This is a genomic window from Methylobacterium sp. CB376 (genome assembly GCF_029714205.1).
Classification (GTDB): domain Bacteria; phylum Pseudomonadota; class Alphaproteobacteria; order Rhizobiales; family Beijerinckiaceae; genus Methylobacterium.
On sequence record NZ_CP121648.1, the window covers coordinates 4,442,751 to 4,558,093 of the forward strand.

89 protein-coding genes, 9 pseudogenes and 1 riboswitch (2 of these 99 cut by a window edge) are annotated in these 115,343 nt (G+C 68.1%); of the genes and pseudogenes, 41 read left to right on the top strand and 57 right to left on the bottom strand.

Going from position 1 to position 115,343, the window contains the following annotated elements; all coding sequences use genetic code 11:
- Window positions 1–602 carry the 3' portion of a VOC family protein gene (locus tag QA634_RS20150; protein WP_012333727.1) on the top strand. 349 nt of this gene lie to the left of the window's left edge, so the window shows 602 of its 951 coding nt (coding positions 350–951); the start codon falls outside the window, past its left edge; the stop codon is at window positions 600–602.
- A gap of 190 nt (window positions 603–792) precedes the next feature.
- Here QA634_RS20150 and QA634_RS20155 read toward each other — a convergent pair whose 3' ends face one another.
- From QA634_RS20155 to QA634_RS20165, 3 genes are all read right to left on the bottom strand, one after another.
- Window positions 793–2,268, bottom strand: a complete 1,476-nt coding sequence (locus tag QA634_RS20155; RefSeq protein ID WP_012333728.1) for a SagB/ThcOx family dehydrogenase — start codon at window positions 2,266–2,268, stop codon at window positions 793–795.
- A 13-nt stretch (window positions 2,269–2,281) separates the two neighbouring features.
- The gene (locus QA634_RS20160) at window positions 2,282–4,540 is read right to left on the bottom strand and encodes a TOMM precursor leader peptide-binding protein (RefSeq protein WP_012333729.1); all 2,259 of its coding nucleotides are present in this window, start codon (window positions 4,538–4,540) and stop codon (window positions 2,282–2,284) included.
- Window positions 4,541–7,295: 2,755 nt separating this feature from the next.
- Window positions 7,296–7,673 (bottom strand): hypothetical protein, encoded by a 378-nt coding sequence (locus tag QA634_RS20165; protein ID WP_012333732.1) that lies wholly within the window; start codon window positions 7,671–7,673, stop codon window positions 7,296–7,298.
- 954 nt (window positions 7,674–8,627) lie between these two features.
- On the opposite strand from QA634_RS20165, the gene QA634_RS20170 reads away from it, so the two are divergent.
- A complete protein-coding gene (locus tag QA634_RS20170) occupies window positions 8,628–8,777 on the top strand; it encodes a hypothetical protein (protein WP_012333734.1) in 150 nt (49 codons plus the stop codon).
- A gap of 166 nt (window positions 8,778–8,943) precedes the next feature.
- On the opposite strand, the gene QA634_RS20175 is transcribed toward QA634_RS20170, so the two are convergent.
- Window positions 8,944–9,201, bottom strand: a complete 258-nt coding sequence (locus QA634_RS20175) for a hypothetical protein (RefSeq protein WP_012333735.1) — start codon at window positions 9,199–9,201, stop codon at window positions 8,944–8,946.
- A gap of 65 nt (window positions 9,202–9,266) precedes the next feature.
- On the opposite strand from QA634_RS20175, the gene QA634_RS20180 reads away from it, so the two are divergent.
- The 4 genes from QA634_RS20180 to QA634_RS20195 all read left to right on the top strand — a co-directional run bounded on the left by QA634_RS20180 (window position 9,267) and on the right by QA634_RS20195 (window position 11,367).
- Complete coding sequence (locus QA634_RS20180) at window positions 9,267–9,503, top strand: hypothetical protein (protein WP_012333736.1); 237 nt, start codon at window positions 9,267–9,269, stop codon at window positions 9,501–9,503.
- A 22-nt stretch (window positions 9,504–9,525) separates the two neighbouring features.
- Entirely contained in the window at window positions 9,526–9,783 is a 258-nt protein-coding gene (locus QA634_RS20185) for a hypothetical protein (RefSeq protein ID WP_150108701.1), read from the top strand.
- 471 nt (window positions 9,784–10,254) lie between these two features.
- Complete coding sequence (locus tag QA634_RS20190; protein WP_012333737.1) at window positions 10,255–10,455, top strand: hypothetical protein; 201 nt, start codon at window positions 10,255–10,257, stop codon at window positions 10,453–10,455.
- A 543-nt stretch (window positions 10,456–10,998) separates the two neighbouring features.
- The gene (locus QA634_RS20195) at window positions 10,999–11,367 is read left to right on the top strand and encodes a helix-turn-helix domain-containing protein (protein WP_265576655.1); all 369 of its coding nucleotides are present in this window, start codon (window positions 10,999–11,001) and stop codon (window positions 11,365–11,367) included.
- Between the two features lie 496 nt (window positions 11,368–11,863).
- Here QA634_RS20195 and QA634_RS20200 read toward each other — a convergent pair whose 3' ends face one another.
- On the bottom strand, window positions 11,864–12,091 hold the full coding sequence (locus QA634_RS20200) for a hypothetical protein (protein ID WP_012333738.1): 228 nt from the start codon (window positions 12,089–12,091) through the stop codon (window positions 11,864–11,866).
- A 958-nt stretch (window positions 12,092–13,049) separates the two neighbouring features.
- Here QA634_RS20200 and QA634_RS20205 point away from each other — a divergent pair.
- From QA634_RS20205 to QA634_RS35905, 3 genes are all read left to right on the top strand, one after another.
- Complete coding sequence (locus tag QA634_RS20205; protein WP_012333739.1) at window positions 13,050–14,036, top strand: ABC transporter substrate-binding protein; 987 nt, start codon at window positions 13,050–13,052, stop codon at window positions 14,034–14,036.
- Window positions 14,037–14,661: 625 nt separating this feature from the next.
- The gene (locus tag QA634_RS20210; RefSeq protein WP_265576386.1) at window positions 14,662–15,168 is read left to right on the top strand and encodes a hypothetical protein; all 507 of its coding nucleotides are present in this window, start codon (window positions 14,662–14,664) and stop codon (window positions 15,166–15,168) included.
- 113 nt (window positions 15,169–15,281) lie between these two features.
- Complete coding sequence (locus QA634_RS35905; RefSeq protein WP_445928372.1) at window positions 15,282–15,491, top strand: HGGxSTG domain-containing protein; 210 nt, start codon at window positions 15,282–15,284, stop codon at window positions 15,489–15,491.
- A 174-nt stretch (window positions 15,492–15,665) separates the two neighbouring features.
- Here QA634_RS35905 and QA634_RS20220 read toward each other — a convergent pair whose 3' ends face one another.
- From QA634_RS20220 to QA634_RS20230, 3 genes are all read right to left on the bottom strand, one after another.
- Window positions 15,666–17,852, bottom strand: coding sequence for an AAA family ATPase (locus QA634_RS20220; protein WP_012333741.1), 2,187 nt, complete (start codon window positions 17,850–17,852; stop codon window positions 15,666–15,668).
- Complete coding sequence (locus tag QA634_RS20225; protein ID WP_012333742.1) at window positions 17,845–18,234, bottom strand: hypothetical protein; 390 nt, start codon at window positions 18,232–18,234, stop codon at window positions 17,845–17,847. The genes QA634_RS20220 and QA634_RS20225 overlap by 8 nt, the downstream gene beginning before the upstream one ends.
- A 203-nt stretch (window positions 18,235–18,437) precedes the next feature.
- Complete coding sequence (locus tag QA634_RS20230) at window positions 18,438–18,629, bottom strand: helix-turn-helix domain-containing protein (RefSeq protein ID WP_012333743.1); 192 nt, start codon at window positions 18,627–18,629, stop codon at window positions 18,438–18,440.
- 4 nt (window positions 18,630–18,633) lie between these two features.
- On the opposite strand from QA634_RS20230, the gene QA634_RS20235 reads away from it, so the two are divergent.
- On the top strand, window positions 18,634–18,963 hold the full coding sequence (locus QA634_RS20235) for a hypothetical protein (protein ID WP_150108702.1): 330 nt from the start codon (window positions 18,634–18,636) through the stop codon (window positions 18,961–18,963).
- A gap of 262 nt (window positions 18,964–19,225) precedes the next feature.
- Here the strand turns inward: QA634_RS20235 and QA634_RS20240 are convergent, their stop codons facing one another.
- Window positions 19,226–20,401, bottom strand: a complete 1,176-nt coding sequence (locus tag QA634_RS20240) for a tyrosine-type recombinase/integrase (RefSeq protein WP_012333744.1) — start codon at window positions 20,399–20,401, stop codon at window positions 19,226–19,228.
- Window positions 20,402–21,558: 1,157 nt separating this feature from the next.
- On the opposite strand from QA634_RS20240, the gene QA634_RS20245 reads away from it, so the two are divergent.
- Window positions 21,559–23,493 (top strand): tetratricopeptide repeat protein, encoded by a 1,935-nt coding sequence (locus QA634_RS20245; protein WP_012333745.1) that lies wholly within the window; start codon window positions 21,559–21,561, stop codon window positions 23,491–23,493.
- Between the two features lie 129 nt (window positions 23,494–23,622).
- On the opposite strand, the gene QA634_RS20250 is transcribed toward QA634_RS20245, so the two are convergent.
- The gene (locus QA634_RS20250) at window positions 23,623–25,206 is read right to left on the bottom strand and encodes a hypothetical protein (protein ID WP_012333746.1); all 1,584 of its coding nucleotides are present in this window, start codon (window positions 25,204–25,206) and stop codon (window positions 23,623–23,625) included.
- Window positions 25,207–25,474: 268 nt separating this feature from the next.
- A complete protein-coding gene (locus tag QA634_RS20255; protein ID WP_265576387.1) occupies window positions 25,475–27,205 on the bottom strand; it encodes a glycosyltransferase in 1,731 nt (576 codons plus the stop codon).
- A 414-nt stretch (window positions 27,206–27,619) separates the two neighbouring features.
- Between QA634_RS20255 and QA634_RS20260 the strand changes: the two genes are divergently transcribed.
- The 4 genes from QA634_RS20260 to QA634_RS20275 are packed head-to-tail and all read left to right on the top strand — an operon-like array spanning window position 27,620 to window position 33,288.
- Window positions 27,620–29,179 (top strand): glycosyltransferase, encoded by a 1,560-nt coding sequence (locus tag QA634_RS20260; RefSeq protein ID WP_012333748.1) that lies wholly within the window; start codon window positions 27,620–27,622, stop codon window positions 29,177–29,179.
- Between the two features lie 38 nt (window positions 29,180–29,217).
- Window positions 29,218–30,783 (top strand): hypothetical protein, encoded by a 1,566-nt coding sequence (locus tag QA634_RS20265; RefSeq protein WP_012333749.1) that lies wholly within the window; start codon window positions 29,218–29,220, stop codon window positions 30,781–30,783.
- Window positions 30,780–31,955: a glycosyltransferase gene (locus tag QA634_RS20270; RefSeq protein ID WP_012333750.1), complete on the top strand. Its 1,176-nt coding sequence runs from the start codon at window positions 30,780–30,782 to the stop codon at window positions 31,953–31,955. Before QA634_RS20265 ends, QA634_RS20270 begins: the two co-directional genes overlap by 4 nt.
- Window positions 31,918–33,288, top strand: a complete 1,371-nt coding sequence (locus QA634_RS20275) for a hypothetical protein (RefSeq protein ID WP_012333751.1) — start codon at window positions 31,918–31,920, stop codon at window positions 33,286–33,288. Before QA634_RS20270 ends, QA634_RS20275 begins: the two co-directional genes overlap by 38 nt.
- A 501-nt stretch (window positions 33,289–33,789) precedes the next feature.
- Here the strand turns inward: QA634_RS20275 and QA634_RS20280 are convergent.
- Window positions 33,790–34,389 carry a sulfotransferase gene (locus QA634_RS20280; protein ID WP_012333752.1) on the bottom strand — a complete coding sequence of 200 codons (600 nt, stop codon included), beginning with the start codon at window positions 34,387–34,389 and terminating at the stop codon, window positions 33,790–33,792.
- Between the two features lie 984 nt (window positions 34,390–35,373).
- Between QA634_RS20280 and QA634_RS20285 the strand changes: the two genes are divergently transcribed.
- Entirely contained in the window at window positions 35,374–36,351 is a 978-nt protein-coding gene (locus QA634_RS20285) for a glycosyltransferase (RefSeq protein WP_012333753.1), read from the top strand.
- Between the two features lie 421 nt (window positions 36,352–36,772).
- On the opposite strand, the pseudogene QA634_RS35910 reads toward QA634_RS20285, so the two are convergent.
- A pseudogene (locus tag QA634_RS35910) lies at window positions 36,773–37,033 on the bottom strand (integrase core domain-containing protein); the annotation flags it as partial.
- A 92-nt stretch (window positions 37,034–37,125) separates the two neighbouring features.
- Window positions 37,126–37,416, bottom strand: a complete 291-nt coding sequence (locus QA634_RS35915) for a hypothetical protein (protein WP_415926890.1) — start codon at window positions 37,414–37,416, stop codon at window positions 37,126–37,128.
- Window positions 37,417–38,251: 835 nt separating this feature from the next.
- Here QA634_RS35915 and QA634_RS20295 point away from each other — a divergent pair.
- The 5 genes from QA634_RS20295 (at window position 38,252) to QA634_RS20315 (ending at window position 42,856) form a co-directional block, all read left to right on the top strand.
- Window positions 38,252–38,743 (top strand): hypothetical protein, encoded by a 492-nt coding sequence (locus QA634_RS20295; protein ID WP_012333756.1) that lies wholly within the window; start codon window positions 38,252–38,254, stop codon window positions 38,741–38,743.
- A complete protein-coding gene (locus QA634_RS20300; RefSeq protein WP_236728657.1) occupies window positions 38,736–39,296 on the top strand; it encodes a hypothetical protein in 561 nt (186 codons plus the stop codon). Before QA634_RS20295 ends, QA634_RS20300 begins: the two co-directional genes overlap by 8 nt.
- Before the next feature lie 3 nt (window positions 39,297–39,299).
- Window positions 39,300–40,232 (top strand): glycosyltransferase family 2 protein, encoded by a 933-nt coding sequence (locus QA634_RS20305; RefSeq protein WP_012333758.1) that lies wholly within the window; start codon window positions 39,300–39,302, stop codon window positions 40,230–40,232.
- Complete coding sequence (locus QA634_RS20310) at window positions 40,229–42,229, top strand: glycosyltransferase (RefSeq protein WP_012333759.1); 2,001 nt, start codon at window positions 40,229–40,231, stop codon at window positions 42,227–42,229. The genes QA634_RS20305 and QA634_RS20310 overlap by 4 nt, the downstream gene beginning before the upstream one ends.
- Before the next feature lie 396 nt (window positions 42,230–42,625).
- Entirely contained in the window at window positions 42,626–42,856 is a 231-nt protein-coding gene (locus tag QA634_RS20315; RefSeq protein ID WP_012333760.1) for a DUF6429 family protein, read from the top strand.
- A 16-nt stretch (window positions 42,857–42,872) separates the two neighbouring features.
- Here QA634_RS20315 and QA634_RS20320 read toward each other — a convergent pair.
- Both QA634_RS20320 and QA634_RS20325 read right to left on the bottom strand, forming a co-directional pair.
- Window positions 42,873–43,034, bottom strand: a pseudogene (locus tag QA634_RS20320) (transposase domain-containing protein); the annotation flags it as partial.
- Between the two features lie 149 nt (window positions 43,035–43,183).
- Window positions 43,184–43,831 carry a hypothetical protein gene (locus tag QA634_RS20325; RefSeq protein WP_012333762.1) on the bottom strand — a complete coding sequence of 216 codons (648 nt, stop codon included), beginning with the start codon at window positions 43,829–43,831 and terminating at the stop codon, window positions 43,184–43,186.
- Between the two features lie 95 nt (window positions 43,832–43,926).
- A riboswitch (Fluoride riboswitch) is annotated at window positions 43,927–43,988 on the top strand.
- A gap of 103 nt (window positions 43,989–44,091) precedes the next feature.
- Between QA634_RS20325 and QA634_RS20330 the strand changes: the two genes are divergently transcribed.
- Window positions 44,092–44,313: a hypothetical protein gene (locus QA634_RS20330; protein ID WP_012333763.1), complete on the top strand. Its 222-nt coding sequence runs from the start codon at window positions 44,092–44,094 to the stop codon at window positions 44,311–44,313.
- Between the two features lie 75 nt (window positions 44,314–44,388).
- On the opposite strand, the pseudogene QA634_RS20335 reads toward QA634_RS20330, so the two are convergent.
- Window positions 44,389–44,613: pseudogene (locus QA634_RS20335) on the bottom strand (integrase core domain-containing protein); the annotation flags it as partial.
- 60 nt (window positions 44,614–44,673) lie between these two features.
- Between QA634_RS20335 and QA634_RS20340 the strand changes: the two are divergent.
- The gene (locus QA634_RS20340) at window positions 44,674–45,672 is read left to right on the top strand and encodes an IS110-like element ISMtsp7 family transposase (protein WP_012331380.1); all 999 of its coding nucleotides are present in this window, start codon (window positions 44,674–44,676) and stop codon (window positions 45,670–45,672) included.
- A gap of 385 nt (window positions 45,673–46,057) precedes the next feature.
- Window positions 46,058–47,458, top strand: coding sequence for an IS30-like element ISMtsp4 family transposase (locus tag QA634_RS20345; protein WP_012330561.1), 1,401 nt, complete (start codon window positions 46,058–46,060; stop codon window positions 47,456–47,458).
- Here QA634_RS20345 and QA634_RS20350 read toward each other — a convergent pair.
- Both QA634_RS20350 and QA634_RS20355 read right to left on the bottom strand, forming a co-directional pair.
- Complete coding sequence (locus tag QA634_RS20350) at window positions 47,358–48,041, bottom strand: IS3 family transposase (RefSeq protein ID WP_083784708.1); 684 nt, start codon at window positions 48,039–48,041, stop codon at window positions 47,358–47,360. The genes QA634_RS20345 and QA634_RS20350 overlap by 101 nt on opposite strands.
- Window positions 48,038–48,328 carry a hypothetical protein gene (locus QA634_RS20355; RefSeq protein ID WP_157182184.1) on the bottom strand — a complete coding sequence of 97 codons (291 nt, stop codon included), beginning with the start codon at window positions 48,326–48,328 and terminating at the stop codon, window positions 48,038–48,040. The genes QA634_RS20350 and QA634_RS20355 overlap by 4 nt, the downstream gene beginning before the upstream one ends.
- 144 nt (window positions 48,329–48,472) lie before the next feature.
- On the opposite strand from QA634_RS20355, the pseudogene QA634_RS20360 reads away from it, so the two are divergent.
- Window positions 48,473–48,858, top strand: a pseudogene (locus QA634_RS20360) (cation diffusion facilitator family transporter).
- Window positions 48,859–49,139: 281 nt separating this feature from the next.
- On the opposite strand, the gene QA634_RS20365 reads toward QA634_RS20360, so the two are convergent.
- Window positions 49,140–50,573, bottom strand: a complete 1,434-nt coding sequence (locus QA634_RS20365) for an NAD(P)/FAD-dependent oxidoreductase (protein ID WP_012333766.1) — start codon at window positions 50,571–50,573, stop codon at window positions 49,140–49,142.
- Window positions 50,574–51,911: 1,338 nt separating this feature from the next.
- Here QA634_RS20365 and QA634_RS20370 point away from each other — a divergent pair.
- Window positions 51,912–52,436 carry a hypothetical protein gene (locus QA634_RS20370; protein ID WP_012333767.1) on the top strand — a complete coding sequence of 175 codons (525 nt, stop codon included), beginning with the start codon at window positions 51,912–51,914 and terminating at the stop codon, window positions 52,434–52,436.
- 1,153 nt (window positions 52,437–53,589) lie between these two features.
- Here the strand turns inward: QA634_RS20370 and QA634_RS20375 are convergent.
- A complete protein-coding gene (locus tag QA634_RS20375) occupies window positions 53,590–54,990 on the bottom strand; it encodes an IS30-like element ISMtsp4 family transposase (protein ID WP_012330561.1) in 1,401 nt (466 codons plus the stop codon).
- Window positions 54,991–55,928: 938 nt separating this feature from the next.
- Between QA634_RS20375 and QA634_RS20380 the strand changes: the two are divergent.
- Window positions 55,929–56,416, top strand: a pseudogene (locus QA634_RS20380) (transposase); the annotation flags it as partial.
- Window positions 56,417–56,570: 154 nt separating this feature from the next.
- Here the strand turns inward: QA634_RS20380 and QA634_RS20385 are convergent.
- Window positions 56,571–57,932, bottom strand: a pseudogene (locus QA634_RS20385) (IS1182-like element ISMtsp10 family transposase); the annotation flags it as partial.
- A 203-nt stretch (window positions 57,933–58,135) separates the two neighbouring features.
- Here QA634_RS20385 and QA634_RS20390 point away from each other — a divergent pair.
- Entirely contained in the window at window positions 58,136–59,149 is a 1,014-nt protein-coding gene (locus tag QA634_RS20390) for an IS110-like element ISMtsp9 family transposase (protein WP_012332367.1), read from the top strand.
- A gap of 237 nt (window positions 59,150–59,386) precedes the next feature.
- Here the strand turns inward: QA634_RS20390 and QA634_RS20395 are convergent.
- From QA634_RS20395 to QA634_RS20495, 21 genes and pseudogenes are all read right to left on the bottom strand, one after another.
- Window positions 59,387–59,656: pseudogene (locus QA634_RS20395) on the bottom strand (transposase); the annotation flags it as partial.
- Between the two features lie 148 nt (window positions 59,657–59,804).
- Window positions 59,805–61,139 (bottom strand): AmpG family muropeptide MFS transporter, encoded by a 1,335-nt coding sequence (locus QA634_RS20400; protein ID WP_012333771.1) that lies wholly within the window; start codon window positions 61,137–61,139, stop codon window positions 59,805–59,807.
- A gap of 114 nt (window positions 61,140–61,253) precedes the next feature.
- The gene (locus QA634_RS20405; RefSeq protein WP_168169167.1) at window positions 61,254–61,967 is read right to left on the bottom strand and encodes a BLUF domain-containing protein; all 714 of its coding nucleotides are present in this window, start codon (window positions 61,965–61,967) and stop codon (window positions 61,254–61,256) included.
- A gap of 849 nt (window positions 61,968–62,816) precedes the next feature.
- Window positions 62,817–64,136, bottom strand: a complete 1,320-nt coding sequence (locus QA634_RS20410) for an IS701 family transposase (protein WP_012333773.1) — start codon at window positions 64,134–64,136, stop codon at window positions 62,817–62,819.
- Between the two features lie 61 nt (window positions 64,137–64,197).
- Window positions 64,198–65,304, bottom strand: a complete 1,107-nt coding sequence (locus tag QA634_RS20415; RefSeq protein WP_012333774.1) for a GDP-mannose 4,6-dehydratase — start codon at window positions 65,302–65,304, stop codon at window positions 64,198–64,200.
- A 58-nt stretch (window positions 65,305–65,362) separates the two neighbouring features.
- Window positions 65,363–66,319: a UDP-glucuronic acid decarboxylase family protein gene (locus QA634_RS20420; protein ID WP_012333775.1), complete on the bottom strand. Its 957-nt coding sequence runs from the start codon at window positions 66,317–66,319 to the stop codon at window positions 65,363–65,365.
- A gap of 951 nt (window positions 66,320–67,270) precedes the next feature.
- Window positions 67,271–68,626 (bottom strand): polysaccharide biosynthesis/export family protein, encoded by a 1,356-nt coding sequence (locus QA634_RS20425; RefSeq protein ID WP_012333776.1) that lies wholly within the window; start codon window positions 68,624–68,626, stop codon window positions 67,271–67,273.
- Window positions 68,623–69,783, bottom strand: a complete 1,161-nt coding sequence (locus tag QA634_RS20430; RefSeq protein WP_012333777.1) for a glycosyltransferase family 4 protein — start codon at window positions 69,781–69,783, stop codon at window positions 68,623–68,625. The genes QA634_RS20425 and QA634_RS20430 overlap by 4 nt, the downstream gene beginning before the upstream one ends.
- Window positions 69,780–70,838 carry a glycosyltransferase family 4 protein gene (locus tag QA634_RS20435; RefSeq protein ID WP_012333778.1) on the bottom strand — a complete coding sequence of 353 codons (1,059 nt, stop codon included), beginning with the start codon at window positions 70,836–70,838 and terminating at the stop codon, window positions 69,780–69,782. Before QA634_RS20435 ends, QA634_RS20430 begins: the two co-directional genes overlap by 4 nt.
- A 4-nt stretch (window positions 70,839–70,842) precedes the next feature.
- Complete coding sequence (locus QA634_RS20440) at window positions 70,843–71,751, bottom strand: glycosyltransferase (protein ID WP_236728736.1); 909 nt, start codon at window positions 71,749–71,751, stop codon at window positions 70,843–70,845.
- A gap of 609 nt (window positions 71,752–72,360) precedes the next feature.
- Complete coding sequence (locus QA634_RS20445) at window positions 72,361–73,401, bottom strand: glycosyltransferase family 2 protein (RefSeq protein ID WP_012333780.1); 1,041 nt, start codon at window positions 73,399–73,401, stop codon at window positions 72,361–72,363.
- Window positions 73,398–74,897, bottom strand: a complete 1,500-nt coding sequence (locus tag QA634_RS20450) for an O-antigen ligase family protein (protein ID WP_012333781.1) — start codon at window positions 74,895–74,897, stop codon at window positions 73,398–73,400. The genes QA634_RS20445 and QA634_RS20450 overlap by 4 nt, the downstream gene beginning before the upstream one ends.
- Window positions 74,894–77,008 (bottom strand): alpha-L-arabinofuranosidase, encoded by a 2,115-nt coding sequence (locus QA634_RS20455; RefSeq protein WP_012333782.1) that lies wholly within the window; start codon window positions 77,006–77,008, stop codon window positions 74,894–74,896. The genes QA634_RS20450 and QA634_RS20455 overlap by 4 nt, the downstream gene beginning before the upstream one ends.
- Window positions 77,005–78,375: a lipopolysaccharide biosynthesis protein gene (locus tag QA634_RS20460; RefSeq protein ID WP_012333783.1), complete on the bottom strand. Its 1,371-nt coding sequence runs from the start codon at window positions 78,373–78,375 to the stop codon at window positions 77,005–77,007. Before QA634_RS20460 ends, QA634_RS20455 begins: the two co-directional genes overlap by 4 nt.
- Window positions 78,375–80,543, bottom strand: coding sequence for a GumC family protein (locus QA634_RS20465; RefSeq protein ID WP_012333784.1), 2,169 nt, complete (start codon window positions 80,541–80,543; stop codon window positions 78,375–78,377). Before QA634_RS20465 ends, QA634_RS20460 begins: the two co-directional genes overlap by 1 nt.
- A gap of 6 nt (window positions 80,544–80,549) precedes the next feature.
- Entirely contained in the window at window positions 80,550–81,761 is a 1,212-nt protein-coding gene (locus QA634_RS20470; RefSeq protein WP_265576388.1) for an NAD-dependent epimerase/dehydratase family protein, read from the bottom strand.
- Window positions 81,762–81,766: 5 nt separating this feature from the next.
- Window positions 81,767–82,504 (bottom strand): nucleotidyltransferase family protein, encoded by a 738-nt coding sequence (locus tag QA634_RS20475; protein WP_012333786.1) that lies wholly within the window; start codon window positions 82,502–82,504, stop codon window positions 81,767–81,769.
- A gap of 84 nt (window positions 82,505–82,588) precedes the next feature.
- The gene (locus QA634_RS20480; protein WP_012333787.1) at window positions 82,589–83,440 is read right to left on the bottom strand and encodes a sugar transferase; all 852 of its coding nucleotides are present in this window, start codon (window positions 83,438–83,440) and stop codon (window positions 82,589–82,591) included.
- 810 nt (window positions 83,441–84,250) lie between these two features.
- Window positions 84,251–85,390 carry a DegT/DnrJ/EryC1/StrS family aminotransferase gene (locus tag QA634_RS20485; protein WP_012333788.1) on the bottom strand — a complete coding sequence of 380 codons (1,140 nt, stop codon included), beginning with the start codon at window positions 85,388–85,390 and terminating at the stop codon, window positions 84,251–84,253.
- 80 nt (window positions 85,391–85,470) lie between these two features.
- Window positions 85,471–86,655, bottom strand: a complete 1,185-nt coding sequence (locus QA634_RS20490) for a glycosyltransferase family 4 protein (RefSeq protein ID WP_265576389.1) — start codon at window positions 86,653–86,655, stop codon at window positions 85,471–85,473.
- Between the two features lie 189 nt (window positions 86,656–86,844).
- Window positions 86,845–87,804 carry a glycosyltransferase gene (locus QA634_RS20495; RefSeq protein ID WP_018261622.1) on the bottom strand — a complete coding sequence of 320 codons (960 nt, stop codon included), beginning with the start codon at window positions 87,802–87,804 and terminating at the stop codon, window positions 86,845–86,847.
- A 1,276-nt stretch (window positions 87,805–89,080) separates the two neighbouring features.
- Between QA634_RS20495 and QA634_RS20500 the strand changes: the two genes are divergently transcribed.
- Window positions 89,081–90,076: a Crp/Fnr family transcriptional regulator gene (locus QA634_RS20500; protein ID WP_265576390.1), complete on the top strand. Its 996-nt coding sequence runs from the start codon at window positions 89,081–89,083 to the stop codon at window positions 90,074–90,076.
- A gap of 310 nt (window positions 90,077–90,386) precedes the next feature.
- Here the strand turns inward: QA634_RS20500 and QA634_RS20505 are convergent.
- Window positions 90,387–90,873: pseudogene (locus QA634_RS20505) on the bottom strand (transposase); the annotation flags it as partial.
- A gap of 240 nt (window positions 90,874–91,113) precedes the next feature.
- Between QA634_RS20505 and QA634_RS20510 the strand changes: the two are divergent.
- A complete protein-coding gene (locus QA634_RS20510; RefSeq protein ID WP_012333792.1) occupies window positions 91,114–91,599 on the top strand; it encodes a cyclic nucleotide-binding domain-containing protein in 486 nt (161 codons plus the stop codon).
- Between the two features lie 38 nt (window positions 91,600–91,637).
- On the opposite strand, the gene QA634_RS20515 is transcribed toward QA634_RS20510, so the two are convergent.
- The 3 genes from QA634_RS20515 to QA634_RS20525 form a co-directional block, all read right to left on the bottom strand.
- Window positions 91,638–91,943, bottom strand: a complete 306-nt coding sequence (locus QA634_RS20515; protein WP_445928373.1) for a hypothetical protein — start codon at window positions 91,941–91,943, stop codon at window positions 91,638–91,640.
- Between the two features lie 306 nt (window positions 91,944–92,249).
- Window positions 92,250–92,597, bottom strand: coding sequence for a hydroxyisourate hydrolase (locus QA634_RS20520; protein ID WP_012333793.1), 348 nt, complete (start codon window positions 92,595–92,597; stop codon window positions 92,250–92,252).
- Window positions 92,594–94,000, bottom strand: coding sequence for an amidase (locus tag QA634_RS20525; RefSeq protein ID WP_012333794.1), 1,407 nt, complete (start codon window positions 93,998–94,000; stop codon window positions 92,594–92,596). The genes QA634_RS20520 and QA634_RS20525 overlap by 4 nt, the downstream gene beginning before the upstream one ends.
- 145 nt (window positions 94,001–94,145) lie before the next feature.
- Here QA634_RS20525 and QA634_RS20530 point away from each other — a divergent pair, with 145 nt between their 5' ends.
- The 7 genes from QA634_RS20530 (at window position 94,146) to QA634_RS20560 (ending at window position 100,548) form a co-directional block, all read left to right on the top strand.
- Window positions 94,146–95,228, top strand: a complete 1,083-nt coding sequence (locus QA634_RS20530) for an ABC transporter ATP-binding protein (protein ID WP_012333795.1) — start codon at window positions 94,146–94,148, stop codon at window positions 95,226–95,228.
- 20 nt (window positions 95,229–95,248) lie between these two features.
- The gene (locus QA634_RS20535) at window positions 95,249–96,295 is read left to right on the top strand and encodes an ABC transporter substrate-binding protein (RefSeq protein ID WP_012333796.1); all 1,047 of its coding nucleotides are present in this window, start codon (window positions 95,249–95,251) and stop codon (window positions 96,293–96,295) included.
- Between the two features lie 11 nt (window positions 96,296–96,306).
- Window positions 96,307–97,158: an ABC transporter permease gene (locus tag QA634_RS20540; RefSeq protein ID WP_012333797.1), complete on the top strand. Its 852-nt coding sequence runs from the start codon at window positions 96,307–96,309 to the stop codon at window positions 97,156–97,158.
- Window positions 97,159–97,179: 21 nt separating this feature from the next.
- Complete coding sequence (locus QA634_RS20545; protein ID WP_043702558.1) at window positions 97,180–97,992, top strand: ABC transporter permease; 813 nt, start codon at window positions 97,180–97,182, stop codon at window positions 97,990–97,992.
- The gene (locus QA634_RS20550; protein ID WP_012333799.1) at window positions 97,989–98,696 is read left to right on the top strand and encodes a GntR family transcriptional regulator; all 708 of its coding nucleotides are present in this window, start codon (window positions 97,989–97,991) and stop codon (window positions 98,694–98,696) included. Before QA634_RS20545 ends, QA634_RS20550 begins: the two co-directional genes overlap by 4 nt.
- Before the next feature lie 62 nt (window positions 98,697–98,758).
- On the top strand, window positions 98,759–100,030 hold the full coding sequence (locus QA634_RS20555) for a lytic murein transglycosylase (RefSeq protein ID WP_012333800.1): 1,272 nt from the start codon (window positions 98,759–98,761) through the stop codon (window positions 100,028–100,030).
- 83 nt (window positions 100,031–100,113) lie between these two features.
- Window positions 100,114–100,548: a hypothetical protein gene (locus QA634_RS20560; RefSeq protein WP_012333801.1), complete on the top strand. Its 435-nt coding sequence runs from the start codon at window positions 100,114–100,116 to the stop codon at window positions 100,546–100,548.
- Window positions 100,549–100,936: 388 nt separating this feature from the next.
- Here QA634_RS20560 and QA634_RS20565 read toward each other — a convergent pair whose 3' ends face one another.
- Both QA634_RS20565 and QA634_RS20570 read right to left on the bottom strand, forming a co-directional pair.
- On the bottom strand, window positions 100,937–102,412 hold the full coding sequence (locus QA634_RS20565; RefSeq protein ID WP_012333802.1) for a protein adenylyltransferase SelO: 1,476 nt from the start codon (window positions 102,410–102,412) through the stop codon (window positions 100,937–100,939).
- A gap of 145 nt (window positions 102,413–102,557) precedes the next feature.
- A complete protein-coding gene (locus QA634_RS20570; protein ID WP_012333803.1) occupies window positions 102,558–103,250 on the bottom strand; it encodes a GntR family transcriptional regulator in 693 nt (230 codons plus the stop codon).
- Between the two features lie 373 nt (window positions 103,251–103,623).
- Between QA634_RS20570 and QA634_RS20575 the strand changes: the two genes are divergently transcribed.
- From QA634_RS20575 to QA634_RS20585, 3 genes are all read left to right on the top strand, one after another.
- Entirely contained in the window at window positions 103,624–104,052 is a 429-nt protein-coding gene (locus QA634_RS20575; protein WP_012333804.1) for a PAS domain-containing protein, read from the top strand.
- A gap of 186 nt (window positions 104,053–104,238) precedes the next feature.
- Entirely contained in the window at window positions 104,239–105,489 is a 1,251-nt protein-coding gene (frc, locus tag QA634_RS20580; protein WP_012333805.1) for a formyl-CoA transferase, read from the top strand.
- A gap of 159 nt (window positions 105,490–105,648) precedes the next feature.
- Window positions 105,649–106,851, top strand: coding sequence for an HPP family protein (locus tag QA634_RS20585; RefSeq protein WP_012333806.1), 1,203 nt, complete (start codon window positions 105,649–105,651; stop codon window positions 106,849–106,851).
- A 6-nt stretch (window positions 106,852–106,857) separates the two neighbouring features.
- Here the strand turns inward: QA634_RS20585 and QA634_RS20590 are convergent, their stop codons facing one another.
- The 4 genes from QA634_RS20590 to QA634_RS20605 all read right to left on the bottom strand — a co-directional run bounded on the left by QA634_RS20590 (window position 106,858) and on the right by QA634_RS20605 (window position 111,670).
- On the bottom strand, window positions 106,858–107,253 hold the full coding sequence (locus QA634_RS20590; protein WP_012333807.1) for a (R)-mandelonitrile lyase: 396 nt from the start codon (window positions 107,251–107,253) through the stop codon (window positions 106,858–106,860).
- A 184-nt stretch (window positions 107,254–107,437) separates the two neighbouring features.
- On the bottom strand, window positions 107,438–108,184 hold the full coding sequence (locus QA634_RS20595; RefSeq protein WP_050777580.1) for an alpha/beta hydrolase: 747 nt from the start codon (window positions 108,182–108,184) through the stop codon (window positions 107,438–107,440).
- A gap of 174 nt (window positions 108,185–108,358) precedes the next feature.
- The gene (gene oxc / locus QA634_RS20600) at window positions 108,359–110,164 is read right to left on the bottom strand and encodes an oxalyl-CoA decarboxylase (RefSeq protein WP_012333809.1); all 1,806 of its coding nucleotides are present in this window, start codon (window positions 110,162–110,164) and stop codon (window positions 108,359–108,361) included.
- Between the two features lie 642 nt (window positions 110,165–110,806).
- The gene (locus tag QA634_RS20605) at window positions 110,807–111,670 is read right to left on the bottom strand and encodes a prohibitin family protein (protein ID WP_012333810.1); all 864 of its coding nucleotides are present in this window, start codon (window positions 111,668–111,670) and stop codon (window positions 110,807–110,809) included.
- A 312-nt stretch (window positions 111,671–111,982) separates the two neighbouring features.
- Here QA634_RS20605 and QA634_RS20610 point away from each other — a divergent pair, with 312 nt between their 5' ends.
- Window positions 111,983–113,230: an OprO/OprP family phosphate-selective porin gene (locus tag QA634_RS20610; RefSeq protein WP_012333811.1), complete on the top strand. Its 1,248-nt coding sequence runs from the start codon at window positions 111,983–111,985 to the stop codon at window positions 113,228–113,230.
- Between the two features lie 73 nt (window positions 113,231–113,303).
- Here the strand turns inward: QA634_RS20610 and QA634_RS20615 are convergent.
- From QA634_RS20615 to QA634_RS20630, 4 genes and pseudogenes are all read right to left on the bottom strand, one after another.
- Window positions 113,304–113,944, bottom strand: a pseudogene (locus QA634_RS20615) (PQQ-dependent sugar dehydrogenase); the annotation flags it as partial.
- A 174-nt stretch (window positions 113,945–114,118) separates the two neighbouring features.
- Window positions 114,119–114,322, bottom strand: coding sequence for a hypothetical protein (locus QA634_RS20620; RefSeq protein ID WP_415926891.1), 204 nt, complete (start codon window positions 114,320–114,322; stop codon window positions 114,119–114,121).
- A 265-nt stretch (window positions 114,323–114,587) separates the two neighbouring features.
- Entirely contained in the window at window positions 114,588–114,785 is a 198-nt protein-coding gene (locus QA634_RS20625) for a hypothetical protein (RefSeq protein WP_050777504.1), read from the bottom strand.
- 12 nt (window positions 114,786–114,797) lie between these two features.
- Window positions 114,798–115,343, bottom strand: partial view of a GAF domain-containing protein gene (locus QA634_RS20630; protein ID WP_050777505.1) — the 3' portion only. 99 nt of this gene lie beyond the right edge of the window; 546 of the gene's 645 nt are visible here — the last part of the coding sequence; its start codon lies off the right edge, out of view; it ends in the stop codon at window positions 114,798–114,800.

Sequence of the window (115,343 nt, forward strand, 5' to 3'; positions counted from 1 at the left end):
GCTTCTCCGTCGTGAGCGATCCGCAGGCGGCGCGGCTCGGACTCTTCAAATGGCTGATGCCCCGCCCGGACGTGGTCGATCCAGCCAGCCGTCCGGGCCATGTCGGCTGGTCCGAACTCCTCGCCGCCGAGAGACGGGGCGCGCTGGACTTCTACCGCGAACTCTTCGGCTGGGATGATGCGAAGGACGAGGCGGCCGAATCGGCGGGCGAGTACAGCGTGTTTGCGATGGACCGGCAGCCGATCGGCGGCGTCCTCACCAAGCCCGAGTTCGTGCCGGCTCCGTTCTGGCTGCACTACGTTGTCGTTCCCGACATCGCCGCAGCGGCCGCTCGGGTCGCGGCGGGAGGCGGCCGGATCCTCAACGGGCCGGTGGAAGGCCCCGGAGACACCTGGATCCTGCACGCCATGGACCCGCAGGGCGCCCTGTTCGCACTGATGGGGCGAGGATATGCCCGGACCGTCACGGCGACGTGGAGGAGCGATTGGGAGAGGCGCCCGACCGGCGGCAAGGTCTCAATCACGCGCGTCGGATCAGTTCCCGGAGACGCTCCCGGGACGCTTGATGAGCCGCCGGACCGCCCGCGGGGCCGGCGAGCGTGACCTCTTGAGCCCACCCGGCGACGCGCCGGACTCTCCAGGCCGTCCGGCTCGCCAGCGCCCGGCGAGGCGCCCAGGGGGGCGTCTTGCCCCCACGAGCGCGGCGCGCCGGCTGCGCGGGCCGCGCGCGCGATCGCGGCCCTGGCCCCGCGTGACGCACGGAGGAGCGGACCGTGAGCGGCGCGTCCGTGGACTATGCCGGGCCGTCTGCCTCCTGTTCGAGCCCGCGCCCCAGGGCGAACTGGCCGACGGCGCCTTCGACGTGGTGCGGCAAGCCCGTCATCCTCGCGAACAGCTCGATGTCGGCCGTGCCGATCGCGCAGCCGCCGAGCCCCATCTCCGTGGCCACGAGGTACAGTGTCTGGGTGAGGACTCCGACGTTCTTCAGGATCAGCTCATAGGCCACGGCGCTGTACTTCCACGATACCCGGCCGAAGCGCGCCGCGATCGTGATCAGCACCTGTGGCAGGCAGGGCTCGCCCATCGCGTAGGCGCCGGCCGTGAGCAACGCATTGAGGTCCTGCGGGCGCACGGGGAGGAGCGTGAGGGCGTGCCGGCCTGCATCGTAATGGTAGTAGCCGGGCGCGAGCCCGTCGCAGTGGCGGATCGCAAGGTAGAGTTCGAGTTCGTAGCTCGCTCCCGCCGAAGGATAGGGTCTCGTCGTGTAGGACAATATCGGGCCGTCATGCTTGGCATCGAGCGGGCTGCGCCAGGTCGCCTGGACCCGCGCCACGCTGTCGAGGAGCTGCGCCAGCTCGGCGCGCGTGAGCGGGGCTTGGTCGTCATAGCTGCGGGTCGAACGGCGCTTGCGTAGCAGGGCCGAGACCGGCCGCACGGTCGTGCCGGGAACGTCGGAATCCTTGCGCAGGTCGATGGCTCGGCCGGGCCAGCGGGGGCGGACGGCCGGCAAAGGGTTAAACAGGCCGACATAGGGGTAGCGCCCACCCAGGGGATTGGCGTGTCGGCCCTCCGTACTGCGGGCGTGGAAGAGCAGATCGTGGAAGTCCCAGAGCACGAGGTGCTCGTCGCCCTCCGTCGCGCGCAGGCCGGCATCGCCATCGGCCTCGATCCGAAGGAGGATCTGGCTGTCGAGCAGCAAGGCCAGCAGCTCGGCGCCTGGCAGGCCGTCCTGGCGGCGGAGCCGCGCGACGGGCTGCGGCTCGGAGAGGCCGGCGAGCAGCGCGGCGACGGCGGGATCGCCGATGCGGAACAGGGCCGCGGAGCGGGGCGATTCCAACACCATGTCGCTCGCGCGCCGCCGCAGGTAGGCAAACCGCGAGAGGACCACGCTGTCGCCGTCGGTCAGGTCCGGCAGCCGCGGCCAGTAATCCGGAACCTGCGGCTCGATCACGACCTCACCGCGGTGATCCGCGCCGGCAAGGCTGTACTCGACGAGGCCGCTCCGGGCGAGGCGCTGGACGAGCCGCAGCACGTCGCGGTCGACGCGGTCCGGGCTCGCGACCAGCGCGCCGACCGGCAGCCCTGCCGATAGCGCGCGCATCCGCTCCACCACACACTCGTCGAAGCGGCCGAGACTGATCTCCTGATGCTCGACGCGGACCAGGATCTCGCCGCCCGCGCCGGCATCGAGCGCGATGTGGCGGCGAAGACGAACCGACAGCGTTGCCGGCGACGCATCCTGCGTGCCCGCATTCCGGGAGGCTTGCATGGCGGCAACCCTCTCAGGTCGGCGGGAACAGCGGATTGAGGTCGCGCTCGGGGACGCTCCGGTCGAGCCAGCCGAGGGCGAGCGGAACGTCGTAGAGCCGGCCGGGTCCGAAACGCGGGTAGAAGTGCCGCATCCCGGGAACGATCACCTTGACAACCGGCACGCCGATATCCGGCCGCGTCTGGTCGAGGACGAGGAATTCGAGTCCGCGGGACGCCATCAGGTCCACGCAGGCGAGGACTTGGTCCCGGCGATCGAGGCGCGCGAAACCGGAGCGGAAATCCGGTGGGAGCCTCGGCTGACCGTCGGGCACGAAGTACGGATTGTTGTCGAGGCGCCACCGATGGGCGCTGTCGTCACCCGGATCCACGCTGTGCCGGCGCGCCATGAGCCCGATCGAGAAGAACTGATTGAGTTCGGTGATGGCGCGTAGCGCAGCGATCCGCGTGTCGAAATGGGAGCCCGAGCCGAACTCGACGCACTCCTCACCGTTCTCCGTCCAGTGCGAGATCGCCACGAAGCTGGGGATGCCGAGATCGTTGGTGATGTCGAGCACCCACAATCGGCGTCCGGCCTCCGTCAATTGGGCGCGCAGGTCGCGAATGTAGGAGTCATCGAGTGCATCCAGGTCCAGGGGCGGTCTTTGCAGCCGATTGTACCACCAGATCGCGTACGCATCCCGCTCGACGAGTTCGAGGAAGCCCTGCACGATGGCCTCCTCGATCGTGTTCCCGGCCGCGCAGCCGTTCGAATCCGCACTGGTCTCGGCGTGGCCCGATCCCCTGCAGAAATAGTACAGGAAGCTCGTGGGCAGGTACTTGAACGCTGCGTCCCGCAGCGACCAGACCGGCGACCACGCGATCGCGGCGGAGGGGTCGAAGGGAGCCGGTATGAAGGATTCGTGATCGTGCGCGCCCGTGAGGCCCTGACGGTACTGCGCGTCGCTGAAGAGCATGACGTCGTTCGGAGCGATCGCCTCGCCGGCCCCGAACTCGTCGAAACGCCGGACCACCCTGATCTCGTCGCCTTGGAAGATCCCGGAATACCGCTCGATCGCCTCCATGAGGGCGCTGGCCTGCGCCTGCTCGCTCGTGCTTCCCTTGCCGTAGCTGTCGCTGCCCAACCCGGCCTTGAGCGCAGGGACCGTTTCGGGGCGCGGCGAGAAGTTGTGGCGCGCGACGTAGCTGGTGTTCAGGGACAGGTCGGCTTCCATCGGCTCCAGCCGCGAGACGACCCCCGTGAGCGGGCTCACGTGCTTGCGGTAGCGCGCGAGCGTGGCCTCGGGCGACAGCGCTCGGTATCCCCCGCTCGTCAGCACGAGCTTGCCGCCGGCCTTGAGTTCGAGCGGGTTCGCCGGACGGTTCGGGTCGCGCTGCTCCGGATGGCCGCATGCAGGGCATTGCGGACGCGCCGCCACGAAGTGCCGCGCGATCGTCGCCCCCGTCAGGTCGAAGCTGATCACGTGATCGCGCAGGTCCGTGCGAAAGTCGGTGGCGATCGCCTTCGCGATCTCGATGGCTGCGAACGGCGTCGCGCTCTGCCCGACCGGGTTGCGGACCAGGGGCGACAGCGCCACCGGGTCGGCCCGCTGCCGTTCCAGAAACGCCTTCACCTCGCGGTTCCACCGCATGCGGTCGGCGAGGCAGGTCCAGCAGGCGCCTTTTCCCGGAGCGAGCAGAGGCCCCACTAGCGGGAAGATCCCGGAGGGCTGGACGATCAGCCAGGGCGTCTCGTCGGACAGGTGCCGCCGGTTCGTCTCCGCGAGGCGCGCATCGAGGTAATCGTTCACCAGCACGACCGTTAGGTCGGCGGTGCGCTTGACCACGCGCACGCCGAGACCGGTCAGCGCCGCCGCGAGGTCGTCGGCGCCCGATACGTCGAGCGCGCGGATCCGCACCCTGCAGTTCCGGAGGTTCCACTCCGCTGCGCCGGGCGGCAGGCCGAGACTCGCCCAGAAGGCGGCTGCCGCGTCGTCGGCCGCGACGCGGTCGAGCAGGACGAAGCGTCGCTCGACCAGCCGCCTGAGGGCTTCGGTGATCGCCTGAGCCGGGAAGTCGAGCGTCAGCGCGTCGAAGATCGCCTTGAGAGTCCTCCCGGCAGCCAGTTGCGGCGCGAGCGCGGCATAGAGGTCGCCTTCGAGGAAGAACTTGCGGTGTTCCGAATAGAGGCAGACGACGTTGGGCGGCAGCACGTAGACGGAAAAATTCGGTGCGAACCGCGGAATCTCCCGACCGTCGCGCCGAATCGCAGCACCTCCGCGATCAGCTGTCATTCCAAGACCGCCTGCCACGACATCGGCGTCATCCTTTGCATGCGCAGGCCGAGCCTTCCGGCTCTCGCTTCAGGACTAAAGGGCAATCGCGTTCACCCACCGGGCACGGCGAACACCCGCGATGACCGGACCATCACTCGTCTCGCCAGCGGTCGAGCCGCCCACACCATTGACGAGGAGGTGCCACATGCCCGGCGTTTCCCGGCTAGGGACGCGGGCAGGGCACCTCGACCATCCATCGCCGAAGCGCGAACGCAGGAGATCTGCGGGCCGTGCGACTGCGGCATGGCGTCAGCACCGGCAGCCGCCGCACCCTCCGCAGCCGCACCGGCATCCTCTGCAGCCGCACCGGCATCCTCTGCAGCCCCTCCACACCCGGCAGCCGCGGCAGCCCCTCCACACGACGTACGCCTGCTGGACCAGGCCTTGCGTCGGATTGGCCATCTCGTCGTCGAAGACGAAGAACGTCGCGAGGCTCACATCGCTGACTTCTTCCTCGTGGAGACCGAGCGCGATGTCGGGCCGGGGCGCGCCGTCCTGTGCTGCGGCATCCGCCGCAGGAGTGCTGACGGCAGCGGACGCCCCGCTTGCCATCGACAATGTCAATCCGACGACACCCGCCGCCGGTACAACGTCGTTCAGAATCTTGTCCTTGGACAAACGCGGCACGGCACTCTCCATTGATGGAGTGAGGATCCTACGCGTTCCATGCCGGCGCGCGCAGTTGCGCCAAGCTGCTGCAGCATACCTTCTTCCGAGACTGCGTCAACATGACATCAATAGTCAAGCTTGCTGCTGCACGCGCAAGCCAATCGATCGGCGCGTCGGAGCATAAAATTCGAAGATTTTCTCATTGAATCATCATTTTGGCCGGCTTGGGTGCGCCTTGTTGAGCAGGGAGATGTCCACCATCCGCACCGGTGAGGCAGATTGAGAGGCGTGTCACCTTGCCGAGTAGCCCACCTTACTGCGGCTGACCGAGCGCCGTAGCCGGTGAGACTGCATCGCCGTCCAAGCCGAAAATCGGTTCCCGTCCGAGATTACACAGCGCGCCGTCTGCATGTATCTGCGCTTCACCCGTCGTAGTCGCAACGTGGAAGGCCTCCTGGCCGCGCACCCCATCTCCCGTCGCCCACGAGATCGTTCGTCGATGGGCCCTCAAATCAGTCCGGCCACCGCCATCTCCGCGTTCTCGCCCGGGTCCGCACGGGCGATGGCACCTGAATGACGTGTCCGTTCGGATCGCCGGCCCGCAGGTATGCCTGTGTCCGGCCGTCCAAGCCGAAGGCGAGATGCGGGAGATGTGTGTCAGGAAATCAAACGCCCCGAACACCTTCGCTACCGGACCTTGCCGACGCGCGCCGCGAAGGGGCGCTTCGGGTCGAGGGTGTGTGAAAACGCGGGGGCTTGCCGAAATCATAGAACAATTTTCTATGTGACAGGCACTCCAGGCCCCCGAATGCCGCTTCTGAGGCAGACAGGATGCCTATCCCGGCACCGCCCAGAGCGTCTGAGGGAAAATCCTTCTACCGCTTGCGCGTTTTCACACAGGCTCGGTCATTCAGAGCCATGTAGCGCCACGCTTCGGAGGCGCCGCGGCGGTTGCGACCGCGGCGCCCATCTCAGATCTCGGTCTGCTCGGACAAGACCAGGAAAGAGGGCGGGCTACATCACCACGGCCGCGGAGCGCGGGGCGGACATGGCCCGGATCATGGATCAAAGCGGCCATCGGGACCCGCGGACGGTGGTGGGCTACATTCGGCGGGCAAACGCCTTCAAGGGCCACTCGGGGGCGGGGTTTCTGTGAGAGGTCCAGGTCGCGTCGGCATGGCTACCGGCCCGAGGATTACGTCCGCCTGCGGGAGATGATGCAGGACGCTGACCGGCTACCCACCAGCTACGAAGTTTGGCGCATCTCGGCGGAACAGGTGGAGGGCCAGGTGACACGCAGCGGCGTCGTCGTGGTCCCCATTCTCGTTGAGCCCGATGAGTTCGTCGCCCGGTGCAACGAGCGCGGATTGCGAACGACATCCGCCCGCTCGGCCGCTACGCTGACGGCGAGCACGGCCTGCGCGTTGCCGTCGAGGTGGCTAGCGCTGCGATCCGAGGGCCGCATGAACAAAGAGATCCGCGCTGAACCAGGCACTCTGCGCGGATAAGGCCCCGGGGATCGCGCTGTGGCGAAACAGCAGCGGCCCGGGGCGACCCCTTCCACAAAGGACGAAGCGCATGACGCCGATCTGCTTCGACCCGCAGGCCGAGCACCGGAGCCGCAGGGTGATATTGGGGAACGGCAGGGTCGGCGGGGAAGCGATCAGTGCTGATGGTCGCCTCGTGGCCGCAGCTAGTCGCGTTGTAGTGGGCAAAGGCCGTGCGGTCGCCCTCGGACCGGAGCCAGCCCAGGGTAGGCAGCGGGCGCCCGGCCATTTCCACTGGGCCGCACCCGCGCCTTGCTCGGAGGCTGATCCGAGAGCCGGCGGCGATGCTCGCGCCTCGCGCGGCCGGCGCCCCAGCACAGCGCGACAAGCGGCGGCCAAGATGTACTTCAACGCTGCCCTGCGCCGTCGTGATACTCTCGTTGGTCCAGTCGGACCGGGGAAGGCACGGCCTCCACTCACCCTTGCCTTGGGCCGGTCCGCGCAAGCCGCCATGCCCGCGAGGTCCCATGGCGGGCTGAGCGGGTGAAGCGGGGCAGCCGGACCTGGGTGTCGTACGGCGGTGAGCTGCGGGCAAGCGGTAGTCCGGCGCCCGGCATTCAGTGATCGTCCGTGGCGGGATCTTTCGGTCTTCCTTGCCGGTCGAAACGGAGCTTGCGGCGTGCCGCGGCTGGGGACGTGGTCCCTACCTCCTGCGCAGCAATCGCGTCCGTGTACCGCGCGGGCCGAGCGAGCATGATCGCCGTCCTAACGGCCATCCGCATCTCGGCCTCGGACGAGGCCCTCGCGGCTAAGACCTCGCGAGCGTGCGGGTTGGCCGCTATGACCGCGCAAACGTCGATCGCGATGCCCTCCGCGAGCGGGCGAGCGCCGGGCTTTGGATCGTTCAGGAAGTTCGTCACGGCCGCGTCGAGCTGCTCGTCGGTGACGCGCTTGAATTCGTATAGGTCGCTGATGGTACAGATATCACTCTTCATAAGGACCACGGATACCTGAAGCTAGGGCAACGACATGCTGCCGAGGGCGTACCTCGGCGCAAGTTCCGATAAATGATTCAAGGCCAGTTCGCGCAAGCCGCAGCAGCGACCAATCAACTCATCCTCGATTAGAGCCAGCCGCACAGCCCACCCCACGCAGGCGAGCACAACCTTCGGCACGCCGTCCGCGATCCGCGGGAGCTGCCTTCGCATGTGGGACCTGTCGTGTGTGAGCACACCTCACGGCCGAAGCTGGCTGCCCTACTCCTTGTGGAGGCGCAAAATCCACTTGGGAATTCAGCGATGCGTGTCGTTCGTAAGCTGCAGGCCAATTGGCTTCTCCGCAGGGCCAACAAGCAGCTTGAGGAAGCTATAGCCCTTCAGGAGACCGCGACGGCTCTCAGGTTGAAGGCGGAGGCGAACATCGCCGCTGCCGACAAGATGCTGGTGCGCGCTTCGAGGCCGGGGCTGTTTCGGGACGTCATAGTCGGCGCGCTACTCGATTCAATCTCAGGTCGGGACCAACGACGGGTCCAGAGTTCAGCTGCTTCGTTACCTCGGACGATGCCCTGAACGCCACGTCGTGCTTGGTCGGGACCCCGACGGGGTCTGCACGTCACGACGCGACGGCGCTCAACCTGCGGAACGTGTAGATGGCGATAGAGTAGCCCAGGTGAATGTGCCGGGCCGGCAAGTGTGGTGGGGTGGAGGGGCCTCACCGATGCAAACGCACCTCTGCCCGCCCGGTATTCCCCCTCGCCGTGGCGGGCTCTTTCTTCGGCGCGGGGCGTGGGTAGTGCGAACTGCCAAGTTGCGGATCGGCAGCTGGGCATGCTTCTCTGGCGGGGTTCTACTCTACACAGCCTTTCAGCCCGCCCGGCCCTGCCGTGGCGGGCTTCCTTCTGCAAGGCGTCACGCTCTATGGCTAAACCGCTCACGGCGGGGAGGCAGCGCATGGCCGACGACCTCGACGTTCGGGACGCGCTGGAGGCGCTCCTCCGCGAGGCCGGCAGCATCTGGGACGTGCGCGACCGCGACGACGAGTGGCGCCTGGAGGCGAGCTTCATGGTGGAGCAGCACGCCCCGCCTGCTGCGAGGACCTGAACGGCCTGGAGGGCCGCGAGCGCTTCAAGGTGATGAAGCGGGAAGCCTGAGGCAAGGTCCGTGGGATCTATGTTACCGCCGCGGCCAGTCCTGGCCGCATGGCAAACACCTCCGTCTGCCTACCGTACCAGCTCGCCCGGCGGCCCACCGGGCGGGCTTCGTCGTCTCAGGCCGGCCGCGCCTGCAGGATTGCCGTCCTGACCACGATGCGGCGCGCGCGATCACCGAGGGCGGGATCGTCCAGCACGTCCCGGGCGATCTCGTGGTTCGCCACGGCCGCGGCGACGTCGATCGCCACGCCCTTCGCGATCAGGCGCATGCCGGGCGTGGGATCATCCAGGTACTCCCGCACGGCGGCGTTGATCTGCTTGTCGGTGACGGCGTTGAGCTCGAGCAGCTCGCCGATGGTGGGTGTGTCGGGCATGGCGGGGATGTAGGCGTACAGCCGGGCCGGAGCGAGTCGGCGAGGATCGCAAGCCAGAAGCCTACGTGCCGCTCCCGAACGGCAAGTGGATCCCCGTCACGACGCAGGCTGGCGCCAACTCGAACCAGTCGACCGCGCCGAACTGCGTAGCGATCAACATCGACGTGACCGGCGCCAAGGGCAACACTGAGATCCACGAAATGGTGAGTAGCGGTGGGAGAGCTGGGTTCCAGGCGTATGCCGCTGGCCTCGACCGAACTATTCCCAGCAAGGTGGACAATGCCCGCCGCTGCCGCGGCTGAGGACATGAGGGAGAATGCGTCAATGGCCGATCAAGAACCGGTTTCCGTCGACGCGATTCAAACAGGAACAGCCCTGATGCTCCGGCACATTTTGCGTGTATTGGAGCGCAGCGGGCTTACCAACGAGGAAGAAACAGTTTCGATCCTCGATGGATTCATTGCAAATGTCGATCTTGGACACGCATCTTTTCTGCAAGCGATCAGATACACGTACTCGCTACACCATCGTATGAGTTTTTCGGTCATCGACGGCGGCAAGCAAGATACCGACGATACGTAGCGCCGAAATGACCGATAAGCTGGAGCCATAAACTGGACCGATCATGATCCCGTGCCGGCGGAGCACTTCGGTGCCGGCCAGCTCGCCTATCTTACGGGGGGCCGGCAACCGTATCCAGCACTGGCAGGCAGAGCAGGCAGGGATGGCAACTTCGACCGCGTGTCCGAGACGCTCATCATCGAGCCGACCGACACGGGCGATTGGTTCTTCAACGCCAGCCGGCCGCCGGCTTGCTCGCACGTCGTCGTGAACCTCGCGCCTCAGCACTCTCCCGTGTGCACGACATGAGCATGAGGAACGCGCAGGAGGCGATCCGCTAGCTTAAGTTAGCGCGCAGTGCCGGCAGGCGTGGTGGGATAGCAACTTCATGCGGAACCCGTACTAGCCCGCCCAGCGCCCCCGCTGCGGCGGGCTTCCTTGTGGAAGGCGTCACACTCCACGGCTATGCCGCTCACGACAGAGGGGCAGCGCATGGCCGACGACTTTGACATCCGGGACGCGCTGGAGGCGCTCCTCCGGGAGGCGGGCCAGATCTTCGACGTGCGCGACCGCGACGACGACTGGGCCCTGGCGGCGTCGTTCGTCGTCGAGATCCAGGCCCGGGCGTGCTGCGAGGATCTCAACGGCCTCGAGTGCCGGGAGCGGTTCAAGGTGGTCAAGCGCGGGGCCTGAGGCGCCCTTCCGGGCCGACGGAACCGCCCGGAGCCGCCGCGCGATGAGCCGTCATCACGGATCTCCACTCTGACGCCGGCCGGGCGCACCCTCCCGAGCCGGCGTTCCTTTGTGCGGGCCGGGCCGTCAGGGGGGCCATCAAACCCGGCCCGCTGCCCTGCTCCGGGCGTGCGGGCCTGGAGCGGACGGCCGAAGACTTACACAGTCGAGGCAGCGGCCCGCAAGGCCCCGCCGGAGGCCGAAAGACTGCCCCTCGACTAGGACCAGCCACGCGGCCCGCGGGAATGCTTCCAGGGACTGTCCGGCGGGCCTGTTTCGAGTTCCATAAACCGGCTTACGCGCCCCGCGCCGCCCCGCGCGCGAGATGCCGGCCTGACAGGGTTCGTTGATCCGGCCGCAGGTTGCGCGATCACGCCGTGGACAGTATTGTTTTCATACTCACAAGTCTGTTAGACCTGCTTAGCTATGAGTTCCAATAATATCGTACCCGCTCCAGAGATGACAGACACGTTCACTCAACGTTTGCGCGCCTTTGTGACTGAAATGCCAATCAGTGGGATAGAAGTCGCAGAGGTGATTGGGTTTAGTCGGCGCACACTAAGCCGCCGGCTGAAGTCCGAGGGTGCAACTTTCAAGGAAGTTATCAACGAAGCGCGGTTTAATGTTGCGAAGCAGTTGTTGGTTAACACTGACATGAGCTTGGCGGAAATCTCGGCCGCGCTGGAGTTTTCTGAGCCGGCCGCGTTCACGCACGCCTTCCGGCGCTGGACCGGCACGACGCCAAGCGCATGGCGGAAGAAGCACCAGCAGGTTGAACCGCTATGTTGCGCGGACCGTCCAGACGGTGCTCGTGTTCGTCAGCGCAGACGTCGGGCTAGGAAGGCGCGGAGGGTGAGCCGTCGGGCGGAGTGAATGGGCCACCCGGCGCCTTTCCGCCGTAGCAGACGTTCTCGCCCCATACTGCGGCTTATGCGAACGGCCGGCTTCGCCGACGCCACGGCGTTCAGCCTGCGAAACGTGCAGACGGCGACGTGATGAGGATTGTGTAGGGGGCGACTGAGCAGCGCCTTGCCAGCTTGGCCGCTAGCATGCTTCTCTAGCGGGGTTCTACTCTACACAGCCTTTCAGCCCGCCCGGTCCTGCCGTGGCGGGCTTTTCTTGTGGCCTTGCCAAGCTGATGCGGCGGCACAGCTTAGATTGGGCCCTAAGTGCTATTCTGACCACCGATCGGTGGGCCTACTCTGACCGCTCCTCATAAGACGATCTTCGAGACCCGCCTTGGCCCGCCCGGTATTCCCCTTGCCGTGGCGGGCTTCTCTTAGCCTCGTTCACCCGCACAGCGCAGCATGATTATAGTTTCGTTGCCGGGGCCATCGTGGTCTGCTGTGCACTTCTCCAAAGTCGTACTTCAGCCCACCCGGTCCTGCCGCGGTGGGCTTTCTTCGTCGGCCTTGGGCCCACAGAGCATGACGTGTGTTGGGACCAGCAGGAGATCGCGGCTGAGCGCGATGACGTGGCTGGAGCGGCCGAATGGCTCGAGGACGAAGGCGTAGTAGGCGCTTGTGGCGAAGAGCCTGAGCCGGGGAGCGGCGGCGGCGATGCCGCAATCAGTCAGCAGCTGGGCGGTGTCCGTCATGGCTCAGCTTGCTGGTCCCTGACGCCGGCTCGCGCATTCACGCACGCTCGCATTGCCCGCCCGGAGACGCCCTGATCCAGGTCAAGGTGCTGTCGGCTGGCGATGCCTCTGCTGCGGGGACTTCGCGTGTGTCGTGACGCACGTCGGGCCGTTTACGGGTTCCTACCTGGATCGGCACACCCTGGTTGTTCCTCCCTAGGGGCGTGCATGGCGCAGATCCGCATCCTCGACCCGCTGAGCGGTCGCGTGGTCTTGGTTGATCTCCCGCTGCCTGCGGTTACGCGTCCCGCTCCACGCGCTGCCGAAGGTGCTCGAGAGCCGCGTCCACGGCCGGTACAGGGCGCGACGGCGCCAGAGAAGCCGCTGGCGGTGCCGCCGGGCGTCGTCCCGGCAGCTTGAAGAGGCTCCAGAGCCGGATCGAGGGGCGACAACGGTGCGGCCGATCTGGAGGGCCGTGGACGGGCGCGGCGGTGTGGACGGGGTTTTTGCGGGCGAGCGGCAGAACAGGCGCTACGGGCTGCCTGAGCCGCCCTGTTGGGCTTCGCGGACGCGGTGCCGTGACGCCTCGTCGTTCGGGGGCCACAGCCTGCGGGCTGGCTACATCACCACGGCCGCGGAGCGCGGCGCCAACATGGCCCGGATCATGGATCGGTTGGGGCACCGCGATCCACGAACCGTGGTCGGATACATCCGGCGAGTAAATGCCTTCGAGGGCCACTCGGGGGCGGGCTTTCCGTAGGCTGACGCCTCGCAACACGGCCGGCGCACAATCCAGGGCTTCGAGGCGATGCTGTAGCCGCGCAAGGGCTTCGAGTTCGTTAGCGCCTGCACTCCGCGAGAGCAGCTGGTTCTGCTCGCGCATTGTGACCTTGCTCCCTGCCTCAAGCCACGTACTTGTGAGCACGATGCATGCCTCGGCCGCTGGTCTGGGCGATGCATGTTGGGACGGAGACCCTCGATGAGACGACGGGAGTTGCTGGCGGGCGCGGCGGCTGGGTTCCTGTCCTCGACCTGCTTAGTTCACGCGAGGCCGACAGGAGCTGCCCGCATCGGGGTGCTGTGGCACGCCCGGGACGCGCAAGAGGAGGCGCCGTTCCAAGTCCCGTTCCTGAAAGGGTTCACAGACCTCGGATATGAGCCTGGTCGAGACGTGCTTTTCGAACACCGCTATGCAAACGAGCAGTACGATCGCTTCGTGGCGTTGGCGAACGAGCTGATCGCCCTGAAGCCCGACGTGCTGGTCGCCGTGACCCGGCCAGCCGCTGAGGCAGCCAAGAGGGCGACCAGCACCATCCCGATCGTGTTCGTTGTCGTGCCTGATCCCGTCGGTTCCGGCTTGGTCGAGAGTCTTGCTAGGCCCGGCGGCAACGTGACGGGCCTGTCCAACGTGGCCACCGACCTCACCGCCAAGCGGCTCTCGATCCTCAAGGAAGCCGTCCCGAACGTGAGACGCGTCGCCCTGCTGCTGAACCCGACCGATGCCGGATTGGCGCGCCGCTTCCTGGAGGACTCGCGGGCCGCTGCCATTCGGCTCAGACTGGAGGTCGTTCCGGTCGAAGTGCGTTCCCGTGATGACATCGACGGAGCGTTCGAGCAGATCGACGCAGCGCACGCGGACGGCCTCGTGATTAATAACGACCCCATGATCATGAACGAGCGGGCGAAAGTGAATGCGGCCACTCTCAGCCGTCGCTTGCCCACAATGCTCTTCATTCCACTCATGGTGAAGAGCGGTGGCCTAATGTCTTACTCTCCAGATATTCCAGGAATATTTCGACATACCGCAACATTAGTGGATCGCATCCTCAAGGGCACCAAGACAAGCGATCTTCCCGTTGAACAGCCGGACGTTTTCCGCCTGACGATCAACATGCAAACTGCGGAGGCGATGAAAATTACCCTGCCGCCTGCGCTACTCGCCCGTGCCGACGAGGTAATCGAATGAGCCGACGATGCGGATATCATGCTTTCCAGATTGCCGGATCTATGCCCGTCCTACGCATCCCTTCGACCGCTGAAAATGGTCCGGGTGGATGCCGATCCAGCGAGCCGGCTCTCCTCATAAGGTAAGGGCGGCGAAGGGCTAAACAGCCTCCGCGGTGGTAGCACGCTCGACCATCTGCTTCAGCTCGCGACCGGCGCGAGCGCGGCAACCGAAGGGACCATCCGAGTCCGCCAGCAACGGGGCTCGGCGCTACTTCATCCGCTCTATTCGCTCCTCGAGCTGAGGGATGCCCGCCTCAGTCGCGACGACAAGGCGCTTTAGCTCAAGACTTTCAGGGGCGATCTCGGCTCACCCTACTTACTCGCCGGCGGCCCAGAGCGGAGAGGTCCACAGCAGATTGCGCTTCATGCTGCTTGAGGGAGGACCGAACCCTGCGAAAACGGTTATCCTTGATACCTGCAACGAGGGAGCCATGCGACGCAGATCGAAGACTGGGAACCTCCTCCTCGGCGCCGCCCGAGTCCGGGCTGAGAACAAGGGCGCGCCGTGCCCCCTCACAGACCGGTACGAGGCAGAGGCTCGGACGCCACTCCCGCCCGACACGCCCCGCGCGGCCGGGGGCGAGTTGCTGCCGGGCGACGACTTCACCGGCAAAACCTTCCCGGCCATCCTCGACACGCTCGCGGATCCCACAGCCGTCAGCGCCGACGCCAGCCGCGATCGCCTTGACCTCGCCCAGCAGGCCGGATCGCTCGAAATGGCTCTCGACACCGCCGACAGCATCCAGGCCGCCGACGCCCTGGAGCGCATGCTCGCCCATCAGCTCGCCACGGCCCATGTCGCCGCCATGAAGGCTGCCGCCCTGATGCGCCAGCACCTGGACGTGGCGGATCAAACGCGGGGTGCCGCCCAGCAGGCTGCGGGCATTGAGGCCGCCAGGATGGCGGGCGCGTTCACGCGGCTCACGGGCTCGTTCCAGGCAGGTATGGCCACGCTTCAGCGGATGCGGTCGGGCGGTCGGCAAGTTGTCGTTGTGCAGCACAATCACATCAACAAGGGCGCGCAGGCGGTGGTGACGGGAACCGTCGCACCCGGGGGATCTGCACACGTGAAGGGTAGGGGGCAGGGATGAAATCAGCCGACGGACCCTATACGCCCGACTGGCGCGCCGCTCTGGTAGGAGCGAACGCGGCTCCGCGATGCGGGGCCAAGCGGCGGGATGGTGGGTCCTGCCTCGGGCCCGCGATGGCGAACGGGAGGTGCCGGATGCATGGGGGCGCCAGCACGGGGCCGAAGACTCCGGAAGGGCTCGCCAGGGCACGGCGGGGCAACTGGCGGCATGGGCGGCGAGCGGCGGAAGCCGTCGCGCTCCGGCGCGCCATCGCTCAGGCGGGGAGGGACCTTGCAGCGACTATCCGAGCTACTGAGGCTTGGCTATCCGGACGGAACGGCTGAGGAACGCGTAGGCCCGCATCGCACGCTCGACGTTTGCGACGTGGGGACTCAGTGGGTGATCTCGAGGATGAACGCCTTTGACCGCCGCGCTGCGGGGCCGCCGGACAACCGGGACATTCGGGACATTTGTCCCGGTTGTCCGGCGCCCACAGCGGGACGGACGGGACAGGGACACTAGGAGTGTCCCGTCCGTCCGGTGTGGGTGTCCCTGTTGTGGGGGTCTGGCTTCAGCCAGAGGTGATCGACACCCTTCAGCTCAATGGAGCCGATTAGTTCGCGCTTCGTGCTGTCGTCCAGGGCGCGCTTGAATGCCTTGCGCTTGGCTTCACGGCGTTTCACCTCGTCATCAGCGTCCGCGGGGTAAATCGCGTAGAAGGCACCCCTGACCTTCTGTAGTGGCACGGCACGATGTTCAGGGCCGCTGCCACCGTAGGGCCAAGCCCGTATCCCGTGCTCGTCCAGGGCGGTGTTCATTGCCTGGCGGAAAACCCTGAGCGAAGTAGGCCACCGCTCCCTACCGCCGATCACGGCGGCTTCGCTGACCCGGTTCGTCTGCCAGTTCACCACGCAGGTGGTGATAGGCTCTCCCCATTCATCCTCGCCCACCTCCACGACCTCCAGCGTGTAAGGTGTTTCCATCCCTGTAGGCGCACCGCGCACCTTGCGCACTGCCAGCCGCAGGTTGCTCACGTTGCCGGCCTCGTCGCGGCTCGCCAGTGCCGCCAGGACGGTATCGGCCGCCGCCTCCTTGGCGCTGGAGCCCCGCGTGCCAGTCTCGGCCACCTTGCCGAAGTGATCCACTCCCAGCACGAAAGCCCCAGTGTGCTGACTCAGCCGCCCCAATGCGTTCATCACCTTCTGCGTCTCGGCCGCGCTGTTCTCATCATCGAATCCGGCGCCGGCCGCCACCGTATCGACGATGATGAGGGCCAGGGGCAGGTCGTAGCGCTCTCGCAACTCCGCCGCCGCAACACCGGCCGTGAGCGTCAGCTGGTCGGTGGCGTCGCGGTCGACCAAGCGCGGGCACTCCTCAATCCAAGCGAACGGCAGATCGTTGGGGTTGACGGTCGGCATGCCGGTCACCTTCTGCGCCAGCACCGTGCCGGCTAGCTTGCCGGCTACGAGGCCCTTGAGACGGATCGGGATCTCAAAGGCGCCTTCCGGGGCGATGAACAGCACACCTCCGCGGCGCAGCACCCGCCGGCCCGCGAATGGCTCGCCGGTCATTATGCAGCCGGACAGGTCCAAGGCGATGAAGGTCTTTGCCGAGCCCCACTGACCGGAGAGCAGGCCCTTGCCCTCGGTCGAGAGGAGGTCGCGCACGAGCCACGTGCGCTCGGCTTCCGACTGGGCTTCGCGGTGCCAGTGCAGCGGGATGGCTGTGGGCTCCTCCCGCTTCTCCTGGCGGCGCTCCTGTCGCTGCTCCCGGCCGGTCTGGCGCGGTGCGTCGCCCTTGTCCCATGATCGCTCAATCTCGGCGCGCAGCCGCCCCTCGTACTTCTCTGCCACGCCGCGAGGGTGGGCTGCCATCAGAGCTTCGATCTTGTCTACGCTCCAACCGTAGTCCTTCAGCCAGCATACCGCATGGTGGAACGCGGCGCTGCGGTCTGAGCCAGCTCCGGGTCCGAACCGGATTAGCTTGTACAGCTCGCGGGGCAGGCTGTCGTACCCGCCGTAAATCTGCGATCCCGCTCCGTCCGCGGTTCGCTCACCCTTGCTCTGACGCGTCACCTCCTGCTCCGCTTCGCGGCAGGCCCCCCGCTCGGCCACCTTCTCCGCCCGCTTCGCCTCATCGAGTGCAGCAACCGTCTCGTCGATCACTTCGTCGAGCTGCGCCAGCGCCTCGGGCGCGTCCAGCAGGACGTCCCCAGTGACGGTGATGAACCGCCCGGCGCGCCGAAACGTCTCGACCGCGCCGTCGGTGGTCATCGGCACGCGCTGGCGCCGGTGCACCTCGTCGCCGATCGCCCGCCCGATGATGCGGATGCCCTCGCCGCTGGGCGTGACCTCGGCGTAGCTCTGAGCGCGTTCCAGAAGCTTGAGCGCCCACGGGGCGATCTCGTGGGTCTCTCGATCCCGGCAGTTGTCGAGGTCGAAGGCAGCGACCTCGCCCCCGTGTAAAGCGTAGCCGATCCCGTCCGCGCGTCCGGCCTCAACTGCCCGGACAGCCGTGGCGTAGTCGCTCCAGGTGCGTCGGTCCGTGCTGGACCCTTTCACGTTCGGAGCGTCGGCGCGGTATGGGACCTTCGTCGACTTGCCCTTCTTGTTCGGCTCCCACTTCCATACCAGCCAGCGTCGATCGGCTACGAGGGGCACGAGCGCCGGCGGCAAAGCAGCAGCCGTGTGGGTGCTCTCAGTCATTGACCGCCCCCACGATCTCGCGCAGCTCGACCTGGATCTGCGCGCTCTGCGCTTGCGGTTCGGCCCGTGTTTTCAAGACGTCCCGGCAAGAAGCTTGAGGTAAGCCGCGCTCATCGGCGTCCGGGCCGAGCCAGGATGTCCGGAGAGGCGCTCCGGGCGTGATCTGCCGGGTTAGGGCGTAGTAGCGACGCACTTGCAGGGCGTCTGGCGCTCCATCGATGAGCATCACGAGACCCACCTTTGCTGCGTTCGCGAGGCAGATGCGGTGCTCGTGGCAGGAGTGCTCGTCGGAGGAGCGCCAAACCTCGGCGACGAGATCGGCGCCCGCCGCGGCCCGGACGAGCTGGCGCCGCGACTGGCGGAGGAGGACGAACGCCGTCATGTCCGGCGCTCGCTGGAAGAGTAGTGAAGTTCGGCCTCAGCACGGGCGCGCGCGAGGCTGAACCCGAAACGCCGCATGAGTTGGCGGGTCTGGTGCTCAATGGGGTTCAGTAGTATCTCTAGGCCGTCAGCAGCGAAGCAGACATTTCCCAGAGCCCTCGCCGTTCCCGCGGCGGGGGTTTTGACATTCTGGGACATGGTCGATCACGCGGCGCGTGATTTTAGATCCGGGAGGTTGGAGAGCCAAGCCTCCAGATCATCCGACATGATCAAGGTGCGCCGACCGAGCTTCTTGGCCTTGAGGCGCTGGGCAGCGATCTCGGCGTAGATGGTGGTGCGGCCGGCCCCGGAGATCTGGACGACCTCCGCGATGGTGTGCGCGCGCTTCTCGGACATGTGAGTGCTCCTGAACGTGGCCGGGCAATCCGGCGTTCAGGAGCACGGTAACGAACCGCCTCTGCCGCTCAGGAAGATTTACTCAGAATTCAAGTTCGCCATCGCCAACGTCGCTCTTGAGGCGCTTAAGCAGGGGTCTCACTTTCTCAATACACGTCTCAACCATGCGCGGCGTTACGTTCTTTCCAAAATGTCGAGAATAATATTGAGACATGCATTTGATAAGACGCTTGCGAAATCGGTAAGGTCGAACTATTCTGCCCGATACAATGCGACTTCCATTAAATTTACTATCGATTTTATCTTGAATATCACCACTGATGTCATCTATTGAATGATTTCCATCTCCTATCGGGATGCGTCCCCGTCTTCCTTGAAATCGTTTTTGCCTCTCTTGCAAGCTAACTGACCACATATGTGTTTGCAATTCATGGATTTCTTCCAAGATTTTTTCGGTTTGCCGGTTAAAGCGAACACCGTTGCGCATTTGTATCTTATACAATATTAGTCCATATTTTGTACCAATTATATCAACTTCTTCCTCACTTAGAACCTGAGGGCGTCCCGCACCCTCCCTTCTACCTCCGTGCCCCATGTCACTCCCCTTTGGCGCAATAGGCGGCCCATTCCTCCATCAGTTTCCTTCGCTTCTCCAGCGCATCGCCACGCCTGTAGGCCCTCTCCGTCGCATCCCCAACCACATGCGCCAGCGCGGTTTCGGCGATCTCGCGCGGGTACGACGTGCGCTCACCCGCCCAGTCCCGGAACGAAGAGCGGAAGCCATGGACGGTGTACGGCACCTGCATTCGCCGCAGCAGCATCTCCATCGCCATCACCGAGAGAGGACGGTTCCGCTTCTGGCCGGGGAAGACGAGGTCACCGGCCCGGACCGCCTCCACGTGGTCCAGGATCTCCAGCGCGCGGGAGGTGAGGGGAACCCGGTGCTCCCGACCTGCCTTCATCCGCTCTGCCGGAACGATCCAGACCTTCGCTTTGCGATCGATCTCGCCCCAGCAGGACCCCAGCACCTCTCCTGACCGCGACGCGTTCAGGATGCAGAACTCAAGGGCGAGTGCTGCGGCAGCCTCGCGCTCTCGCAGGGCCGCGAGGAACGCCGGCACGTCCTCGAACGGCATGGCCGCGTGGTGCCCGCGCGTGAGCTTGCGGCGAGCGGGGAGCAGTTTGTCGAGGTGGCCGCGCCAGCGCGCTGGGTTCTCGCCCGTGCGCAGGCCCTTTGCCTTGGCGGCGTCCAGAACGCGCTCGATGCGTCCCCGCAGTCGCGAGGCGGTCTCGCTCTTCGTCTGCCAGATCGGCTCGAGCACCCTGAGCACATCCTCCGTGCCAATCGCCTCGACCGGCATGGGGCGCAACGGCGCCGCGTAGGTGGTGAGCGTCATGGCCCACTGAGCCTTGTGCTTGTCGTTCCGGAAGCCGGGCGCCAGGTCGGTGACGACTTTGTCGGCGAAGGCACCGAATGTGACCAGCGCCGCCTCGTCCGATTTGGCAGCCCGCCGCTGCTCTATCGGGTTACGTCCTGACTTGACGAGCCGGCGCGCCTCAGATGCAGCTTCACGCGCCTCGGCGAGAGATACGGTCGAGAGGCCACCCAGGCCCATCTCCTTCAGCTTGCCATGCCAGCGAAACAGGAACAGCCAGCGCTTGGCGCCGCTGGGATCGACGACGAGATAGAGGCCGTCACCGTCTGCGTGGCGGCCGGGCTTAGTGATGGTTGCGACTGAGCGGGCGCTCAGCCTTTTCACTGGACGGGCCACCCCAACTCACCCCAACATTCACCCCAACGCGTGACACGGATTGTAGCGAACATGGGCGGACGTCGGAAGACTGGTTGGGAGATAAACCACTGATTCTGCAGGATCTCGTGAACGATGCTGGACGTCCATGAACCATAGTATGGCGGACTCTCTCTCCGCCAGTTCATCTTAAATCACTGTCGCGCATCGATTTATTCGAGCTTTCGCCGGCTCGCCTGCCGACATCATGTCGCTTTGGACTTAGCCTAGGTGAGGTCCGCAAGGCGTCCTGCGGAGTGCCTGTGCGGCGTCGAGGGCGGTGGCTGGTGGGCCCTGGGGGTTCCCCCACCTCCGGGCGGCATCCGGTCGGTCCCCTCTCGTGGGGTCGCTCGATACCATTCGTGAGGCTGCCGCGCGGGAGCGGAGCCGGGTCGCGCCGGCGCGGCTCCGGGCGGGGATCGGCTTCGGCGGCGACGTGCTCCCGCGATCGGGAGCGGTCCAGAAGGCCGCGAACCGCCGGTCGATTGTCCAGCGCCGGCCGTCGAGACCTGCCGCTTCGGGGTCGGATGCGCCACCCTCGCGCCCGCTGGCGCGGGCCAAGCAGGGACGGTCCTGATGCCGCTGCCCGATGCCGGCCCGTTGCCCTGTGGTCACGCGGGCGTCAGGATGATACTTGCAGCGCCGTATCGAGGTGGCGCCCACGGAGGACCGTCCGCGCCAAGGGCTCCCCGGATCCGAGAGGGTCGGCCCAGGCGGGTGAGGCGCAGCGCGACCGGCTGTGACGAGTTCGCTCGGTCCTGCGCGAACATGAAGGAGCGTTTTGGCCAATGTGACCGACCCGTCGATGCACGATCTCGGCACCGATCAGGTTGGGGCACCGGTGATGCCTCCCGCAACTTGGCTCAGCCGGGATCCGGCGCACGGAGCTGATCGCGCCGATGCGAATGCCGACCGAAATGTCGCGGAGATTCGTTACAGAAGTGCATTCGGCTAGTGAAAATAAGCAAGCTTGATGTCCGATCGCGGGACTGTCCTAGGTGATTGAATCAGCTCCTGCGTGATCAAGAAGCGCGATCGAGCTGCCGTAATGCGTATTTCGAGTTCGCCGTGGTCCTGCGACCGGCAGACATCCACGTTGTGGAGTCATGATGCAAGGCTGTGCTGGAAGGTAGCAGAAAATGCTGTGGAGACGCAAAAAGAAGACTAGATCTGGTGTCATTGCCTCGATTGGCGGGTTCGATCAGACATATTACAGGCTCAAGAATCCTGATGTGGCTGCGTCCGGCGTTGATTTGCTGGATCATTTTCTCAATCACGGATGGAAGGAGGGCCGGGATCCGTCCCGCCACTTCAGCGTGAGCGGATATTTGCAGGCCAACCCGGATGTCGCTGCCGCGAACATCAATCCGCTGGTGCACTTTTGGGCATTCGGCCTGGCGGAGGGGCGGTCAGGATGGCAGGTCGCCGAGGCCGCCACGGCCTTCCAGGAGGGGAGATACAAGGACGCCCTGTCGGCCTCGAACCGCATCGCGGAAACCTCTCCGGGTTTGCCGGGAGCATATTACTGGGGCTCGTTGGCAGGGATCTACGACGGCGATTTTCGCGGTGTCTGCGATCTCGGAATGCGGGCGATCAAGAATGGCATCGCTGAACCCCTCGTGCTCACGGCGCTGGGAACCGCGTTCTGGCGCCTCGATCTTCCGGATTTTGCGCTGATCGCGCACGAACGCGCTTTCAAGCTCGACCCGGGGAGTTCTCACGTTCGCCTCGGCCTGGCGCGCGCCTGCATCCGCATGGGCGATCTCCAGCGCGCCATCGACGTGGCGGGGCCGATGGGCGACCATCTCGCGCCAGATCGGTCGACCTCCTTCGAGCTGACCACCGCAGAAGAGTTGGCATTGAGTAACCTGACTTGGCCGTTCGGTATCTACCAAGCCGGGATATCGGCTTTTCGAAGGGAGGACTGGGACACGGCCGTCCACCATTTCTCAAGAGCTTTCCACTTGTTTCTCACCCAGCAGAACGTCAATATGATTGATATCTGCGGTGAATATTATTGCAACGCTAAAATATGCTCGGAAAACAAGTCGGGGCTGCGCGCCATTTCGGATGCCGCGTCGCCTTTCCTGCCGGACGCGCGATGGCCCAAAGTGTACGCCGGCGCGCAGGATCTGCTGGAAGGGCGAACGGACGACGGGCTGCGCAAGATCGTCGAAGCCCAGCCCTTACCCCCGCGGGAACTCGGTGATCTTCTCGGCCTGAATTCGCTTCTGCTGCCCGAGGCCGTGACGCTCTCGCGCCGCGAGCGCTCGCCTCGCCTCTCGTCGGGGGCCGTCTCGGACTTTCGCGCGGCGCAAGCGCGGGTCGGATCCGGCCGCGCGATCCTCGCCGCCTGTGATGGAACCTACTTTTCCAAACTGTCCAATCTGTACGTGGGCTCACTCAACATTGTTGCGCCTGGATCGCATCTGCATTTTCACATCATGAATCCGCTGGACAGCACGGAGGCGCTGATCGGCCACTTGCGCACTCGCTATCGTGACGTCGAAATAAGTTTTTCTCGCGAAAACATAGATAAGTCAGACAAGAATTTGAAAGCGATCTACGCGACGCGGAGATTCGAAGTCGCTTTCGAGCTCATCCAAAAGCTCAGTGTGAATCTGCTCGTGACGGATGTCGATATATCTTTCGAATCTCCTGTCGCAGATTTCATTTCGAAACTGCGAGGCTCGGATGTCGGATTGATGTTCGAGGGACGTGTACTGCCTTGGTTCAGCAATCCAGCCACCATCGCATTCTTCTCGAATACGCCATCATCCTTGAAGTTCCTGTCCTACGTCAATAGCTACGTGGCCTTGGCGTTCGCATCGCTGCGTGATACGAACATCTGGTTTGTGGACCAAAATGCGCTGTATGTCTCTCGCCAGATCATGGGATCATCCCTTCAGATTGCCAATCTGAATTCGATCGAACCCGGCATATTCGGCTGCTATACGACTGAGGGGCGCGATCTCTATACCGAGAGGCGATCGCGCGAGCTTGGCTTGTCGGATCCGGACGGAGCTCCCGAGACCGTCACGGCCGCCGCCCGTGCCGGCGGCGGCAGGCTCTGACGGCCGCGAGGAGGGAGGCGCGAGTGTCGCCACCCGCGTGGCGAGCGGTGTCGAGGGGCGCGCTTCGCCCTCGGCCGCCCCCGTGAGCCGGTGCCGTCCGTCACCTCGCCCAGGACCTCCGCGGGCGCGTCACGCCGCGCTCTCGCCCGCCGCGGGCGGTCGCGGATCGGCCTCCGATCGCTCCAGGATCGCCACCGATGTCGGTTCGAACACGTAGAGACACGTCTCGGACCACGCGTCACGGACGCTGACCTGAGCTCCGCGACTGCGCGCGGCGCTCTCGAAGCTCTCGTCGGTATGGACGGCGACCACGCGATCGTACTGCGCGCACAGCGCGGTCACGTCCACGGCCGAGGGCGCGTCGCGCGGCACGCTCACGACGCAGAGCGATGCGGCACCGCCGAGTCCGCAACCCGGTTCCGTCGCGCGCATCGTCGCCACGACCGCGTCACCGGTTCCGGACGGGTACGTGATCTCCGCGCCGTCGCTGCGCAGAAGTTGTCTTCCGACGTGAATGCCGACTCGTCTCGCCGCGTCGAGCTCACAGCCCGTGCAGACCACCCTCGTCCTCGTCCCGGGCGAGCCCGCGACCGCTTCCTGCTCGAGCACGAAGTCCGTCCGGCCGCCACAGCGTATGCAGTGACCGGTCAGCGCCGCCGCCCGCGCGGCTTCCGCGAGCCGCGCCTCCGCCGACGCCCTGACGGTCCTGACGGCATCGGGCAGGTTCGGCCGGTCGCCCCGCGGGGTGAGGTGAAGATGAGGGGAAGCCGCGTGCTTCGGGCGATTCTCGAAAATCTCCAGCAGCGTGTGCTCGTTGCGACCGGAAGCGCCTGACCAGTTGAACCCGTATTGCAGGGAGGAGTAGTATCGATGCCCATTCTTGTAAATGAGAGAGCGATATTGAGTCAGTAGTTCTCCGATCACTCCGAAAGAGTGAATGTTGAATTCATGACTGTGTCGAGAGAATACAGCTTCATCTTCAATGATATTCCCGCTGAAGTGAAAAAAGCGAAGTGGGAAGCCATTGACGCTCCAAGTTCCGTCCGTCCTCGATAATCTTCTCTGGCTCAAGTTCCAGTAGGCAACATTGTACCCGACATGGCGAAGGATGAAGGTGTTGTCGATCATCGCGGGAAGAAGGTCTGCCCACTTCTGGTCCACGAAGCGGCCGCGCGGCAGGTCGATGCTGCAATCCGATTCGAGGCGGCGCGACCACCAGGAGACGACGCGTCGAACCTGCGGGGTATCGGCAAAACAGCAGAATCCGAGATTGTAGATCCCGTACAGCAGGAACATGCCGTCATTCATATCGGCGAACTCGGCCGGTTCCGTGATGTGCGGCGTCAGAACACAGGCGGCGCCCTCGTCGAGGCATGATCGCAACTCGTCCAAGGGAGAGAGCACCATGATGTCGGGGTCGAGATAGACGACGCGACTGCCGGGATGCCTGTCAAATAAATAGAGGAACATGAAAGGTTTTAGAGAAGTATTGAGCTCCGTAATGTTGTAATTTTGTTTCATATTCTCCAAATTCGGCACACCAAGTTGGTCGATGTATATAATTTCGAAGTCATACATGCCGGCATCGACGGAGTCCTCGCGGTCACAAAGCAGGAGGTAGAAGGTCGCATCTTTCTCGTGCGCCAGGATCGTCTCGCGCAGCGTGAGCGCGTATCCCATGAAATTGGCTGAACATACTGTGAAGAATATCATCGGCGGTCTCTCTGCGCCCGAGCCCCGTGGGCGGGCAGGACTGGGTGCCGAACCGTGCCGGCGCTGACGGGGACGAGACGTGCCTCGGATCGCGGCGCTTCCGGGGAGGGGGCGGCGCATCCCTGCCCCGCGAGGACCGGTCCGGCCGCGGTCGCGCCATCGGCGGACATCCCGGCCGGTCGGGAGCGGCCGACACAGCTCGCCGCCCCGTCGCCGCGACCGCCCGCCGGCCCGGCCGTGGCCGGGCCGTGCGGACCACGCCCGCCCGTCACGGCTGCGCTCTCAAGGCCACGCCCGCGCTGCCGAGGATCCTCCCCATGATCTCCGCTCCGCGGCTCACGTCGTGAACCTCGGCCGCGCGACGGTAGCCCGAGGCGGAGATGTGCTCCCACAGGCCGCGGTCCCGGTGCAAGCGGCAGACCGCCTCGGCGAATTCCTCGGGGCTGTCCGAGACCATGACGTCCCTCCCCGCGACCAGGTCCATGCCCTCGGCGGCGACCGAGGTCGCCACGGTCGGCACCCCGTGGATCAGGCTGGACACGATCTTGCCCTTGGCCCCGGCTCCGTAGCGCAGGGGGGCCACCATCACCCGAAGTCCCTCCAGTCGCTCGCCGATGTCCTCGACGTACCCGACATACACGACGTTCCTGTCGCGCCGCAGCCTGAAGCGCGGCGGCAGATCCGATCCCAGGACGTAGAGCTTGATGGCCTCGTCGCGCCCGCTCACCAGCGGCCAGATCTCGTCGAGGAGAAACAGGAGCGCGTCCACGTTCGGCGTGTGGCCGAACCCGCCGATGAAGCCGACCCCGTCGCGGGCGTCGAAACCCGCCCGGGGCTCCGCGAGGTCGCGCAGGAGCGGAACGACGTGAACGTTGGCCCCCGGAACGTTCTCGCGCAGGAGCCTCGCCTCCAGGGAGGACACCACGATGGTGGCGTCGCACATCCGGCTCAGATAGTATTCCCGCTCCCGCGTCCACTGGCTGCGGTTGAGCGACACCCGGTCATCGTTCAGCAGCGCCTCGCGCTGCTCGCGCACGTGGTGCAGATCTACGGTATTGAAGATGATCTTCGCGCTTTGAGACGATTTCCTCGCAAACTTATAATAATTGCCGCCGCAATGAACTCTCGATAGGAAGAACACGTCAAAATTCTTGCCGCATCTAGCCAGAAAATCTTCGACCGATTTATACTTGTAGTAGTCGACGCCGTAGACGCCGATGTTCTCTATCTGGCGCCGATAGCAATTGTCGTCTTGGAATTCGGCGGAGGCAATGAACGTGATGCGAAATCCCATGTTCAAGAAAATACGAAGGAAATTGAATGCGTCCAGTGAACCGGAATCCCGATTGGGCCTGGGGTATACGCCGTCGATCACCAGCAGCTTCGGGCCGTTCCCGGCCCGGGTCGACGCAGGTCCCGGCCTTGCCGTTCGGCCGGAGAGGTTCTCATCCGTGCCCATATAGTGCTCCAACGCAGCGATGTTCGAATCCAGCGGGAGCGAATGGCTATCGATGTAAGATGCAAGGTCGAATAGAGGGTTCGGATTGTAACGGCTATCCTCGTTGCGGGTGAGAAAATGGGCGAGCGGATGGAGGCCGGCCGCGGCGGCATCGGGGTAGGACGCGTCGTACCAAGCGGTATCGAAGAGCGGATGCGGCTTCAGACCGTGCTCGACCCCGTGTCGGATGTAGTGGACGAGCGGGTTGACATCCGCGGTACGCACGTGCGGGTAGGAATCGAGGTACCAGTGCGGCCTGAACAGCGGGTTGGGCATGCGCCCTTCCCGGGAGCCGTGATCCACGTAGTGCCGGATCGGATCGGCACCCGAGGCGCTCACGTCCGGATAGGTTCTGCGATACCAATCGACGTCGAACATTCCCGGGCAGGATGCAATGGTCTCGTAATCGCTCGCGGTCGAGGCTTCGGAGCGACGCTCTTTCCTGGCGAGATGGTTGGTTAATTTAGCAATATTTCTGAGAATATTCTTGGATTTCCGCATTGTGATCGATGCTCGCGATACGTGTAGGGCGCCCGCTTCATGAACGGCGCCGATTCCCGGCAATCCCACGGGCTGCCGGGATCCGACTCGGCCGGAGCCGACACGGCATTAGCAAATTCGTGAGCTTTCGGAAGCATGCCCGGATGCTCGCGCGGTCGCCGCGGGGCGCGGCGGCAAACCGCGACCTGCCGGGGCCGGACCGGCGGCATCTCTCCGGACGCGGTGGAACGGCCCGCACTGCCGGCGGGTCCGACCCGCGGCGCGATGCCGCCCGCGCGTCCGCCTCGCGCCGCCGCGGCTCGGCGCCCGCCCGGTCCACCGCGTCCGGCGCGGCGGTCCGATCGCGATCCGGGAACTTGCATCCCGGCAGGTGGGGCATTAAGGGCATGCCGGAATCCTGTGGAAATTTCATCAATGGATCCTTACCGCGTCGGGCCTGATCGTAAGGCTCTGGAGGAGCTATTCTTTTTCAGTCCGCTTCCCCCTTCACGGAACGGCATTGCCGATTACGCGACGCGTGTCTTGGCGGAGCTTTCGTCCCACTACGACGTGACGGCGTTCAGCGACTCACTATTTTCCGAGGTCCCGCCGGGCGTGACGCTGGCCGATGAGGCTTGCGCGTTCCAGTATCTCCGGCCCGGCGCCAAGAATGTGTACCAGATCGGCAACAATCCCGGACACGTCTTCGTGTTACGTGCTGCGCTGCGCCATCCTGGTGTGGTCGTATTGCATGATCCGCGCCTTCTTTATCTGTATCAGACGGCAGGAACCTCGACTCAGGATCTCTACGATCTGATGGCCGCATCGAATCCGCGCGCCGCGGAGCTGGTTCGCGCGGCGCGCGTCGATGGTCGTGGGCCGACCCGGGCCGATCACGTCCTGTTCGACGCCCTGGCGGATGTTGTGAGGGCGTCCCGCGCCGTCGTGGTGCATTCCGACTACGCCCGCCAGCTGATCCGCAAGCAGCACGGGGACGTCGCCGACAAGGTCGTGGTCATCCCGCACTTCGCGTACCCGCCCGTGACGCTCGCGCGGGCGGCGGCGCGCGCGGCCATGAACGTCGCCGCGGACGCCTTCGTGGTGATCACGGCGGGCTTCGTCCATCGACGCAAGCGCTACGAGTGGCTGATCGAGGGCCTTGACCAAGCCTTGCAAACCATCCGGCAGCCGGTGGTCTGGATCCAGGCCGGCGAGTTGCGGGAGGAGGAGGTGCCCCTCGCGGAGCTGCTGGACCTCCACCCGGCGGTCAAGGCGGTCTCGCGGGTCACGGGCTACCTGTCCGAGAGCGACCTCGACACCGCCGTCGCTGCCGCCGACGTTCTGGTGAACCTGCGCTTTCCATCGGAGGGCGAGAGTTCGGGATCGCTGGCGCGGGCGTTCGGGAACGGCACCTGCTGCCTCGTCTCCGATACGGCCGCGTTCCGGGAGATCCCGGACGATGTCGCGATCAGGATCCCGACGGTCGATGCGCCGCGGGCGATCGCGGCGGCACTGGACGCGCTCGCGGCCGCTCCCGCCCTCCGCGACGCCTTCGGCGCACGGGCCGCGCGCTACGCCGCGACGGAGCTGTCGATGAGCCGCTACGGCGAACGGCTCCGAGGCGTCCTCGACAGGCTCGACGCGTTCCCGGTGACGGCAGCGGCCCCCGCCGGGGCGGCGCTGCCCACGCTCCGCCTGCCGCCCGATCCCGCCTCGGCGCGCGCGCGCCTCGAGGCGCAGCTCGCCGCCCACCCGGCGGGCATGAGCGTCGAGATCGGCCCGATCCAGGCCCTCGTCGACGCGCGCGCGATCCTGGCATCCGTTCTGCCGGGAGGCGCCGAGGCGCGGCACGTGCGGGTCGTGCCGGTCTCGGCGGACGGCCCGGCCGACGAGGCGTCCTATCAACTCCGGCTTCACGTCTCCCGCCAAGCCGTGTCGCGCACCCAAGCCGTCTCGCGCACCCAAGCCGTCCCGCGCCCCCCGGCGACGGCCTGATCGACGCGCATCCCGGTCCCACCCGCATCGAGGCTGACGTGGCTTCCCTTCGCAGCATCCTGTCGGTCGTTCGAGCCTTTCGGTCGGCGGACGCCCGGAGCCTGATTGAGTCGGGCCTGTTCGACGCCGCATGGTACCGGAAGCGCTACCCGGCTGCCCGCCGCGGCCTCGTCTCGCACTACCTCGCCTCCGGGGCCGCGGAAGGTCACTGGCCCAACCCGCTGTTCGATCCCGTCTGGTACGCGACGGCCTACCCGGAGGCGGTGGCGGACGGGACCTTGCCGATCCTCTCCTATCTCCGGGACGGGCTCGCGACCGACCGGCGGCCCAACCCGGTCTTCGACACAAGGTGGTACCTGGAGCGCTATCCGGACGTCCGCGACTACCGGTTCCACCCCCTCGTGCACTACCTGAGGCACGGCGTCGAGGACGGCCGGGATCCGAGCCCCGACTTCAGCACGCTCTGGTACCTGGAGCAGAATCCGGACGTGCGGAATGCCGGTGAGCACCCGCTGGTCCACTACCTGCACTTCGGGATGCACGAGGGGCGCGCTCCGCGCCCGGCCTCCCCGGGAGACCGGGCGGCCGTCCACCGGACCGAGCCCCTCACCCGCCTCGAAGCGATGGTCCGGCGGGCGCAGGCCGGGGAGACGGAGCCCGCGGACCGGGCCGATCCCGTCTTCCGCTCCCTCGCCGAGGCGGTCGCGGCGATCAGGCTGCGCGATCCGGACGCCCGCTTCGTCGACGCCACCTATCCGGATCATGTCCTGCCCGGCCTCGTGCCCGATGCCGTGCTGGCCGGCCCGGCGGCCTTGCTGGCGCAGGAGGGTCCGTTGGGGTTCTACGCCGCGTTCCGCCAGCAGGGCGGTCGCCAGCCGATCTTCGTCGGCGGCCTACCGCGCCGGCCGCCTCCCCACGAATGGGTCTACGTCGGCGCCTGCGACGCGCTGCCCCCCCGCCTCGGGCCGGCCCTCGCCGCGCGATCGTTCCTGGTCCGGGACGAGCCCGACCGGATCGCGCAGGTCGCCGCGCGCGCCCCGGCCGAGATCGATTCGCTCGATCTCGGTCCGCCCGATGCCGAGGGCCTCGGGGTCGCCGCGCTGCTCGCGCCGGGGCGGCGCGCGGCCTTGACCGAGCCGGTCGGCACGGCCGAGTTGCCGAACCTGGACCGCATCCTGCTCCTGCCGGATCACGCGGTCTCGACCCCGGGCGAGGTCGAGACCGCCGGCGATTTTTCCTGGATCTGGTGCGGGCCGGACCGCATCCAGCGGTTCGCGCTCGGGCGGCGGCCCTTTCCCCGTACGACGATCGGGATCGCGTTCAGGGCCGCCGATGTGGGGATCGGGTCGCGGTGCCGCGACCTGCTCCGCTTCCAGGTCAATGGCCGCACGGTCGAGGCCGTCGTGGCGGTGTCGGGTCGGGACGGGGCGGCCCTGATCGCCGTCCCGCCGGCCGGGCCGGCCGGGCCGCTGACCCTCTCGATCGGCTGCCGGGACGGCGTGCGGGCCCCGGGAGACCCCCGGCGGCTCACGGTGCACGTCACCGCCATCACCCTCACGCCGGCCCGTCCGGAGACGGCATCGCAGGAGATCGCAGCCCGATGAGCCGCCCCACCTCCGTCGGAGCCGGCCCCCGCATCCTCGTCGTCTCCCCCATGGCGTCCCATCCCGCGAACCAGGGCAATTCGCTCCGGCTCCTGGCGTTCAACCGGGAGCTGATGAGGCGCGGCAGCCGCATCGACCTCGTCTATTACGGCATGGAGGGGCTGACGCCGGAGAGCGAGGCCGCCATGCGGGCCGCCTGGAACGACTTCATCTTCGTTCCGAGCCGGCCGCTCGGACGTCCGTCCTACGCCACGCACTGGGGCATCGACGACTGGTGCTCCGACGCGCTCTGCGAGGCCGTGGAGCGCCTCACCGCCGAGCGCCGCTACGACGCGGTCGTGGTGAACTACAGCTGGATGTCCCGCGTGCTGGAGTTCTGCGACGGCCCGGTGAAGGTCCTCGACACGCACGACGTGTTCGCGGGCCGCCGCGACAAGATGGTCGAGGCCGGCCTCGACCCGCGCTGGTTCTTCACCTCGGTGGCGCAGGAGCGCGAGGCCTTCGCGCGGGCGGACATCGTCATCGGCATCCAGGAGGCCGAGAGCGGCCTGATCGCCGAGCATTGCGCCGGCCGGGTGCTCACGGTCGGGCACCCCCTCGCTCTCGACTTCCTGCTCGAGGAGGCGGGGACCGAGCGCCCGCTGCCATTCGGCTACTTCGCGAGCGGCAACCCCTGGAACAAGCGCTCCGCCCTGGCCCTCGACGCGGCGCTGGCGACCCGTCCGTTCCGCAACTGGGCCATCGCCGGCACGATCTGCGACAGCCGGCTGCGCCTGAGGACTGCACCGCTCGAACTCGGTCGGGTCGCGCATCCGCGCGAGTTCTACGACCACGTGGACTGCGTCGTGAACCCGATGATCGGCGGCACGGGGCTCAAGATCAAGACGATCGAGGCGCTGTCCCATGGCCGGTCGGTCATCGGCACCACGGCCGCGTTCGAAGGGCTGCGGCCCGCCCACCCGTTCCACCGCTTCGCCTCGGCGGAGGCGCTGGCGGAGGGCATGCAGGATCTCGCGAGGGATCCCGCACTCCGGGACGAGGTGGCCCGTGCGAGCCGGACCCTCGCCGTGGCCTATGCGGGCGCGGTCGCCGCCCAGTTCGACATGTTGATCGCTTCCATCGAGGACCTCGCCCATGATCGCCGAAGCCAGCGCCACGAAGAGCTCGCCTGAGCCCCGCCCGGCGGTTCCCGCGCATGCCGGGCGCGATGCCGGGGATGCCGCGGCCTTTCCGTTCGGCCGGGCGCGCGTCCTGCCCGGCCACATCGTCCTGATCGCCGAAACCGAGGCGCGCCTGCACGGCCCTCTGCTGGCCCTCGTCGAGGGCATCGAGATCGGCCGCAGCCGGCCGCTGGATCGCTGCGCCGCGGGTGACGAGGTCTCGATCCCGATCCGGCGCTTCCCGTTCGTCCCGCTCCCGTGCGAGGTCCGCTTCTCCGGCGAGGACGGCCTCGATGCGGCGGCGCCGATCGCGCTCGCCTCGGAGGCCGAGGCGGTGCGGCTCGCGGGCCCCGGCGAGGTGACGTGCGACGATCTGCGGATCGAGAACGGGATCGTGACCGGGACGCTCACCAACGCGGTCAACGGGCTCGCGGTCCCGGTGCTGGTCGGGCAGATCAACGGCGTGTTCCGGCAAGTCCAGGTTGGGCCGCTGCGCATGCGGGACGAGGGCGGCAGCACCTGCCGGCTCTCGCTGGCGCTCGAGGCCGGCGACCTCACCGAGACCGGCGCGACCATTCGCGTTCACGCGCTGCCGAACCTCGCACCGATCGCCCAGATCGGCTTCTCACGCGCCGACAAGGATGCTCTGGCGGAGGCCGTGACGCGCCTGGAGGCGAAGGTGGCGCAGCTCGCCATGAGGGCGCGCATCGACGCGGCGGGCGCTCAGCGCGTCCTCGAGGAGGCCGTCGCGCGCCAGCAGACGCGCCTCGACGCGATGACGGAGTACTTCGCGGCCCTCGTCTACGACCGAGGGGCGGGGGTCCCGGACGATCAGGCGGCCGCGGCCGAGGTCGACCGCGTCCTCAAGGCCTTCTACGAGACCGTGCAACGGCCCGACGACGGGCGGGCCGTATCCTCCACCCGGAACATGGTCCGCCTCGCGCCGACGGACCCGAGCTTCGGCGACGACTGGCACGCGCCGGAATACTTCGACGGCGTCTCCTTCCGCTGGATGCCGGTCGCCGCCACGATCCTCAATCCGGCCGCGGATCGGCGCGCGACGGGGTTCCTCGTCAGCGTGTTCTCCTATCTCGGCGAGGTGCCGCCCGACGTTTTCGTCTCGCTCGACGGTGGGGAGCCGGTCCGCGGCGAGAGGATCGGCCTGGTCGACGGGCAGTCCTACACGGTCCGGATTATCCTGCCCTCGCCGCAGCATTTCGGGGTTGCGCGCCTGATCTCCAGCCAGGCGAGGCGGCCGAGCGAGCTCGACCCGACCTCCCACGATCGGCGCATCCTGTCGTTCAGCGTGACCGGAATCAGGCTGCTGCTCGAGCCCGACGAGTGAGGCCGGGCGCTGACGGCGGCACCGTCGAATTCCACGCCCAGGTCACCGGCGACGACGCTCCTGCCGAGACGAGACGCCGGACGACGCTCTCGGGTGCAGGCCCCGGCACCGGGCGGCGGTCACGGCCGAGGATGCCGGCGGTGAGGACGTCGGGGCGAAGTGATCCGCTGTCCGGACGCTCACGTCCGTTCAGCGGATGACAAGCCCGCGCGGCGCCTGAGCGAAGCCCCAATCCGCATTGCGACGCAATCCGTCGGATCACGAGCCCGCGCGGCGCTTGAGCGAAGCCGACCTCCGCATGGCCGAAATGGGAGATGGCGAAGCAATCCGTCGGATGTCGGATGACCCGCCTCGACGCTCCGGCGCGGGCCCGCCGCATGTCGCGCCAGCCCGCGCATCCGGACGCGGCCCGCGACGATGACGCCCGCACTCTGCGCCTGTCGATTGCCTCACTGCCAGTCCGGTCGTGTCATCCAGAACCGCGTTCGCTGCGCCGAGCCGTCAGGTTGGCTGGTAGTCAACCTTCATGAACGGAATTGGAACTCGCCCGAGAAACTCACATATGTCCCGCCCAACCGATGGACTTCCGAGATCCGTCATCAGCAACTGGCCGGTCCCGCGAAAGAAGTCATACACCTCAGCCGCATGCTGCTCCATCACGGCTTTCAAGCTTCCGTCGCTGACGTCGGAAATCTTCTGCGGGAGATCGTGCAAGTAGCGGGTATAGACCACTTTCTCATACGGATCGAAGTCTCGCCTGCCGATGTGCCGCCGGACCGACCGAATCCAGTCTTCAGCCGGCCGGTGTAACACGATGAATTGCGAGGATGGAAACCGTCTCGCCAGAACATCGTAGATTCCGCAGATTGGCACGTCGCTGACGGCATCATGTTCATACAGGACTTTATTCAAGCTGTAGGAAACGTGCCACCTGTCCGCTTCACGGCCTCGGATCTCTTCCTCAAGATCGATGCCATCGTAAAACTTAGGCCAGTGGATCGATTTCAGCCCGAGATCACACAGCAACCTATGGACACTTTGAGTTCCGCAACGGTGGAGACTCGCCACGAACACTTTTCTGCTCCGCAAGAGCTCAGTCATGGTGCTCCGCTATCGTCTCCTGAACGGCGCGCCGCCTGCCGTCATCCGTACCGTGCGCACCCCATTGGGGTTTATTTCTCATAGAGACACAGAATATAACGGAGACCCATGAAATCAAGCGGAATCTCAAAGTGCTGCGAATGGATCGTCAGCACGGCCGCGATACGTCGGCCTTCGGATTTGATTTGGACCGCTTTACCGAGCGAAAGTAAAATGCCGAGCTTCGCGAATTCTCGTCGATTTCTAGATCGACGACCGATCAACGCCGGCACCCCACAGAGGATCCCAGCGAAGGGGCTCGGATCCTCGGAGATTGAAGGGCGCGGCCAAGGGCATGCCCTTCCATCGTGAGTCCGGTCGCTCAACCGGCCTCGCGCATCAGGGTGCCGATGCGCGCCAGCCTGAAGCTGGTCGCGATCACGGCGGCCCGGACGTGCGCCGCCGCGGGCTCAGGCCGCGGCCGTGCGCGGTCCCGGGCCGGCGGGACGGGCTGGCGGCGCGGGCGGCCGCACGACCCGAGAGGCTGAGGCGCCGACCCGTGTGCGGATCGGGGTGCGGCCATGGGCGGGCGGCGTGCGCGGCGCCGGAGCCGCGGCGCCCTCGGTTCGACCCCCGAAGACGATCCCGACGTCGCCTCCGGCGACGAGCCCGCGCCTCCACCACCGACTCGTCGCGGCGGCAGTGGCGAGCGCGACGCGGCGTCTCGGCGGTCGCCAGGAGGGTGCGCCCCGCGGTGCGGTGCGGGAGGTGTCGTCGCACCGCATCCCATTCTCATCCAGTCTCCCGCGCAACTCGGCCGCCGGCACCGGGGCCCGTGACAGGTCGGGAACCTCCTGCTATGACGGTCCGAGGTATAACGCCGACACGCGTGTGCTCTCTTGCCAAAACTGAAACCTGCTCATTTGCTTACGAAATACGTTGAGGAGAGCGGGCCACGCGAGAGATGATGCGAGTTGGTATATTAATCATCTGGGAGATGACGTCTTGAAATTTGTTCGTGCAACAATCTTATCCGATGATCCCCTCATCATATTCACGGGAGGCTCGGGTGATGCGCCGGTTTCCGGATCGTCGCTCCTGGCGGAGCCTCTGCGTGATCGGAAAGTAACGTTTCTAATCTTGACCTTATGGTCGGCCGAGAGCAACGATCATGCCGACAACTTGATGAATTTCGTAAAGAAATATGAGGCCGATTATCCAAATCACGAATATATCGTTTTTTGCAATACACAAGCTGAAGTCGAAAATCTTGCGCGCCGGGGCGTGCGGGCTTATTTTGGACAGCAGAACTCTTTCATCGATCCGAATGTTTATAAACCGATCGATGGCATCCCGAAAGATCTACAGGCAGTCTATACGGCACAGCTTCACCCGTTCAAGAGACATGCTCTCTGCGCCGACCTCGACTCCGTAGGCCTCGTGTATCACTCGTTCGGAGAAGAAACGCGTGCGTACTACTCGGAGCTGAAGCAGCAGATTCCGGGCGCTCGCTTCATGAATGAAGAGCTGACGAGCCCGCCGCACGGGAATCTCTCGGCGCCGGAAGTCGTCACCATCATGAATCGGGCGCATGTGGGACTCTGCCTCTCCGCCGAGGAGGGCGGCATGCATGCCAGCGTCGAGTATCTGCTCACCGGCCTGCCGGTCGTCTCGACGCCGTCCAAGGGCGGGCGCGATTTCTTCTTCGACAACAGCTTCGTCGAGATCGTGGATCCGACGCCGGCCGACGTTGCGAGGGGGGTGAGAGAGATCATCGGGCGGGCGCCGCCGGCGCAAGAGATCCGCAACCGGACGATCGACCTCCAGCGCAAGCAGATCGCTCTGTTTCAGGATTACCTGGACGGCTTGGTCAAGCAGAATGGTGGCTCCGGGTACGATCGGTCGCTGTGGAACGCGCGCTATCGGGACAAGCTTCTCGGTTGGGAAACGCTCGACGAAGTGTTGAAGCGTATTCCGGCCTAGCGCCGCAGGCGTGCCAGCGCGCCGAGATCGTGTAATCCGGGCGCCGGGACGACCCGAGCTTCCGCTCTTCGCGAGGGGGCGTGCGGCATGCGTTGCGACGTCCCGGCCGCGCGCCGCTCTGATTGCCTCGTCGGGAATGCGGCGGATTGCCGGATCGACAGCAATGCGCGCTCTCCCTGACCGGCGGCGCGCACGGATGCGACATCGGCTCTGCGCATCCGCGCCGCGCACCCGTCTTGCCCGCAGGAGATCGAATTGGCCACGCGGCACCCGCCGGCCCTATCCGTCCTGCACGGCGCGAAAGTCTGGTTCGCACTCTCCGGACCGTGCCGCAATCGCACTTAGCTGTTTGGGATCGCCCCGTTTCTGTGGACGGTTCGTGGGCTTGGCGGACCAGGGTCTCGGTTACGGGCTGTGGGTGATGCCCCTGTTCGGAGACGCTGGGTGAGCGGTCGCCCAGGGCGGAGTGGTGCCGCACCGGGTTGGCGAAGCCCTTCAGGTCGCTGAAGAGGGCCGTGCGGGCCTCTGGCCGGGAGCGGAAGCGCCGGCGGGCGAGCAGTTCGCATCCCAAGCTCGAGAAGACGCTTTCGGCCTTGGCGTTGTCGTGAGCATCTCCGACCGAGCCCATCGAGGGCCGCACGCCCGCCTCGCGGCAGCGGCCGCCGAAGGCCAGCGAAGTATAGAGCGGACGACCGATCCAGGCGTAGTCCCCGGCCTTCGAGACGCCCAGCACGCGCGCCATGGCGGCGATCGGGAAGCGCGCCTGGTTCTTGCTCATGAACCGGAAGATCCCGACGGCAGAGCCCCGGTCTCGCGCGCAAACCAGGCTGTCGCGCGAGAGAGGATGTCGCGCTCCAGCCTCAGTTGCCGGTTCTCCCGCCGCAGCCGCAGCACCTCCTCGCGCTCCGTCACCGACAGCGCAGCCTCAGCGGCAGGGGGCTTCGCCTCTCGACGTCCTTCCTGCCGGTCGGCCTCGGCCGCCCGGTTGCGGATGGCCTGGGCCGACGGCTCGAACTCGCGGGCGAGGTCGGTCGGAGCGCGCCCGGCGCGCACCAACTCGACCATCTGGCGGCGGAGCTTCACCGGGTACGGGGGACGGGGTCTCGGCATGGCAAAAACACCTCACGCGAAAGCGTTCTCGGTGTCCACCAATCCGGCGCAATCCCAATCCACTAATCAGCCGAAAACCGTATGAGGGGTAGGGCTTGCGAGAGGCGTGCATGCACCGTCATCTGGCTATTCCATCCCCCACAGGTCCATAACAGCCTATAGCGCGCTATAGCGCGCCCGAGAGATAGCCTTGCTCCCGGCCTGCCAACGCGATACCGCTACGCCTGTCCCGTAGTGGCTCCGCATCCGTCTGATCGAGAGTGACCGGAGAATTGCGCGCGTGCAGGATCTGGATTGGTCTACCTTCGAGGTGATGCTCGCCGACGCGAGGCTGTCGGGCGACGGGCGCCGCTGGTTGTCCCAATCCGATCGCCGCGCCGACGCCGGCATCCGCGCGCACGTCGTCCGATCCGGCCGGCCCTCGCCAATCCCGCCGCCGAGCCTGCGCGGCGTCGCGGTGCTGACCCAGATCCGGCGGTTGCTCGGCGCGGCTTCCCCGACCTCGCGGTCCTCGCCGCGGGCGCCCCGCGCGGCCTGGGGGAGGCGGGGACGTCGTGGGGGTGAGCCGGAGCCGGCCGGGGACGCCGTCGGCCTGCCCGGAAGAGGCTGCGCCCAGCGGCGTGGGATCTCGCGCGAGCCGCCGGCGCCGTGCGGCGGACCCCTCGTCGAGTCCAATGACGGTCAGTACGTCCTACGCCTTGCGAAGTCTGACAATGTGCCGTACCTTGGGTAAAATTTCCTATCCGATCGAATCGACAGGGCAACACTTAAATTGAGGAGCGCATAATTTATGAGGGCGCAGGAAACACAAGAATTACGGTTCGAGAATGACGCAAGTTTCGAGATCGTAAGCGAAGCTCCCCGCGACGTTAGAATTAGAGCCAGCGATCAGCTCGACAAGAGTAACGGTTTGCATTTTCGTGAGTGGACCCGACCGGCAGGTGATTGCTTTCGCTGGTCGGGGGCGCGGGATAGCGTCCGGCTTCCAATCCGCATCGAGCGCGGCGCCGGCGTCGACATCGACGTGGAAGTCATGGGCACGGCGTGCAATCCGGCCCAAGCGCGGCTGCGGGCCGACGGCATCGATGTCCCGACGCCGGACGGTTCGGCGGCCGAAGGCTACTTCCACCTGAGAGCGTCCCTCCCCCCGGTCGTCGGCCAGTCGCTCATCCTGGAGATCTCCTCGGCGACGAGGCCGGAGAGTCAGGAACCCGGCGGGCGGAATCTCGGTCTCGCCATACTGTCCGTCAGGGTCGTATCCAAAGATATCGCGCATGGCTAATCCCGCTACACTGTCCGACCGACAAAAATCGACCGTCGGTGACGAGGCGATGCAACGCCTCAGTCAAGTCGAAGCTCGGCAAACAGAGCTCGAATCCGCGCTCGAGAAGAATCTGGGCGCCGTCGACGCGGCCGTCAGAGCGGCGTTCGATGCGGCGACGACCGCCTCTCTGATGGCGAACTGGAGCTTCGATGCGAGGATGCCGAACACGCTGAGCGGCAATCTCTCGCTCCCGGAGCGCGACGCGTCCGGTCGCTGGGTGAGATGGCTCCTGGGGATGCCCCGGCTGGAATGGACGGTGCAGGTCACGCCGAACCGCCAGTACGACTTGACGGTCGTCGTCCCGAAGTTCGTGTCCAGGCGGGCTTACGACGGCCTGTATGTCCGCGCCAATGGTGAAGATCTGCCATGGCTGTCCTGGGACGGCGCCGTTCGCGGGACCATCGTCGGCGCGGGGCAGGACGGTGTGTTGAAACTGGCCTTGGCCGTGCCCGAGACGGAAGAGGCAGATGCTCCCTTCGCTGTGGCTTCGATCAACCTCAAGGTACGGTGATCCGTGTCCGACAATGCCCGCCTCACCGTTGCGATCTGCACTTTCGACCGCTACGATCTGTTGAACAGGACGGTTTCGACGCTGTTGGAGCGGGACCGCATCGACGGGCACCAGGCCGAGCTTCTGATCGTCGACAACACCCCGCTGGCGCGACGCCGGCCCATCGCGTTGCCCGAGGGCCGCGGCAGCCGCGTGACCTTCTGCGACGAGACCGGCCTCTCCCATGCGCGCAATCTCGCGATCGACGAGGCGAACGGCGAGATCATCGCCTTTCTCGACGACGACGCCCTGGTCTGCTCCGGCTGGACAACGCAACTGCTGAATGCATTCGATGCCCATCCGGATGCATTGATCGTCGGCGGCCGCGTCGTTCCCCTCTACGAGAACGCCGATCGTCTGCCGGAGTGGTACGATGACCGCTTGGCGTCGCACCTGTCGTGCATCGACTGGTCGGACACGGGACGCTTCTTGAACGAGAACGAGTGGGTGGTCGGAGCGAACCTCGCCATCCGCAAGGACGTCTTCCGGCAATATGGCAGGTTCGACCCTTCGCTCGGGCGGCGTGGCACCGCGTCGCTGCTGAGCAACGAGGAGACCGCCCTGCTCGACCGCGTCGGAAGGCACCGAACCTTCTACTGCCCGGAAGCTTGCGTCGAACACATCATCGCCGCCGACCGCCTGACTCCGGAACATTTCCGCCGCCGCGTCTTCTGGCAAGCGATCTCCGACGTGGTCTCCGGCTCGTGCTGGATGACCCTCGATCTGGCCTACGAGCGTTACAAGACCAGGATGGTGCTTGCTCCGCCACAGTATCGGAATATCAAGGCCCTGTCATATTTGCCCCGCACGTCGGCGGAATTCGTTGTTCAACTTGAGTCGATATACGCCATGGCGATGATTGCGAGCGCCGGCTTCAAGCAGGGAGAGGATGCATGACGGTGCCGGCGACCTCGCCCAATCGCTTCGGCCAGACCGTCCTCTTCATTACACCATTCGCATCGCATCCGGCGAATTCCGGTCAGCGGCGGCGCGTCTTCCAAATCGCATCGCTGCTCAAACGGGCAGGCTTTCGGATCACGTTTGTTCTCTATGCCTTCGAACTCCCCTGGTATTGGTATTTCGATCAGATTTCCTACCAAGAGATGGTCAACACCTGGGGTGAGGTGCATATCTATCCCGCATCCAAACAAGTCGGTCTCCCTCCTCAGGACGGAAACTTTCATTCGCTCGACGAATGGTGGGATCCTGCATTCGAAAAGTTCTTAGAGCGTCTGAATGAAATCAAAACATTCGACGTCACCGTGGTCACCAATGTTTGGATGACAAAGGCTTTCTATTCAGCGTTTAATTCGTTCAAGATCCTCGATACGCTGGATGTATTCTCGAAGCGTCAACAGATAGCGAATCGCACGGGGATTGCGCCGGAGTTCTTCTGGACGGATGAACGGAACGAGATGTTCGGATGGAGCCGGGCCGATCTGGTGGTCACGGTCACGGACGAGGAAAAATCGTATTTCGGCGATAAAATCACCGTTCCAGTCCATAACATACCGATTGTTCTGGCCGAAGCGGCGGCAAAAAAGACGCGGCGGTCATATATCCATGACGACAGGGTCGTCTTCGGCGTGCTGAGCAGCGCCCAAGTCTACACGGTGATCGGGTTGAACGCCGTGCTCCAGGAGCTGGAGCTGCAAGTCGAAGAAGATTTTTCGCCGGTCGATCTGATCATCGGCGGCACGATATCGGATCATGTGAAGACCAATTTGCCCGTGCAGCGTCTTGGGGAGGTGGCCTCCGAAGAGGAGTTCCTCGGCCGCGTCGATTTCATTATCGCGCCCCAATTCGATGGAACCGGTTTCAAGGTGAAAGTCGCGGATGCGATGCTCGCGGGCATTCCGGTCCTCGCCGCGGAGCATTCGAGTATCGGAACGGGTCTCCCGGACAGTTTCGTCTTCTCCTCTCCCAAGACGCTCGCGCGCGCCATGTCGCGGATCGCGCTCGACCGGCCCCCGCTGTCACGCTTCCTCGACGCGGTCGAGGCGGCCGCAGCGGATCTCGTCGCCGCACGCGAGCGCTCCGAAGCGGAGCTCATTGCGTCGATCGAGAGGGCGTGCGGACTCCTGGTGCTCGATGTCCGGGGTCTGTCGGCGGAGGAGCACTGGCCGATCCTTGCCTCCTACGTGAGCTGGTCCCGCATCCTGTCGGATCGGATGAGGGTCTTCTTCCTCGTCGATGACAACCTGAAACGCATCATCGGGCGCCTGCGCAATCGTTGGTACGAGATTGTCGGCGAGGCCGACCTTCCAGATCTGAAAACCAGCGGGAAGATGGTCGTCGCGCTCGGGCCATTGCGGGCCAATGATCTATCGAGGTCGGTGCGCGACGGTCGTTGGGATTGGTTGCTCGGCGAGCAGGTGGTCTCCGATCCCGGAGACGACGCAGTGTCGCAACTCCCCTTCCTGCATTCCGACATCGACTGGCTTCCGGGTGTCATGACCATGATACGCGGGCGCGGTGATCTGGCGGCTACCGACAAAGCCGGCGAGAGGATCGCGGGGCCGAGTGTCGCGCGCGTGACCGTGGTCGAAAACAGCGAACTTGCGCGGGCTCTGCCGCGTGCGGGTCGTTCAAGCGACGTCATCATCGCACTCTCGGATCGAGGGATGTTCAACAACCTGATCGCGGAACTGCTTTGCGGTGGGCGGGATTCGGGGCCCGAACTCGCTTGGATCGGCCGGGCCGGAGCGCCCGCCGAAAGGCTGCTTCACGAGATTGCATCCCGCTGCTCCCTCAAGTTCACGGGCTCGACCATCTGCGGGCGAAGCTCTTATGACGATGTCGAGAAGTACGCCCGGGCGCTCTTATCCGGCGTCGCGATGCCCCTAGAGCGGCACCCGATCACGTTGCAATCGGGTGCCGCTCTCGATCTTTGATCTTGCCGCATTGTCCGCGACGAACCGGCATCCACTTCGTCGGAAAATGCTCTAGACCGCGCGGCGTGACGCCGTCGTAAGACGTTTGGTGAGCCGCGGCGGGGCCGTCGCCGATGCGCACGGCTCGCGCCGAAGCTGAACGTCGCCCGGCCATCTCGTCGGATCCTGGCGGGATGGTGCGGTGCTGGCGACCTGCCGGCGAGCGGCCAGTTCCGTCCGGGCTGCGGCTGCGGCGCGCGGGCTGATCCGCGGCTCGCCACCCTCCTCCGCGCCCTCTCGATCCGGCAGCCGCCGGGCAGGGTGCGATGCCAGTTAGTCTTGCAGCCTGAGGGCAAGGCAGTATCCATCCGGTCAGAACCGCGGCGCGTTGGGGTTGCGGCGTGTTAAGCTGGACTCATGCAGATCGATGAGGAGCGGATCGACGAGGCGGTGCTCGGCCTCCCGTGGCTGACGCTCCACGATGAGCGCCGGGCCTGGAAGGGATTCGACTGGCAGGTCCTCGATCGGCTGCACCGCAAAGGGCTGATCGCAGACCCAGTCGGACGAGCCAAGTCCGTGGTGCTCACGGATGAAGGGCTTCGCCGATCCCGGGCGTTGTTTCACGCCTTGTTCACGCGCGCGACCTGATCGCTGGATCCCGCGCTCAGGCGACCTGAGCCGAACTGGCCATCGCGGGACCGCGGGCTTTCCAGGCCCGGGGCAGGGGTGCGGCGAGGGCACGTGAGGGGTGGTCGTTGATCCGCGCCAAGACGTCGGCCAGCCAAGCTCGCGGATCGACGTCGTTCAGGCGCACCGGGATGACGAGGCGGTCCCGGTGGTGTTCGACGACGCGCTCGAAGCGGCATTCGGGGATGGCGAAGGGGATGGGCATGCCACCCACGATGGGGTGGGCGGGGCAGGCCATCACCGGGCCGAGTCAATCCACCGGCGTCCACGCAAAGTGATCCTGGTGGCTTACAAGGGCTGAGCCGGGCTCGCAGGGGCGGCCCCACGCCGCCACGGCCACAGGGGCGCACCGGGCGGCCGATGAGCGAACGGATGGCGCAGGGTCGCACGTGGCAGTTTCCGGTATACCTTGGCGGTCGACGCGACAGTGCGGCGGAGCCGAATGTGCAGCCGGCGCCGTACCAGGAGCGGTCGCAGATCCTTCAGGATCTCGTCGCCGACCGCGAGGGTATCACGGAGGTCCCGGGCCAGCTCGGCCGCGAAGCTGGCCCCGGACACGGCCGGAAAGTCCTGCACTTGGCGGAGGCTCAGGGCGGCCAAGTCCCCCTGCAGCATCTGCAGCCGCGTGTAGAAGTAGGAGATCTTGCGGGGGAGCGGGGCTTCCAGCCGATCAAGGCAGCCCGCATAGGCCTGATAGACCGCCGCCGGGATCGGGGGCAGCGTCGGCACGGCGACGCGGGGCACCGTGGCCGCCACATGCTCCAGACGAGCCAGAACGTCGTGGGTCTCGATCGCCCGCAGCACGGCAACAATCTCGCCGACCAGGGCAGATGCCAGGTTGCGCTGCCGGTGCCGGCGCTCGCGACGCCAAGCATAAGCCAAGCTTACGCCGAGCACGACCAATGCGGTCAGGACCGCAACATCGAGGGTATGCATCGGGCCGCCTCCGCGGCTGACGTCATGAGCTTGATCATAGCACGGTTCTGCTCGCCTGCATGAACAGTTGACGCTGTCAGGGCCGGTTTTTAGAGTGGCGGTCTGGGGGTGGAGTTCCCCATAACCGCCCACCCGGGCCGATGACTCCTACCGCGTGACGACATGCGGTGGGGGTGCGCCCGCAGACCCGCCGTCGGCGGGTTTTTTCATGCCGTCGCGCATCCGCTTGAGCACCGGCCGAAGGCCGGAGGAGGCGTGTGATGGCGGATGTCTGGCTGGAGCCCGCGGTGTGGCTGGGGCTCGCGCTACTCGCCGCGATCATTGCGCTGCGCGTGACGATCTCGGTGGCCCTGGTCAAGATGATGGTAGGGGCCGTGGCCGGCAACACCATCGGCCTGCACCTCACCGACTGGGTCAACTTCCTGGCCGGCTTCGGCGCAATCCTGCTGACCTTCCTGGCCGGCACGGAGATTGACGCGTAGGTGGTGCGTAAGCACGCCGGGGCCAGCCTCAGCATCGGCGTGTGGGGATTGGGATTGCCCCGTCTCTGTGGACGGTTATGGGGCTTGGCTGACCGGGGTCTCATGTGCGGGTTTTGGGCGGTGCTCCTTCTCGTAGGTGAGGGGTGATCGGTAGCCCAGGGCGGAGTGTCGCCGCACCGGGTTTTAGAAGCCTTCGAGGTCGCTGAAGAGGGCCATGCGAGCCTCTGGCCGGGAGTGGAAGCGCCGGCGGGCGAGGAGCTCGCATTCCAGGGTTGAGAAGAAGCTCTCGGCCATGGCGTTATGGGATGGACGCCTCCCGCTCCGCGCCCAGGTTGGGCGAGACCGAGAGGGAGAAGAGCCATGCAGATGCTCGCGATCGATCTGGCCAAGCAGTCGTTTCACGTTCACGGCGTCGATGCCGATGGTCAGGTGATCTCCCGGCGCGTCGGGCGCACCAAACTTCCGGCGCTGGTGGCCAGCCTCGCCCCGAAGGTGATCGCCATGGAGGCTTGCGCCACGGCCCATCATTGGGCGCGAGCTTTCCTCGCGGCCGGGCATGAGGTTCGGCTGATCAACCCGCGCTTCGTCAAGCCGTTCGTGCGCGGCTCGAAGAACGATGCCGTCGACGCCGAGGCGATCTTCGACGCCGCCTCACGTCCCACGATGCGGTTTGTGCCTGTGAAGTCGACCGAGCAGCAAGACCTGCAGTCGCTTCATCGCGTCCGCGATCGGCTGGTCTCGCAACGCACGAACCTGATCAATCATACCCGTGGGCTCCTGGCTGAGTACGGCCTCATCTACCCGAAGGGTGCGGCCCGCTTTCCAGCGCGTGTGCGGGCGGAACTTTCCGAGGCGGGACTGTCGCCGATGGCGCGAGCCACCTTCGCGGCCCTGCTCGACGAGTTGGAGACCCTGGAGACGCGGCTTGAGCGGCTCGACGATCAACTTCGGGCGATCTGCCGCGAAGACGTCGTCTGCCGCCGCCTGATGACGTTGCCTGGCGTGGGCCCGGTCGTCGCCACCGCCCTCAAGGCCAGCGTCGGCGATGCCCGCCAGTTCCGCTCAGGGCGCGAACTCGCGGCCTGGATCGGCTTGGTGCCGCGACAGTACTCCACCGGCGGCAAGCCGCACCTCGGGGGCGTCGGACGCCGGGCCAACCACTATCTGCGGCGCCAACTCGTGCACGGCGCCCGCGCGGTCGCCTTGCGCCTGGCCACGAAGACCGATCCGCGCTCACGCTGGTTCCAGGCGGTGATCGACCGGCGCGGGTTCAACAAGGGGATCGTGGCGATGGCCAACAAGACCGCGCGGATAGCCTGGGCGATGCTGAGGCGCGAGGAGGATTACGCCCGCGCCTGACGCGGGCGACCGAGATCGTCGCGCGAGCGGCGATGCGTGCGAGGTGACCGACGATGGCGACACGGCGTGGGCCGCCGCTTCCGATCCTGACCTACGACACGGCCTTCGAGGCCGCTAGCGTTATGAGGACGGAAGAAGCGGACCCCATCGAGGCCAGGGGCGTGATCGCTCCACCGACAGGCCGGATAGATTCACGCACCCAAGGTCGTGGTCGTCGCTGAGGAATACCTTGCCGCGGGAGGCGTCCATAGATTGTCGTAAGCATCACCGACCGAGCCCATCGAGGGCCGCACCCCTGCCTCGCGGCAGCGGCTGCCAAAGGCCAGCGAAGTCTAGTGGGTGGATTCAAGTGGTCGTCGCAACGGCTTGGCGGAGGGCGGTTGTGATGGCAGGTCGGCGGCGTTCGGATCGGGCACTTCGCGAGAAGCTGCGGTCACCGGGTCGTCCCGGGGTCGGTCTGCGCGAGACGCGGCGGGGGTTCTGGGCGTTCCTCGCGCAGGGTCTCTCCAGCGAGGTCGCAGCGATGAAGCTCGGGATCTCGCCACCGGTCGGCTCGCGGTGGTTCCGGACAGCAGGCGGAATGGCACCTTCCCACCTGTCACCATCATCCAAGTCGCCTTCTGCGCGCTACCTGTCGTTGGCTGAGCGGGAGGAGATCGCGATCCTACAAGCGCAAGGTCACGGGGTCCGGGACGTCGCTCGGCGTCTGGGACGGGCGGCGTCGACCATCTCGCGGGAATTGCGCCGCAATGCGGCGACCCGCAGTGGCGGCCTGGACTATCGCGCCACGACCGCGCAGTGGCACGCTGAACGCGCGGCACGCCGGCCCAAGCCAGCAAAACTGGCGGGGAACGCAGCGCTGCGGACGTACGTGCAGGAGCGGCTCGCCGGAACTGTCGCGACACCGGGCGGGAGCGCTCTGCCTGGCCCTAGCGTTGCCTGGAAGGGACGGCGGCACGGGCGACGCCAGAGCCGGCGATGGGGTCGATCCTGGAGTCCGCAGCAGATCGCCGAGCGCCTACGGCTCGACTTTCCGGGCGATACGACGATGCGCATCAGTCACGAGGCGATCTATCAGGCGCTCTACATCCAGGGCCGGGGCGCGCTGAAGCGTGAGCTGACCGCGTGTCTTCGCACAGGACGGGCTTTGCGTGTGCCGCGGGCCCGCAGCCTGGGCCGAGGCAGGTCGTTCGTCACCCCCGAGGTGCTCATCAGCGAGCGTCCGCCCGAGGTGGAGGACCGCGCGGTGCCGGGGCACTGGGAAGGAGATCTGATCCTGGGTCTGAAGAGTTCGGCGATCGGGACCCTGGTCGAGCGCACGACGCGCTTTACGATGCTGCTGCATCTTCCGCCGATGGACGGCCATGGGGTGACACCGCGTGCGAAGAACGGCCCGGCGCTGGCGGGGCACGGGGCCCAGGCGGTGCGCGAGGCGATCGCCGGCACGATCGCGCGCTTGCCCGAGCAGCTGCGGCGCTCGTTGACCTGGGACCAGGGTACCGAGATGGCCGAGCACGCGCGCTTGCGGATCGACGCGGGTCTGCAGGTCTACTTCTGCGATCCACGCTCACCCTGGCAGCGGGGGACGAACGAGAATACGAACGGGTTACTGCGACAGTACTTCCCGAAAGGAACGGATCTGAGCGCCCACAGCGCGAACGATCTTGCTGCTGTGGCCGCAGCCCTCAACAGCAGACCGCGCAAGACGCTGAACTGGAAGACGCCGGCAGAGGCGCTCGACGCTGTGCTGGCTGCCGTGCAAGATGGTGTTGCGACGACCGCTTGAACCCAAGGTGCGAGCCCTGATCCGAGTGGTGGATCACGTCTCGCGGCTTTCTCTGGCCAACGGCCATCTCGAGTGCGCCGAGTACCAGTTCAGTTCGCAGATGATCAGCCATTGACCAGCCGACGATCCGGCGGCTGAACGCGTCGAGCACGATGGCCAGGGAGCGGACCCCTGCACTCGTCGGGATGGAGGTGATGTCCGCGACCCAGAGCCGGTTGGGTTCATCGGCCGCACAGCTGCGGTCGACCAGGTCCGGAGCTGGTCTGGCCTCCTGATCGCGCCGCGTCGTCATGGGTCCGCCGCGGCGATGGCACGCCCCGACGAGACCCGCCTCGCGCATCAGCCGCGCAATCCGCTTGCGGCTGTGAGCCTCGCCCTGGTCACGCAACTCCGCCTGGACCCGCGGCGAGCCGTAGGTCTGACGCGAGCCCAGGTGGATCGTGCGGATGCGCCGGAGCAGCACCTCGTCCGCCTGAGCCCGCGCCGAGAGGGGTCGGCCGACCCAGGCGTAGTCCCCGGCCTTCGAGACGCCCAGCACGCGCGCCATGACGGCAATCGGGAAGTGCGCCTGGTTCTCGCTCATGAACCGGAAGATCCAAACGGCAGACCTCCGGTCTCGCGCGCAAACCAGGCTGTCGCGCGAGAGAGGATGTCGCGCTCCAGCTTCAACTGACGGTTCTCGCGCCGCAGCCGAAGCAGCTCCTCGCGCTCGTTCGCCGACAGCGCGGCCTCAGTAGCAGCAGGCTTCGCCTCTCGGCGTCCCTCCTGCTGGTCGGCCTCGGCCACCCAGGTGCGGATGGCCTGGGCCGACGGCTCGAACTCACGGGCGAGGTCGGTCGGATCGCGCCCGGCGCGGACCAACTCGACCATCTCGCGGCGGAACTCCGCCGGGTACGGGGGACGGGGTCTCGGCATGGCAAACACACCTCACGCGAAAGCGCTCTCGGTGTCCACCGATCCGGGGCAATCCCATATGACCACGGGAGCAAGGGCCGACGTTACAGCGGGTCGGTGATCCCGGACGGGCTGCTGCGGGCGGTGACGCTCGTGGCGGTGCTCAACTTGGTGTACTTCGGGATCGAGTTTGCCGTTGCACTGGCGATCGCCTCGGTGTCGCTGTTCGCCGACAGTGTCGACTTCCTGGAGGACGCCTCGGTCAACCTGCTGATCCTGGTCGCGCTCGGCTGGAGCGTGCGCAGCCGCGCCCGGGTCGGCATGGCGCTGGGGCTGATCCTGCTGGTGCCAAGCCTGGCGACGGTCTGCACCGCCTGGGACAAGTTCTTGTCTGGCGCTCGGCGTGGCCCGACCTGCTGGTCGGCATCGGCATGGCGGCTATGAACGCGGATGCCGTGCGTGAGGTCTGGCAGGCCGCTCGGGACGAGCACCGGGCGGAAGCTTGAGAAGCTCACGAGCCTGTCATGTATCCGTATGGGCATACTTCTGCGGACAATCCGACTCTCGGCCATTCGCGTAAGGCGGGCGTATGGAACCAGGTCTGGACCTGCCGCTCATGAGCGGCGTGGTTCGCATAAGGCCCTGTATAGGACGAGAAGAGCCGGGGCGTGATGGGGTGGACGGCTCCTGAGGATGAAAACCAGCGCCCTCATCCCGGCACAGCGGTGCCGTGAGCAGGGGCCCTCCACCTCGTCACGCCCCGATTTCCCCGCTCAGCTGTTCCGGTCTACGTCACTTCGCCCAGCGGCGCACCACGCGGTAGCGCCTTCGGCGGCGGGTCGCCCCGGCCCCCGAACAGAATCTCGGTGATCACGCTCGGGCGGAAGAGCCTGGACGGCGGATCGAGGAAGTTCAGGACCCGATAGAATTGATCGGTCACGGCGGGGCTTCGGTGCGTCGCCCGATGGACGCGCTCCATGTACCATTGCACTGGACGCATACGGAACGGCCGCTGCGCCGCCAATTCGGGAAAGCGGAGATCCTCCAGCGATATGCCGTTCCAGGCGACGTCGACCGCTGGCTTAATGGTCTGGAACCAACGCCGGGCGAAATCCGGACCGATCCCGCCGTCGCGCGCGACGCAGGCCAGCGTGCGGTTGAGAGCCTCCGCCTCGATCGCGCTGACCGTCATGCCCTGAGCGTAGACCGGGTTGAAGCTGCACACGGCATCTCCGATGACGATCAGCCCCTCGGGGAACCGCTCGAGCCGCTCGTACCGCCGCCGCAGGCTGCCGACGAAGCGGTAGCGCTTGATCTCCGACATGGGCTCGCACGTGCGGATCACGTCGTAGAGATCGGGCACCGCCAACGAGCGCGCGAACGCCAGGAATGCGTCATGGTCCTGCGGCGATGGTTCGTCGAAGAAGCTGGGCAGCGTCACCAGCCACCGGCCGCCCTCGATGGGGACCAGGCTGCCGCCGCGCCGGGCGGTCTTGTCGCTCACCATCAAGGCGCGCCAGTCCAATCGCTCGTCCGAGCGGCGAAACGTGCAGGTCGAATAGGTGACGCGGGCGCCGAAGAGCTCGGTCTCCGGCCCCGAAAAGCCCAGCTCCGTCAGCCACTGCGGCGTCGAACTGCCCCGACCCGTCGCATCGACGACGAGATCCGCCTCGATCTCGTCGGTTTGGTGCTGACCGCCCGCTCTGGCAAGACGGACGCCCGTGATCCTGCTGCCATCGCTACGCAGGCCTATTGTCCGGACCCCGTCGAGAACCGTCACATTCGGCAAGGCGCGAACCCGCTCCGCGATCCTGCTCTCGAGCAGCGGTCGGCTCAACGACAGAAAGAAGAGGTCGCTGTCGTACCGGACGCGCCAGCCGCCCAGGTGGTACCAGGCAAATTCGCGCCCGCCATTGACCAGAACGGAGCCTGCGGCCACGAGCTCGTCGGTCAGGCCCGGCAGCAGGGCCTCCGCAATCAACTGACCGCGCACCAGGAGGGCGTTCAGATGATGGCCTTGCGGCACGCTCTTGTGCGGCTCGGGGCCGCGGACCAGTTCATCCCGTTCGAGGATCGTGACACGCTCGACATGGTCCGAGAGGACGCGCGCGGCCAGCAGGCCCGCGAAGCTGCCGCCCATGACCACGGCGTGGCGAAGCGGGCGGCGGGACGTGCCGGTTTTCAAAATTGAACAGGCTGTCACGATCGATTCTCCGAACATGGGCCAGTCGGCAGTGCTGTCGATCGTAACTGTCCCTGCGCGATCGGCCTGTGGGCTGGATCACAGACAGGGCTGACGAACTCCGCGCGCGGGCATCCAGCCGGATGTTCCCGAGATGAAGGCGTGTTTCAGACGAGGCGGACCAGCCTCTCTCCGAACTGTCAGCGCGCTATCATACCGGCGCGCCTTTGATCTGATCCGATGATATGAACCATGCTGCGCGGAGATGCTGTTGAGGAGAACGCGTCAACGCAAACGCGCAGTGGTATGAGACAGGCCGCAAACTCAAACATCGAAGCATCAACACATCGACCCGATGTTCGAAAAGCGACGGTTTTTCAGCAACTTAAAGCTGTAAGGATTGCCTGTCAGGAATTCAAACCCGTACGCCCGGCGGCTCCCAGCCCTCCCGTCACGATGACGCCGCTCGCATATCGGTGATGCGGTGGCCGGGCCGACAGGTCAGGATCAACCCGGCCACCGATACAGCGACCAGCCCGTGTGTCTCGGAACGGCCACCGGTCGCTGTCCTCGCCCACCCTGGTGCACAACGCGGGTGGACGGTCTCGGAAATCGAGAGAAGCGACGGCCTAGGCCTCTTGCGAGGAGCGTCGGGCCATCGCCTTCGCCGCGCTGGCTGGGACAGCTCGGCTGTTCACAGCCTGCCGCAGGATGGTTGATGAAGTGCTGCTGTGACTTCCTCGACAGCGAGCGCTCTGAGAGCTTCTAGCCGAGCCGCCCGCGGTGTCGCCGTACTCACTGCCCGGCGCCCAACGGTGTGACGTGTAACATTTAAGCGTCGAGCGATATCGCAGAGATTGTAGCCCTCGGCTGCCGCGAAAGGGTTCGACGGCGTAGATATGGCGAAAATCGTCCTCTTTCTTCCAGCTAGATCATAGCCACTATGCGCTGGTACGCTAGTTCAGTCTCAGACGGCAAATGCCTGGTTGCTGGCAGAAGTCGAATAAAAAAATTCATGAAAGTTAATTTTGCTATTAAGTCAGGCAATGCCGCTGAGCATAAGCATCGTGAATATCAGGCCTGTTGTGGATGTTACAAAACCGACGAGGGCTCTGCCGATCGACGGCAGCGGCAATACGTTGCCCGCCACTCGCTCATCAAGCTGCGATATACTATGCTCCGTAAGACGCGATACGCCCTTTCAACGAGCCGAAACCTTGGCGGTTCCCCGGGGGCGAGCAATCAGCTTATCCGTCAGGGCTGCCACACTCCTCAGTAGCCGGTGGCCACCGACCGTAGAAGCAGGCCAGCAGGCTCCGAGCTGATCGATCCGCATTGACGGCGCGCGGCGGCGCCCGAGACCCCCTAGGGGGCGGCATGGAGGCAGCCGTGACGCAGTTCGGTTACATCCTGAATTGGACGCTCAAGGCCGGATCCCACCAGTTCCCAGGACCGGACGGCGGCACCTGCATCAACGAAGCCGCCATCGTTGCGGCCGGGTTTCCGTATCAGCCGGTGTGGCGGGTAGAAGTCATGCCGCGCTGTTTTTCACGACCCATCTGCCGCCTCGCGATGCTGCTCAATGACGAAGCCGACGACGTGCAACGCCAACGGTTGCTGCCGTTCGTCACCCGGCTGGCCTGCGCGGACGCGCCCGAGGTGGAACGCCTGCGCCAGAATTACATCAACGCGCGCACATCCGGGAGGCCGCTGAACTTCGAGAATGGGATGATGGCGCTCGAAGGGGCCCTGGCCATTGGCCGTCAGGCCACCCTTCTGAGCGGGGACGAGGTGAGCGAAAGGCTGGATCAGGCCAAATGCATTCCTGAACCGGCAACGCCAGATCGGACCATGATTGGCAAGATCAAGGAATGGCTCGGGATCGAAGCTGAAGTCTCCTGACCCTGCCTAATGGGGCCGCACCACTGGGCGGCAGGAACAAGGGCGGTCATCGAACCGCCTGACAGCCAACCGGCCGTCAGTTATCATGCCGTCGAGTCCCGGTCATTCTCGTGATGGAAGGGGCGTGCTCATGGTGAAATGCCGCATTGCCCTCACGGTGGCGCTCCTGCTCTCCGGCGTACCCGGCTTGGCCGCGCAGACCTCCTGGACCGATCCGCCGACCCGCACCGCAGCCCCGTCCGAGACGAACGCTCCTGCCCAACCGGAAGTCGAGCGACCGAAAGCACCGGCATCGGAGGCGGTCCAGCGGCAGGCGAAGCGTCCGCCCGCCCGCAGCCGTGCCATCACCACCTTCCAACGGCGTTCGCGGGTGGTCGCGCAGCGTCCATCGTCGCCCGTCCTCCGCTCGCGTCAGGCGGAACGTGTCTCCAGACCGAAGCTGTACAGGCAGGCGATCTTGCCCCGACGAAGCCATCCCATTGTGGTGTCCAGACCGGCGCCGCATCGGCAGGCCGCTCTGGTCCGAAGAACCCATATTGTCACGGCATCCAGACCGCTACCGCCCCGGTGGTCCATCCTGGCCCGAAGAACCTACTCCGCCATCGGAGCTGATGATGTCGATCCGTGGACGATCCGCATCCATCCTTGGGCCGGCGACCTCGACTACTCTGGCCCCTATGGAGTCAGGCGCGGTCTGTGCCCCTGGATGCCCACCCGGGGCCCCAGCGACGACGAGGAGTAATACGGTTCCAGTTGGATTGTACTTCTCGATACACGGGCGGTGCCGGCCGTCCGTGCATGTCATAGACTATAGCAATCTGGTCGTTCTCAGAAATCCCTGAGTTGAAAACCGGTTCTATAATACTAGTCCTTCCAGATTCCTTTGCCCCCACCGCTGGGCGAGGACTGAGATCCCTGAGAAGATGTTAGTTCTTTAAATATTTTCATATACGGTGGAGTATCTATTCCATGAAGGCCGTTTCCGAGGGAAAATCCTCCAACTACGGCGTCAAGCTCGGCTTCCAAGATCCCACCAGACAGCTCAGGGGCGCGCTTCTCGATCGGCGTGCTGCCGTCCTGAACTGAAGGAATCTTAGAAGAAGACATATCAACCTCCCAAGCTGACCGCGCTCCGATGGCATTCTACTTGGGTTCAAGCGGTCGTCGCAACACCATCTTGCACGGCAGCCAGCACAGCGTCGAGCGCCTCTGCCGGCGTCTTCCAGTTCAGCGTCTTGCGCGGTCTGCTGTTGAGGGCTGCGGCCACAGCAGCAAGATCGTTCGCGCTGTGGGCGCTCAGATCCGTTCCTTTCGGGAAGTACTGTCGCAGTAACCCGTTCGTATTCTCGTTCGTCCCCCGCTGCCAGGGTGAGCGTGGATCGCAGAAGTAGACCTGCAGACCCGCGTCGATCCGCAAGCGCGCGTGCTCGGCCATCTCGGTACCCTGGTCCCAGGTCAACGAGCGCCGCAGCTGCTCGGGCAAGCGCGCGATCGTGCCGGCGATCGCCTCGCGCACCGCCTGGGCCCCGTGCCCCGCCAGCGCCGGGCCGTTCTTCGCACGCGGTGTCACCCCATGGCCGTCCATCGGCGGAAGATGCAGCAGCATCGTAAAGCGCGTCGTGCGCTCGACCAGGGTCCCGATCGCCGAACTCTTCAGACCCAGGATCAGATCTCCTTCCCAGTGCCCCGGCACCGCGCGGTCCTCCACCTCGGGCGGACGCTCGCTGATGAGCACCTCGGGGGTGACGAACGACCTGCCTCGGCCCAGGCTGCGGGCCCGCGGCACACGCAAAGCCCGTCCTGTGCGAAGACACGCGGTCAGCTCACGCTTCAGCGCGCCCCGGCCCTGGATGTAGAGCGCCTGATAGATCGCCTCGTGACTGATGCGCATCGTCGTATCGCCCGGAAAGTCGAGCCGTAGGCGCTCGGCGATCTGCTGCGGACTCCAGGATCGACCCCATCGCCGGCTCTGGCGTCGCCCGTGCCGCCGTCCCTTCCAGGCAACGCTAGGGCCAGGCAGAGCGCTCCCGCCCGGTGTCGCGACAGTTCCGGCGAGCCGCTCCTGCACGTACGTCCGCAGCGCTGCGTTCCCCGCCAGTTTTGCTGGCTTGGGCCGGCGTGCCGCGCGTTCAGCGTGCCACTGCGCGGTCGTGGCGCGATAGTCCAGGCCGCCACTGCGGGTCGCCGCATTGCGGCGCAATTCCCGCGAGATGGTCGACGCCGCCCGTCCCAGACGCCGAGCGACGTCCCGGACCCCGTGACCTTGCGCTTGTAGGATCGCGATCTCCTCCCGCTCAGCCAACGACAGGTAGCGCGCAGAAGGCGACTTGGATGATGGTGACAGGTGGGAAGGTGCCATTCCGCCTGCTGTCCGGAACCACCGCGAGCCGACCGGTGGCGAGATCCCGAGCTTCATCGCTGCGACCTCGCTGGAGAGACCCTGCGCGAGGAACGCCCAGAACCCCCGCCGCGTCTCGCGCAGACCGACCCCGGGACGACCCGGTGACCGCAGCTTCTCGCGAAGTGCCCGATCCGAACGCCGCCGACCTGCCATCACAACCGCCCTCCGCCAAGCCGTTGCGACGACCACTTGAATCCACCCTATGTGGTATTATCTTATTGGTGCTCGGTGTATGAGGCTATTGGAGCCAACTACGGCAACCGAATACGGTGTTCAGCAACTGCGTATTCATTGCTCCGGACCTGAGTTCTTAACTGCAAAATAAATGCAGCTTTCCTTGCTATAGCGTTAAAATCCGGAAATCCACTATATTGGGGGCCGGGCCCTAAGTCTCCGCCGGAAACAAATTCAAGTTCAAGGTCCAGAATTTCGTCCATACCGCAGGTATTTAACTCGATGGAGATTTGAGGCGAACCCATTGTCCCCTCCTATGCTAATTACAGCCTTCGTAAAGGTATTTTGCCTTGGCCCGACCGACGGCGCGGTGCGGAGAAGCACGCGACAGTCTGCACGGATTTTGCTACCAACCGCGATGACCGAGGCGCTATGGTTCGCCCACCTTGAAGTGGTTCGTTGGCGAGTTTGTTATCACCGGCGAACTCAGGCAACAGCCTTAGGACTTAGCAGGCGGCCGAAGTCGCTCTGACGCGTGGTAGCGATCGGCTCGCCAACGACTCAGCGGACGATACGGGCCAAGTCAAGTGTGGCCGCCGTCGCATGTGCTGCAGCCGAACCTTTGCCAAGCCGACGTAGTGTGCCCGACGCAGGTCGAAGCTGCGCGCGACTAGCGAGAAGGTGGCTTTGATCCCGGCGCGGTGCGCGTAGAGTCGAGCGAAGATAGCTGCCTTCTGACGCTGTTCCTCGCCATTCAACTGGCCATATGTCCGGCTCGGCGGCACAATGCTGCTTCGCTAAGTGGTCCGATCTGAACTCTCGTGACCGTAATGTCTGAGAAACGACCGGATACTGTTGGCGAATTCCGGAGGGCGTCGTGGTGGGTGTAGGCTGGCGGCCCCGCTCGGAGGTCGCTCATGTCGCTCCGGCCACAGCCCCCGCTCCCGCCTGTCCCTGAGGACACAGCTCGCGTCGCCCAGACCGCGTTCCGACGCGGCAACAACCCCGACCTGCTCCTACGCACCCGCCTGGGCACCATCTTCGCCGATGCTGCGTTCGCTGACCTCTTTCCCAGCCGCGGCCAGCCCGCGTACGCACCCTGGCGCCTGGCCCTCGTCACCCTCCTGCAGTTCCGCGAAGGCCTGAGCGACCGCCAGGCCGCTGAGGCGGTCCGAGCCCGGATTGACTGGAAATACCTGCTGGCCCTCGACCTCGCCGATCCCGGCTTCGATCCCAGCGTCCTGTGCGAGTTCCGCGGCCGGCTGCTGGAGCACGAGGCCGCTGGACGGCTGCTGGTCCGCATCCTCGAGGCCGCGCACGACCAGGGCGTGCTCAAGGCGCGGGCGCCAACGCACCGACAGCACCCACGTGCTCGCGGCGGTGCGCGACCTCAACCGCGTCGAGTTCGACGTCACGGACTTCGCGGTCGAGTGGGAGCGTCAGCGCGTGCGCTGCCCGGAGGGCCACGAGAGTTATCCTCCCTCGAGTTGGTGGTTCTTCCGCACTTTGATATTGGTGGTGAATTCGGCTCGGCACAGTCAGGCTGCAGGCGAGTGCAGCTATGCAAAGGATGAGTTTGGTGTTCGAGCCTTCGGTTCGTCCGCGAGCCATCGCAGTAGTCGCACCAAGTTCATCGCCGCTGCCGTCATCAGATGAACCAGGTGCGTCTTTGCGTGTCCGAAGTCGGGCGTTCGCCGCAGCCGAGATGACCGCACGCCTTGTGCAATCGTGCCCTCGACGCCGGCTCGTCGGGCGTACTCGGCTGCGAAGTCGGCGGTCTTCTCCCGCTCCCGCCTGACCCGCAACGCCTCGTGTTGGGCTTCAGGGCGGATCGTGATCGCCCGGCGGGACGAGCGCGAGCGTGTGCAGTCCGGCCGCAGCGAGCAGTCCCGGCAATCGCGGACCGCGAACTTGATCTTGATCACCGGTGTCGTGCCGTGGACGAGCGTGGGCGTCCAGCTCTGGCTTTCCTTCCCGCCCGGACACGTCGCCCGCCGCCGAGCGAAGTCAATGGCGAAGTCCCGTGCGGCGAACCCGTCACCGGCCTGGGCCTGCCACTGCCGGTCACCCCGCGTCGGGCCGACCAGATCGATCCCGTGGCGCGCCTGGGCGTCAACGAACAGCGCCGCGTTCACGAAGCCGGTGTCGGCGATGTGGATCTTGGGCAGCAGATCCCGTGCAGCAAGCGTCGCGTGGATGGTCGAGGTCGTCGCCTCGTCCGAGACCGCGGCGGTCGTCGTCTCGACGTGGGTGATCAGGTTCGGCGCGTCATCGTCGCACGTCTCGGTCAGATGCACTTTATAGCCGCTCCACACCGTCGTGCCCTTGCTCGCGGAGCGCGCCTCGCCGTCATACGGCGAGCCGATGTATCGACCCGATGGTGGCAGCTGATGGTTCGTCCGCCATGCGACACGGGTGCCCTCCGGCCCGTCCTCGCGGAGGAAGTTCTGCACCCAGACCCGTCGCAGGGTCTCAAGGGCCGCGACGTCACGCAGGACGGGTGGGGCGAGAGCCAGCAAGGCGAACCCATCGATCCCAGTCTGCACCGCCCACGCCTGCCGTCCTGCCTGGCTCTTGGGAAGCCGGAACTCGCTCGCTCGGAGCCCGTCGCGTTCGACCCAGGTCGGGGTCGTGCACGTGCGGAGCCAGTCGGGCGCGATCGTCGCCAGTTCGTTCAGCGCGTGGCGCAGTGTTTCCCCGACAACTTCGAGCCGGCTGAGGGTCCGCATCGCTCCAAGGACGTGCGTGGAGTCGCTGCGCTGACGTCCACCGCCTTTCAGGAGCCCGCGCCCTCGTGCCAGTGCGAGCGTCGCGTCGAAGAGCCGACTTTCCGCCCCATGCGCGAGAAGGCGCGTGCGGAACTCGCTCAAGTCGATGTGGGCGAAACCAGCGTCAGCCAATTCCAGGCACAGCAGGTACTTCCTGTACCTGACGACGAGCCGTGCTTCAGTGCGGCTTGGGCGTCCGGCGATCTGAGGTATTTCCGGTCCGACGCAGGCGTAGCTCAGCAACGCCTGTGCCGCGATCGCCGATTGGCACGATCCCGGATGCCCTGTCGCGTTCCTCCGAACAGTCGCTGGGGCTCCGCTCGCGCGGACGCCCGCGTACAGGACAGGATCCGCCCATGCTCAGTCCCGGACTGGTGGCCGGCATCGATGCCGGCAAGCACTTCCTCGATCTCGGCTTCCATCCTGCCGGCAAGCCGATGCGCTGCGACAACAATCCGGCCGGCATCAAGCGCCTGATCGCGGCCTTGCGGCAACGAGGCGTCATTCGCGTCGCCCTGGAGGCGATCGGTCCTTACGCTCAGCCTCTCGTGCATGCCCTCGTTGCCGCCGGCTTCACGGTGGCGCTGATTGATCCGCGACGGGTCAAGGCCTTCCGCACTGCCGAGGGGCTGATCGCCAAGACCGACCGGCTGGACGCGGCGCTGATCGCCCGCTTTGCTCATCGCATGAGCGAGTCTCTGCGCCCGGTTCCCACGGCCGACCAGGTGACCCTCAAGGCTCTGTCGACGCGCCGGCGCCAGCTCACCGAGCTGATCGCCATGGAGAAGACCCGGCTGGCCCAGGCCCTCGATCCGATGATCGTCGACAGCCACCGGGCCGTCCTCGAGGCCCTGACGCGGACTTGTGCCGAGGTTGAAGCCGAGCTCGACCGGCGCATCGCTGCCGACCCGGCCTTGGCCCGTAAGCGCATCATCCTCACCTCGATCCCGGGGATCGGCCGGCGCATCGCCGGCGTGCTGATCACCGATATGCCCGAGCTTGGACGGCTCGACCGCAAGGCCGCCGCGAGCCTGGCTGGCATGGCTCCTCATCCCAGCCAGAGCGGGGCCCATCCCGGCCGCCATGCCATCGCTGGCGGCCGGCCGTGCCTGCGGACTGCCTTCTACATGGCCGGCATGGTCGCCGCACGCGCCTGTCCCGCTTTCCGAAAACCCTATCGCGCCATGAGAGACGCCGGCAAACCGGCCAAGCTCGCCATCGTGGCCACAGGGCGACGCGTCGTGACCCTGGCGAATGCTCTCCTCCGCGCCAACAAAACTTTCGACCAGAGCGACCTGGTGACTTGTCAGGCGACGTCCGGGACGGCTCCCCTGGCGACAACGGGGCAACACCAGCATGCGCTGGCGTGATCGCTGGCTTGATCGGAGGGTCGATGCCTCGCATCGACCCTCCGCCTCATGACCGTTCGCCGGCGGGGGCGGGTCAAGGCCTTGTCGCGCAACGCGCGATGGCGCGGAGCGCCAGCCTTGACGCGCACACGACGGTGAACAACCCGACGCTGGAACGCCTCTCGGGCGGGGCCAGCCATCCTGTTTCTAAGAGGTCAAACCGTCGTATCGCCTCCCAAGGCTTGACCCGCGATACAGTCGCCAGTCGATCCACGTGCGGACTGCGTCGGCGGCTTGCCGATCGGTCAGCCCTTCCATGAACTGCAGCAGGGTCGCGAGGGCGAGCCGGACCGGCGCCTCTGCGGGTCGTCCCCGCGCCGAGAACAGGTCGGCGAAGTCGTGATCCTCCATGACGCGATGCAGGTCGTCGGAGAGGCGCATGACCGGATTGCCGCTCGGAAAGATCGCCCGCGCCACCTGCGCCGTCTGATCAGGCACGACATACGTCCGTCTCACGTCGAGCGACATGCCCCCCTCCTGATTGGCGTGGGGCCACATCGTCGCTCAACGCGCCGCGCGGATCGTCCTCTCATCGCAGGAGCCGCGCCGAATTCGCCACCAATATCACAGTGAGCAAGAGCCACGAAACGGGGCAATTCCAATCCCAAGACTCCGCTTACGACGCTGCCCTGGGCTGGGGTGGGGCCTCGTCGGAGATGCCGGCCTTGGCCCAGACGTAGAACGCGAGCAGTGCCACCGGCAGGCCGATCAGGGACGTCCAGACGAAGAACCAGGGAAAGCCCGTCCACTCGACGACGAAACCCGAAAATCCCGCCAGCACGCTGCCCGGGAATGCACACAGGGACGTCAGAAGCCCGAATTGGCTCGCCGCATGCTCCTCGGAAGCAAGCGTTGACATGTAGGTGATGAGCACGACTGAGGCGAACGCATACGCGAACCCATCGATGCTGACGGTGGTCGCGAAAGTCCAGAAGGCCGTCCCGCCGTCGCCTCCGTGGGCGGCGAGGTAGGCGAGGCTCAAGTGAGAGGCCGAGCCCGCCACGGTGCCGATCAGCAGGCTCGGCAGCATGCCGATCCGCGGGACGAGAGCGCCAGCCAGAAACGTGCCGCCCAGCCCGATCCAGAAGCCGAAGAGCTTGGTGACCGTGGCGATGTCGGTGTTGGAGAAGCCCTGGTGCTTGAACAGCGGGACTGCCATCGCACTCGCGACGTAGCCCGGCATACGGAAACCCGCGACGAGCAGCAGGATTGCTGGCGCCATCGGGCCGAGCCGCGTCAGGAGTTCTCGGATGGGAGCCCAGACCGTGTCGACGAAGCCGGCTCGGGCTTGATGGGGGAGCTGGTCCGACGGCGGCTCGGGTGCCAGCACGGCGGCGAGCATTCCAGCGAGCATCAGCGCGCCCATGCTGAGATAGGCGCCGCGCCAGCCGATCCTGTCGGCCAGAAGCAGCGCGCCTGCGCCAGCCGCGAGGTTGCCGACCCGCCAGCCGATCTCCGTCCAGGACGACAGCACGGCCTGCTTCTCGGGCGGCCGCACGCTGGTGATGCGCCAGCCGTCGATGACGAGGTCGAGCGTTGCGCCGGCGAAGCCCAGGGCCAGGGACAGCGCGATCGTCCAGCCGAGCCAGTTCGCCGGGTCGCCGAACGCGATGCCGGTCAGCATCGCCATCACGCCCGCTTGGGCGACGACGATCCAGCCGCGCCGGCGGCCGAGCACGCGCCCGAGCAGGGGCGGGTCGTAGCGGTCCAGGAACGGGGCCCACACGAACTTGAACTTGTAGGCGAGGGTCAGCTCGCTCAGGAGGCCGATTGTCGCGAGTGAGATGCCGATGTCGGACAGCCATGCCGATTGCGTGGCGTAGACGAGCAGGAACGGAATGCCGGAAGTGAAGCCGAGCCCGAGTGCCGGCGCGATCCGCCGATCCGTGAACAGCGCCGACCAGAACGGCGTCTTCTCAGACCTGACGAAAGCTGGTTCAGTCATGCTCATTCCGCTTCGCTGCCGACCTGCGTGAGCGCCGCCTCACGGATTTCTCGCTGAAGCGGCGAAAAGTTAGGAGCATTCTGGGCATTGGTTCGAGTATATGAGTGTATCAAAATCGTATTATTTGATGGACTTCTCCATCAATGCCAATAATAACATTATCTGCTGTTCCTCTGTGGCAGGCGATGCTGCCTCGATCAATGACTTCATGTGCTGGTCTACGTACTTTGAGGCGCCCGAGTAGGCCAGTGACCAACTGCCGAACCGGCGCTTCGGCAAGCTCGCGACCAGAAAAGTGGTCACGTCTGCGTGCCGACTATCGTGCTCGATGTTGTCCATTAGCTGTCTTACTGCCGAGGGATGACCTTCCAAATACTGCGCAAAATGAGATTTTGAAGAAACAAGTGCACCGGTGATCCCAACATTCGGATTTCGACTCAAAGATTTCTCGACAATGTCATGAATGTCTGTGTCGGTGGCCAATCTACGGCTGACATAAAGCACACATACCTCGGATGTCCAAACCTGCGTTTTGAACCTCTCTTCGAAGTTGTACGGCGACACGCCCGATGTGGTTTTCGTGACGCGGGCTTCCGGCCCGTGAGGGAGCACGCTGCCTTGCGTGATGGCGATCTCGACCGTTTCGGCGAGCATCGGCCCAGCCGGGTAGCCGTAGTGATCCAGGAGAGCCTTGGCGTCCGCCAACCGCCTGAGGGCTGTGCTCGGCCGCTTGTAGTTTTCGGCGACGAGTTCGCCTGCCAGCGCGAAGGCCAGTTCCTCTGCCAGATGGGCAATGAGTGGCAGAGATTGTCCCATCTTGCGGGCATCGCGCATGCGGGCGCCCCGATCGTTTCGTCCGCTATCTAGTACACAGACGCCGACGAACGCAACACACGCACGTTGGCTAGACACCTGTAAACGCGGGCGAAATCTCACCGCACGGGGCATCGCCTGCTGCCACGGCGCAGTCAAGTCGTTGCCGTGAAGATCGCTATATTGCTGACTGGCGAGTGCAGCCCCGGCGTGGGCCGTGAGCCGAGGACTCGGAGAAGGGAAGGCTTCGAAGCGGCTTCTCGGAAGGTTCGAGATGCGCCGATCGTGTTGAAAAACTCGGGAAGCGGCCGATGCGGTGCTCCACACCAGGCCGCGCGGAGAAGAGCCTTCCGCGCGGACGCGCGCAACCCGATGCAAGTCGGCGTATGGGGAGTCGGAAAGAGGAACTTCTTCCGCGCAGCGAGGCATAGGGCGAGGCGTCAGGCGTCGCCTCTGAGTTTTTCAACACGATCCTCCACTTTCGGACCTTCGCTCGTGGCCAGAGACCGTCACGCCCGCCAGCATCTGTACGCAGTGTATGAGCTTATCACGATCCGGTGCACGGGCTACGGCGGCATCGTGGCAGCCGTCCGGCCTGCCGCTGAAGCACTCGCAGGCGCACGAGGCCGAGACAGCCTCGCGCAGGATCATCAAGACGAGGACAGCTCGTCCGACCGTGTCATACCAAATCCGCTTGATCCCTTCGGGATGGCGGTTTTGGGCTTCGCTCAGGCGCCGCGCAGGCTTGGGATCCGGGATCCGCTGCGATCAAGCGGATCCCGGATCATGCATCCGCGGTGGCAGCAGGGACATCGCTGACGCGATTGCACCGGCGCATGCGCCAGTCTCCGGCGTCGGCTCGCGACGGAATCAGGCCCACGACGCGCGGGCCGGGTCGGGGGTGCCGCGGGATCTGTCACCTGCGGGTCGGTCGGGCGTGTGGAGCCTGGCGAGCTCGGGTCCCGCGGGGGAGAACCGGCCCCGTTCGCAGACCAGGAACCCGTACGCGGCAATGCACAAGCTGGCATGGTGATGAAAGCCGCGCCAGCCCCGCCCCTCGTAGTGACCGAGCCCGATCTCCTGCTTCAGTTCCGTGTAGTCCCGCTCGATGCGCCAGCGCAGCTTCGTCCGGCTGACGAGCTCGGCCAGGGACGTCTCGGCCGGCAGGGTCGAGATCCAGTACTGCGTCGGTGCATCCTCGCCGTCCGGCCACTCGATCAGGACCCACTCCTCGGGACCAGGCCCGCGTCGCTGCTCGTCGCGATGCGCCGGGCGCACCCGCACCGCCGCGAAGCGCGACGCCGAGAGTCCGTTCGTGCCCGCACGCCACCTGACCTCCTGCCAGGCCGCGTCCGGCAGCGCGCGTGCCAGCGTCTCGGCCGAGAGCGGCTCGTGATCGGGGCTGCGCCGCATCCGGGTCGGCGGCCGACCACGCCCGCTCCAGGGCTCGGGCGGCAAGGGCGCCGTTCCGGGCGGCCACAGGCCGGTCGAAGCGGCAATGCCGAGGCTGTAGCGCAATCCCAACGCCGTCAGGGCCGTGCGGAACGCCGCATCGCTCCCGTATCCGGCGTCGGCCAGGACGAGACCGGGCGGCACACGCTCGGCCCGTGCGGCCCGGATCTGATCCAGGGCGATCTCCGGCTTGGTCTGGAAGCCGATCTCCTGAGGCACGCCGGCCTTCATGCGCCGCTGCGCATCGTGAGCCCACGCTTCCGGCAGGTAGAGGCGGTAGGCGATCGGCAGGCTGGCCTGGCCGTTGGCCAGCGAGAGCGTCACGGCAACTTGGCAGTCATCCTGTTTGCCGACCTGGCCGCAGGATTGCCGGCCCACGCCGACCGAGTGCCGGCCCTTCCTGGGAAAGCCGGTATCCTCGACGATCCAGGCCTGGATCGGGCCCCGGCTCTCGATGACGGGCAGAACCACGGCGCGGACCCGAGCCAGCAACGCGGCGTCGGACCACTCACCATTAGCCACGAAGTGGTGCAGCACCTGATGGGTGGCCTGAACGCGGGCGGGGGCGATCTGGGCCGCCATCGGCGCGATGCTCTTGCGCGTGCCCGGCAGGAGGAGACCGGTGCAGTAGGCCTTGAGCGGCGCGATCCGGTCCGCATGGCCAAGGACGTCCGAGAGGGTGCCGACGTAGGCGCCGAAGCGCGGCTGGCCAGCCAGGACAGTGTTCAGGGGATCCATATCTCGCTCCTGCACGAGATCGAAGCGCGACCATACGGCCCAAACTCGTGACGCAGTCGCATCAGTCGTTCGGCATACAACTGGTGGTGGCAATGTGCGGTCGACGCGCCCGTGAACCCGTGGGACCCTTGCGCAGCGACAGCGAGGCGCGCGGATCTCGCGTCACCGGTCTGCGCGCGGGCCGGGGCCGGCTCCCGTCGCGAGAGTGCCGGTGAAGATCGGCATCGACCATCTCGCGCACCATCTCCTCCAAGCTCACCGTCGGTTCCCAGCCCAGCACCCGTCGCGCCTTCGCGGCATCGCCGATCAGGACATCGACCTCGGCGGGCCGGAAGAGATCGGGATCGATCACCAGATGGTCGCTCAACGACAGACCCACGTGGTCGAAAGCGATCTCGCACATCTCCCGGACCGTCACCGAGCGTCCCGTCGCCACGACGTAATCATCCGGCGCGTCCTGCTGCAGCATCAGCCACATCGCTCGGACGTAGTCCCGGGCGTGACCCCAGTCGCGTCTGGCGTCGATGTTGCCCAGCCTCAGGTCACGCGCCATTCCGAGCTTGATTCGTGCCACGCCGTCGCTGACCTTGCGCGTGACGAATTCGATCCCCCGCAACGGGCTCTCGTGATTGAATAGGATGCCGGTCGAGGCATGCAGACCGAAGCTCTCACGGTAGTTGATGGTCATCCAGTGCGCGTAGAGCTTGGCAGCCCCGTACGGCGAGCGGGGGTAGAACGGGGTCGTCTCGCACTGCACCGGCTGCTGGATGCGACCGAACATTTCCGATGACGATGCCTGATAGAAGCGCGCATCGGGTGCGGCGAGTCGCACCGCTTCGAGAACGTTCGCGCAGCCGAGACCGGTGATCATACCGGTGAGCACAGGTTGCATCCACGAGGTGTTGACGAAGGACTGCGCTGCGAGATTGTAGATCTCGGTGGGCTGGACGCTGCGCACGACGCGGATCAGGCTCGACAGGTCGGAGATGTCGCCGTCGATGCAGTGAACGCGATCGGCGATGCCGAGCCATGCGAGACGCTGAGAGCATCGATCCTGCGCGCTCGAACGTCTGGTCACGCCATAGACGGTGTAACCCTTGCTCAGCAAAAACTGAGCCAGATAGGCACCGTCCTGTCCGGTAATTCCAGTGATGAGAGCCGATTTCATCGCTTAATTATCCGTCCGACAACATGTTTGATGTGATGATTTAGCTTAACAAATTCGATCATGCATCGAGCTGCTTGCGAAAATACTCGATGGTGCGGATGAGGCCTTCGCGGAGATCGATCGTTGGTTGCCAGCCGAGGACCTTCTTGGCGCGATCGATGTCCGGTTTGCGCTGGCGCGGGTCGTCCTGCGGAAGCGGCCTGCGGACGATCTCGGAGCGCGATCCTGTCAGTTCGACAACCAGTTCGGCAAGATCCCGGACCGTAAACTCACCAGGGTTGCCGAGATTGATCGGCCCTGTCACCGTGGAGTCCGTCTCCATCAACGCGATCAGGCCTTGAACGAGGTCGTCAACGTAGCAGAAGGATCGGGTTTGGCGGCCATCACCATACAAAGTGATGTCCTTGTTGCTGAGTGCCTGGACGACGAAGTTGGAGACGACACGGCCGTCGTCCGGATGCATGCGCGGGCCGTAGGTGTTGAAGATGCGAGCGACCTTGATCGGCAGCCCGTGCTGACGATGATAGTCGAAGAACAGCGTCTCGGCGCAGCGCTTGCCCTCGTCGTAGCAGGAACGAGGGCCGATGGGATTGACCCGGCCCCAGTAGTGCTCGGCTTGCGGGTGCATCTCGGGATCGCCGTAGACCTCGGACGTTGATGCCTGCAGCACCTTCGCCTTCACGCGCTTGGCGAGCCCCAGGACATTGATCGTTCCAAGGACGCTCGTCTTGGTGGTCTGGACGGGATCGAACTGGTAGTGCACCGGGGATGCCGGACATGCGAGATTGTAGATCTCGTCCACTTCCACATAGAGTGGGGATGTGATGTCGTGGCGCAGCAGCTCGAACCTGGGATTCTTCAAGAGGTGCTCGACGTTCTGACGGGCTCCCGTGAAGAAGTTATCGACGCAGAGGACCTCGTGGCCTTGCTCGATCAGACTTTCACAGAGATGAGAGCCGAGAAAGCCGGCGCCTCCGGTCACCAGGATGCTCTTGATGCGTCGATGCGATGTCATGGTCTCGATTTCCCGTTCATCTCAGGATCCTGCAGATCCGGTTTCAGGACGATCCAGGCCGCCATCGACTGGCATGACCTTGATCGATGACGCTGCCGATCCCTGCGAGTCAGCGGCGATCTCACCCCCATGAAGCGCGGTCGCGCCACGGGATCACCCGTACGGGGATCCGGCGTCGCACCGCGGCGTGGCCCGTGGGCTGCCCGCCGTCGCTCGTCCGGACTCGACACGCCTCGCGCCGACGATCGGGCCCGTACCCGGCAGGGCGCTTCCCGGCCCTGCCGTCGCGGGGCCGCGACCCTGCCGCGTGTCACGCACCGGAAGTGCCGGCACGGTTTCGTCTGCTTGCTTCGGGCCGAATGGCATCTCGGCCACCTGCCGTGTAGACGCCACCATGACCGGCGAACGAACTCGTCGCCGCCAAATTTTTTGTATTCGTGATGCGATAATCTCGGTTTTCAAGCCGCTTCAAGCAATCGCCGACGGCGGACAATCCAGTATACGGCGAAAAAGGCGGCCGAGGGCGGCCGCCATCTGCTTCGACGGAGCGCAGCATGTCAGGCGAGTTGCAGGGGTGATCTGCCGAGCCGGTGGTTCATGCAGCCGCACGCCGTCCGATCGGCCGGCGAAGGGAATCCGGGCCAGATGCGCAGGCCGCGCCGGGACCGCCCCGAGCCGGCGATCGGATCGTCCGGCGGATGCTCCGTCGCTCCGGCAAGGCCCGCCGGGCTTCTGCCGGCGAGGCGCCGCGCCCGCGCGACGGGCGCTCCGAACCCCGACCGGGCCGTCGCAGGCTGGATCCAGCAGCGAGCGGGTGTGCCGGCTCGGCCTGAGCACGACGCGACCGGTCCGGCGGGCGGCACCGTCCCCGATCGGGGCCCGGCGGGCCGGTGCGGGTCCGGCGGGCGCGTGTCCGCTCGGAGACCCGCCCGCCGGCTCGCCGCATCGGCCTTATCGCGAGCCTGCCGGGCGGAGGGCCGCCGCGATGTCGCCCTTGATGGGCGCGCCGACGCCCGCGGGCGACGGGGATTTGGGCGCCGGCGCGGCGGGCGCGCGGGGAGGCGCGGCCTGGGCGTTTCCGGCCCGCGTCTCGGCAACCCGCTCGGCATCCGCGCTCGGCACCGGCTCGGCCGCGATCTGCACGAGATCGCGCGGCATCAGTCGCGTATCCGCGTCCGCCTGCAGGACCTGCACCGTGCCGCCCGTCTCGCGGCGGATCGTGAAGACCGGGACGCGCGCCCGCCCGCCGCGCGCTTCCGAGGCGCTGACAGCCGTGCGTCCCACCTCGGCGCGGCGGCGGATCGGGAGCAGGCTTTCGCGCAGGCTGACCAGCTCACGCTCGACCTCGGCGAGCTGCCCGGAGGCCTCGATGGTGCGGGAATTCTCAAGGTTCGCCGAGGTCTGCTCGGCGATCGCACCCTGGAGCTTCGTTTCCGAGATCCGGCGCTCGATCTCCCGCTGATCGTTCTCGATGTCGATGATCGAGCGCTTGAGCGCGAGCAGCCGCGTGACCGGCACCAAGCGGGCGGTCTCGGAATCCCCGCCGATGGCCGCCAGCTCCTGCTGCAGCATGGTGAGCTGCAGGCCCTTCTTGGCGAGGCTCGCCTTGAGCGCGGCCTCCTGCTCGACCAGGATCTGGGACTGCCGCTTGAGGTTCTTGATCTCGCCGGTCATCGCCTCGCGGCGCTTGGCGAACAGGTGCATCTCGCGCGTGAGAAGCACCTCGGCCTGGGCCGGCTTCAGGCCTTCGGCCCAGCCTTCCGGCACGTCGAAGCTCGGTGCGGACGCGGCTTCGGCGCTGAGCCTGGCCCGCCGGAGGATCGCCGCGGCCAAGCGGCTCTGCGTCTGCTCCTCCTGCTCGACCGCCCGGTAGGCCTCGAAGACCAGGAGCGGGCCGCCATTCTCGAGCAGGCGTGGGGCGCCGCCGGCGAGCACGTAGGCCTTCGCCGCCGTCAAGTCGGTCGCCCAGGCGTAGCGGCCCGGGTTCTGGACAGCGCCGCCGACGAAGATCGGAGCCGTCTCCAGGACCGTCACGGTGACGCGCGGCTCAAGGATGCCGGCCCGCTCGCGGCAGGCCGCGATGAGGCGGGCCTCCACTTCGTCGATCGTCTGGCCGGACGCGCCGACGCTGCCGACGAGGGGAAGGCGCAGGTTTCCGTCGCCATCCACCTTGAGCGCCAGGGACATGTCCGGCCGGCCGAACACGCGCACGTCGACCCGGTCCTCCGGCCCGAGCCGGAACGAATCCGCGCTGGCGGGCAGGCTCAGGACAGCGGCGAGTGCGAGACCTGCGAGAAGACGCTTCATACCGACCTCCGTTGTGCGCCGTCGAGGACGGCATCGATCGTTTGGACGAAGCGCGGCCACGTGAAAGCGGCCGCGCGTGCGGGCCCTTGCGCGCCCAACTGCCGGGCCAGATCCGCGTCCTGCGCGATGCGGCGCAGGCCGGCCGCGAAGGCGGCGGGCTCGGGTTCCACCAGCAGACCTGTGACGCCGTCCAGCACGGTCTCGCGCAGGCCGCCCCGGTTGCAGGCGAGCACGGGCCGCCCATGGGCCATCGCCTCGACCGGCGTCAGTCCGAAATCCTCGTTGAAGGCCGGGGCGAGGACCGCCCAGGCCTGCGTGTAGAGGGCGCGCATGCGCTCGTCCGACACCACCGTCTCGAACACGATCCGCTCGTCGCCGCCGGCCAGTTCCTGCAGCTGTGCGAAGTACGGACGGCTCTTGGCGTCGACCATGCCGGCAATGTGCAGGCGGAATCGCTGCAGCGCGGGCGGTGCGTCGCTCAGGAACTGGCGGAATCCGTCGATGGCGAGCTCGATGTTCTTCGTCCACATGATGCGGCCGGGGAGCAGGAACATCGGCTCGGAGGCGCCTTCGGGCACCGCGAGCCTCGGCTCGACGCCCGGATAGGCGAGGTGGATCTTGGATTCCGGAAAGAGACGATTGTCCGCGACGCGCCGCCGGACGGTGTCGGCGATGCAGATGACCTCGTCGAAGTTGCGCCACGCCATGCGATCGACGAGGCGGAACACCGTCTCGGCCGCCCGCTTCACGGGGCGGGCCGGACCGCCGCGCGCCAGCAGGCGATCGCGATAGACCTCATCGTAGGTCGCCCGCAGCGGCGTGAAGCACAGGTTGACCACGGGCTTGCGGCGGTTCGCGAAGGTCAGGAGCGGGCCGAGACCATCGCAGCAGACGAGAACCGCATCGTGCTCCGCCGGATCGAGGCGGGTCCGGACGATCGACAGCGCGGCCGCGGTGACCGCCGAGTAGGTCCGCTCGACCGAGACCCGGGACAGTTCCGTGACGCCCATCCCGTCGAGTTCCGGGAAGGTTCCGCGTGGATCGAAGTGGTTGGTGTAGATGCGGATCTCATGGCGGCTTCGCCGCTTGATCTCGATCAGCGCCCGCTCGATCCCGCTGCGCAGGTAGACCCAGGGATAATAGACAGCAACTCTCATCGCGGTGCCTCCGGGTAGGGCAGCCTGTGGGCGAGAAGTGTTCGGTACAGGCCGAGGACCACGTCGCCGCTGCGCTCCCAGTCGTAGGCGCGGGCACGCTCGCGGTTGCGGGCGCCGAGGGCGAGGCAGAGGTCGCGGTCGTCCCAGAGACGCTGCACGGCCGCGACCATGCCGGCCGCGTCCCCCGCCTCGACCCGGACGCCTTCCGCGCCCTGTCCGGTGGTCCCGATGACGGCGCAGCCGCTGGCCATCGCTTCGGCGACGACGATCCCGAAGGTCTCGGCGTGCGAGGGAAAGAAGAAGATCCGCGCTTGACGGAGCAGGTGCCGGTAGCGGTCACCGCGGCTCTCGTGCACGGTGAGGTTCTCCGGTGCCGCCGCCCGCAGCGCCGCGATGTCCCCGCCCCAGCCGACGGCAACGAAGCGGATATGCGGGCAGGCCCGGGCGACCGCGAGCAGTTCGGCGACCCCCTTGCGGGCCTCGAACTTGCCGGCGAACAGCACGAAATCCCCTTTCGGTTCGGGCGATGCCTCCTCGAAGAAGGCTGGATCGACACCGGGCGGGGCCAGCACGACGCGGTCGCCCGGCTTCCCCCGCGCGAGGGCGAGGGAGTCCTCGCTGAGGAAGATGCGGCCCTGCGCCGGGAGTGCCACGAGCAGGCGCTCGACCGCACGATAGCCCAGCGCGACCGGCTCGGAGCGCATGACCGACCATGCGCGGCCGAACAACGCCATGTACTCGCAGACGAGAGGACGGCCGGTCAGCCGCGCCGCCACGAAGGCCGGCAGCATCGCGTGGTAGGTGAAGGCGTGCACGAGGTCGGCCGAGCGCGCGGCCTCGATGAAGGCCGGAAGCCCGAAGGGCAGGGCCCGGCGGCACAGCGGCAGGCGCCGCGTCGGCACGCCCTCGTGGTCGCCCAGCGCCGGATCGCCCGCGCAGATCACCTGGACCTCGATGCCGCGCGCGCGCAGATGAAGGGCGCGCCGGTGGGCCAGAACCTCACCGCCGCCGCCGGAATCGGGCAGATAGCGTTCATGGGCGAGCAGGACGCGCATCGTCTCACAGCACCAGGCAACGGTGACGGATCGAGCCGTACGCGAGGGCGCCGAAGATCAGGGCCGCCCGGGGCAGCCCGACCACGATCCGCGCGGCGATCGCGAGCGGATTCCGGTACCGTCCGCTCTCCAGCGTCCGGATCCAGGGATAGGGCAGGGCGGCCAGCAGCAGCACCGGATGCAGCAGCGCGGCCCCGGCGGCGGCGCCGACGGCCAGTGCGAAGGCGGCTGACTGGCGGCTGACGAAGTAGCCGCAATAGAGGTCCTGCCGGATCGCCGGCCGGAGCCGCACCAGGAGGGGCCAGACCCGAAGGTTCAGTGCCTCCCGGTGCCACGCCAGCAGCGTCTGGCGGAAGACCTCGTGGTGCACGAGCGCGTCGGACGCGAAGGCGCGCGCCCAGCCGGACTGCACGACCTTCCAGCCGAGATCCGTGTCCTCGCCCCAGAAGCGGTCGAGGAATTCCGTCGAAAATCCACCGACCCCGAAGAAGGCTTCGCGACGGTAGAAGATGTTGCAGGTTTCGAAGTACGGCGTCGGCGCCGTCACCGTCACGGTCTTCTCGAAGAAGTGCCGCGGTTGATCCGGCCGAGGCAGCGTGCGTCCCTGGACGAGACCCGTCCCGGTCGTCATGGCGGCGACGCCGGCCCGGATCCAGCCGCGCGTCGCCTCGCAATCGTCGTCGATGAAGGCGATGATCGAGCCCCGCCCGATCTCGGCCCCGAACTGGCGCGATGGCGTGGGCGACGAGAAGGCCTTGCGGTGGTAGCTCAGGACCGGCAGGCCGCCCTGCTCGACGAGGGCGCGGATCGCCTCCTCGGTGCCGTCATCGGTGAAATTGTGAACGACGATGATCTCGTACCGGTCGGCCGGGTAATCCTGGCGAAGCAGGGATCCGATCAGACGCACGACCATCTCGCGGCGCCTGCGCGTCGGGACGACCACACTGACAAACGGGAATTCAGCGAAATTCATCCGAACAGCACCGCATGTTCGCGCGAAACGATGGTGACACACAGCGTATTCGCGCAGCGAAAACGGCTTGTGCCTCGGGATCGATGACATTGACGACAATATCATCGGCTTTCGGAGCAGCCGTACTAAAAAGGATCATCCGCACTGCAGATGGCGGCGAGGCGCGAACGAAATGCGGGAGGCTCGACGGGCTGGCCGGGCGGCCCGATCAGGATGCCGCGCTCCCATTCCGGGGCCGTTCGTGGGCGGACGTCACGCGCCGACTGCCCGCGCGATGTCGGCCGCCGATGATGGGGCGCACCGGCTCCCGGCCATCGTCGGCGGGGCCCTGCCGAACACGAGAGGAACAGGTTCGGCCGGATGCCGGAAGCGAAGACGGCCGGTCCGTCCGGTGGCGGTTCCTGGACGCCTGCCTCACGGGGGTTCCCATCATGCGACATCCGGTTGACGGCCTCGCCCTCTCCCATTTCGGCCATGCGGATGTCGGCGTCGCTCAGGCGCCGCGCGGGCTTGGGATCCGGGATCCGCTTCGATCAGGCGGATCCCGGATCAGACGCGGTCGTCCGCGCCGAGGATCGGCGGCGCTGCGACGTCGGCTGCCCGGCGGCGCAGCCCTCCCAGGCGGCGCTTCGGAAACGCGCGACGGTCCATCAGGGCGCGGATCCCGCGGTCGTCGACACGGCGGCTCGCCTGAACCATCCGGCGCCGCGCGAGGGTGTCGGGGAGATGGCGCAACGTCCAGAGCAGCGCCCGCAGCTTGGGCCCGCGGGGCGCGCGCAGGACGGCGTCCGCGAGGCTGTAGGCCAAGGCCGGAGGACCATGGCGCAGCAGGCGGGCCGCACCCCAGTTCACCAGAACGGACCGAAGCCGGTTCTTGGCGGCGTGAAACACGATGGTCTCGGCCGCGCGCCCGATGGCGCTGCCAACCCGGTGGTGGACGACGGCCTCGGGCACGACGCGGACGCGCCACCCGCCGAGCGTGAGCCGCCAGCCGAGATCGGAATCCTCGTAGCCGTAGAAGAAGGCCTCGTCGAACCCGTCGATCTCCGCGAGGGCCTTGCGCCGGACGAGCAGCGCCGAGCAGTTCGTCCACAGCACGTCGCGGGCGCGCGTCGCCGCGGTCGCGGGCTCCCCTTCGAGCGCATCCCACGCGAGACCGAGCGGCCCGAGGGCGCCGCCATACCCGTTCAGCAGGTCCGGCCTGTGCGCGTAGACGACCTTCCCTCCCACGGCCCCGATGTCCTGATCGGCGTCCAGGGCCGCGCCGCAGGCTGCGAGCCAGCCCGGGTCGAGCGACACGTCGCTGTCCACGAACGCGACCGCGGCGGTGTCCGCCTCGCGCCAGCCCAGGTTGCGCGCCGCGGCCGGACCCTCGGGGGCCTTGCAGCGGTAGTGCAAGGCGATGCCCACGGCTGCGAGGGCCGGACCCCATCCGCCGACCACCGCGCGGGTGTCGTCCGTGGAACTATTGTCGACGACCACCACGGCGCGCGGCCGCCGCGTCTGTGCCGCCAGGGCCGCGAGCGTTGCGGGGAGATCCCGGCCGCGATTGAAGGTCGGAACGACGACGGTGACATCCGATGCCGTCACGGGTGAGCCTCCTGAGTGGCGACGATCGCGTGCATGACACCCATCAGCAGGGTGATGGTGAACAGCAAGGGATCCCAGAGCAGCGAGTAATCGATCAGCTGCTGCACGTACTCGGCGATGATACCGCAGAACAATCCAAGCGCGAACAGACCCGTCACCTGGGACGAGGCCGCCGAGGCCCGCCAAGCCAGCACGAGACCGCGCAGCAGGAACAGCACGAAGCCGATCAGGCCGAGAAGTCCAAGCTCGGACAGCACGAGCAGGTAGACATTATGGACGGGCGCGGTGCTGCGGAGATGGACCTTGTTGCGGGATTCGTTGCTCGAGAGCGCGTCGAGGGCCATGAGCACGTAGAGATCCGGGGAATAATGCCGGATCTCCAGGCCGAAATTGTTCGGTCCGACGCCGAGTATGGGGCTGGACTCCCACATGCGCGTTGCGGCATCGTTGTACGCAGCCCGGAAATCCACCGAGGCCCCGAAATCGCCCGAGAGCCGCTTCTCGATCGCAGGGGCGAGCGGGGCCACCACGGCGACGAGGAGCACCGCACCCGCCACGATCAGGCCGACCGCCCGCAGGGCTCGGAGCGCGCGGCGCGCCGTCATCAGGGCGATCAGAACGAGGGTCGTGACGAGCAGGAGAGCGATCGGACCGCGCGACTGGGTCAGACAGATCGTGAGAGTGCCGGACAGCGCCACCAGTGCGGCCGCCCGGCCGATCCAGGAGCCGTGCAAGCCGAGCGCGACGGCGATGAAGGGCGGCGTGATCAGGAGCAGGTAGGGGGCGAGGTAGTTCGGATGCCCGAGGGTGCCGGCCGCACGGCGGGCGAGTTCGGCCGGCTCGCTGGACTGGAAGATCTGCGAGAGGCCGTTCTGGCCGGAGGCGAAGGCCGCCTGGAGGACCGAGATCGGCGTTTGCAGGAGAATGACCGCCGCGAGGGCCGCGACGATGATCGTGAGGCCGCGCGCGTCGAGATTGTACTGCAGGTAGAGCAGGAGCAGGGCGAGCTTGAGGTAGCGGACGATCTCGACGGTGCTGCCGAGCGGCTCCGTGCTGGAGGCCGCCGAGAGCAGCCCCACCGCGATGAGCGGCAGCAGCCACAGCACCGGGCCTCCCCGGGTCGGGCGCGGTGGCGCCGGCAGGCGCAGCGCCCGCTCTATTGGCCACAGCAGCAACAGCCCCACCAGGCAGACGTCCGCCGGGCACCAGTACAGGCCACGGCCGCCGAGGTCTCCGTGCAGCCAGTCGAAGTCATAGTATTGGCGATTGTAGGTCAGGGCCACGACGAAGAGGGCGAGCAGCACCGGCCTCAACAGCCCGGCAAGCACCACCGCGGCGAGCGCGGCGAGGCCGGCGACCCCGACGAGCAGGAGACGCGGGCTCACGGTCTCGAGGGAGCCGGCGAGCGGCACGCTCGCGATCCCGAGCAGCCCGACCGCCAGGAGCGGCGCCAGGCGGCCGCCTTCGGCCTCGATCGGCGAGAGACGCAAGCTCATCGGGCCGCCCCCAAGCGAAGCGCCGCGACCGATACGGGCGGCAGGACGAGGCGGAGGCGCGCGCCCGGCGCGACGGGCCGGGTCGCGAGCGTGATCTCGTCCCGGCCGTGCGGGCGCGGGGCGCCGAAATCGGCGGTCTGCGCGAAGGACAGGCCTGGAACCGAAATCATGCCGGTGCCGCGGGTTGCGTCGGGGGCGGGCCCGCTCAGGATCTCCATCGATCCTGCGCGCGACCGGTCGAGGTCGAGCTCGATCTCCGCGGGCGCCTCGAGGCTCGCGTTCGAGAGCAGGATGGCGAGTTCGCCCGACTCGGTGAGCGAGGCCACGGCCTCGACCGTGGAGGCAGCGTCGACCCTGTCGATGAAGCCGATCGGGCCGCCGGAGAATGTCGGGCCGTCCACGCGGGTGCCGATCAGGCGGCCCGACAGGTTCGAAGCGTAGAGGCGCAGCACCTCGAGGGCGGGCGTCGCCGCGTAGCCGCCGCCGACCTTGCGGCCGATCCAGCCCGCATTCAGCAGGTCACTGAGCTTGAAGAACTCGGCTTCCGCGACGCCGGGCGTCCGCAGCAGGACGTTGAGGACCCGCGCCACGTACAGGCCGGACCCCAGGGTCTTCACGTGGTCGAAATACCGGTTGGCCGGATCGACGGCGAAGAGCGGTCCCCACTCGGTGACGGCCAGCGTGAGCCGGCGCCCGGCCTGCACGGAGTGCAGCTGCCGCATCGTCGTGACGAGGTTCGCCGCCATGTTGGCCGGCGCTGCCAGCATGGCCCGGTAGACCGATGCGGCGCTGCCGCCCTCCGGACCCGGCAGCAGGGGCGCGTAGCCGTTATGGATCGCCAGCCCATCGATCTCCGCGGCGAGCGCGGTCAGCACCGTGTCGTTCCAGCCCCGATGGGCGTTGAAGCGGTAGCGCCCGAAATTCTCCAGGCCGATGGCGTAGAAGCGCGCCGCGGGATCCACCGCCCGCACGGCCGCGATGGTCGCGCGGGCGCGCTGCACATAGGTCTGCGGGTCGGTTTGCCCTCGGGAGATGTCCTGCTCCATGTAGAGCTCGTTGCCGAGCTCCCAGGTGACGCGCGGTCGGGCATCAGGGCCGATGCGCGCGCGGACGTAGCGCGCCCACTCGGCCGCGAGCGCGGGCGTGCCGCTGCCGAGGTTCAAGGTGATCAGCAGGTCCGCATCGATCCGTCGCGCGGCCTCGATGATCTCGTCCGTGCCGATGACGTTGGGCGATTCCTCCGGCTCGCCCGGGGCATGCTGGGAGCGCGGCCGGCTCGCCTGGGGACCGACGCCGTTGCGCCAGTCATAGCTGTCCGACCAGCCCCCTCCCGGAAAGCGCAGGACGCTCACGCCCGCGGCCTTGGCGAGCGCCAGCATATCCGCGTCGAGCGAGCGGGTCGCGGGGTTCCACAGCCCCTGCGCGTTGCGGATCCACTCGACATTGGCGCCGAACAGATGCCGGCGCACGGGACCGAGATCCTCGCCCGGGACGAGGGAGACGCGGGCCGCGACGGGGCGGCCCCGGGCCGGCGCGACCGCCGGCGTCACCTCCGACACGAGCTCGATATCGTCGAAATAGGCGGTCCCGGCCTGGCCCTCGGCGACGAGGAACACGATCGCCTGCCGGGCCGCTGCCGGGACGGCCTCGTCGGAGCGGATGGATTGCACGCTCAGGGGCGGCGCGGCGGCGGCGCGCAGGACGAGGCGCGCTCCGACGTCGGCACCGCTCCCGTCGAGGAACGCGACGCCGACGACCGCGGCCGCGCCGCCCTCCGCTCCGAGGCGGGCCCGCAGCGTGAGCGGCCGGCCGCTGAGATCCGCCGCCTCGATGACTTGGCCGAGGCCGAGCGGCTTGTCGCCGCCGCGATTGCGGCGGTTCGGCGACAGGGCGAGGGTGCGGCCCTGCCCACCCGCGACCGTGACCTGACGGACCTCGCCCTTGTCGGCGGTCTGGCCGTCCTGGCTCCAGCCGGGGGGCGGCGATCCCTCCTGTTCGAAATCCGCATTGGCGAGCCGCAGGCCCAGCGCCGGCTGCGCCGTGACCAGGAAGAGGCCGAGCAGCGCGGCGCACAGGGCGCCGCCGGCCGCGAGGATTCGGACGTGCCTCATGCTTGATCCTCCGCGCGCAGATCCCGGCCGGCGAAGACGGCGAGGCCGAGCACCCGCCGGGCCGTCAGGGTGAGGCCGAATGCCGTGAGGGCCATCGTCGCCAGGGTCGCGGCGGCCGCGCCCGTCATCCCGAACCGCGGCACGAGCAGCAGGTTGGCCGTCACGTTGGCGAGGATGCCGAGCCCCGTGACGGTCGCGATGCGGCGTTCGTTGCCCGAGGCGATCAACGCCGTGGAGGCCGCGCCGCCCGCCGCAAGGGCCATGTGGGCGGCTGCCAGCAGGCACAGGGCCGTCGTGCCGGAGCGGAACCCCGCCCCGAACAGCCCGAGAAGCGGGCCGGCGGCGATGGCGAGCCCGAGGCCGGCCGCGGCCGCGAGGGCGAGAGCGGCGCGGCTGGCCTGGGCCAGCGTCCGGGCGGCGGCGTCCCGATCGCCCCGCCCCAGCTGCTCGGCGAGCATGGGCAGCGCGCGCACGGTCGCGGCGGCGGTCCCGAGCGAGATGAGGGCGGCGAAGCGGGCTGCGACGCTGTAGATGCCGGCCGCTTCCGGATCGGCGAAGGCCGAGACCACCATGACGTCGAGCCGCTCGGCCAGGGCGGCCCCGCCGACGAGGAACAGCAGCAGCAGTCCCGGCCGGACCCAGACGCCGAGGCTGGGCCGACCCCGGGCCGTGAGCGCATGGCGGGCGATCGCGCGGCGCAGGGCATCCGCGGTCGCAAGGAGTGCCGCGAGGCTCGCGAGGCTGACCGCGATCAGGGCCGTGACCGCGTCGAGCAGGCCGAATGCCGGCAGCGCGAGCACCGCGCCCATGCCGGTGGCCGCGATCGGGCGCACCAGGAGGAAGGCCGCTTCGGCCGCGAAGGGACGATGCAGGGCCTGCAGCAGCGCTGTCGCGGTCTGCGCGGTCGCGAGCAGCAGGACGAGCGGACTCGCGGCCGCGAGCGCGCAGGCCAAGCCGGGGTCGTCCGCGCCCAGCATCGCGGCGGCGGCGGCGAGAATGCCGCTGCCGAGCAAGCCTCCTCCGACCGTCGCCGCGGCGACGGTGTCGAGGTAGGCCCGGGCCTCCGCACGCGCGCCATTGCTCAGGTACACGGGCAGGAAGCGCGAGGCCGTGAGCGGCAGGCCGCCGGCGGCGAACAGGGCGACCAGGGCGGCGGCGTTGAACGCCGTCGCGAAGGTGCCGTAGGCCGCGGCGCCGAGCAGGCGCGCGAAGGCCAAGTGCATCGCCAAGCCGAGCGCGCAGCCGGCGATCTTGAGGCCGAACAGCAGGACGCCGCTTCCCGCCACGCTGTTCGCGAGCCGCCGCAGGGACGCCGCGCGATCGCGGCGCGCCCCGGCTCCGGCCGATGGCAGCCCGAGCGCCCTCATCAGACTCGCTCCAGGCGAGCGGGAACGAAGCGGCGCACGCCGTTGAGGACGATGCCGATCGGCTCCGTGCCGAGCCACCTCAAGGCCTCGAGTGCCGCGATGTGCCGCTGGGCGCCGTGCCGGCCGGCGCGCACGACGAGGAGCGTCGCATCCGCCCGGCTCGCGCAGAGGGGTGCCTCCGCATCGCCGGACAGCGGCGGCAGGTCGAGGATGACGAGGCTGGCATCCCCTTGCAGGCCTGGGCAGCTCGCGAAGCCGTCGCGCAGGAACGCCGCGGCGGCCTCCGCGTCGTCCCAGGTTGCCACGACCAAGCGGTCGCCGACGGCGGTCAGGGCCAGGCCGGTCGGCAGATCCGGCGAGGACGGCAACGGGTCCATGCGAACGCGCAGGTCCCGGGCGTGGTGCAGCAGGTCCTGGCTCGTCGAGCCCGAGATGAGGCGCACCGGCACGCGGCCGCGCCGGGCCATGCCGTGAGCGAGCGCGAGGGCGACGGTGGAAGCACCCTCATCCGCCTCGGCGGCGGCGATCGCCAGGATGGTGGGCCGCGCGCCGCGCAGGCGCTCGCTGACCGTGACGACGAGTCGGTCGAGGGCGACCCGCGCCGCCGAGTCGGGATCGCTCGGCGACCAGACCTGCAGCGGGCGCTCCCGCGCCGGCACCTCGCCGACCAGCGGCAGGCCGAGCGCGGCGGCAGCCTCCTCGCCCCGGTAGAGGCGTCCGTCGAAGACTTCGCGCACGAGCGCCCAGCCGCAGGCGAGCACGCCCGAGCACAGCGTGATGATGCCGAGCATCGAGAGCTTGCGAAGCCCGATGGGCGTGCCCTCGGCGGCGGCGGGCTGCACGACGACCACGTTGGAGAGCCGCGCGTTCCTGAGAGCGGCGATGTCGCGCGCCTCCGCGAGACGCTTCTCGGCATCGCGGTAGCGCGCCTCAGCGAGTTCGCGCCGCCGCTCCAGCGACTTCCAGCCGGTCGCCGCATCCTGGAACTCGCGCAACGCCGTCGAGACCTTCTCCACGCGCTCTCGCGCCGCCGCCTCGACGTGGACGAGATCCTGAACCTCGGCCTCGAGCTGGCGGAGCAGCACGACCGTCAGCGCGCCGAGCTTGGCCTCGACTTCTCTCACCTCGGGCGCGTTGGCCGAGTTGTTGACGAGGAGACGCTCGCGCTCGCCGAGCAGCGCCACCATCGAGGGCGCCATGCTGAGGGCCGGCGAGTTCGGCGGAAAGGTTCCGAGGCCCACCGGCTCGCGCTGGCTGGCCGTCCGGACCAGGACGCGGCTGAGCCGTTCGAAGCGCCGACGCGCGAAGTCCAGTTCGAGGGACTGGCGTTCGAGCGCGCGCTGCGCCTCCACGAGGTCGGCCTCCAGAAGGGGCAGCCGGCTCGCCGCATTGCGGGTGTCGTGCTCGCGCTCGAACACCGCCATCTCCGCCTCGACCGCCTCGACGGCCGCCTTGGCGGCGTCGCGCTTGGTGCTGAGGAAGTCGATCTCGCCGCCTCCCTCGAACACCGCCGAGCGAAAGTTCGTGTAGATCTGCAGGAAACGGTCGAGGAGCTGCACCGCCTGCGCCTCGCCGGGCCAGCGCAGGCTGACCGAGATGACGTCGGAGCCCGGCGCATTGTCGAGGATCAGCGACTGGGCGAAGACCTGGCTGACCGCGGCCGAGCGCGACAGCGGCGTCTTCAGGCCAGCCATGATCAGGACGGCATCGGCCCCGTCGCGCATACCCTGGTAAAGGTCGGAGCCGAAGCGCTTCAGGCGACCGTAGAGGCCCGTCGGCTCCGGACGCACCTCCGGCGCGCCGAGGTTCAGGTCCGCGATCAGACGCGAGACCAGCACCTCGTTGCGCATGAGATCCATCTCCGACTGCACGGCACCGCGGGTTTGCGCCAGGAACGTGACGTTGCGGTCCGAGCCGAGCAGCGGCGAGGGCGTCTGATCGACGCCGACGCGAACGTAGAGCTTCGCGTTGGCCTGGAACATGTTCCCGCGCACCAGGCTCAGGTAGCCCACTCCGCACAGGATCCCGATCCCGACGACCGCGGCCATCTGCGGCAGCCACTTGAACACCACGAAGAGGAGGGTCGCGCCCGTGTCGCGGACGCTCCCCCCCGAGGCCGTGTGCGGCCTGGCAGGCGCCAGACCGGTTTCCGATGGGAGCTTGGTCATCCGATCTCACCGATCCGGCCGATGGAGTTCCGGGGCTAGGCGACGGTTTCCGCCAGGGCGTCCGCCGTGCTCCACCGCGGCGACCAGCCGACGGTCCGCCGGACTTTCGCGGCGCTGAGGTGCCGGGCGTCGATCTCCGACCGGGCCTCGCCCAGGACCAGCGGTGCGAGATCCGGGCGCCGGCAGGCGCTGAGGATCGCGTTGGCGAAGGCCATCGTGCGGAGGGGCTTCCCGTTCGATCTCACCGATCCGGCCCATGTAGTTCCGGTACCAGGCGACGGTTTCCGCCAGGGCGTCCGCCATGCTCCACCGCGGCGACCAGCCGACGATCCGCCGGACCTTCGCGGCGCTGAGGTGCTGGGCGTCGATCTCCGACCGGGCCTCGCCCAGGACCAGCGGTTCGAGATCCGGGCGCCGGCAGGCGCGGAGGATCTCGTGGGTGAAGGCCATCGTGCTGAGGGGCGTCTCGTTCGACAGGTTGAAGGCCTCGCCGGCCACGCCCGGCTCGTGCATGGCCTCGCCGATGGCGAGGTATCCGGCCACGACGTCCCGGACGTAGATGTAGTCGCGGATCATCGTGCCGTCCGAGCGCAGCACGGGGCGCTCGCCCCGCAGCGCCCAGCGGATCGTCCCGGGCACCAGCCGGTTGAAGTTGAGGTCGCCTCCGCCGAAGAAGTTGCCGGCCCGCGTGATGCAGATCGGCAGGCCGTAGGTCTCGAAGTAGCTGCGCGCCAGGAGGTCGGTGCAGCTCTTGGAGACGTCGTAGGGTGCGCGCCCGACAAGCGGCATGTCTTCCGTATAGGGAAGGACGTCGGAACTGCCGTAGCTCTTGTCACTGGACGCGACGAGGATGCGTTCGACCTTCCCGTACAGCCGGCAGGCGTCGAGCAGGTTCCAGGTACCCCGAATGTTGGCCTCGAAGGTGCCCACCGGATCGCGCAGGGCCGTGCCGACGATCGGCTGAGCGGCGAGGTGGATCACCGTGTCCACCTCGTGCTCGTTCACGGCACGCCGCAGGGTCTCCCGATCCTCCAGCCGGCCGTGCACGACGATGGTCGGCTTGGCCAAGTCATCCGCCAGCGAATTTCCGTAGGCATTGAGGTCGCGCACGTAGCCGACCACCAATGCGCCGCTCTCGCGCAAGGTCCGCACCGTCCACGAGCCGAGGAACCCGGCCGAACCGGTGACGAGGACGCGCTTGCCGGACCAGAAAGACATCTTGCTCATCGAACAACCTCCAGCTCACGGGCCCGAACCACCGACGGGCGCGACTCGATCCAATCGAACTCGCGGCTCTCAAACATTGCCTCGAGTTCCTGCTGATCCTTGAACGTGTCCATCGACTTGAAGAAGCCGTCATGGTCGAACGAGAACAGCTTTCGACTCCGTAGCAGGGAGGGAAAGACTTCGCGTTCGAGGCTGCTGCCGTGCCAATGATCGAACACGGCCTTCCTCATGATGCAGTAGCCGGCATTGATGCGGTGATCACGCAGGATCGGCTTCTCACGGAAGGCGCGGACGCGTCCCTCGCGATCGGACTCGATCGTTCCGTACTGGGAACGAAGCGGGACGTTGGTGATCGTGGCGAGACCGTCGTGGCTGCGGTGAAAGGCGCGCAGGCTGTCGAGATCGACGTCGCAGAGCCCGTCCGAGTAGGTGACGAAGAACTCGTCGCCCAGCCTGTCCTGGCAGAGGCGGACACGATCGCCGGTGTCGGCCTCGTCGCCGGTGTCCACCAGTTCGACGTTCCAGCCGAGGGACCGCCCGGCAAAGTAGTCGAGAATGACTTCCTTGCGATATCCGAGCGACAGAACGAAATCCGTCACCCCCTGGTTCGCGAAGATCTGCATGACCCGGACGATGATGGGCTTGCCACCGACCGGCATCATCGGTTTCGGCAGGTAGTCGGTGTAGGGGTAGGCGCGCGTGCCGCGCCCACCGGCCAGTATCAAGACTTTCATGTGCGCTCTCTCCTTTGCGCGTTGCTGGTAGCCGTTGGCGGCTCCACGCCGGTGATGCTGGATCCTGATCGCGTGATGCGGGGGTCAGGACGCCGCGAAAGTGCTCAGGCCGTCGGCGCAAGGCGCCGGGGCGGCCGATGCAGGCTCGGAGGCGAAGGGCGGAGTCGCGCTGCCAAGCTGCGTCGGGAGGAATCTCTGGATGGGGAAGCGGCTGGCTCCGCGCCCACCGCGCAGCAGGAACCGCCAGCCGGTGAATGCTATGAGTGCGACATCCAGGTCAGTATTCCGGCGCTGGATGTAGAGAACATCGTAGGCTTGGCGCGCCTGGGCATGCTCGACCGAGTCGACGATGCCGTGGAAACCCATCACTTGCGCCAATCCGGTCATGCCGGGCCTGACGCTGTGACGGTGGTGATAGTTCGGCACCACGTCCTCGTAGGGAACCTGGAGAACGTGCAGGCCGACCGGATGGGCGCGCGGACCGACCAGAGACATGTCGCCGGCCAGGACGTTGAGGAGCTGCGGAAGCTCGTCGATGCAGTAGCGGCGCAGGATCCGGCCCAGCGGGGTCAGGCGCGCTTCATGGTCGTCAGGGTCGCCGATCGCGATGCACTTCGGCGAGGGCCCGACCATCGTCCGGAACTTGCAGATCGAGAAGATCCGGCCGCCCTGCCCGTACCGCGCCTGACGAAACAGGACCGGCCCGGGACTGCTCACCTTGATGGCGATCGCGACAACGACCAGCAGAGGTGCCAGCAGGAGCAGAATGCAGGCACTTCCGATCACGTCGACCGTGCGCTTGGCCAGCGCATCCACGATGGCTGCCGCATCCGCCGCCTGCCGCTCTCCCCTGGCGGGCGCATCCAGGTACGCGTTGCCATCCTCCGGCTCGGCCAGCGCCTCGCGCGGGTGCGAGCTCATGATGAGGCTCGTCATCGACTCCCCCTGATCTTGGCGTGAGCTGAAGAATTCCTCCGGGCCCGGCCGTCTCGGCCCGGGCGAAGATTTGTGATTGCAGTAGACATCGCGGCGGGGCGGCCGGCGGCAAAATTTTTTGCAGCATTCGTCGAATGCTGCCGCGCGGACGTGCCGGTCTGCGATGGATCGATGATCCGGCGCGACCGCAGGTGTGCAGCGCCTTGTGCGCCGACGCACAAGAAAGATGCGACTGATTGCATGCGGTGGAGCGATGGCGGCGGGGATGATCGTCTCGGGCGCGACGGCACTCTGGGGCGCGTCTGCCCTCATCGACGCCGCTTCGCGGCCCCTGGGGGCACGGCAGCCGCGAGGGCTGTTCAACCGCGAGGGCTGTTCCTGGGGGCCCGCCGATCCGCCTTTCGCGGCTCGCGACCTGGCCTGGACGCGGCGGCGCGCGCGGGCGGTGCCGAGGAGCGGTGCCCGGCGATGCCCCGCAGGGGCGCGACTGATCCGGGATGCGCTTGATCGCAGCGGATCCCGGATCACGCGCCCGCGCGGCGCCTGAGCGCGGCGCCTGAGCGACGCCGACATCCGCATGGCCGAAATGGGAGAGGGCGAAGCCATCAACCGGATGGCGGATGATGGGGATCGTGCGCGGGAGCGGTGCCCGCCGGAGTGGAGCGCGATCCGGCACGGGGGCGCAGCATCACGGCCCGAGGGCCGCGGCGGCTACGGCCGGAAGGCGAGCGGACCCGACGCCCATGGAGCCCGTCCGGGACCGGCCCGTCCCGGCGGCGATGCGCTCATCCGGCGCCGTCCGGTGCGCGGTCAGCGCAGCGCGACCGCCAGCTCCTCCACGACACGCTCCACGTCGCGGTCGCTCATGGTGGCGCGCAATGGCAGCAGCAGCCCTCGGTCGGCGAGACGGCGCGCGGTCGTGAGCGGGTGCGGGCGCTCGGCATGAAATGCCGAGAGATGCGGGATGCTATCGAGCGAGGGAAAGAACGGGCGCGCGCCGATGCCGCGCTCGCCCAGACGGGCGATCACCCGATCGAGGGCCGGCGCAGGGTTGCGAAGGACGAGGGGAAAGAACCACTGGACCGGCTCTGCCCAATCGCGGATGGCCTGCAAGGCGATGGACGGATGATCGGCGAGGAGCTGGCGATACAGTCGATTCAGCTCGGCGTGACGCGCAAGGATCGCGTCCGCCCGCTCCTCCTGCGCGCACAGGATCGCGCAGGCGAGATTGGTCAACCGGTAATTGTAGCCGAGCCGGTGATAGATCGCTCGGCCACCGAGATCGAGCCCGTGGGCTCGCACTTGCGTCGCACGCACGATGAGGTCGGCATCGTTCGTGAGCAGCGCTCCTCCCTCGCCGCAGCTGAAGATCTTGTTCTGGAAGAAGGAGTGCGTGGTGACCGTCGCGGCCGCGGCGACCGGGTTTCCGCGATATCCGGCGAGCGGAGCGTGCGCCCCGTCAGCCACCAGGGCGATGTCCCGCGCCCCCGCGATCTCCTCCAGGGCGTCCATCGGGCAGGGATGGCCGAACAGATGGACCGGCATGATGGCCCGGGTGCGCGCCGTGACCGCGGCGGCCGCGGCGGCCGGGTCGATGCAGAAGGTCTCGGGGTCCACGTCGACGAGAACGGGCCGGGCGCCGGCGTGCAGCACGGCATTCGCGCTCGCCACGTAGGTCGTCGCCGGCACGATCACTTCATCGCCGGGCGCGATCCCGAGCGCCACCAGCGCCACGTGCAGCGCCGCCGTTCCGGACGAGACCGTGATCGCATGAGCGGTGCCGTTCCGGGCGGCCCAGATGGCCTCGAAGCGGTCGCGGAAGGGGCCGGCGGGCCCGATATCCCCGCTCGCCAGCGCCTCGGCCGCGTAGGCGATCTCGAGCTCCGACAGGTTCGGCAGCGAGAGGGGCACGTCGCTCGCGCGACGCGACATCGAGAGGGAAGCGGTCATCACACGGGCACCTCATGCTCGGACAGGTTCGGCAACAGGAGCGCATCGCGCGAGCGACGCGGCGCCGGGAGACGGGCGGTTCATCGCAACGGGATGGCGGCGGGCAGGGGAGGGCCGATCTCGCGCGGCGGGGCGTCGCCGCCGAGCAGGCCCTCGTAGCGGGGGATCAGGGCGTTCCAGGAGAAGGCCTGCGCCCGCGCGCGGCACCGCGCGCGGGTCTCGGGCCGCGCGGCCAGGGCCGCAGCCCTCAGGATGGCCTCGCTCAGTCCGGCCGCGTTCGTGGCGGCCAGCCGCGTCGAGCCCGGATCGAACAGAGCCCCCACCGTCTCGTCCGCGACGATGTCCGGGATGCCGGCGTGCCGCGCGCCGACCACCGGGGTTCCGGCCGCCAGGGCTTCGATCAGGACATTGCCCAGCGCCTCCCAGACGGCCGGGTTCACGCAGACCGTCGCGCGTGCGTAGAGGTGCGGCAGGTCCTCGACGCGGCCGAGACCGAGAAATTCGACTCGATCGCGGAGGTTGCCCGGAACGGCAGCGGACAAAGCCGCGCGGGTGGCCGGGCTCGATCGTCCCGTGTAGACGAGCCGGAGAGCCGGCAGCCGCTCGGCCACGGCCGGGAACGCCTGGGCGAGGAGGAGTGCGCCTTTGCGCGGCTCGTCGGCATCCCCGCTGAACAGGATGTAGGGTTCGCGCGGAGCGTCGTCCGGCAGCGCCTCGAAGGGAGCGGTCTCGGTGGGGGACGCAAGCAACGTCCCGGCGACCCCGTAATCCCGCGCGAGCGCGTCCTGAGCGAAGCGGGACAGGACCGCCACGGCATCCGCCTGCCGCAGCACCATGCGGAACATCAGGCCGTCGGCGGGAATGCGCCGGAAGTAGCGCCGCACCGGAATGCCCGTACACTGAAAGACGAGGCGGAACCGTGCACCCGCCCGGCGCGCGATCAGAGCGCCGACCGCATCGTGGTAGTTCAAGCAGTGCACGGCGTCGAACGGCTCCGCACGGAGCCACCTGGCCAAGTCCCAGCCGAACAGATGCTGGCTGTTGAACCAGCGGCCCGTCAGCGCGGCCGGCCCGGTTCTGCGGCGAAGCAGGACGCGCCGGACCGGGCCATCGGCTTCGATCCGCGTTTCGGACGCGGGAGAACTGGTCAGGACGGTGACGTCGTGGCCGCGGGCCGCCAAGCGCTGCGACAGATCATGGAGCATCCGCTCCGATCCTCGGCGAACCTCCGGCCATGCCGTCGGGTGAGTCACTGCGATCCGCACTGTTGCCTCCAACCGCTTCGCCGCGAGCGACCACGACCGTGTGGCTCCGGCGAGAAACTATCTTGCATTCAGAATTGTCGAGACTGATCTTGAAAAACGATGTAATTTGCCGTGGCGACTTCCGTATCGAGCAAATGCATCGTCAGAGATGAAAAGCTTCAAGGTGTCATTATGGAGCAACGCGCGGGTTCATAGAACGAGTGCGCGGTAGCGAATGCTTCCATAAAGCAGGGATGTTATCATGACGACCATCCGCGGCAGGTGAGCAATCACACGCCCGGCGTGGGCTGCGAGCTGCCGCGGGTCCACGGAGCCGGTGCGATGGATGCCCCGCGCGAGCAGTGCCGGCGGCAGCACGAGCAGCAGCAGCGGCTGCCAGATGACGGCGAACGCCGCCACGCATACCGCGAGGTAAAGCAGCCATATCGGAGGATAGAAGAACAGGCGCGCGACGAGGAGACGTCTCCTGAGTTCCGGATGCCGCTTGACTAGGGCAGGAACCAGAAACAATCGTGTCGGCTCGAGAATCCATTGGAGAAGCGATTGCTGTTCGATCTCGTGCCAGATGACGGCGCGCGGCTCGAAGCGGCGGGTGTAGCCGGCCTCGATGATGCGCCAGGCGAGATCGGTATCGGCACATTCCGTCGCCCGGTTGAGCGGGTCACGGAACGAGAGGGTTTCGTCGAAGCCGCCGAACGCGTCGAACACGCTTTTCCGCACGACCATGTTGGCGGTCGGAAAGGTCGGGTGCTCCTGCGCCGTGACGAACGTGAGTTTGGAGCAGAGCGATGCCGTTTGCTCCGGCTTGGGCAGGACCGGGCCCGTCGAGAACGCGACCGCCGGGTCGGCCAGGGCGGCGATGCCAAGGGCGAGCCATTCGGGATGGGGCCGGCAATCGCTGTCCGTGAAGGCGATCAGCGGGGCCCGCGCCTCAAGCACGCCTCGGTTGCGCGCCGGGGCCGGTCCCTTGTCGTGCTGCATGCGCAGGTAGCGGAGCTGCAGACCCTGGGCCCGCATCGCCGTGCAAAGACCGGCGATATCGTCCTGAGACACGTTGTCGACGACAATGACTTCGAAGCTCTCGACGCCAATCGTCTGCCTGAGCAAAGCTTCCAGGCAGTCCTTCAGCAGAAAGAAGCGGTTCTTCACGGAAATTACGACCGATATGTGCGGATTATTAGTTGAATTATTGCCTGGAATATGGCTAAGATCCCTACCATCCATGGCTTCACCTCCGCCGCGCTTGCCCGCACTCCGCGATCCGATCCGAAACGACGCGGCGCAAGCGCTCCTAGCTGACAAGCGATAGATTTCGAGGCCGCAAGCGTCTGCTAAAAATTATGCGCCACCCGAGCGGTTTCGGGCGGCCATCCACGGACGGCGGTGCATCGTAAGGATTCCGAGTTCAATGGGCCGATTGACTTGTAGCGTGGCGTCGCACCGTGCCGGCGGCGGGAGCAGGTGCTTCCGGTGCGGTCGGCGCGTGTCTTGGTTCGGCGCTTCGGACGATGAAGGGTCGGCAGGGGCCGCAAACGAACACGATGACCGATGGACTTTCTGCCCTGTCCCATGCTGCCCTGTCCCGTGCCAACGGCATGACGGCCGCCCTGGATCGGGCCGCCGATGCGTCGGCCTGAAAGACAGGAGCCGCATCGCTTCGTGTCCGCCCGGCGGCCCCTCCCGCTTGGGTCAGGCCAGCGGGCGGCCGTGACCGGCCCATCGCGTCTCCACTGCGCTTCCTCGCCTGGGCCGTCCGTGTGACCGGGGGCGTTGACCCGCGGGTTCCTCGCCTTCCGGGGGGATGCGACGTCTCACCTGACTCCGCCCTGTCGGCCTCGATCACCCGGCGGCATCGACGCACGGTCGGTCTACGAAGCCGATGCAGTGCGAGCAACGGTCGCGCCGCCGATACCTGACGCATTCAGCAGGTCGTCCCCTTCCTGCCAAGCCAAAGTCAAGCGCGACCGAAGACGCTCCTACTGCAAAGGTGGGACCGCATCTTCACTCTGAAGTGAGAAATATCACCGCCGGCGGTCGCTCTGTCCCGTATTAATGATCCAGATCGGCTGACAGGGCGCCGAAGCAGCGGGATATAGGGTGAAATAGAACTTGGCCTCGGCGCAGGCACGATGTCCGGAGCACTCTCGCGTGGCGAGCCGGACTCTGGCGGCGTGCGGCAGCGCGGCCGGCCTGTCGGCTCCTGAAGCGGGGGCGACTTCGCCGCCCGGTCGGGGTCGGGGCGCAACGTTCGACGGAGCGCAGCGGCCACTCACTGCAGCATCGCTCCGACTCGCGGGGCCACCCGTGCGCCCTCGCTGATCCGGCGTGTAGCTGATCAGTTGAGCACGAACGCGATCGATACGATTGAAGCATGGCGCCAATGTGCATGCACGGCCGCGCAAACGAGTCCAGCCTGATTACTCAGATGTTCGACCGGAATGAACGGTACAAGCAAGCCTCAGGGGACGATCACATGCTTGGGACAGCGATCGGCGGTGCAGCAATTCAGGGCCGCGCAGCCGCGAAAATCAGCCGGCTCACGAATCTCGGCGGCGCGGACCGCGAGGCCTTTCATCACCTCGTGCGCAAGTGGCGGTACGTCGCCGCCCGCGATGATCTCGTTGAGGAGGGCGACCATCTCGGCCATGTCAGCCTGATCATCTCGGGATGGGCTTACCGCTACAAGCAACTGGAGGATGGCCGGCGACAGATCGCGGGGATCCTGTTGCCGGGCGACCTGACGGAGGCGCTCGCCCCGGAGGGATACGCGATGGACTGCTCCATCGCCGCCCTGACGCCGCTCACCTGTGCGGACATCCCGCTCAGGGCGCTGGCGACCGTGTGCGAGCAGCACCCGGCGGTCCGGCAGGCCCTGCTGTGGGAGAGCTTCATCGCGGCCTCGATCCAGCGCGAGTGGCTGCTGAATGTTGGTCAGCGCGTCGGCACGGAGCGGGTCGGCCATCTGCTGTGCGAGCTGTTCCTGCGGCTGCGCCGGGCCGGGCTCACCGAGGACAACAGCTTCGTTCTGCTGCTCACTCAATTCGACATGGCCAATGCCCTGGGCCTGTCGCACGTCCACATAAACCGCAAGCTCGCGCAACTGCGCGATCAAGGGCTCGTGGAGATGCTCGGTCGAACCGTGCGGATCCCCGACATCGCCGCCCTGCAGGCCGCAAGCCTGTTCAACCCGAATTACCTCCACCTCAGCGACGCGGCAGCCCGCAGCGAGGTTCAGCCGCGGCTCTCCGCACCGGCCGCGCCGCACCGGATCGATCACAATCGCCTCGTCACGCACGGCCGTCGGCGGCAGGCAGCGCGCACGCCCCTCGCGGGTGCGGTCCACTCGGTCGCTGATCGGTCCGCCCCATCTGCCGGGTCCCGGCCCCGTGTCGAAGAAGCGGTCAGATTTGCGAGACGGTGAGGCCGGCGATGTGATCCGCAGGCATGGCCCTCACACGGGTCGATCTCCACGCCGGCACACAGGTGGGAATCCGGGTTTCAACCGCGCGGCGCGAATCGACATCAGTCTCGGCCATTGTCACTCTCCATCCGCGCTCCAGTCGTCGACAAGAGCCGGCCATGACATGACGGTCCCCGGATCCTGGTCCGGCCGGAAGGTGAGCCTCCGGGTTCCATTCGGCAGCCTCCCGGGCCGCCGCCGCGCCTCGATCTTGGCCCTGGCATCGGCCAAGGACGAGAACCGGTTCGCATTCAGGCACCAGAGCCGGTTAGACCCTCTTGTGGTTCGCCCTCCGGCCTTCCCGGCGCCGCAGGATGCAGATCCGGAAATAGCCGGAGCGCACCCGGCTCTTGGCCGGATCATGGATGAGCCTCCGCAGCGGTGCCGGATCGGGCCTGGTCGGGCGATAGCGCATGCTCGACCGGCCGACGCCGAGCGCGCCGCAGCCGCGCCGCTCGCTCAGCCCGTGCGCCTCTCGCACCTGGTTCACGAGGTCGCTGCTTTGCGAGCACGTCCTGCAGGATGGGCTTGTCGAGGCTCAGATCAGCCACGCGCTGCTTGAGCTTCCGCTTCTCCTCCTCCGGCGGCTTCAGCCGTCGCAACTCGCCCGTGCCCAGTCCGCCGTAGAGCTTCTTCCAGCGTTAGAACGTCTGCTCGGAGATGCCGATCCGGCGCAGGACCTCCGCGACCGGCGTCCCGGTCTCGGCCTGCTTCAGCGCAGAGGGGATCTGCTCCGCGGTGAACCGGCCCGTCTTCACGGTTCCGCTCCTCCCGTCAGGGGCTCACAAAACCGGAAAACTCGCACTCACGCCGGACCAAAGCGATGGGGGGACGTCAAATCTCACCCAGTGGGTCATCCGGCGGTTTGCCAGACACCGTCTGGACCACTCGGCGCCCGGATTGCACCCTGGCCAGATGCGCAAAGCGAGCTGCCGGCATACAAAGGATCCACAATATGGGATGTGGTCGAGCTCCGGAAGCGGGAGTGGAATAGGCTGATGGCTGTCAATTCTCCCGAGCTGAAAGCATTCCTGGTCGACACGCCCTTCTTCGGCGGCCTCTCGGACACGAGTCTCGATCTCTTGATCTCGATGTTGGTTGAACGACACTTTGAGGCAGGCGCCACGATCATAGTAGAGGGAGAGCCTGGACACTCGATGTATATTGTTCATTCTGGGGAGATTATGGTGACTAAGATCGGAGGATCGGGATGTGTCGTTGATATATGTCATCTCGGCCCAGGTGATTTTTTTGGAGAGATGACCGTCATTGAAATACAGAATAGATCGGCAACTCTCATTGCAAAACAACCGGTCGTGGCATACGAGCTCACAGCTCGAAACCTGTATAACTTTTATAAAAAAGACATCTATGCATACGCGATGGTGCTGCAGAACATAAATCGAGAACTTTGCCGAAGGCTACGCCAGGCCGACACCCACATTGTCGGCACAGTGAGTGCTACGCGCGGTCCGATACTTTAGATGCGATCGAACAGCGCCGCTGCAAGGAGCGTGGCGGCTCAGGTCTCCCGGATCATTCCCTTAGGAAAAGATTCGGCCGCCTCCTTGCGGTTCGCCGACCCGTGTCGGGCAGAGCAGCACCCGGGATCGAACTCGGGAGCGCTACGCTCGCCTCCGTCCGAGCGACCGCCCCGCTTCCGGATCCCGATCCAGCACGCACCCCGAAGGCCGCGAGCCCGAGCGTAGGTGCGGTTCCGCTCCTGCCACGCGTGCTCCGCCGGCTTCCGCTCACCCTCGTGGGTGAGGGGCGCCTTGTCCTCATCCGGATGCGCGCAGAAGGCCGACATCACCGGGCTGTTGGCCACGAACGGCGGGATGCTGTCCGCCTCGGAGGGGGCGAACGTCAGCGCGCCGATCCATCCGACATCCGGTTGATGGCTTCGTCATCTCCAATTTCGGCCATACGGATGTCGGCTTCGCTCAGGCGGCGCGCTCAGGCGCGTGATCCGGGATCCGCTGCGATCAAGCGGATCCCGGCTTCCCGCCTTGCCCGGCCGAGCGCAGCGTCGGCGGAAGGAGAACCGGGAGAGGGAGCGGACATCCCGGATGCCGGCTCGGCAGGGAGCGCGTGGCGGGACCCGTCCATCCCCCTCCGCGCCCCGGCGCCCCGGTCACGCGCCGCGGAACAGGGCGTAGCCGAAGCGCGTGAACTTGAGGGGCAGGTGGACGTGCGCGGCCACGTCCTCGATCGTGAAGCGGAACGGCACCCGGTCGAGGAAGCGCCCGCCCCCCTCCGGGGCGAGATAGTCGCCGACGTCGAAGGTGACCTCGTAGATCCCCGCCGTCACGCCCGCCCCGCCGGAGATCGGGTGGGGCAGGTGGCCGTCCGGGCCGATCCGGCCCTCCGCCACCAGCCGCCGCCCGGCCGGGTCGAGCGCCTCGACGGTCACCCGCAGCCCCGCCGCCGGCCGCCCCGTCGCCACGTCCACCGCGTGGACCGAGATCCCGCCCGCCCTCATCCGATCCTCCCCCCGACCTCCGGCCGGCGATGCGCCCAGGGGCGCCGCCGCTCCATCGCCTCCGCCACGTCGAGCAGCAGCCCGTCCGCCCCGTACCCGGCCACGAGCTGCAGGCCGATCGGCAGCCCGTCCGGGGACGGAGCGACCGGCAGGCTGATCGCGGGCAGCGCCGCGGCGTTGACCCAGCCCGTATAGATCGCGTGACCCCGCGGCCCGACCGGCCGGCCGTCGATCCGCGCCGGACACACCTCCGCGGCCGGCCAGGACAGGGCCGCGATGGCCGGCGTGACCAGGAGATCGATCTCCGCGAAGAGCGCGCTCGCCGCGTCGCGCAGGGAGGCGACGCGGTCGAGGATCCGGGCGAGGCGGGTCGCCGGGGCGCGGGCGCCCTCCTCGGCCATGGCGCGGTAGGGCTCGCTCGCCCGCCGCCCGAGGGCGGGATCCTCCGCGAAGAGCCGCGCGAGGCCGATCCGCCCGATCTCCGGCCAGAGGTCGTTGAGCGCCGCCACGTCGAGTGGGAACCGGCCCTCCGTCACCGTCGCCCCGCAGGACGCGAGGTCGTCCAGGGCCTCCCGGCACGAGGCGGCGATCGCCGGATCGAGGGGCGCGTCGCCGAGGCGCTCGACGTAGAGCGCCCGCAGCGGCCGCGGCGGGGCGGCGGGCGGCGTCGGGAAGCGGGACCACAGCACCCGCGGGTCCGGCCCGGCCATCAGCGCCAGCACCGCCCGGCTGTCCGCCACCGTGCGGGTGAGGGCGCCCGCCACCTCGAAGTCGAGCAGCGGCGAGGGCAGGCCGCCGCGGCGCGGCACGAGGCCGAGCGAGGTCTTGAGCCCGACGAGGCCCGTATGGGCGGCCGGGCGGCGCAGCGACCCGCCCCCGTCCGTGCCGAGCGCGATCGGGGCGTAGCCGGCGGCCGTCGCCGCCGCCCCGCCGCCCGTCGAGCCGCCGGGCGTGAGCGCGGGAGCCCAAGGGTTGCCGGTGGTGCCGAACCGGGCGTTGGCCGTGTAACCCTGCACGGCGAATTCCGGCATGTTGGTCTTGGCGAGCGTCACCAGGCCCGCCGCGCGCATCCGCGCCACCGGCAGCTCGTCCCGGGCCGCGGGCGGCTCGGGCCCGTCCCGCGGCTCCGCGAAGCTCGCGGGCAGGCCGGCGGTGACGAGGAACTCCTTCACCGTCATCGGCACGCCGTCGAGCCGCGACAGCGGGCGCCCCGCCCGCCAGCGCGCCGCGCTCGCCTCGGCCTCCTCCCGGGCGCCCGGAGCGAGCCGCGTGACCGCGTTCAGCGCCGGCTCGCAGGCATGGAGCCGCGCGAGGCAGGATTCGAGCACCGCGACCGGACTCGCCCGCCCATCGGCGAAGCACTCTGCCATCTCGGTCGCGCTCAGTGCCCAAAGGGCGGTCATGGCGGGCTCCTGCGGCTGCCGGTCTCCCCGGGGAGGCGGCTCAACTCACGGCATGGCATGGATTTTCCTCGAACCGGCATACGATTTGCGAAGACCGGCGGGCAAGTTCGATGCCGCGGGGTGAAGGCCGGTGACGGAAGCGACGATGCGGGCCGGGACGGGCCGGTCCGTCGTGCTCGACGGGATCACCCACCGCTACGGGGAGGCGGTGGCGGTCGGGAACGTGACGCTCGACATCAAGGGCGGGGAACTCGTCTCGCTGCTCGGCCCTTCCGGCTGCGGGAAGACCACGCTCCTGCGGATCGTCGCGGGCTTCCTGCGCCAGACCGAGGGGCGGGTGATCGTCGGCGACGCGGTCATGGACGACCTGCCGCCGAGCCGGCGGGCGGTCGGCATCGTGTTCCAGAACTACGCGCTCTTCCCGCATCTGAGCGTCGCCGAGAACGTCGCCTACGGCCTCGCCGCGCGCGGGGCGCCGAGGGCCGAGCAGGAGGCGGAGGCCGAGCGCCTCCTCGGCCTCGTGCAGCTCGGCGCCATGGCGGAGCGCTACCCGCGCCAGCTCTCCGGCGGGCAGCAGCAGCGCGTGGCGCTCGCCCGCGCCCTGGCGATCCGGCCCGCCGTGCTCCTCCTCGACGAGCCCTTCGCGGCCCTCGACAAGAATCTCCGCCTTGACATGCAGATCGAGGTCAAGCGGCTGCAGCGGGTGGCGGGCGTCACCACGATCCTGGTCACCCACGACCAGGAGGAGGCGCTGTCCCTCTCCGACCGGGTGGCGGTGCTGTCGCAGGGGCGGCTGGAGCAGTTCGCGGCCCCGACCACGATCTACGACGCGCCCGAGAGCCTGTTCGTCAACACCTTCGTGGGCTCGGCCAACACGATGCCGGGACGCGTCGTCGGCCAGGAGGGCGCGGGCGCCCGCGTCGCCCTCGATGCGGGCGGCGAGATCGTGGTGCGGCGCCCGGGCCGGGCGCTCGCGCCGGGCGCGCGCGTCGTCGCCTGCCTGCGGCCCGAGCACCTGCGCCTCACCGACGGCGAGGAGGGCATCGCGGGCGTGGTCGAGATGGCGCTGCCGCTCGGCCCCACGGTGATCCACGAGGTGCGGGTGGGAGCGGGCGGCGCCCTCAAGGTCGCCGAGCCGCGCCTCGGCGGCGCGGCCGCGCGCCCGCCCGGCACCGCCGTGCGGGTCGCCGTCGCGCCCGGCCTCGCCTCCGCCTTCCCCGCCGCCTGATCCTCGCCCAGGACGCTCCGATGATCCTCGACCGCCGCCGCCTCCTCACCACCGCCCTCTCGCTCGGCGCGATGGAGCTCTTCCCCGGCCTCTCCCTCGCGCAGGCGAGGCCCCTCGTCTTCGCCACCTTCACGGGGAGCTGGGAGGAGGCGCACAAGGCCGTGCTGGTCCCCGCCTTCCGCAAGGAGACCGGCAACGCCCCGATCGTCCTCGACCCGATGCTGTCCGTCGACCAGATCGCCAAGGTCTCGGCCGCCCGCGCGAACCCGCCGATCGACGTGATGCTGCACGATCCGGGCCCGGCGCTCACCGCCCAGGCGCAGGACCTCGTCGAGCCCTACCCGGTCGAGCGCAGCGCCTCCTTCAAGGACCTCATCCCGGACGCGCAGGAGGCGACCGGCCCGGCGGCCTTCTTCCAGGTCGTCGGTCTGACCTACAATCCCGACACGGTGAGGACGAAGCCCACCTCCTGGGCCGATCTGTGGCGGCCCGAATACAAGGGCCGGGTCGGCATCACCAACATGAACTCGACGCTCGGCACCGGCTTCATGGTCGAGATCGCCAAGATGCACGGCGGCTCCGAGGCGAACATCGATCCGGCCTTCAAGGCCATGGAGGCGCTCAAGCCCAACCTCTCGGCGGTGGCGGCCAATCCGGGGGCGCTCGCCACCCTGTTCCAGCAGGGCCAAGTCGACATTTCGCCCGGCAACTTCAACGCCATCCAGATCCTCAAGGCCAAGGGCGTTCCGGTCGAGTTCGTGGCGCCCAAGGAGGGGGCGATCGCCTTCAAGACCGCGATCCAGATCGTCAGGAACTCGCCCAACCGCGACCTCGCCTTCAAGCTGATCGAGGCGGCGATCTCCGAGCCGGTCCAGACCCGGCTGATGCAGGCCCCCTACCTGATCGTGCCGACCAACGCCAAGGTGACGATGAGCGGCGAGATCGCCCAGGTGCTCGCCCGGGACACCGACGACCTGCGCAGGAAATTCGTGTTCCAGGACTGGAAGGCCATCAACGCGCAGCGGGCGGCCTGGATGGAGCGGTTCAACCGCGAGATCAAGCTCTAGAGGCGGCGGCCATGAGGCGGCGCCTCCCCGACGTCACGGTCTACGACCTGCGGCTGGCGAGCCCGCTCGCCCTGTTCTTCGCGGCCTTCTTCGCGGCGCCGCTCGCGGCGCTGCTCGGCCTCTCGCTCAAGGGGCCGGACGGAACCCTGGGCCTCGCGCAGTACGCGGCGTTCCTCGGCGATCCTTTCAGCCTCGGCGTGCTCGGCGCGACGCTCTGGCTCGGGCTCAAGGTGACGCTCGTCTGCCTGATCCTCGGCTACCCGCTCGCCCTGGTGGCGACCCGGGCCGGGGGGCGGGTGCGCGGCCTCGTCATCCTGGCGGTGCTCACGCCCCTCCTCACCAGCGTGGTGATCCGCACCTTCGCGTGGATCGTCATCCTGGGCCGCCAGGGCGTGGTCAACGGCGCGCTCGCCTCCCTCGGGGTGAGCGGCCCGCCCCTGCGGCTCCTCTACGCGGAGGGCGGGCTGGTGGCGGCCCTCGCGCAGGTGCAGATGCCCCTGATGGTGCTGCCGCTGATGACGGCGCTGGCCCGCATCGATCCGAGCCTGTGGGACGCCTCCGAGGCGCTCGGGGCCGGGCGCTGGCGCACCTTCCGGCGGGTGACGCTGCCCCTCTCCCTGCCGGGGCTGATCGCCGGCTCGGTCCTCACCTTCGCGGCGGCGATCTCGGGCTTCATCACCCAGTCGCTGATCGGGGGCGGGCAGATGCTGTTCATGCCCGGCTACATCTACCAGCAGGCGATCGCCCTGCAGAACTGGCCCTTCGCGGCGGCGATGTCGGTGATCTTCCTCGTCGCCGTGCTGGCGGTCATCGTCGCCTTCAACGCGCTCGGCCGCCTCGCGCGCGGCTACGCCCAGACCTGAGGCCGCCCGATGTCCCGCCCGATGTCCCGCCCGCCCGGCGCCCTCGACCGGCTCAGCTTCGAGATCGTGGTCGCGCTCCTCGCGGGCGCGGCGCTGATCCTGCTCCTGGCCCCGACCGTGATCGTGCTGGTCGTGTCCTTCACGGACGGCCTGTCGCTGCGCTTCCCGCCGCCGGGCTATTCCCTGCGCTGGTACGGGGAACTCGCCGAGGCGTGGCAGCTGCACTTCGCCCTGCGCAACAGCCTCACCGTCGCGGCGGCCGCGACCCTGCTCTCGGTGGGGCTCGGGGTCATGGCCTCGCTCGCCGTGGCGCGCTCGCCGCGCCTCGCGGCGCGGCTCCTCGACAGCCTGTTCCTCTCGCCCCTCGTCCTGCCGGCCCTGGCCTTCGGGCTCTCCAGCCTGATGTTCTTCTCGCTCCTCGGCTGGCCGGTCTCCGTGACGACGCTGGTGATCGGCCACACGGTGGTCTGCGTGCCCTACGTGGTGCGCAACACCGTCGCGGCGCTGACCCAGCTCCAGCCGGTGCTGCTCGAGGGCTCGGCGAGCCTCGGCGCCTCGCGGCTCTACACGCTGCGCCGCATCACCCTGCCGCTGATCCGGCCGGGGGTCCTGTCGGGCGGCTTCCTCGCCTTCATGGCCTCGTTCGACAACATCCCGGTCTCCCTGTTCCTGCGCGACGCGGCGACCGACATGCTGCCGATCCGGATGTGGCAGGACCTGGAGGGGCGCCTCGACGTCACCATCGCGGCGCTCTCCGGCGTGCTGATCGTCGCCACCATGGCGGGCATCGCCGTGATGGAGCGGCTGACGGGCCTGTCGAAGCGGCTGGCATGACCCGCGGGAGCGCGCCCGCGCGCCCCGCCCCCTCACTCACCGAGCACGCGGCGGCGGAGCTCCGCCGCCTGATCCTGCTCAACCGCCTGCGGCCGGGCGAGGCGCTGAACGAGCCCGATCTGGCGCGGCGCCTCGGCATCTCGCGCACGCCGATCCGGGAGGCGCTGAAGCTGCTCGCGGGCGAGGGGCTGGTGACGCTGCGCCGGAACCGGGCCGCCCTGGTGTCGCGCCTCGACCCGGCCGGGCTGGTGCCCCTGTTCGAGCTGGAGGCGGCGCTCGAGAGCTACGGCGCGGGCCTCGCCGCGGAGCGGATGAGCGAGGGCGACCTCGCCCGCCTCGCGCGCCTGCAGGAGGCGATGGAGGCCCTGCGCGAGGACCGCGACGCCTACGTGCGCCTCAACCGCCAGGCGCACCGCCTGATCGTGGCCGCCGCGCGCAGTCCGGCCGTGGCGGAGGCGCATGAGCGGGCCTTCGTGCGGCTGGAGCGCGCGCGCAACCTCGCCCTCGACACGGGCGGGCGGCTCGACGAGTCGCTCGCCGAGCACCGCGCCATCCTGGCGGCCCTGCGCGCGCGCGACGCCGAGGCCGCCCGCCTCCTGATGGCGCGGCACGTGGCGCGCACCCAGGCGCTCCTGGTGGCGCGGCTGGCGGAGGGGGAGGGACGGGCGCCGGAGGCGGACGGGGCGTCCGGACCCTCGCGCTGAGGTCCTTTCCGCCCGGCGGGACCGCGCTTGACGGACGGGCGGCCGCGCGGCGTGGTGACGGCATGCCCCCGCTCCCCCTCTCCCGCCGGCGCGCGAGGCCGGCTCAAATCCTTCTCCGGGCCCTCCTGGTCGCCCTCGCGGCGCCGCATCGGGTCCTCGCCCAGGACGCGCCGCCCCCCGCCGGCGAGGCCGTGCCGGGCTTCGCGCGCTGCCTGACGGACCTCGCCGCCGAGGCGACCGGCCGCGGCGTGCCCGAGGCGACCGTGTCCGCCCTCCTCGGGGACCTCGCGCCCGATCCCGAGGTGCTGGCCGCGGCCGGCCACCAATCCGAGTTCGAGAAGCCGCTCTGGGACTACCTCGACGCGGCGGTGAAGGACGAGACCGTCGCCGATGGCCGCGCCAAGCTGGCCGCGTGGGAGCCGGTCCTGGCCCGCATCGAGGCGCGCTACGGCGTCGACCGCTTCGTGCTGCTCGCGATCTGGGGCATCGAATCCGGCTACGGCGCCGTGCTCGACAAGCCCGGCAAGGTGCGGCCCGTGCTGCGCTCCCTGGCGACCCTGGCCTGCGCGGACCCGGCCCGCGCCGCCTCCTGGCGCGACGAGCTCGCCGCCGCCCTGCGGATCGCCGCGCAGGGCGACGCGCCGGTCGCGGACCTGACCGGGTCCTGGGCCGGCGCGATGGGCCACACGCAGTTCATGCCGACCACCTATCTCCGCTACGCGGTGGATTTCGACGGCGACGGCCGGCGCGACATCTGGCACTCGCCCGCCGACGCGCTCGCGGCGACGGCGCACTACCTGAGCGCGGAGGGCTGGCCGGCCGGCGCGCCCTGGGGCTACGAGGTCGCGCTGCCGCCGGGCTTCGCCTACGCGCTCGCGGACGAGACCACCGAGCGCCCGCTCGAATCCTGGGAGCGGCTCGGCCTGCGCCGGGCGGACGGGCAGCCCTTCGCGGCCACCGGCGTCCCGGCGCGGCTCGTCCTGCCGGCCGGCGCGCGCGGCCCGGCCTTCCTGCTCCTGCCGGGCTTCCGCGCGATCACGCGCTACAACGCCTCCTTCGCCTACGCGCTCGCCGTCTCGCACCTCTCCGACCGGCTGCGCGGGGAGGGGCCCCTCGTCGGCGCGTGGCCGCGCGGGGACCGGCCGCTCAGCCGCGACGAGCGCCGCGACCTGCAGGTTCGGCTGGAGGCGCGGGGGCACCCGGCGGGCGGCGTCGACGGGCGGATCGGCCCCAAGACCCGGGCCGCGATCCGCGCCTTCCAGGCGGCCGCCGGGCTGGTGCCGGACGGCTACGCCGACGCCGCCCTCCTCGATCGCCTGCGGGAGACGCGCTGACGCCGGCCCGGATGCGCCGAGGCCCCTTGCCGCGCGCCGTTCCGCCCGCAATTAGGGGCGGGTCGCGTGTCCGCGAGGATGATATGAACGGTCTCACACGTGCGGTCCTGGCGGCCGGTCTGGTCGCCTGCGGCCTCGGTCCCGCCGCGGCCCAGACGGCGCCCGCGGCGGGCAACGACGCGGTGCTGCTCACCGTGTTCCTCAAGCACGACCAGTCGAAGAACCTTCACGAGATCAACGCGCAGCTGCAGAAGAACGGCTACTACGACCAGTTCCCGCCGGCCGGCACCGAGGTCGTGTCCTGGTACGTGGTGATGGGCATCGGCCAGGTGGTGACGCTGCGGGTGCCGCCCGCGAAGCTGCGGGACGTCAACGTCGCGCTGGAGAACACCGCCTGGGGTCCCTACCGGACCGAGTTCTACCCGACCTACGACTACAAGGCCCTGGCCGAGGAGCAGAAGCGGAAACTGGGCTCGGGCCCGAAGGCCGGGGGCGCGGGGGACCCTTCGCCGCGGTGACTCCGCCCGCCTGCGGGCTCCGCGCCCCCCTCCTGGCCGACCATGACCCGTCCGGCTGGCGAGGCGGTTCCCGGCAATCCGGTCGGCGAAGTCGGCGGCGGCGGCGTTGAGAATCGTGCTGACCGGATGGTCCGAGACACCTCCCCCACCGCGGCTGGATGCCCTCACCGTCCGGCCCCGCGGGCCGTTCGTCGGCGGCGGATCCAGGCCGGACGGGTGCGCGGCCTCGTCCCCCCGTCCTCGCCGATCGGCGCGTGGGTCGTGCCGGACGGCGAACGATGGGCGCTCTCGCATCCCACATCCGCTCGATCCCTTCGGGAGAGCGGATTGGGGCTTGGCTCACGCGCCGCGCGGGCGCGGGATCCGCTCGGATCAACCGGATCCCGGATCAGGTGCCGCAGAAGGTCCTGAGCACCCGCTCGTGCTCCCGCGGCGGCTCGGCGTAGCGGGCGCGCTCCGGCTGCTCGGCGTAGGGCTGGCTCAGCACCTCCACCAACTCGCCGAACGGGGCGACATCGTCCCGCTCGATCGCCGCCTCGATCACCGCCTCGACCTGGTGGTTGCGCGGGATGAAGCGCGGGTTGACCCGGTCCATCGCCGCCCGCCGCTCGGGGCCCGGCATCGGCTCCGCCGCGAGGCGCGCCCGCCAGCGCGGGGCCCAGGCGTCGAAGGCGGTCGGGTCGACGAACAGGTCGCGCACGGCGCGCTCCGCCGCCGGGTCGGCGGCCGCGGCCCCGAGATGCCGGAAGGTCAGGGTGAAATCCGCCGCGTTCTCGGCCATCGCGGTCAGGAGGTCGCTGGCGAGGCCCACATCCTCCTCCCGCTCCTCCAGGAGGCCGAGCTTGCGCCCGAGGCCCCCGTGATAGGCGCTCTCGAACAGGGCCGGGAAGGAAGCGAGCCGGTCCTGCGCGTCCCGGATCGCCGCCTCGGTGTCCTCGCCGAACAGCGCGAGCAGCGATTCGGCGAGGCGCGCGAGGTTCCACTGCGCGATCATCGGCTGGTTCCCGTAGGCGTAGCGGCCGTGCTCGTCGATGGCGCTGAACTTGGTCCGCGGGTCGTAGGCGTCCAGGAAGGCGCAGGGGCCGTAATCGATGGTCTCGCCCGCCACCGACATGTTGTCGGTGTTCATCACCCCGTGGATGAAGCCGACGCAGAGCCACTGCGCCACCAGCGCCGCCTGGCGGGCGATCACCGCCGACAGCAGGGCCGGGTAGGGATTCGCCTCCCCGGCGAGGTCCGGGTAGTGCCGGGCGATGACGTGGTCGGCCAGCGCCCGCACGCCCTCGGTGTCGCGGCGGATCGCGAAGAACTGGAAGGTGCCGACCCGGATGTGGCTCGAGGCGACGCGGGTGAGGATGGCGCCCGGCAGCACCCGCTCGCGGATCACCCGGTCCCCGGTCGCCACCGCGGCGAGCGCCCGGGTGGTCGGGATGCCGAGCGCCGCCATCGCCTCGCTGACCACGTATTCGCGCAGGACCGGCCCCAGCGCGGCCCGCCCGTCGCCGCTGCGCGAGAAGGGAGTCGGGCCCGCGCCCTTGAGCTGGATGTCGCGCCGGATCCCGGTCCGGTCGACGACCTCGCCGAGCAGGATCGCCCGCCCGTCGCCGAGCTGGGGCACGAGGTGGCCGAACTGGTGGCCCGCATAGGCGGTGGCGATCGGCTCCGCCCCGGCCGGCATGCGGTTGCCGGACAGCATCGCCACCCCGTCGGGGCTCGCGAGCCAGTCCGGGTCGAGGCTCAGCGCCTCCGCGAGCGCCCGGTTCAGCCGGATCAGCCGCGGCGCCGGGACCGGCGTCGGGTCGGTGCGGGCGAAGAACCGCGCGGGGAAGCGGGCGTAGCTGTTGTCGAAGGGGAGGGGCGTCATCGCGGGGCTCTGGCCTTCCTGCCGGGCCGTCCGCGCCCAGCGGGCGCCGAGACGGGCTCTGCGGGGACAATGCCGCTCCCGGCGAATGGTTGGCACCCCGCCCCGGCGCGGGCGCCCTGCGGCGCGGTGCGGCAGGGGGCCCGGCTCAGCCGAGCGCGTCGCCGAAGCGCTCGACATGCGCCGCGAGCCCGAGCCCGTGCGCCCGCACCAGCGCCTCGGCCCCGTCGCCGTCGCGCCCGCGCAGGGCGCGCAGGATCGCGCGGTGCTCGGCATTCGAGCGGTCGGCCCGGCCCTCGGCCCGGATCGCCACCCGGCGGATGCCGCGCACGTGGATCATCAGGGTGCCCGACATCGCCTCCACGATCTTGCACTGGCCGAGCGCGATCACCGCTTGGTGGAAGCGCAGGTTCGCGTCCGAATAGGCGTCGAGGCTGTCGGCGGGCGGGCGTTCGAGGAAGTCGGCGAAGAGCGTCTCCAGCCCGGCCAGCTCCGCATCCGTGGCGCGCTGGCAGGCCAGCCGGGCCGCCATGCCCTCCAGCGCCGCCCAGGCGTGAATCATGTCGATGATCTGCCGGCGCGTCTTGCGGACCACGAAGACCCCGCGGCGCGCCTCCGAGCGCACGAAGCCCTCCTGCTCCAGCACCGTGAAGGCCTCCCGCACCGGGGTGCGGCTCACCCCGAGGTCCCGCGCCAGCCGGCGCTCGTCGAGGCGGATCTCCTCCGGACTCCCGTAGATGTCCATCTCGGCGATCGCCGCCTTCAGCGCCTCGTAGACGAGCGTGCGCAGATTCGCCGAAGCGACGATCGGCGTCACCGTGAATTCCTGCGACCTCACCATCTCGCGCACCTGTGCGTCTCCCTGCCCGGCGGGCCCGGCGGGGCCGCTTCCGACGGCCGCCCCGATCCGTTCCCTCCGCCCCCGCGCCGACGGAGCCCCCGCCGGCCCGATGCCCGCGGATCCGCCGCTTGACATCGCCTGGATCCTGGCATACCACATGCCAACACAACAAGACAAAATACTCGCTGGCGACCTCCACGAAGAGGCCCGCTTTCTGGCGAGACGAAACCGGGAGGACCGCAGAGAATGACGGTAATCCGCACGCCAATGTTGCCTGAAGGCTCACCTCGCCGAAGACCTGCGGCCCGGCGCGACGCGTGACCGGGCGGATGAGCGGGACGATCGAGTGGAAATCAACGCGGGATGAACGCGGATGATAGTGGCTGAGTGCGATTACGAGCAAGTCGTGGAGGCGGTGGGCGACGCCATCGTGGTCTCCGACGCGGAGGGACGGATCACGGCCTGGAACGCGGCCGCCGAGCGCATCTTCGGCTTCACCAAGCGGGAGGCGCTCGGGGAGACCCTCGACCTGATCACGCCGGAGCGCCACCGTCGGCGTCACTGGGACGGCTACGCCAAGACCATGGCGACGGGCGTGACCAAGTACGGCACCACGCTCCTGCGGGTGCCCGCCTTGCACAAGGACGGGCGCTCGCTGTCGATCGCCTTCACGGTCGGGCTGCTGCACGGCCCGGAGGGCGTCGTGACCGGCATCGTGGCGTCGATCCGGGACGAGACCAGCCGCTGGGCCGAGGAGAAGGCGCTGCGCCAGCGCATCAGCGACCTCGAAGCGGTCGGCTGACCGGTCTCGTCGAAGAGGGCGGCCCTGGTCCGCCCGCTTCTCAAGACAAATCCCAAGTTATCGCAGGTTTCGCCGGGCGGCCGCGAGGCTCTCGTCCGAACCCTGCTCAGCGACACGGGCCGAAGCGGCCGTGTGATTGTCACAAGGCGGGATGAGCCGCCGATCTGCAAACGGAGGAATGTCCTCATGAGCAAGCCCCTCGAAGGCATCAAGATCATCGACTTCACGCACGTCCAGGCCGGGCCGGCCTGCACCCAGCTCCTCGCCTGGTTCGGCGCGGACGTGATCAAGGTGGAGCGGCCCGGCGCAGGCGACGTCACCCGCACCCAGCTGCGGCACGTCGAGGATGCGGACGCGCTCTACTTCACGATGCTGAACTCCAACAAGCGCTCGCTCACCCTCGACACCAAAACCCCGCAGGGCAAGGAAGTCCTGGAGAAGCTGATCAAGGAATCCGACGTCCTCGTCGAGAATTTCGGCCCCGGCGCCCTCGACCGCATGGGCTTCTCCTGGGCCCGGATCAACGAGCTCAACCCGGGCATGATCGTCGCCTCGGTGAAGGGCTTCAGCGAGGGCCACCACTACGAGGACCTGAAGGTCTACGAGAACGTGGCGCAGTGCGCGGGCGGCGCGGCCTCGACGACCGGCTTCTGGGACGGCCCCCCGACCGTGAGCGGCGCGGCGCTCGGTGATTCGAACACCGGCATGCACCTCGCGATCGGCATCCTCACGGCGCTGCACGCCCGCAACAAGACCGGCAAGGGCCAGAAGGTGGCCGTGTCGATGCAGGACGCGGTGCTCAACCTCTGCCGCGTCAAGCTGCGCGACCAGCAGCGCCTCGACGCGCTCGGCTACCTGGAAGAGTACCCGCAATACCCGCACGGCGAGTTCAGCGACGCGGTGCCGCGCGGCGGCAACGCGGGCGGCGGCGGCCAGCCCGGCTGGGTGCTGAAGTGCAAGGGCTGGGAGACCGATCCCAACGCCTACATCTACTTCACGATCCAGGGCCACGCCTGGGCGCCGATCTGCCGCGCCCTCGGCAAGGAGGAGTGGATCGAGGATCCGGCCTACAACACCGCCCGCGCCCGCCAGGACAAGATCTTCGAGATCTTCGCCTTCATCGAGAGCTGGCTGGCCGACAAGACCAAGTACGAGGCCGTGGACATCCTGCGCAAGTTCGACATCCCCTGCGCGCCGGTGCTGTCCATGAAGGAGATCGCCGCGGACAAGTCGTTGCGGGCGAGCGGCTCGATCGTCGAGGTGCAGCACCCGCAGCTCGGCAAGTACCTGACCGTCGGCAGCCCGATCAAGTTCTCGGACCTGAAGGTCGAGGTCAAGGCGTCGCCGCTCCTCGGCGAGCACACCGACGAGGTGCTGCGCGACCTCGGCTACACCGAGCAGCAGATCGAGATGCTCCACCAGGAGCGCGCGGTCTAACAGGTCCCGCGGCGACGATGGCGGCGCGTCCCTCACGGGGCGCGCCGTCCGTCGTCTCGCGTCCGGCTCCCGCCGGACGGTGATGCGCGCCCGGCGGGACCGGGCGCCGATCCTGACGCCGGGGCCCGCGCGGCCCGCACCGCGAGGAACCCGCAGCCGATGCTCCGCCGCCTGAGGCGTTTCCTGCCCGATCTCACTCCCGTCAGCCTGGACGAGCGCCTGCGCGCGGCGATCGGGGCGCTGGCCGGGATCCTGGCGACCGGCCTGATGAGCCGCGCGGCGCTCGGCGACCACGCCTCGCTGCCCGTCCTGATCGCCCCGATGGGCGCCTCGGCGGTCCTCCTCTTCGCCGTGCCGGCGAGCCCGCTCGCCCAGCCCTGGTCGATCCTCGGCGGCAACACGGTCGCGGCGCTGATCGGCGTGACGGCCGCCACGCAGATCGCCGACCCCTTCGTGGCGGCGGCGGTGGCGGTGAGCGTCGCGATCGCCGTGATGACGGCCCTGCGCTGCGTCCACCCGCCGAGCGGCGCGGTGGCGCTGACGGCCGTGCTCGGCGGCCCGGCGATCCACGAACTCGGCTACGGCTTCGTGCTCTGGCCGGTCGGGCTGAACTCGCTGATCCTGCTCACCACGGCGATCCTGTTCAACAATTTCACTGGGCGCAGCTACCCGCACCGGGCGCCACAGGCCTCGCCCGCCGGCCGCGGCGCGATGCCGGCCCCCTTCACCAGCCTGGGCTTCACGGGCGCCGACCTCGACGCGGCACTCGAGGATTTCGGCGAGTTCGTCGATATCGGCCGGGCCGACCTCGACGCCATCCTGCACCACGCGCTGCTGCGGGCCTCGCGGCGGGCGCTCGGTTCGGCGACCTGCGCCTCGGTGCTCTCGCGCGCGGTGGTCGGGATCGCGCCCGACGCCTCCCTGGACGAGGCCCTGGCCCTGTTCCGGCGCCGCCGCATCCGGGCGCTCGCCGTGACGGACGAGGGGGCGCGGGTGGTCGGCCTCCTCACCCACCACGACCTCATCGACAAGGCGGCCTGGAACCGGAACGGGCCGCGCCTCGACCTGCCGCGCCGCCTGCGCCTGACGCTCGCGCGCGGCCGCGCCCCGCACCACTGCGTCGCCGACGTGATGACGACGCCCGTGATCCCCGTGCGCCCCGAGACGCCGCTCGCCGACGCGGCCCTGTGGATGTCGCAGGCGGGGCTCGTCCACCTGCCGGTGGTGGGGCCGGACGACCGGCTGATCGGGCTCGTCTCGCAGGGCGACGTGGTCAACGCGCTGCTGGTGGCGAACGGGGCCCGGGCGGGCGGCCCGGTGCTGACCCCGCGCGGCGAGGGCGCGCTCGCCGGCGCCGCCTGAGCGGGTTCAGGCCCGGTACTGCGCGTCGGTGACCGGGTCGAGCCACGCCACGGCCTTCCCGTCCTGCCTCTCCTGGATGGCGATGTGGCTCATCCCGGTCCGGGCGGTGGCGCCGTGCCAGTGCTTCTCGCCGGGAGCGAACCAGACGACGTCGCCCGGCCGGATCTCCTCGACGGGACCGCCCTCGCGCTGCGCCCAGCCGAGCCCGGCCGTGACGATCAGCGTCTGTCCGAGCGGGTGGGTGTGCCACGCGGTGCGCGCGCCCGGCTCGAAGGTCACGAGCGCGCCCGCGACCCGCGCCGGCGCGGGCGGGCTGAGCAGCGGGTCGATGCGGACGGCTCCGGTGAAGTAGTCCGGCGAGCCCTGCTCGGATGGCCGGGCGCCGCTGCGTGTGATCTCCATCGCGTCCTCCGTGTCGGCCGGGGCGGGGCCGCCCCCCGCCCGACCTTACGGGGCTGCGCCGGGATGACCAGGGGATCGGACCGCCCTTCTCCCGCGGGACGCGGACGCGCGGGAGCATCCGGGACCCGACCAGGCCGTCGCGACCAGGGCCCGGGCCCCCTGCGGCGGACCGGCCCGCCCGGTCTCATCCCGCCGCGACCGCGTCGTCCTCGCCCGCCGGCACCCGGTCGGCCCGGCCCGCGAGGAAGAAGTCGACGGCCTGCGCGGCGAGCGCCGGCTGCCACGCGTGCGGGCCCTCGTGCTCGACGTAGGTCAGGTCGTAGCCGGCGCGCCGGAGCAGCGCCGCATGGGCGCGGGCGCTGCGGTCGATCGGGATCTGCTCGTCCCGCGTGCCGTGCGAGAGGAAGATCTTCGGGGCGCCCTGCTGGACCTGCACCGACAGGAAGCCCGCCGAGGACACGATGACGTGGCTCACCACGTGACCGTTGGTCAGCCCGAGGGAGAGCGCGTAGCTGCCCCCGTCCGAATGCCCCGCGAAGGCGAGGTGGTCCGGATCGAGGAGGAAGCGGTCCGCCACCGCGGCGAGCGCCGCGTCGAGCCGCTCCCGGTCCGGCCCGTTGCCCGCGATCACGATGTCCCAGGTCGGGAAGAGCGATTGCGGCAGGAGCAGCAGGAAGCCGCGCGCCTCGGCGTGCGCCTCCAGCATCGGCAGGATCTTCTGCGCGCTGCCGCCGCCGCCGTGGAACAGCACGACGAGGGGCGTCGGCCGGCGCGGGGCGACCGCCGGCGGCACCACCAGCAGCGCGTCGCGCTCGGGAAAGAGGCCGATCGCGTGGCGGCCGGGCGGCAGGGGAGGCCGGGTCGGCAGGCGATGGGCGAAGGACAGGCAGCCGGCAAGTTCGGGATCGATCACGGGACCCTCTCGCAGCATCACGCGAAAAACCCGCCGGCGGGACGCGCCGGCGGGGCGGGTGGCGGGCTGAGCATCATGCGCCGAGGTGGCCGCCGGTTCGGCGGCGGCCATGATGCGGCAGCGAAGGCCTCGGCGGATTGGCCGCGCGCGGTTCCGCCGAGGCGCCCGCCGCGGGGCGAGGCCGCGGAGGCCTCACTTCTTCTTGCGGACCGAGCTCTGCGGGTTGAGGCTGCCGATATTGCCGCTCTCGGTGCCGGCGCGCGGGTCGATCACCGCGTTGATCAGGGTCGGGCGGCCCGAATCCATCGCCTCGTTCACGGCGCGGCTGAGTTCCTCGGGGGTGGTGGCGTGGACGCCGACGCCGCCGAACGCCTCCATCATCCGGTCGTAGCGGGAATCCTTGACGAAGACCGTCGTGCCGGGATCGCGGCCGGTCGGGTCGGTGTCGGTGCCCCGGTAGATGCCGTTGTTGTTGAAGATCACGACGCAGACCGGCAGGTTGTACCGGCAGATCGTCTCGATCTCCATGCCCGAGAAGCCGAAGGCGCTGTCGCCCTCGACGGCGAGGACCGGCTTGCCGGTCTCGATCGCCGCCGCGATGGCGAAGCCCATGCCGATGCCCATCACGCCCCAGGTGCCGACGTCCAGGCGCTTGCGCGGCTGGTACATGTCGATGACCGAGCGGGCGAGGTCGAGGGTGTTGGCGCCCTCGTTGACCAGGATCGCGTCCGGCCGCTCGCGGATGATGTCGCGCAGCGCCCCGAGCGCCCCGTGGAAGTCCATCGGCGAGGCGGCCGTCGACGAGGCGGACTTGGCGAGCTTCGCCGCCATCTTGGAGGCGTTCTCCTCCTTCTTCTTGGCGATGGTGGCCGTCCAGTCGGCCGGCGGGGCCGGCCAGTCGGCCTGCATGCCGGCGAGCAGGGCCTCGACGCAGGAACCGATATCGCCGACGAGCGGGGCGGCGATCTCGACGTTCGAGTCCATCTCGCGCGGCTCGATGTCGACCTGGATGAACTTCTTGGAGCCGGGCTCGCCCCAGGTCTTGCCCTTGCCGTGCGACAGGAGCCAGTTGAGGCGCGCGCCGAGCAGCAGCACCACGTCGGCGTCCTTGAGCACCAGCGAGCGGGCGGCGCCGGCCGATTGCGGGTGCGTGTCGGGCAGGAGGCCCTTGGCCATGCTCATCGGCACGTAAGGGATGCCGCTCGTCTCGACGAGGGCGCGGACCGCCTCGTCGGCCTGCGCGTAGGCGGCGCCCTTGCCGAGGATGATCAGGGGGCGCTTGGCATTGCGCAGCAGGTCGAGCGCGCGGGCGACCGCGGCCGGGGCCGGGATCTGCGCCGGGGCCGGGTCGATCACCTCGACCAGGGACTTGGCGCCGGCCTCGGCGTCCATGACCTGCGAGAACAGCTTGGCGGGGAGGTCGAGATAGACGCCGCCCGGCCGGCCCGACACCGCCGCGCGGATCGCGCGCGCCACGCCGATGCCGATATCGGCCGCGTGCAGCACCCGGAAGGCGGCCTTGCACAGGGGCTTGGCGATGGCGAGCTGGTCCATCTCCTCGTAGTCGCCCTGCTGCAGGTCGACGATCTCGCGCTCCGAGGAGCCGCTGATCAGGATCATCGGAAAGCAGTTGGTGGTGGCGTTGGCGAGCGCGGTGAGCCCGTTGAGGAAGCCCGGCGCCGAGACCGTCAGGCAGATGCCCGGCTTCTTGGTGAGGAAGCCCGCGATCGCGGCCGCGTTGCCGGCATTCTGCTCGTGCCGGAAGGAGATCACCCGCATGCCGGCGGCCTGGGCGAGGCGGCCGAGATCGGTGATCGGAATGCCCGGCACGCCGTAGATCGTGTCGATGCCGTTGAGCTTGAGCGCGTCGATGACGAGGTGGAAGCCGTCCGTCAGCTCCGGCTCGCTCTGCACCGACGCGGCGGGCGCGGCGGCCCCGTACGAGGTCGGCAGGGTGTCGGGAGCCGGCTCGGCCTGCGTCTTGACGGTCGTTTCCATCGGGGGTCCCCTGGTGCTTGTTGGGTTGGGCAGGCCGGGCGCGGTCGGTCCCGGCGGCGTAGGGTCTGGGCGCGGGGCGCCGGTCTGGGGCGCGGGCGCGCCGCGTGCGGCCGATCTCGACGGCGCCCAGGGCGGGCGGCGCGGCGGCCGGAAGGCGGAGGCGGGCCGGCCCTCACGGGCGCGGGCCGCGGCAGCTCACGCGGGAGGCGGTGAATGGGCGTCTGACATCGGCGTTCCTCCGGCGCTGCGGGTTCTCGGCGCCTCCCCCCGGGCGCCGAAGCGCCGGAAGGGTCTCGCGCCGGCCTGCTTTTTGTATCAGGTCGACTGTATACCAGACGGACATTGCGGCGACGGACGCGATTTGTCAATCCGGGGATCGCGCGGCCCGGCGCCGATCGCGCGCCGGCCGGGCGATCGCCGGCCGCTCGGAGCTGGACCGGGTCGGCGGCCGGACCGCGGCGCGCCGCGGTGCCGCCGGACTGGCGGCGAAGGATCCCGGCGCTCCGTCGCGCGTGCGGGAAGTGAGGCGGCGCCTCCGAGGAGGACCGCGATCAACGGCTGTGCGGCCCTGACGCGACCACCCTTCCGCGGCCGCGCCGGCCGGCTCGGCTGCGCGCGCGGCCCTGCTCCACTGCTCCTCTGCTACTTGGCATTCCCGCTCAGCGCGAGCATCGGCAGCGTCCCGCCCGGCACCATGGTGCTCGGCAGCCTGCCGTCCCAGCGCTCGGCCTGGACGAGGGTGACGAGGCTCGGATTGTCGCGCAGGGCGTCGCCGCGGGCGCGGATCGCCTCGGCCTCCGCCATCCCCTTGATCCGGATCGCCTCGGCCTGGGCCTGGGCCTGCGCGCGGACCGCGTCGGCGTCGGCGGTGGCCTTGGTCACGGTGATCTGGGCCTGCACCTTCTCGCGCTCCGCGTTCTGGCGAAGGCGCAGCACCTCGACCTCGGCCAGCATCCGGTCCTCGATCGATTTCTCGTAGGCCGGCGAGAACTTGATGTCCTCGACGTTGACGCCCGTGACCGTGATCGGCCCGCTCACCGCCTTCTGGATCGCGTCGGTGATCTCGGCGTTGAGCCGGGCGCGGTCCTGGATCACGGATTGCGCGGTGAAGCGGCCGATCACCACCTTCGACTGCTTGAGCACGAGCGGGGTCAGCAGCCGCGCCACGGCCGCGTCCGCCCCGCCGTAATCGGCGTAGACCTCCGCCACGCGCCCGGACTCGAACTGGTAGTTCACGGAGATCATGTAATGGGCGGTCTGCTGGTCGTGGCTGTAGCCCTCCAGCCTCTCCCAGCGAAGCAGCTGGTTGCGCACCGGGATCCTGGCGACGCTGTCGACGAAGGGGAGCTTGAAACCGAGCCCCGGCTGCGCCACGGCGTGGATGGCGCCGTTGCGGAGCACGACGCCGCGCTCCGTCTGGTCGATCGTGTACCACGAGCCCAAGACGAGGGGCAGCACAATCAGGGCGGCGCCCGCCGCGAGCGCGACCGTCGCAGGTATCCGCATCTGTCTCTCCCGGCCCATGCAGGGTCCGAACCGAGCCTGATCATCGATCGCGCCGGGGCGAATGGCCAGTGCGCGGCCGCACGGGGGCAGATCCGACGCGGACATCCCTGGGGCCGGGTCCCCGCACGCCGGATTTCCTTGGGTGATGAGTGGGCGCGCGGCCCGGGACGCCCCGCCCGGACCGCGGTGCTGCATTCCTGCAAGGGTGCGCGCAAATCACGGCTGCCCTCACCCAGGTGAATCCGCGGCGCGCGGACGGGAGGCAGGCTGCGGAGGGGCAGCGGCCCGGAAGGATGCCGGCGGGGGCGGTTCATGGCGCGGCGGGCAGGCAGGGGGCGCGAAGGCGCCTGGGGCGCGATCATCCTCCTCGCCTGCGCGCCGGCGCTGGCGCAGGAGCGCGCGCCGCGGGCGACGCTCGACGAGACGGGCCTGACCGTCCGCGGCCCCGACGACGCGGTCCGGTTCGAACTCGGCGGGCGGCTGCACGCCGATTTCGGCGCGGGCGGCAGCCGGGCCCTGACCAACGAATTCCCGGTCGCGGCCGATCTCCGCCGCCTCTGGATCGAGCCGAAGCTCACCTTCGGCCGAAACCTGATCCTCAACCTGCAATACGATCCGGCCAGCGCCGCGACGCCGATCAACAACCTGCTGCTCAGCTACAAGGGCGCGCCCGTCGCCGCGGGCATGCCCTCGTGGACGCTGACGGTCGGCAACTTCAAGGAGCCGTTCAGCCTCGAGCAGCTGATCTCGAACAACGACACGACCTTCATGGAGCGCTCGCTCGCCGACACGTTCGCGCCCGGGCGGGACACGGGCCTGGCGCTCGGCACGCATGGCCGGAACTGGACGCTCGCCGCGGGCGTGTACGGCGGCAACGTCAACGCGGATGTCGGGCGCGGCGGAGTCGCCGGCACGCTGCGGGCGACCGCGGCGCCGATCCTGGCACAGGATCGCGTCCTGCATCTCGGGATCGCCGGCAGCTACCGCGGCCTGGACCGGGGCGGGCCGGCCCTGTCCTTCGGCACCACGCCCGAGAGCGTCCTGTTCCGCGAGAGCCTCGTCGACACGGACGTGATCGCGCAGGCGCGGGCGGTCGGGCGGCTCGGCCTCGAAGCGGCCTGGGCGCAGGGCCCGCTGCGGGTGCAGGCCGAGGTCATCGCCACGCGCGTCGAGCGGACGGCCGGGCGCGACGTCGCCTTCCGGGGCGGCTACGTCTACGCCGCCTGGGTCGTGAACGGGAAGGCGCCGCGCTACGTCGTGGAGGCCGACACGGCGACCGAGATCGGCCTGTTCAAGCGCGTCGCGCCGGAGGGCGGCCAGCGCGTGTCGCGGGGCGGCCCGGGCGTCGTCGAACTGGCGGTGCGCGTCGCGGCGGTCGACCTCACCGACCGCGACATCCGCGGAGGCCGCCAGCGGGACGTGACGGTCGGAGTCAACTGGTATCCCGAGCCCTTCCTGCGCGTGATGGCGAACTACGTCCACGCCTGGGCCGATCCGGCCGCGACCGGCCGCCCGGCCGAGGCCGAGATCGGGCAGGTGCGCCTGCAGATCGCCTTCTGATGGCACATCCGCTTGATTCCTTCGGGACGGCGGATTGGGCTCAAGCGCCGCGCGGGCTCGTGATCCGCTGTGATCAACCGGATCCCGTGTGAGCCGGCGCGAACCGGGCGCCCCCGCGCCGGAGGGCCGGCTCATGGTCGGCCGGGCTCGGCGTCACGCGCCACGCGGCGTCGCCGACGTCGTGCGCGACGAGGCGTGCGCCGCGCGGGGCGACGGCGACGCCCACGGGCCGTCCCGCGCCGCCGCCCTCGGCCGCCGATGCGCGAAGGGCACGGGCACGAGCTTGTCGCCGCCGAGGTCGCGCCGGTCCCAGCTGCCGTGCTCGCCCACGAAGGCGCCGCCCCGGCATTCCGGCGGGAGGGCCTCCGAGCGCGAGACGGCGAGCCCGAGCGGGGCGAGGTGCGAACTCAGCGCGTCGTCCGGCTCGACCGCGGTCGCGACGAGGTCGGGCCGCTGCGGCTCGCGGCACGGGCCGACGTGCTGGCCGTCATCGCAGTCGGGCCAGCCGTGGAGGGCGCTCTCGCGCGCCGAGGTGCGATAGTCCGGGTCGAGGTTCGGCCCGATCTCGTCCCGCTCGTCGACGATGGCCCGGAGTGCCCCGGTTCGCGGCTCGAAATCGAGGCCGGCGGGGTTGCGCAGGCCGCTCGCGAAAATGCGCGACAAGCCCATGGCCCGGTCGACCTCGCAGATCCGCGCCCGCCCGCGCTCCGCCTCCGATCGGGAAATCGCGGATGTCGGGGTCTGCCATGCGCCGCCTCCCCGCAGGGGCTCCGCAGCGCGCCCCTTCCTGGATGCTCACTCAGGGTGTCGTCCCGCAACGGCCGTGGGACGGGGCCGGCTTCGAGGAGACGCGGCGCCCCGTCCGCCTGCGCGGGCGCCGCGCACCCCTCAGGCGATCTCGCTCTCCGTCAGTTCGATGTCGCGCGGATCGGGGACGTAGTCGCACCAGGCGCACCGGCCCTGCGGGGCCACGGCCGCGATGTTCCGCTGCGAGCACAGCGGACACACGTGCAGGACAATCCTGTCCCCGACCAGGGAGGCGCTGCCGCGGCCCTTGAACGTCAAATTCGAACGCATCTCGACATCCGACACGAGCGGTACTCCACTGCGCTGTTCGTGATTGCTGTGCACACCAACCGCCAGAGTCGCTGGATTGTTTCCTGCGGGGGCGTGCGCGGGAGGTTGGATTTCGGCGATGCACGGGATGACGTCTCCCCGCCTGGCGCGGCCGATGCCGCGACGCGGTCGCCCGGCGATCCCCAGGCCGCGATCGGGAGGGTGATCGTGCCGGAGACGCCGTCGGGGGCAAGGGCATAGGCGACCTCCGCCTTGAGCTGGCAGGGGAGGGCGCGCCCGATCAGCTCCCGGCCGAGCCCTTGCGCGGCGGCTCTCCCTCCCCCGGCGAGGGGACCGGCACGCCGCTTTCCTGCCACGCGACCCGCGGCAGGCGCTGGCCGCCGGGCGCCGCGATCACCCGCCAGCGCGCTTCGAGCCGCCCCTCCGGCCGCGACAGCGCCCCGTATACGGACAGGAGGCCGGCGGGCCGGCCCAGCACCTCCTCGGCGGTTCAGCCGAACACCGCCTCGGCGCCGGGGTACCACGCGGTGATGCGGTCGCCCGGATCGGTCGTGAAGATGGCGCAGTCGCGGGTCGACTCGACGGTGAGGCGGAAGCGCTCCTCGCTGGCGTGGAACCGGTGCAGCCTGCGCAGGCGGTCGATCACCGGCCCGAGGATGGTGGCGTAGCTGCGCAGGAACGCGGTGTCCTCCGGGCCGAATTCCCGCGGCGCCCGCGCGTCCACCTGCAACAGGCCGTAGGCTTCGCCGCCGGGCAGGCGGATCGGCACGTTCACCAGGGCCCTGATGCCGTGCGACGTCATGCAATCGGGGACGTCGTAGCGCTCCTCCAGGCCGAGATACGGCGTGATGACCGGCTCGCCCGCCGCGATCGAGTAGGCTTCCGACAACCGCCCCTCCAGCGGGATGCGCACCCGGCCCGCGCTGCTCAGGGCCGGCATCGGGTGGCGGCCCGGCATCGTGGGCCGCTCCTCCCGCCGAATTTCCAGGAGCTTGGCGAAGTCGGATTCGAGCGCGTCCCGGACGAGCCGGCAGGC

Coding starts and splice junctions, on each gene's coding strand:
- QA634_RS20400 (WP_012333771.1), bottom strand. CDS start 61,139: ATGAGCATGACTGAACCAGCTTTCGTCAGGTCTGAGAAGACGCCGTTC.
- frc (WP_012333805.1), top strand. CDS start 104,239: ATGAGCAAGCCCCTCGAAGGCATCAAGATCATCGACTTCACGCACGTC.
- QA634_RS20315 (WP_012333760.1), top strand. CDS start 42,626: ATGCAGATCGATGAGGAGCGGATCGACGAGGCGGTGCTCGGCCTCCCG.
- QA634_RS20420 (WP_012333775.1), bottom strand. CDS start 66,319: ATGACATCGCATCGACGCATCAAGAGCATCCTGGTGACCGGAGGCGCC.
- QA634_RS20375 (WP_012330561.1), bottom strand. CDS start 54,990: ATGGCAGGTCGGCGGCGTTCGGATCGGGCACTTCGCGAGAAGCTGCGG.
- QA634_RS20455 (WP_012333782.1), bottom strand. CDS start 77,008: ATGAGGCACGTCCGAATCCTCGCGGCCGGCGGCGCCCTGTGCGCCGCG.
- QA634_RS20500 (WP_265576390.1), top strand. CDS start 89,081: ATGTTCGACCGGAATGAACGGTACAAGCAAGCCTCAGGGGACGATCAC.
- QA634_RS20530 (WP_012333795.1), top strand. CDS start 94,146: ATGCGGGCCGGGACGGGCCGGTCCGTCGTGCTCGACGGGATCACCCAC.
- QA634_RS20460 (WP_012333783.1), bottom strand. CDS start 78,375: ATGAGGGCGCTCGGGCTGCCATCGGCCGGAGCCGGGGCGCGCCGCGAT.
- QA634_RS20270 (WP_012333750.1), top strand. CDS start 30,780: ATGAGCCGCCCCACCTCCGTCGGAGCCGGCCCCCGCATCCTCGTCGTC.
- QA634_RS20410 (WP_012333773.1), bottom strand. CDS start 64,136: ATGGATCCCCTGAACACTGTCCTGGCTGGCCAGCCGCGCTTCGGCGCC.
- QA634_RS20160 (WP_012333729.1), bottom strand. CDS start 4,540: ATGACAGCTGATCGCGGAGGTGCTGCGATTCGGCGCGACGGTCGGGAG.
- QA634_RS20170 (WP_012333734.1), top strand. CDS start 8,628: ATGGCCGACGACCTCGACGTTCGGGACGCGCTGGAGGCGCTCCTCCGC.
- QA634_RS20405 (WP_168169167.1), bottom strand. CDS start 61,967: ATGCGCGATGCCCGCAAGATGGGACAATCTCTGCCACTCATTGCCCAT.
- QA634_RS20255 (WP_265576387.1), bottom strand. CDS start 27,205: ATGCGGAAATCCAAGAATATTCTCAGAAATATTGCTAAATTAACCAAC.
- QA634_RS20480 (WP_012333787.1), bottom strand. CDS start 83,440: ATGACGAGCCTCATCATGAGCTCGCACCCGCGCGAGGCGCTGGCCGAG.
- QA634_RS20465 (WP_012333784.1), bottom strand. CDS start 80,543: ATGACCAAGCTCCCATCGGAAACCGGTCTGGCGCCTGCCAGGCCGCAC.
- QA634_RS20565 (WP_012333802.1), bottom strand. CDS start 102,412: ATGACGCCCCTCCCCTTCGACAACAGCTACGCCCGCTTCCCCGCGCGG.
- QA634_RS20350 (WP_083784708.1), bottom strand. CDS start 48,041: ATGAGCGAGAACCAGGCGCACTTCCCGATTGCCGTCATGGCGCGCGTG.
- QA634_RS20520 (WP_012333793.1), bottom strand. CDS start 92,597: ATGAGGGCGGGCGGGATCTCGGTCCACGCGGTGGACGTGGCGACGGGG.
- QA634_RS20310 (WP_012333759.1), top strand. CDS start 40,229: ATGACGGTGCCGGCGACCTCGCCCAATCGCTTCGGCCAGACCGTCCTC.
- QA634_RS20390 (WP_012332367.1), top strand. CDS start 58,136: ATGCTCAGTCCCGGACTGGTGGCCGGCATCGATGCCGGCAAGCACTTC.
- QA634_RS20245 (WP_012333745.1), top strand. CDS start 21,559: ATGCTGTGGAGACGCAAAAAGAAGACTAGATCTGGTGTCATTGCCTCG.
- QA634_RS20525 (WP_012333794.1), bottom strand. CDS start 94,000: ATGACCGCCCTTTGGGCACTGAGCGCGACCGAGATGGCAGAGTGCTTC.
- QA634_RS20595 (WP_050777580.1), bottom strand. CDS start 108,184: ATGCTGCGAGAGGGTCCCGTGATCGATCCCGAACTTGCCGGCTGCCTG.
- QA634_RS20295 (WP_012333756.1), top strand. CDS start 38,252: ATGAGGGCGCAGGAAACACAAGAATTACGGTTCGAGAATGACGCAAGT.
- QA634_RS20220 (WP_012333741.1), bottom strand. CDS start 17,852: ATGACTGAGAGCACCCACACGGCTGCTGCTTTGCCGCCGGCGCTCGTG.
- QA634_RS20430 (WP_012333777.1), bottom strand. CDS start 69,783: ATGAGAGTTGCTGTCTATTATCCCTGGGTCTACCTGCGCAGCGGGATC.
- QA634_RS20610 (WP_012333811.1), top strand. CDS start 111,983: ATGGCGCGGCGGGCAGGCAGGGGGCGCGAAGGCGCCTGGGGCGCGATC.
- QA634_RS20230 (WP_012333743.1), bottom strand. CDS start 18,629: ATGTCCGAGAAGCGCGCGCACACCATCGCGGAGGTCGTCCAGATCTCC.
- QA634_RS20155 (WP_012333728.1), bottom strand. CDS start 2,268: ATGCAAGCCTCCCGGAATGCGGGCACGCAGGATGCGTCGCCGGCAACG.
- QA634_RS20225 (WP_012333742.1), bottom strand. CDS start 18,234: ATGACGGCGTTCGTCCTCCTCCGCCAGTCGCGGCGCCAGCTCGTCCGG.
- QA634_RS20440 (WP_236728736.1), bottom strand. CDS start 71,751: ATGGTCGTGCGTCTGATCGGATCCCTGCTTCGCCAGGATTACCCGGCC.
- oxc (WP_012333809.1), bottom strand. CDS start 110,164: ATGGAAACGACCGTCAAGACGCAGGCCGAGCCGGCTCCCGACACCCTG.
- QA634_RS20325 (WP_012333762.1), bottom strand. CDS start 43,831: ATGCATACCCTCGATGTTGCGGTCCTGACCGCATTGGTCGTGCTCGGC.
- QA634_RS20585 (WP_012333806.1), top strand. CDS start 105,649: ATGCTCCGCCGCCTGAGGCGTTTCCTGCCCGATCTCACTCCCGTCAGC.
- QA634_RS20570 (WP_012333803.1), bottom strand. CDS start 103,250: ATGGTGAGGTCGCAGGAATTCACGGTGACGCCGATCGTCGCTTCGGCG.
- QA634_RS20590 (WP_012333807.1), bottom strand. CDS start 107,253: ATGGAGATCACACGCAGCGGCGCCCGGCCATCCGAGCAGGGCTCGCCG.
- QA634_RS20175 (WP_012333735.1), bottom strand. CDS start 9,201: ATGCCCGACACACCCACCATCGGCGAGCTGCTCGAGCTCAACGCCGTC.
- QA634_RS20555 (WP_012333800.1), top strand. CDS start 98,759: ATGCCCCCGCTCCCCCTCTCCCGCCGGCGCGCGAGGCCGGCTCAAATC.
- QA634_RS20300 (WP_236728657.1), top strand. CDS start 38,736: ATGGCTAATCCCGCTACACTGTCCGACCGACAAAAATCGACCGTCGGT.
- QA634_RS20415 (WP_012333774.1), bottom strand. CDS start 65,304: ATGAAATCGGCTCTCATCACTGGAATTACCGGACAGGACGGTGCCTAT.
- QA634_RS20510 (WP_012333792.1), top strand. CDS start 91,114: ATGGCTGTCAATTCTCCCGAGCTGAAAGCATTCCTGGTCGACACGCCC.
- QA634_RS20370 (WP_012333767.1), top strand. CDS start 51,912: ATGGAGGCAGCCGTGACGCAGTTCGGTTACATCCTGAATTGGACGCTC.
- QA634_RS20165 (WP_012333732.1), bottom strand. CDS start 7,673: ATGAAGAGTGATATCTGTACCATCAGCGACCTATACGAATTCAAGCGC.
- QA634_RS20345 (WP_012330561.1), top strand. CDS start 46,058: ATGGCAGGTCGGCGGCGTTCGGATCGGGCACTTCGCGAGAAGCTGCGG.
- QA634_RS20200 (WP_012333738.1), bottom strand. CDS start 12,091: ATGACGGACACCGCCCAGCTGCTGACTGATTGCGGCATCGCCGCCGCC.
- QA634_RS35915 (WP_415926890.1), bottom strand. CDS start 37,416: ATGGTCGAGTTGGTGCGCGCCGGGCGCGCTCCGACCGACCTCGCCCGC.
- QA634_RS20535 (WP_012333796.1), top strand. CDS start 95,249: ATGATCCTCGACCGCCGCCGCCTCCTCACCACCGCCCTCTCGCTCGGC.
- QA634_RS20550 (WP_012333799.1), top strand. CDS start 97,989: ATGACCCGCGGGAGCGCGCCCGCGCGCCCCGCCCCCTCACTCACCGAG.
- QA634_RS20185 (WP_150108701.1), top strand. CDS start 9,526: ATGGCCGATCAAGAACCGGTTTCCGTCGACGCGATTCAAACAGGAACA.
- QA634_RS20435 (WP_012333778.1), bottom strand. CDS start 70,838: ATGCGCGTCCTGCTCGCCCATGAACGCTATCTGCCCGATTCCGGCGGC.
- QA634_RS20365 (WP_012333766.1), bottom strand. CDS start 50,573: ATGTTCGGAGAATCGATCGTGACAGCCTGTTCAATTTTGAAAACCGGC.
- QA634_RS20560 (WP_012333801.1), top strand. CDS start 100,114: ATGAACGGTCTCACACGTGCGGTCCTGGCGGCCGGTCTGGTCGCCTGC.
- QA634_RS20205 (WP_012333739.1), top strand. CDS start 13,050: ATGAGACGACGGGAGTTGCTGGCGGGCGCGGCGGCTGGGTTCCTGTCC.
- QA634_RS20485 (WP_012333788.1), bottom strand. CDS start 85,390: ATGACCGCTTCCCTCTCGATGTCGCGTCGCGCGAGCGACGTGCCCCTC.
- QA634_RS20355 (WP_157182184.1), bottom strand. CDS start 48,328: ATGGTCGAGTTGGTCCGCGCCGGGCGCGATCCGACCGACCTCGCCCGT.
- QA634_RS20425 (WP_012333776.1), bottom strand. CDS start 68,626: ATGAAGCGTCTTCTCGCAGGTCTCGCACTCGCCGCTGTCCTGAGCCTG.
- QA634_RS20280 (WP_012333752.1), bottom strand. CDS start 34,389: ATGACTGAGCTCTTGCGGAGCAGAAAAGTGTTCGTGGCGAGTCTCCAC.
- QA634_RS20470 (WP_265576388.1), bottom strand. CDS start 81,761: ATGTCTTTCTGGTCCGGCAAGCGCGTCCTCGTCACCGGTTCGGCCGGG.
- QA634_RS35905 (WP_445928372.1), top strand. CDS start 15,282: ATGGCGAACGGGAGGTGCCGGATGCATGGGGGCGCCAGCACGGGGCCG.
- QA634_RS20340 (WP_012331380.1), top strand. CDS start 44,674: ATGCAGATGCTCGCGATCGATCTGGCCAAGCAGTCGTTTCACGTTCAC.
- QA634_RS20540 (WP_012333797.1), top strand. CDS start 96,307: ATGAGGCGGCGCCTCCCCGACGTCACGGTCTACGACCTGCGGCTGGCG.
- QA634_RS20195 (WP_265576655.1), top strand. CDS start 10,999: ATGCCAATCAGTGGGATAGAAGTCGCAGAGGTGATTGGGTTTAGTCGG.
- QA634_RS20275 (WP_012333751.1), top strand. CDS start 31,918: ATGATCGCCGAAGCCAGCGCCACGAAGAGCTCGCCTGAGCCCCGCCCG.
- QA634_RS20190 (WP_012333737.1), top strand. CDS start 10,255: ATGGCCGACGACTTTGACATCCGGGACGCGCTGGAGGCGCTCCTCCGG.
- QA634_RS20330 (WP_012333763.1), top strand. CDS start 44,092: ATGGCGGATGTCTGGCTGGAGCCCGCGGTGTGGCTGGGGCTCGCGCTA.
- QA634_RS20475 (WP_012333786.1), bottom strand. CDS start 82,504: ATGAAAGTCTTGATACTGGCCGGTGGGCGCGGCACGCGCGCCTACCCC.
- QA634_RS20260 (WP_012333748.1), top strand. CDS start 27,620: ATGGATCCTTACCGCGTCGGGCCTGATCGTAAGGCTCTGGAGGAGCTA.
- QA634_RS20575 (WP_012333804.1), top strand. CDS start 103,624: ATGATAGTGGCTGAGTGCGATTACGAGCAAGTCGTGGAGGCGGTGGGC.
- QA634_RS20250 (WP_012333746.1), bottom strand. CDS start 25,206: ATGATATTCTTCACAGTATGTTCAGCCAATTTCATGGGATACGCGCTC.
- QA634_RS20450 (WP_012333781.1), bottom strand. CDS start 74,897: ATGAGCTTGCGTCTCTCGCCGATCGAGGCCGAAGGCGGCCGCCTGGCG.
- QA634_RS20545 (WP_043702558.1), top strand. CDS start 97,180: ATGTCCCGCCCGCCCGGCGCCCTCGACCGGCTCAGCTTCGAGATCGTG.
- QA634_RS20605 (WP_012333810.1), bottom strand. CDS start 111,670: ATGCGGATACCTGCGACGGTCGCGCTCGCGGCGGGCGCCGCCCTGATT.